119 protein-coding genes and 2 other annotated features (1 of these 121 running past the window's edge) are annotated in these 115,343 nt (G+C 31.8%); of the genes, 114 read left to right on the top strand and 5 right to left on the bottom strand.

Going from position 1 to position 115,343, the window contains the following annotated elements; genetic code table 11:
• From ACQRC6_RS00595 to ACQRC6_RS00355, 49 genes are all read left to right on the top strand, one after another.
• Positions 1-1,814: the 3' portion of an S-layer homology domain-containing protein gene (locus ACQRC6_RS00595; protein WP_427847263.1), read on the top strand. 226 nt of this gene lie to the left of the window's left edge; the window shows 1,814 of its 2,040 coding nt (coding positions 227-2,040); the start codon falls outside the window, past its left edge; it ends in the stop codon at positions 1,812-1,814.
• A 76-nt stretch (positions 1,815-1,890) separates the two neighbouring features.
• Complete coding sequence (locus ACQRC6_RS00590) at positions 1,891-2,949, top strand: S-layer homology domain-containing protein (RefSeq protein WP_427847262.1); 1,059 nt, start codon at positions 1,891-1,893, stop codon at positions 2,947-2,949.
• A 45-nt stretch (positions 2,950-2,994) separates the two neighbouring features.
• Positions 2,995-3,675, top strand: a complete 681-nt coding sequence (locus tag ACQRC6_RS00585) for a tRNA threonylcarbamoyladenosine dehydratase (RefSeq protein ID WP_427847261.1) — start codon at positions 2,995-2,997, stop codon at positions 3,673-3,675.
• Positions 3,676-3,721: 46 nt separating this feature from the next.
• Entirely contained in the window at positions 3,722-5,917 is a 2,196-nt protein-coding gene (locus ACQRC6_RS00580) for an ATP-dependent helicase (protein ID WP_427847260.1), read from the top strand.
• A 10-nt stretch (positions 5,918-5,927) separates the two neighbouring features.
• Positions 5,928-7,925: an NAD-dependent DNA ligase LigA gene (ligA, locus tag ACQRC6_RS00575; protein WP_427847259.1), complete on the top strand. Its 1,998-nt coding sequence runs from the start codon at positions 5,928-5,930 to the stop codon at positions 7,923-7,925.
• Entirely contained in the window at positions 7,918-8,199 is a 282-nt protein-coding gene (gatC, locus tag ACQRC6_RS00570; RefSeq protein ID WP_293557312.1) for an Asp-tRNA(Asn)/Glu-tRNA(Gln) amidotransferase subunit GatC, read from the top strand. Before ligA ends, gatC begins: the two co-directional genes overlap by 8 nt.
• Before the next feature lie 9 nt (positions 8,200-8,208).
• Positions 8,209-9,660 (top strand): Asp-tRNA(Asn)/Glu-tRNA(Gln) amidotransferase subunit GatA, encoded by a 1,452-nt coding sequence (gene gatA / locus ACQRC6_RS00565; protein WP_427847258.1) that lies wholly within the window; start codon positions 8,209-8,211, stop codon positions 9,658-9,660.
• Positions 9,657-11,087, top strand: coding sequence for an Asp-tRNA(Asn)/Glu-tRNA(Gln) amidotransferase subunit GatB (gene gatB, locus ACQRC6_RS00560; protein WP_427847257.1), 1,431 nt, complete (start codon positions 9,657-9,659; stop codon positions 11,085-11,087). The genes gatA and gatB overlap by 4 nt, the downstream gene beginning before the upstream one ends.
• A gap of 189 nt (positions 11,088-11,276) precedes the next feature.
• The gene (locus ACQRC6_RS00555; RefSeq protein WP_320849885.1) at positions 11,277-11,948 is read left to right on the top strand and encodes a response regulator transcription factor; all 672 of its coding nucleotides are present in this window, start codon (positions 11,277-11,279) and stop codon (positions 11,946-11,948) included.
• The gene (locus ACQRC6_RS00550; protein WP_427847256.1) at positions 11,932-13,368 is read left to right on the top strand and encodes a sensor histidine kinase; all 1,437 of its coding nucleotides are present in this window, start codon (positions 11,932-11,934) and stop codon (positions 13,366-13,368) included. The genes ACQRC6_RS00555 and ACQRC6_RS00550 overlap by 17 nt, the downstream gene beginning before the upstream one ends.
• 232 nt (positions 13,369-13,600) lie before the next feature.
• Positions 13,601-14,029 (top strand): division/cell wall cluster transcriptional repressor MraZ, encoded by a 429-nt coding sequence (gene mraZ, locus ACQRC6_RS00545; protein ID WP_427847255.1) that lies wholly within the window; start codon positions 13,601-13,603, stop codon positions 14,027-14,029.
• Positions 14,029-14,967: a 16S rRNA (cytosine(1402)-N(4))-methyltransferase RsmH gene (rsmH, locus tag ACQRC6_RS00540; protein ID WP_427847254.1), complete on the top strand. Its 939-nt coding sequence runs from the start codon at positions 14,029-14,031 to the stop codon at positions 14,965-14,967. The genes mraZ and rsmH overlap by 1 nt, the downstream gene beginning before the upstream one ends.
• Position 14,968: 1 nt before the next feature.
• Complete coding sequence (locus tag ACQRC6_RS00535) at positions 14,969-15,376, top strand: FtsB family cell division protein (RefSeq protein WP_427847253.1); 408 nt, start codon at positions 14,969-14,971, stop codon at positions 15,374-15,376.
• 9 nt (positions 15,377-15,385) lie between these two features.
• The gene (locus ACQRC6_RS00530) at positions 15,386-17,866 is read left to right on the top strand and encodes a penicillin-binding transpeptidase domain-containing protein (protein ID WP_427847252.1); all 2,481 of its coding nucleotides are present in this window, start codon (positions 15,386-15,388) and stop codon (positions 17,864-17,866) included.
• Positions 17,867-17,878: 12 nt separating this feature from the next.
• Positions 17,879-18,829, top strand: coding sequence for a phospho-N-acetylmuramoyl-pentapeptide-transferase (gene mraY, locus ACQRC6_RS00525; RefSeq protein ID WP_427847251.1), 951 nt, complete (start codon positions 17,879-17,881; stop codon positions 18,827-18,829).
• Positions 18,830-18,838: 9 nt separating this feature from the next.
• The gene (gene murD / locus ACQRC6_RS00520; RefSeq protein ID WP_427847250.1) at positions 18,839-20,158 is read left to right on the top strand and encodes a UDP-N-acetylmuramoyl-L-alanine--D-glutamate ligase; all 1,320 of its coding nucleotides are present in this window, start codon (positions 18,839-18,841) and stop codon (positions 20,156-20,158) included.
• Positions 20,159-21,271 carry an FtsW/RodA/SpoVE family cell cycle protein gene (locus tag ACQRC6_RS00515; RefSeq protein ID WP_427847249.1) on the top strand — a complete coding sequence of 371 codons (1,113 nt, stop codon included), beginning with the start codon at positions 20,159-20,161 and terminating at the stop codon, positions 21,269-21,271. It abuts the gene before it with no gap.
• Positions 21,268-22,347: an undecaprenyldiphospho-muramoylpentapeptide beta-N-acetylglucosaminyltransferase gene (gene murG / locus ACQRC6_RS00510; RefSeq protein WP_427847248.1), complete on the top strand. Its 1,080-nt coding sequence runs from the start codon at positions 21,268-21,270 to the stop codon at positions 22,345-22,347. Before ACQRC6_RS00515 ends, murG begins: the two co-directional genes overlap by 4 nt.
• Before the next feature lie 4 nt (positions 22,348-22,351).
• The gene (locus tag ACQRC6_RS00505) at positions 22,352-23,206 is read left to right on the top strand and encodes a cell division protein FtsQ/DivIB (RefSeq protein WP_427847247.1); all 855 of its coding nucleotides are present in this window, start codon (positions 22,352-22,354) and stop codon (positions 23,204-23,206) included.
• Between the two features lie 115 nt (positions 23,207-23,321).
• On the top strand, positions 23,322-24,410 hold the full coding sequence (ftsZ, locus tag ACQRC6_RS00500) for a cell division protein FtsZ (protein ID WP_427847246.1): 1,089 nt from the start codon (positions 23,322-23,324) through the stop codon (positions 24,408-24,410).
• A gap of 148 nt (positions 24,411-24,558) precedes the next feature.
• Positions 24,559-24,756: a binding site (T-box leader), on the top strand.
• Positions 24,757-24,789: 33 nt separating this feature from the next.
• The gene (locus tag ACQRC6_RS00495) at positions 24,790-26,298 is read left to right on the top strand and encodes a 2-isopropylmalate synthase (RefSeq protein ID WP_427847245.1); all 1,509 of its coding nucleotides are present in this window, start codon (positions 24,790-24,792) and stop codon (positions 26,296-26,298) included.
• Positions 26,299-26,308: 10 nt separating this feature from the next.
• Positions 26,309-27,676, top strand: a complete 1,368-nt coding sequence (gene leuC, locus ACQRC6_RS00490; RefSeq protein ID WP_427847244.1) for a 3-isopropylmalate dehydratase large subunit — start codon at positions 26,309-26,311, stop codon at positions 27,674-27,676.
• Entirely contained in the window at positions 27,673-28,239 is a 567-nt protein-coding gene (leuD, locus tag ACQRC6_RS00485) for a 3-isopropylmalate dehydratase small subunit (RefSeq protein WP_427847243.1), read from the top strand. The genes leuC and leuD overlap by 4 nt, the downstream gene beginning before the upstream one ends.
• Complete coding sequence (gene leuB, locus ACQRC6_RS00480; RefSeq protein WP_427847242.1) at positions 28,236-29,291, top strand: 3-isopropylmalate dehydrogenase; 1,056 nt, start codon at positions 28,236-28,238, stop codon at positions 29,289-29,291. Before leuD ends, leuB begins: the two co-directional genes overlap by 4 nt.
• A 65-nt stretch (positions 29,292-29,356) precedes the next feature.
• Positions 29,357-29,565 (top strand) — a binding site (T-box leader).
• A gap of 31 nt (positions 29,566-29,596) precedes the next feature.
• Positions 29,597-30,367: an ABC transporter ATP-binding protein gene (locus tag ACQRC6_RS00475; protein ID WP_427847241.1), complete on the top strand. Its 771-nt coding sequence runs from the start codon at positions 29,597-29,599 to the stop codon at positions 30,365-30,367.
• Positions 30,368-30,369: 2 nt separating this feature from the next.
• A complete protein-coding gene (gene ilvB, locus ACQRC6_RS00470; RefSeq protein ID WP_427847240.1) occupies positions 30,370-32,025 on the top strand; it encodes a biosynthetic-type acetolactate synthase large subunit in 1,656 nt (551 codons plus the stop codon).
• Positions 32,026-32,028: 3 nt separating this feature from the next.
• Entirely contained in the window at positions 32,029-32,505 is a 477-nt protein-coding gene (gene ilvN, locus ACQRC6_RS00465) for an acetolactate synthase small subunit (protein ID WP_427847239.1), read from the top strand.
• 13 nt (positions 32,506-32,518) lie between these two features.
• Positions 32,519-33,514: a ketol-acid reductoisomerase gene (gene ilvC / locus ACQRC6_RS00460; protein ID WP_293557146.1), complete on the top strand. Its 996-nt coding sequence runs from the start codon at positions 32,519-32,521 to the stop codon at positions 33,512-33,514.
• 13 nt (positions 33,515-33,527) lie between these two features.
• Positions 33,528-35,192, top strand: coding sequence for a dihydroxy-acid dehydratase (ilvD, locus tag ACQRC6_RS00455; RefSeq protein WP_427847238.1), 1,665 nt, complete (start codon positions 33,528-33,530; stop codon positions 35,190-35,192).
• 189 nt (positions 35,193-35,381) lie between these two features.
• A complete protein-coding gene (gene nrdR / locus ACQRC6_RS00450; RefSeq protein WP_075658609.1) occupies positions 35,382-35,840 on the top strand; it encodes a transcriptional regulator NrdR in 459 nt (152 codons plus the stop codon).
• 1 nt (position 35,841) lies between these two features.
• Positions 35,842-37,143 carry a replication-associated recombination protein A gene (locus tag ACQRC6_RS00445; protein ID WP_427847237.1) on the top strand — a complete coding sequence of 434 codons (1,302 nt, stop codon included), beginning with the start codon at positions 35,842-35,844 and terminating at the stop codon, positions 37,141-37,143.
• A gap of 286 nt (positions 37,144-37,429) precedes the next feature.
• Positions 37,430-37,891, top strand: coding sequence for a hypothetical protein (locus tag ACQRC6_RS00440; protein WP_427847236.1), 462 nt, complete (start codon positions 37,430-37,432; stop codon positions 37,889-37,891).
• A gap of 377 nt (positions 37,892-38,268) precedes the next feature.
• Positions 38,269-39,657: an asparagine--tRNA ligase gene (asnS, locus tag ACQRC6_RS00435; RefSeq protein WP_427847235.1), complete on the top strand. Its 1,389-nt coding sequence runs from the start codon at positions 38,269-38,271 to the stop codon at positions 39,655-39,657.
• A gap of 8 nt (positions 39,658-39,665) precedes the next feature.
• The gene (gene leuS, locus ACQRC6_RS00430) at positions 39,666-42,077 is read left to right on the top strand and encodes a leucine--tRNA ligase (protein ID WP_427847234.1); all 2,412 of its coding nucleotides are present in this window, start codon (positions 39,666-39,668) and stop codon (positions 42,075-42,077) included.
• A 49-nt stretch (positions 42,078-42,126) separates the two neighbouring features.
• Positions 42,127-43,002, top strand: coding sequence for a YicC/YloC family endoribonuclease (locus tag ACQRC6_RS00425; protein ID WP_427847233.1), 876 nt, complete (start codon positions 42,127-42,129; stop codon positions 43,000-43,002).
• Positions 43,003-43,025: 23 nt separating this feature from the next.
• Positions 43,026-43,646 (top strand): guanylate kinase, encoded by a 621-nt coding sequence (gene gmk / locus ACQRC6_RS00420; RefSeq protein ID WP_293557902.1) that lies wholly within the window; start codon positions 43,026-43,028, stop codon positions 43,644-43,646.
• The gene (rpoZ, locus tag ACQRC6_RS00415) at positions 43,643-43,945 is read left to right on the top strand and encodes a DNA-directed RNA polymerase subunit omega (protein WP_320850198.1); all 303 of its coding nucleotides are present in this window, start codon (positions 43,643-43,645) and stop codon (positions 43,943-43,945) included. Before gmk ends, rpoZ begins: the two co-directional genes overlap by 4 nt.
• 1 nt (position 43,946) lies before the next feature.
• The gene (coaBC, locus tag ACQRC6_RS00410; RefSeq protein WP_427847232.1) at positions 43,947-45,140 is read left to right on the top strand and encodes a bifunctional phosphopantothenoylcysteine decarboxylase/phosphopantothenate--cysteine ligase CoaBC; all 1,194 of its coding nucleotides are present in this window, start codon (positions 43,947-43,949) and stop codon (positions 45,138-45,140) included.
• A 29-nt stretch (positions 45,141-45,169) separates the two neighbouring features.
• Positions 45,170-47,512, top strand: coding sequence for a primosomal protein N' (gene priA, locus ACQRC6_RS00405; RefSeq protein WP_427847231.1), 2,343 nt, complete (start codon positions 45,170-45,172; stop codon positions 47,510-47,512).
• 4 nt (positions 47,513-47,516) lie between these two features.
• Positions 47,517-47,990, top strand: a complete 474-nt coding sequence (def, locus tag ACQRC6_RS00400) for a peptide deformylase (RefSeq protein WP_427847230.1) — start codon at positions 47,517-47,519, stop codon at positions 47,988-47,990.
• A gap of 2 nt (positions 47,991-47,992) precedes the next feature.
• Positions 47,993-48,919, top strand: coding sequence for a methionyl-tRNA formyltransferase (fmt, locus tag ACQRC6_RS00395; protein ID WP_427847229.1), 927 nt, complete (start codon positions 47,993-47,995; stop codon positions 48,917-48,919).
• On the top strand, positions 48,916-49,608 hold the full coding sequence (locus ACQRC6_RS00390) for a zinc metallopeptidase (protein WP_427847228.1): 693 nt from the start codon (positions 48,916-48,918) through the stop codon (positions 49,606-49,608). The genes fmt and ACQRC6_RS00390 overlap by 4 nt, the downstream gene beginning before the upstream one ends.
• Complete coding sequence (rsmB, locus tag ACQRC6_RS00385; RefSeq protein ID WP_427847227.1) at positions 49,608-50,906, top strand: 16S rRNA (cytosine(967)-C(5))-methyltransferase RsmB; 1,299 nt, start codon at positions 49,608-49,610, stop codon at positions 50,904-50,906. The genes ACQRC6_RS00390 and rsmB overlap by 1 nt, the downstream gene beginning before the upstream one ends.
• A 91-nt stretch (positions 50,907-50,997) precedes the next feature.
• Complete coding sequence (gene rlmN / locus ACQRC6_RS00380; protein WP_427847226.1) at positions 50,998-52,017, top strand: 23S rRNA (adenine(2503)-C(2))-methyltransferase RlmN; 1,020 nt, start codon at positions 50,998-51,000, stop codon at positions 52,015-52,017.
• Positions 52,018-52,734 carry a Stp1/IreP family PP2C-type Ser/Thr phosphatase gene (locus tag ACQRC6_RS00375; protein ID WP_427847225.1) on the top strand — a complete coding sequence of 239 codons (717 nt, stop codon included), beginning with the start codon at positions 52,018-52,020 and terminating at the stop codon, positions 52,732-52,734.
• A 7-nt stretch (positions 52,735-52,741) separates the two neighbouring features.
• A complete protein-coding gene (pknB, locus tag ACQRC6_RS00370; RefSeq protein WP_427847378.1) occupies positions 52,742-54,718 on the top strand; it encodes a Stk1 family PASTA domain-containing Ser/Thr kinase in 1,977 nt (658 codons plus the stop codon).
• Entirely contained in the window at positions 54,718-55,569 is an 852-nt protein-coding gene (gene rsgA, locus ACQRC6_RS00365; protein ID WP_427847224.1) for a ribosome small subunit-dependent GTPase A, read from the top strand. Before pknB ends, rsgA begins: the two co-directional genes overlap by 1 nt.
• Positions 55,569-56,213 (top strand): ribulose-phosphate 3-epimerase, encoded by a 645-nt coding sequence (rpe, locus tag ACQRC6_RS00360; protein WP_427847223.1) that lies wholly within the window; start codon positions 55,569-55,571, stop codon positions 56,211-56,213. Before rsgA ends, rpe begins: the two co-directional genes overlap by 1 nt.
• Entirely contained in the window at positions 56,210-56,845 is a 636-nt protein-coding gene (locus tag ACQRC6_RS00355; RefSeq protein WP_427847222.1) for a thiamine diphosphokinase, read from the top strand. Before rpe ends, ACQRC6_RS00355 begins: the two co-directional genes overlap by 4 nt.
• Positions 56,846-56,914: 69 nt before the next feature.
• On the opposite strand, the gene ACQRC6_RS00350 is transcribed toward ACQRC6_RS00355, so the two are convergent.
• Both ACQRC6_RS00350 and ACQRC6_RS00345 read right to left on the bottom strand, forming a co-directional pair.
• On the bottom strand, positions 56,915-58,153 hold the full coding sequence (locus ACQRC6_RS00350) for a carboxylate--amine ligase (RefSeq protein WP_427847221.1): 1,239 nt from the start codon (positions 58,151-58,153) through the stop codon (positions 56,915-56,917).
• A gap of 62 nt (positions 58,154-58,215) precedes the next feature.
• A complete protein-coding gene (locus tag ACQRC6_RS00345) occupies positions 58,216-59,181 on the bottom strand; it encodes a TIGR01212 family radical SAM protein (RefSeq protein ID WP_427847220.1) in 966 nt (321 codons plus the stop codon).
• A 97-nt stretch (positions 59,182-59,278) separates the two neighbouring features.
• Here ACQRC6_RS00345 and ACQRC6_RS00340 point away from each other — a divergent pair, with 97 nt between their 5' ends.
• The 14 genes from ACQRC6_RS00340 (at position 59,279) to rlmD (ending at position 71,390) form a co-directional block, all read left to right on the top strand.
• Complete coding sequence (locus ACQRC6_RS00340; RefSeq protein ID WP_427847219.1) at positions 59,279-60,175, top strand: tetratricopeptide repeat protein; 897 nt, start codon at positions 59,279-59,281, stop codon at positions 60,173-60,175.
• Positions 60,172-60,927: a type I methionyl aminopeptidase gene (gene map / locus ACQRC6_RS00335; RefSeq protein WP_427847218.1), complete on the top strand. Its 756-nt coding sequence runs from the start codon at positions 60,172-60,174 to the stop codon at positions 60,925-60,927. The genes ACQRC6_RS00340 and map overlap by 4 nt, the downstream gene beginning before the upstream one ends.
• A 3-nt stretch (positions 60,928-60,930) precedes the next feature.
• A complete protein-coding gene (locus ACQRC6_RS00330; protein ID WP_427847217.1) occupies positions 60,931-62,295 on the top strand; it encodes an MATE family efflux transporter in 1,365 nt (454 codons plus the stop codon).
• Between the two features lie 11 nt (positions 62,296-62,306).
• Positions 62,307-62,912 (top strand): peptidylprolyl isomerase, encoded by a 606-nt coding sequence (locus tag ACQRC6_RS00325; protein ID WP_293557866.1) that lies wholly within the window; start codon positions 62,307-62,309, stop codon positions 62,910-62,912.
• Positions 62,913-62,915: 3 nt separating this feature from the next.
• Entirely contained in the window at positions 62,916-63,518 is a 603-nt protein-coding gene (locus ACQRC6_RS00320) for a thymidine kinase (protein ID WP_427847216.1), read from the top strand.
• Positions 63,519-63,559: 41 nt separating this feature from the next.
• The gene (locus ACQRC6_RS00315) at positions 63,560-64,645 is read left to right on the top strand and encodes a carbohydrate kinase (RefSeq protein ID WP_427847215.1); all 1,086 of its coding nucleotides are present in this window, start codon (positions 63,560-63,562) and stop codon (positions 64,643-64,645) included.
• On the top strand, positions 64,638-65,561 hold the full coding sequence (locus ACQRC6_RS00310; RefSeq protein WP_293557860.1) for a pseudouridine-5'-phosphate glycosidase: 924 nt from the start codon (positions 64,638-64,640) through the stop codon (positions 65,559-65,561). The genes ACQRC6_RS00315 and ACQRC6_RS00310 overlap by 8 nt, the downstream gene beginning before the upstream one ends.
• Complete coding sequence (locus tag ACQRC6_RS00305) at positions 65,542-66,045, top strand: acyl-CoA thioesterase (RefSeq protein WP_427847214.1); 504 nt, start codon at positions 65,542-65,544, stop codon at positions 66,043-66,045. Before ACQRC6_RS00310 ends, ACQRC6_RS00305 begins: the two co-directional genes overlap by 20 nt.
• Before the next feature lie 131 nt (positions 66,046-66,176).
• A complete protein-coding gene (locus tag ACQRC6_RS00300; RefSeq protein ID WP_427847213.1) occupies positions 66,177-66,458 on the top strand; it encodes a DUF503 domain-containing protein in 282 nt (93 codons plus the stop codon).
• 10 nt (positions 66,459-66,468) lie between these two features.
• A complete protein-coding gene (gene nth, locus ACQRC6_RS00295) occupies positions 66,469-67,113 on the top strand; it encodes an endonuclease III (RefSeq protein ID WP_293558259.1) in 645 nt (214 codons plus the stop codon).
• Positions 67,113-68,507 carry a VanW family protein gene (locus ACQRC6_RS00290; protein ID WP_427847212.1) on the top strand — a complete coding sequence of 465 codons (1,395 nt, stop codon included), beginning with the start codon at positions 67,113-67,115 and terminating at the stop codon, positions 68,505-68,507. Before nth ends, ACQRC6_RS00290 begins: the two co-directional genes overlap by 1 nt.
• Positions 68,508-68,723: 216 nt before the next feature.
• On the top strand, positions 68,724-69,305 hold the full coding sequence (locus ACQRC6_RS00285; protein ID WP_427847211.1) for a hypothetical protein: 582 nt from the start codon (positions 68,724-68,726) through the stop codon (positions 69,303-69,305).
• A complete protein-coding gene (locus tag ACQRC6_RS00280; protein WP_293558265.1) occupies positions 69,296-70,123 on the top strand; it encodes a CvfB family protein in 828 nt (275 codons plus the stop codon). The genes ACQRC6_RS00285 and ACQRC6_RS00280 overlap by 10 nt, the downstream gene beginning before the upstream one ends.
• Entirely contained in the window at positions 70,110-71,390 is a 1,281-nt protein-coding gene (gene rlmD, locus ACQRC6_RS00275) for a 23S rRNA (uracil(1939)-C(5))-methyltransferase RlmD (RefSeq protein ID WP_427847210.1), read from the top strand. The genes ACQRC6_RS00280 and rlmD overlap by 14 nt, the downstream gene beginning before the upstream one ends.
• Before the next feature lie 224 nt (positions 71,391-71,614).
• Here rlmD and ACQRC6_RS00270 read toward each other — a convergent pair whose 3' ends face one another.
• Both ACQRC6_RS00270 and ACQRC6_RS00265 read right to left on the bottom strand, forming a co-directional pair.
• Entirely contained in the window at positions 71,615-72,910 is a 1,296-nt protein-coding gene (locus ACQRC6_RS00270) for a double zinc ribbon domain-containing protein (protein ID WP_427847209.1), read from the bottom strand.
• Between the two features lie 2 nt (positions 72,911-72,912).
• Positions 72,913-73,257, bottom strand: coding sequence for a helix-turn-helix domain-containing protein (locus ACQRC6_RS00265; RefSeq protein WP_195445556.1), 345 nt, complete (start codon positions 73,255-73,257; stop codon positions 72,913-72,915).
• A gap of 183 nt (positions 73,258-73,440) precedes the next feature.
• On the opposite strand from ACQRC6_RS00265, the gene ACQRC6_RS00260 reads away from it, so the two are divergent.
• The 24 genes from ACQRC6_RS00260 to abc-f all read left to right on the top strand — a co-directional run bounded on the left by ACQRC6_RS00260 (position 73,441) and on the right by abc-f (position 92,925).
• Complete coding sequence (locus ACQRC6_RS00260; protein ID WP_049690752.1) at positions 73,441-73,665, top strand: hypothetical protein; 225 nt, start codon at positions 73,441-73,443, stop codon at positions 73,663-73,665.
• A 231-nt stretch (positions 73,666-73,896) separates the two neighbouring features.
• The gene (locus tag ACQRC6_RS00255) at positions 73,897-74,514 is read left to right on the top strand and encodes an RNA polymerase sigma factor (RefSeq protein WP_427847208.1); all 618 of its coding nucleotides are present in this window, start codon (positions 73,897-73,899) and stop codon (positions 74,512-74,514) included.
• An 85-nt stretch (positions 74,515-74,599) separates the two neighbouring features.
• Positions 74,600-74,851, top strand: a complete 252-nt coding sequence (locus ACQRC6_RS00250) for a hypothetical protein (protein ID WP_049690754.1) — start codon at positions 74,600-74,602, stop codon at positions 74,849-74,851.
• The gene (locus ACQRC6_RS00245; RefSeq protein ID WP_324250383.1) at positions 74,793-75,092 is read left to right on the top strand and encodes a hypothetical protein; all 300 of its coding nucleotides are present in this window, start codon (positions 74,793-74,795) and stop codon (positions 75,090-75,092) included. Before ACQRC6_RS00250 ends, ACQRC6_RS00245 begins: the two co-directional genes overlap by 59 nt.
• On the top strand, positions 75,092-76,216 hold the full coding sequence (locus tag ACQRC6_RS00240; RefSeq protein ID WP_427847207.1) for a DUF2800 domain-containing protein: 1,125 nt from the start codon (positions 75,092-75,094) through the stop codon (positions 76,214-76,216). The genes ACQRC6_RS00245 and ACQRC6_RS00240 overlap by 1 nt, the downstream gene beginning before the upstream one ends.
• Positions 76,206-76,751: a DUF2815 family protein gene (locus ACQRC6_RS00235; RefSeq protein ID WP_427847206.1), complete on the top strand. Its 546-nt coding sequence runs from the start codon at positions 76,206-76,208 to the stop codon at positions 76,749-76,751. The genes ACQRC6_RS00240 and ACQRC6_RS00235 overlap by 11 nt, the downstream gene beginning before the upstream one ends.
• 9 nt (positions 76,752-76,760) lie before the next feature.
• Positions 76,761-76,961 carry a hypothetical protein gene (locus tag ACQRC6_RS00230; protein WP_427847205.1) on the top strand — a complete coding sequence of 67 codons (201 nt, stop codon included), beginning with the start codon at positions 76,761-76,763 and terminating at the stop codon, positions 76,959-76,961.
• Positions 76,936-78,867 carry a DNA polymerase gene (locus ACQRC6_RS00225; protein ID WP_427847204.1) on the top strand — a complete coding sequence of 644 codons (1,932 nt, stop codon included), beginning with the start codon at positions 76,936-76,938 and terminating at the stop codon, positions 78,865-78,867. Before ACQRC6_RS00230 ends, ACQRC6_RS00225 begins: the two co-directional genes overlap by 26 nt.
• Before the next feature lie 81 nt (positions 78,868-78,948).
• Positions 78,949-79,638, top strand: coding sequence for a Rha family transcriptional regulator (locus tag ACQRC6_RS00220; protein ID WP_176269520.1), 690 nt, complete (start codon positions 78,949-78,951; stop codon positions 79,636-79,638).
• Positions 79,610-79,810, top strand: a complete 201-nt coding sequence (locus tag ACQRC6_RS00215; RefSeq protein ID WP_004835125.1) for a hypothetical protein — start codon at positions 79,610-79,612, stop codon at positions 79,808-79,810. The genes ACQRC6_RS00220 and ACQRC6_RS00215 overlap by 29 nt, the downstream gene beginning before the upstream one ends.
• On the top strand, positions 79,803-80,189 hold the full coding sequence (locus ACQRC6_RS00210) for a DUF4406 domain-containing protein (RefSeq protein ID WP_004835178.1): 387 nt from the start codon (positions 79,803-79,805) through the stop codon (positions 80,187-80,189). The genes ACQRC6_RS00215 and ACQRC6_RS00210 overlap by 8 nt, the downstream gene beginning before the upstream one ends.
• Complete coding sequence (locus ACQRC6_RS00205; RefSeq protein WP_004835130.1) at positions 80,190-82,418, top strand: phage/plasmid primase, P4 family; 2,229 nt, start codon at positions 80,190-80,192, stop codon at positions 82,416-82,418.
• 133 nt (positions 82,419-82,551) lie between these two features.
• Positions 82,552-82,833 carry a VRR-NUC domain-containing protein gene (locus tag ACQRC6_RS00200; protein WP_176269522.1) on the top strand — a complete coding sequence of 94 codons (282 nt, stop codon included), beginning with the start codon at positions 82,552-82,554 and terminating at the stop codon, positions 82,831-82,833.
• Complete coding sequence (locus ACQRC6_RS00195) at positions 82,834-84,180, top strand: DEAD/DEAH box helicase (RefSeq protein WP_176269523.1); 1,347 nt, start codon at positions 82,834-82,836, stop codon at positions 84,178-84,180.
• A 92-nt stretch (positions 84,181-84,272) separates the two neighbouring features.
• Positions 84,273-84,689 carry a DUF1492 domain-containing protein gene (locus ACQRC6_RS00190; RefSeq protein WP_148466062.1) on the top strand — a complete coding sequence of 139 codons (417 nt, stop codon included), beginning with the start codon at positions 84,273-84,275 and terminating at the stop codon, positions 84,687-84,689.
• A gap of 690 nt (positions 84,690-85,379) precedes the next feature.
• Complete coding sequence (locus tag ACQRC6_RS00185) at positions 85,380-85,745, top strand: HNH endonuclease (RefSeq protein ID WP_176269524.1); 366 nt, start codon at positions 85,380-85,382, stop codon at positions 85,743-85,745.
• A 44-nt stretch (positions 85,746-85,789) separates the two neighbouring features.
• Entirely contained in the window at positions 85,790-86,437 is a 648-nt protein-coding gene (locus tag ACQRC6_RS00180) for a P27 family phage terminase small subunit (RefSeq protein WP_427847203.1), read from the top strand.
• Between the two features lie 9 nt (positions 86,438-86,446).
• Positions 86,447-87,229 (top strand): S-adenosylmethionine synthetase N-terminal domain-containing protein, encoded by a 783-nt coding sequence (locus ACQRC6_RS00175; RefSeq protein WP_427847202.1) that lies wholly within the window; start codon positions 86,447-86,449, stop codon positions 87,227-87,229.
• The gene (locus tag ACQRC6_RS00170; RefSeq protein WP_427847201.1) at positions 87,226-88,473 is read left to right on the top strand and encodes a site-specific DNA-methyltransferase; all 1,248 of its coding nucleotides are present in this window, start codon (positions 87,226-87,228) and stop codon (positions 88,471-88,473) included. Before ACQRC6_RS00175 ends, ACQRC6_RS00170 begins: the two co-directional genes overlap by 4 nt.
• A 43-nt stretch (positions 88,474-88,516) precedes the next feature.
• The gene (locus ACQRC6_RS00165; protein ID WP_176269528.1) at positions 88,517-88,741 is read left to right on the top strand and encodes a DUF4314 domain-containing protein; all 225 of its coding nucleotides are present in this window, start codon (positions 88,517-88,519) and stop codon (positions 88,739-88,741) included.
• An 86-nt stretch (positions 88,742-88,827) separates the two neighbouring features.
• Positions 88,828-89,133, top strand: a complete 306-nt coding sequence (locus ACQRC6_RS00160) for a hypothetical protein (RefSeq protein ID WP_176269529.1) — start codon at positions 88,828-88,830, stop codon at positions 89,131-89,133.
• Between the two features lie 98 nt (positions 89,134-89,231).
• Positions 89,232-89,519 carry a transcriptional regulator gene (locus ACQRC6_RS00155; RefSeq protein WP_427847200.1) on the top strand — a complete coding sequence of 96 codons (288 nt, stop codon included), beginning with the start codon at positions 89,232-89,234 and terminating at the stop codon, positions 89,517-89,519.
• 98 nt (positions 89,520-89,617) lie between these two features.
• Entirely contained in the window at positions 89,618-91,207 is a 1,590-nt protein-coding gene (locus ACQRC6_RS00150; protein ID WP_427847199.1) for a terminase large subunit, read from the top strand.
• Positions 91,208-91,323: 116 nt separating this feature from the next.
• Positions 91,324-92,925, top strand: a complete 1,602-nt coding sequence (abc-f, locus tag ACQRC6_RS00145; protein ID WP_176269532.1) for a ribosomal protection-like ABC-F family protein — start codon at positions 91,324-91,326, stop codon at positions 92,923-92,925.
• A gap of 42 nt (positions 92,926-92,967) precedes the next feature.
• Here abc-f and ACQRC6_RS00140 read toward each other — a convergent pair whose 3' ends face one another.
• Entirely contained in the window at positions 92,968-93,108 is a 141-nt protein-coding gene (locus tag ACQRC6_RS00140; RefSeq protein WP_427847198.1) for a hypothetical protein, read from the bottom strand.
• A 4-nt stretch (positions 93,109-93,112) separates the two neighbouring features.
• Here ACQRC6_RS00140 and ACQRC6_RS00135 point away from each other — a divergent pair, with 4 nt between their 5' ends.
• From ACQRC6_RS00135 to ACQRC6_RS00005, 27 genes are all read left to right on the top strand, one after another.
• A complete protein-coding gene (locus ACQRC6_RS00135; protein ID WP_427847197.1) occupies positions 93,113-94,225 on the top strand; it encodes a phage portal protein in 1,113 nt (370 codons plus the stop codon).
• A complete protein-coding gene (locus ACQRC6_RS00130; RefSeq protein ID WP_176270229.1) occupies positions 94,212-94,898 on the top strand; it encodes a head maturation protease, ClpP-related in 687 nt (228 codons plus the stop codon). Before ACQRC6_RS00135 ends, ACQRC6_RS00130 begins: the two co-directional genes overlap by 14 nt.
• 4 nt (positions 94,899-94,902) lie before the next feature.
• The gene (locus ACQRC6_RS00125) at positions 94,903-96,093 is read left to right on the top strand and encodes a phage major capsid protein (RefSeq protein ID WP_427847196.1); all 1,191 of its coding nucleotides are present in this window, start codon (positions 94,903-94,905) and stop codon (positions 96,091-96,093) included.
• Between the two features lie 10 nt (positions 96,094-96,103).
• The gene (locus ACQRC6_RS00120) at positions 96,104-96,376 is read left to right on the top strand and encodes a head-tail connector protein (RefSeq protein ID WP_233047279.1); all 273 of its coding nucleotides are present in this window, start codon (positions 96,104-96,106) and stop codon (positions 96,374-96,376) included.
• On the top strand, positions 96,376-96,708 hold the full coding sequence (locus tag ACQRC6_RS00115) for a phage head closure protein (RefSeq protein ID WP_427847195.1): 333 nt from the start codon (positions 96,376-96,378) through the stop codon (positions 96,706-96,708). Before ACQRC6_RS00120 ends, ACQRC6_RS00115 begins: the two co-directional genes overlap by 1 nt.
• Positions 96,705-97,094 carry an HK97 gp10 family phage protein gene (locus tag ACQRC6_RS00110; RefSeq protein WP_036755952.1) on the top strand — a complete coding sequence of 130 codons (390 nt, stop codon included), beginning with the start codon at positions 96,705-96,707 and terminating at the stop codon, positions 97,092-97,094. The genes ACQRC6_RS00115 and ACQRC6_RS00110 overlap by 4 nt, the downstream gene beginning before the upstream one ends.
• An 83-nt stretch (positions 97,095-97,177) precedes the next feature.
• The gene (locus ACQRC6_RS00105; RefSeq protein ID WP_427847194.1) at positions 97,178-97,504 is read left to right on the top strand and encodes a hypothetical protein; all 327 of its coding nucleotides are present in this window, start codon (positions 97,178-97,180) and stop codon (positions 97,502-97,504) included.
• The gene (locus ACQRC6_RS00100; protein ID WP_019131815.1) at positions 97,497-97,676 is read left to right on the top strand and encodes a hypothetical protein; all 180 of its coding nucleotides are present in this window, start codon (positions 97,497-97,499) and stop codon (positions 97,674-97,676) included. The genes ACQRC6_RS00105 and ACQRC6_RS00100 overlap by 8 nt, the downstream gene beginning before the upstream one ends.
• On the top strand, positions 97,666-98,262 hold the full coding sequence (locus ACQRC6_RS00095; RefSeq protein WP_427847193.1) for a major tail protein: 597 nt from the start codon (positions 97,666-97,668) through the stop codon (positions 98,260-98,262). Before ACQRC6_RS00100 ends, ACQRC6_RS00095 begins: the two co-directional genes overlap by 11 nt.
• A gap of 2 nt (positions 98,263-98,264) precedes the next feature.
• A complete protein-coding gene (locus ACQRC6_RS00090; RefSeq protein WP_332086882.1) occupies positions 98,265-98,621 on the top strand; it encodes a hypothetical protein in 357 nt (118 codons plus the stop codon).
• A gap of 17 nt (positions 98,622-98,638) precedes the next feature.
• Complete coding sequence (locus ACQRC6_RS00085; RefSeq protein ID WP_004816339.1) at positions 98,639-98,803, top strand: hypothetical protein; 165 nt, start codon at positions 98,639-98,641, stop codon at positions 98,801-98,803.
• A gap of 54 nt (positions 98,804-98,857) precedes the next feature.
• Positions 98,858-99,649, top strand: coding sequence for a CPBP family intramembrane glutamic endopeptidase (locus ACQRC6_RS00080; RefSeq protein WP_176270223.1), 792 nt, complete (start codon positions 98,858-98,860; stop codon positions 99,647-99,649).
• A gap of 85 nt (positions 99,650-99,734) precedes the next feature.
• Complete coding sequence (locus tag ACQRC6_RS00075) at positions 99,735-102,800, top strand: phage tail tape measure protein (RefSeq protein ID WP_427847192.1); 3,066 nt, start codon at positions 99,735-99,737, stop codon at positions 102,798-102,800.
• A 101-nt stretch (positions 102,801-102,901) separates the two neighbouring features.
• A complete protein-coding gene (locus ACQRC6_RS00070; protein ID WP_427847191.1) occupies positions 102,902-103,264 on the top strand; it encodes a hypothetical protein in 363 nt (120 codons plus the stop codon).
• On the top strand, positions 103,264-105,138 hold the full coding sequence (locus ACQRC6_RS00065; protein ID WP_427847190.1) for a hypothetical protein: 1,875 nt from the start codon (positions 103,264-103,266) through the stop codon (positions 105,136-105,138). The genes ACQRC6_RS00070 and ACQRC6_RS00065 overlap by 1 nt, the downstream gene beginning before the upstream one ends.
• Complete coding sequence (locus ACQRC6_RS00060; protein WP_427847189.1) at positions 105,125-106,504, top strand: hypothetical protein; 1,380 nt, start codon at positions 105,125-105,127, stop codon at positions 106,502-106,504. Before ACQRC6_RS00065 ends, ACQRC6_RS00060 begins: the two co-directional genes overlap by 14 nt.
• Position 106,505: 1 nt before the next feature.
• Positions 106,506-106,907 (top strand): phage holin family protein, encoded by a 402-nt coding sequence (locus tag ACQRC6_RS00055; RefSeq protein WP_427847188.1) that lies wholly within the window; start codon positions 106,506-106,508, stop codon positions 106,905-106,907.
• A complete protein-coding gene (locus tag ACQRC6_RS00050; protein ID WP_427847187.1) occupies positions 106,908-107,717 on the top strand; it encodes an N-acetylmuramoyl-L-alanine amidase in 810 nt (269 codons plus the stop codon).
• 207 nt (positions 107,718-107,924) lie between these two features.
• Positions 107,925-108,134 carry an SHOCT domain-containing protein gene (locus ACQRC6_RS00045; protein WP_427847186.1) on the top strand — a complete coding sequence of 70 codons (210 nt, stop codon included), beginning with the start codon at positions 107,925-107,927 and terminating at the stop codon, positions 108,132-108,134.
• A gap of 59 nt (positions 108,135-108,193) precedes the next feature.
• Complete coding sequence (locus ACQRC6_RS00040) at positions 108,194-109,756, top strand: recombinase family protein (RefSeq protein WP_427847185.1); 1,563 nt, start codon at positions 108,194-108,196, stop codon at positions 109,754-109,756.
• A complete protein-coding gene (locus ACQRC6_RS00035) occupies positions 109,749-110,165 on the top strand; it encodes a recombinase family protein (RefSeq protein WP_427847184.1) in 417 nt (138 codons plus the stop codon). Before ACQRC6_RS00040 ends, ACQRC6_RS00035 begins: the two co-directional genes overlap by 8 nt.
• Positions 110,155-111,723: a recombinase family protein gene (locus tag ACQRC6_RS00030; RefSeq protein ID WP_427847183.1), complete on the top strand. Its 1,569-nt coding sequence runs from the start codon at positions 110,155-110,157 to the stop codon at positions 111,721-111,723. Before ACQRC6_RS00035 ends, ACQRC6_RS00030 begins: the two co-directional genes overlap by 11 nt.
• Positions 111,724-111,866: 143 nt before the next feature.
• Positions 111,867-112,112, top strand: a complete 246-nt coding sequence (locus tag ACQRC6_RS00025) for a single-stranded DNA-binding protein (protein ID WP_000567889.1) — start codon at positions 111,867-111,869, stop codon at positions 112,110-112,112.
• 102 nt (positions 112,113-112,214) lie between these two features.
• Positions 112,215-113,084 carry a nucleotidyltransferase domain-containing protein gene (locus ACQRC6_RS00020; protein ID WP_427847182.1) on the top strand — a complete coding sequence of 290 codons (870 nt, stop codon included), beginning with the start codon at positions 112,215-112,217 and terminating at the stop codon, positions 113,082-113,084.
• A complete protein-coding gene (locus ACQRC6_RS00015; RefSeq protein WP_000662263.1) occupies positions 113,065-113,799 on the top strand; it encodes a class I SAM-dependent methyltransferase in 735 nt (244 codons plus the stop codon). The genes ACQRC6_RS00020 and ACQRC6_RS00015 overlap by 20 nt, the downstream gene beginning before the upstream one ends.
• Before the next feature lie 32 nt (positions 113,800-113,831).
• On the top strand, positions 113,832-114,695 hold the full coding sequence (locus ACQRC6_RS00010) for an aminoglycoside nucleotidyltransferase ANT(6)-Ia (RefSeq protein WP_002294505.1): 864 nt from the start codon (positions 113,832-113,834) through the stop codon (positions 114,693-114,695).
• A 43-nt stretch (positions 114,696-114,738) separates the two neighbouring features.
• Positions 114,739-115,266, top strand: coding sequence for a phosphoribosyltransferase family protein (locus ACQRC6_RS00005; RefSeq protein ID WP_002294507.1), 528 nt, complete (start codon positions 114,739-114,741; stop codon positions 115,264-115,266).
• The last annotated feature ends 77 nt before the right edge of the window (positions 115,267-115,343 follow it).

The raw sequence follows: 115,343 nt of genomic DNA, 5'->3' as shown, positions 1-115,343 counted from the left end.
TTATTAAACAAGTGTTAAATCCAAGCGATGAAGAATTAAAAACTGCACGTGAAAAATATTCAAAAATAGCTAAAGAAAATGGAGTTAATTCTTGGGCAGAAGATGCAATATGTTTGGCGCTTCACAGAAATTACTTAAATGAATCTGCATTAAAGAAAGCTTCTGAAAGAGGATTTTTCAAAATTAATCAAAGGGAATATCCAAGTAGAGGCGACATTGCAATTTTCTTTGCAAGAGCTTTAAACCTAGATGCTAAGGGAAACACTAATCTTTTAAGACATAAAGATCAAAACAAGATGAGTGACACTTTAAAGGGGTATTTAGCTTCTCTTGTTGATGCAGGTATTTTCTCAGCCACAGGTTCTGATGGAAACTTCGAGGGAGATAGATCTATTACTCGTGCTGAAACTGCAATAATTACTAAGGCATCTTTTGATTATGCATCAAAAAATACAATAAGTAGTAAGACTGAAAAGAAAAAGGGAACTGTAATTCTTTCTTCAAAGCTTAATAATGTTAATGTTATTATAATTGAAACAAATAATCAAAAGTTTTCTTTCGACATTGACAGCAACACAAAATATAAATTAAAGGACAAAGACATTAAATTAGAAGACATTAAAGCTGGTCAAGAAGTTGAAATTGAGTATCTAAAGAGCAATAAAAATGATAGGGAAGGTACAGCTAAGTTAATTAATGTAACTAATGCAAAGATTGAAATGGTTGGATATGTAAATTCTAAGGGAACAAATGAAATTACTTTAAGATATAGAGATAATTCAGATACTTTAAACTTTAGAACAACTTCAAAAATTTCAACTTCAGATACAAAGACTTTTACTCTTGATTCAAATGTAAAAATCAAAGCTTATGGAAGAGATTTAAAACTTGATGAAATTAAAGTTGACGATTTAGTTGAATTTAAAACAAATAACGACAACAAAATAACTGAAATGACAGTTTATCCTAATGAAGCGCAATTAAGAGGTAAAATTACTTCAATTGACACTACAAACAGGGATAAATCTTATCTAAAGATTAGACTAAAGGATAATAAAGATTATGAACTATATATTACTAATGAAACTAAAGATTTAGATAAAATTACTCTAAATGACAATGTAGATCTTTATGTAAATTATAAAGTTGTAATGGGACTTTCTTCAAATTATAAAAATGGAGATATCTCAGGAGAAGTTGTTGGTTATAGTGGAGATGAATCTTCTTTTACAAATAGAAGATATAATCGTTATATAGACATTAAAGATAAATACGGTTCCACTAAGAAGTATTATTTAGCTGATAGATTTGAAATAAAAACATATAATGGAGCTAAGCAAACTCAAGTAACAGAAAATTATCTTAGAGGAAAGAATGTAATTTTAACATTAAATAATTACGGTGAAGTTGATACCATTACTATAATAGATTCAAGCCTTCAGTTTAGTGGAATGTTCCAAGTAGTTAGCAATGAAAGAACTGGCAGCAGTTTTAACGTTTATAAAGTAGGACTTCGAGTTATTCAATCAGACAATGATAATTTAAAGCCTGGAAAGACACTTTATTTCCAAACTAACCAAAATTTAGAACTATACGACGTATTATCTTTTGATGGTTATTTAAATTATTATGGAGAAATAATTTCAGATTCAAATAATAAATTTCTTGGAAATCCTAGAGAATATTTAAACACTGCAAATAGAACTACAAGAAAAAGCGATTTTGAAGATTATAGATTTTTCCTAAGAAGTAATCGATATTACGATAATAGATACAATGATAGATATCCAGAACTTGGCAAAATTTATTACTAATGCTTTTCAAATAGAAACCCATGTGGTTTCTATTTTTTTACATAAAATTATGTTATAATTTATTTGGAGTGATTAAATGAAGAAAAAAATTCTAATAATAAATTTAGCTTTATTACTTTTATTTGCACCGACAAGTCTTTTTGCAAAAACTTTTACAGATGTTAGTAAAAATGGAAATTCTGCTTGGGCATATAAATATGTAGATGATTTATCAAATAAAAATATTTTAAAGGGCTATGATGATGGAAGCTTTAAACCAAATAATCCTGTTAGTTTTTTGGAAATAATGCAAATTTTAAAAACTGTATTAAATCCAAATGAAGATGAAATGAAATTAGCGAGAGAGGCTAATTTGGAATTTGTAAATTCTATGGGTATCATTGATTGGGCAAAGGATGCTCTTTGTTATAATTTATATCATGGTACGGTGTCTAAAAAGACAATTGAAGCTGCTCGTGAAAGAGGATTTTTGGAAAATAAAGTTTATCCAAATAGAAATACAATTGCAGTTTATTTTGCAAGGGCATTTAGAATTGAAAAAAATAATGATTTCTCAAATTTAAAGTTTAGAGATATTGACAAAATTAACTCTCAAACTCTAGAATATTTGCCAAATCTTGTTAAATCAAATATTTTTACTAGCTCAGGTTCTGATGGGAAATTCAACGGAAATTTTGCAATAAGGAGAAGTGAAATTGCAGTCATTACTTCAAAGGGCTTAACTTATGTTGGAGCTAATAAAGATAAAATTAATAATCAAAGTAACTATATAGATGGCGAAGATCTTCTAACAAAAAATAATGATAATATTCCTGAAAAAACTATAAATAATGAAGTAAATAAGACTGAAAATAATAATTCAATTTTAGGGACTTTTATTGAAAAAGAAAATTCTGATGAATTAAAACCTGCAGAGGCAGGTATAATTGTCAATTTTAAGGGAAAAGTTGCTGAAGTAATTGATGGTGGAAAGGTCAAATATATTAGAATTGAAATTACGGAAACTGATTCAAATAAATTTATGTCAGGAAATATTATTACTGTTAATACCTTTAAAAATCATAAAGTCGATGATAATGTTGAAGGTAGCGGAATTTTAGGAGAAAATAGTTTAACAAATATAAAATTAAAATAATTATTAAGGGCTGTTTAATGACGGCCCTTTCAAATTGGAGGAAAATTGGAATTTTTAAGTAGAATGGAGATAATGCTCTCATCTGAAGATATAAAAAAAATAAATTCAAAATCAGTATTAGTTTTTGGATTAGGCGGCGTCGGTGGTTCATGTGTTGAAGCACTTGTAAGGGCTGGAGTTAAAAAAATTGGCATAGTTGATGGTGATGAATATGAAATTACAAACTTGAATAGACAAATTTTTGCTACCATGAAGACTATTGGAACTAGAAAAGTAGATGCTTGTGAAGAAAGAATGTTGGAAATAAATTCTCAAGTAAAAATTAAAAAATATGATATTTTTGTTACAGAAGAAAATATATGTAGAATTGATTTTGAAGATTACGATTATGTAGTAGATGCAATTGATACGATTACATCAAAGCTTTTAATAATAAAGGCTGCACATGAAAAAAACATCAAGATAATTTCTGCTATGGGTGCTGGAAATCGCCTTGATCCAACAAAGTTTGAAGTTCTTGATATCGAAAAGACTAAAAACGATCCAGTTGCAAGGATTATGAGGAAAAAATTAAAAGAAATGAACATAAAAAAGTTAAAAGTAGTTTGCTCAAAAGAGATTCCAATAAAAACTCATGACAGGACTCCCGGTTCAATTTCTTTTGTGCCACCTGTTTGCGGCATGGTTTTGGCGTCTTATGTGATTTCTCATATTTTAAGAAGTTGAAATGATGGCAAAAAAAACATATAATAATTAGCAGTAAGGAGAAGTCATGGATATAAATACATTAAATGATAAACAAAGAGAAGCACTTTTAGCAACAGAAGGTCCACTACTAATATTAGCAGGAGCTGGATCTGGAAAGACGAAAGTTGTAACTTCAAAAATTGCATATTTAATAGAAGAATTAGATGTTCCTTCATGGAAGATTTTGGCAATAACTTTCACTAATAAAGCAGCTAAAGAAATGCAAGATAGAGTTCAAAAGTTAATAGATAGAGACATCTCCTCAATGTGGATAGGAACTTTTCACTCAATATGTGTGAGAATTTTAAGAAAAAATATTGAAAGAATTGGATATAATTCAAATTTTACTATTTATGATAGAGATGATCAAATAACTGTTGTAAAGGAAGCTATTTCTGAAATTGCTCTTGATAAAGATATGTATAAGCCTAGATCTATTGTAAATGATATTTCTAATATAAAAAATGAAGGAATATCACCAATTGAATACATGGAGCAAAATGATGATAATTTTTTCAAAAAGAATATTGGGAAAATATACGACTTATATGAAAAAAAACTTAAAAAGAATAATGCACTAGATTTTGATGACTTGTTAATAAAAACTGTGGAAATTTTAAGGGCAGAAGATGATGTTAGAGATTTTTACAGAAAGAAATTCCAGTATATTTTTGTAGACGAATATCAGGACACTAATAAAATTCAGTACAACCTTATAAAATTAATTGCAGGTACAAATCCTAATTTAACAGTAGTTGGAGACAATGATCAATCCATTTATAAGTGGCGAGGAGCAGACATAAATAATATTTTAAACTTTCATAAAGATTTTCCAGGTGCAAAAATTGTAAAACTTGAGCAAAATTATCGCTCAACTCAAAAAATATTAGATGTTGCAAATAAAGTTATCGAAAACAATGCTACTAGAATAGAAAAAAATCTTTGGACTTCAAGAGATGAAGGTAAGGATGTAGTTTATCGCGAATTTCCACATTCAAATGAAGAAGAATATGGCGTTGTAAATAAAATTATTGCACTTAATTATAAGGGCGAAGACTTTAAAGATATGGCAATTCTTTATAGGACTAATGCACAGTCAAGAGGATTTGAAGAAGCCCTTGTGAGAGAGAGAATACCCTATAAAATTGTAGGAGGACTAAAGTTTTACGATAGAATGGAAGTAAAGGACGTCCTTGCTTATCTTCGAATACTAAATAATACCAATGACAATGTAAGTCTTGCGCGAATTATAAATAGACCAAAAAGAGGGATTGGAGACACTTCGTTGTCCGATTTGATAGATTATGCAGATAACAATGCTCTTTCCCTTTATGATGTAGTTACAAATATTGACAAATTTGAAGATCTTAATATTAGGGCAAGAAAGAACATTAAGGAATTTGGTAGCATCTTAAAAATTTTAAAGGATAGGGCAGAAAATCTTTCTATTGGAAAACTTTTTGAAGAAGTTTTATATGAAAGTGGATATGTTCATGATTTAAAGAGCCAAAATACAATAGAGGCAAAGACTAGGCTTGAAAACATTGAAGAGCTTCACTCAAATATTATGGAATACGACAGAGAGGGAGTTGAGCTTTCAGAGTATTTAAATGCACTTTCACTTTTATCTGATGTGGATAAAACTTCTGAAGATACTGGAGTAAATTTAATGACAATGCACGCTGCTAAGGGCCTTGAATTTGACACCGTTTTTTTAGTTGGATTTGAGGAAGGACTTTTTCCAACTGGTAGGGCTCTTGAAAGCGAAGAAGAAGTTGAAGAAGAGAGAAGACTTTGTTATGTAGGTGTAACTCGTGCTCGAAACAATTTGTTTATTTCATCTTCAAGGACTCGTTCAATGTATGGAAAATTAACTCCCGCAAAGAGAAGTAGATTTATTGAAGAAATGGGAGATAAAATAGAAATCATCGAAGACAAAAGTAGAGAACTATTAGAAGTAAGAGATTACAATGAAGGCACTTCCATTACTAGACCTAAAAAATTCTTGGGCATTGAAAAGAAAGTTGAAACTTCAAAAAAATCTGATAATAAAAATGTAAATATTAATATTGGAGATAAAGTAAAGCACAAAATTTTTGGCAATGGAATGGTAGTTCAAAAGAAAGAAAAAAATGGCGATTATGAAGTTGTTATTTCCTTCGATAAAAAGGGATTAAAAAGATTAATGCTATCAGTTGCTCCTATAAAATTAATTGATTAGTTGGTGAAATATGATTGACAAAATAAAAGAAATGGATGATTTAATTTCGCAAATTGACAAATTAAACTACCATTATTATACCTTAGATGACCCTCTTCTTTCAGATGCTGAATACGATAAAATTTATGACAAACTTGTAAACCTTGAGAATGAAACGGGAACAGTTTTATCCTATTCCCCAACTACAAGAGTTGGAGGATCGATTTTAGATAAATTTGTTAAGCACACACATCTAGGAAGGCTCTACTCAATGGATAAAGCACAGGGAGATGATGCTCTTCTCGCATGGTACAATCGTATTGAAAAATTTGTAAATGATTATAATTTAGTAAATATTAACAAACTTCCAGAGCCAGAATTTATTGTAGAATTAAAATTCGATGGACTTACAATTAATCTAACTTATGAAAATAAAAATCTAGTCATGGCATCGACTAGAGGTAATGGAATCATTGGTGAAGAAATCTTGGAGCAAGTTAAGACAATATATTCTGTTCCACTTCGCATAAATTATGCTGGGAAAATAGAAGTTCAAGGGGAAGGTTTAATGCCACTTTCTGAACTTAAAAAGTATAATGAAAAATTCGATGATAAATTAAAAAATGCAAGAAATGCAGCAGCGGGGGCTCTTAGAAATTTAGACCCAAAAGTTACAAAAAAGAGAAATTTAACAGCTTTTTTCTACAATGTTGGCTACATTGAAGAAGAATTATTTAAGTCAGATGATGACATAAAAGAATTTTTAAGAGAGAATAATTTTAAAGTTTCAAAATATAATTTTAAGGTAAAAGAGTTTAAAGAAATAATAGATAAGATTCGTGAAATAGGAGATAATAGAGATAAGCTTGATATATTAATTGACGGAGTCACTATTAAAGTAAATGATATTGCAACGAGAAAAGCTCTTGGCTACACAAATAAATTTCCACGCTGGGCAATTGCCTATAAGTTTGAAGCAGAAGAAATATCAACAACGCTATTAGATGTTGTATGGAATGTGGGCAGAACTGCAAAGGTAACGCCATCAGCAATACTTGAGCCAGTGAACATTGGCGGAGTTACAGTTCAAAGGGCAACACTTAATAATTACGACGATATACTTAGAAAAAAAGTTAAAATAGGTTCAAGAGTTTTAATTAGGAGATCTAACGACGTAATTCCAGAAATACTTGGAACCTTACCTAGTGACAATGAAACTCGCGAGATTGAAAGACCAAAGACTTGTCCCTATTGTGGTTCACATTTGTATCAAGATGGAGTCCACATATTTTGCCCCAACACATTATCTTGCGTGCCTCAACTTGTGTCAAGGCTTACGCATTTTGCATCGAGAGATGCCATGGACATCGAGGGTTTTAGTGAAAAGACAATTGAAAAATTAATGAAGGCAGTGAATTTAAAAGAAATTCCTGATATTTACAAATTAAAGTATGATGACATAATAAAAATTGAGGGTTTTAAGGAAAAAAGGACAAAAAATCTTTTAAGGGCAATTGAGGATTCTAAGAGCCCACATCTTTCAAATTTTATTTATGCACTTGGAATTCCAAATGTTGGAATAAAAACTGCTAGAGATCTTGCAAAGCACTTTAAAGATTTTGATAAATTAAAAGACTCTAAGGAAGAAGAATTAATTTCAATTGGCGATATTGGAAGTATAACTGCTGAGGAAATTGTGGATTTTTTTAATGATGATAGAATAGTAAGGGCAGTGGATGAACTTTTTGAACTTGGAGTTTCTCCAGAGTTTGAAGATGAAGATGATGTTCCAAAACCACTCCTTGATAAAACAATTGTAATAACAGGTACATTAGATTTGCCACGTAAGGAATTGGAAGAAAAGTTAATTTCTTTTGGAGCTAAGGTAACAGGTTCTGTTAGCAAAAGAACTGATTATGTAATTGCAGGAGAAAATCCAGGGTCAAAATACGATAAGGCAAAGTCCTTAGGTATAAAAATTTTAAGTTTAGAAGAACTTGAAAAATTAGTAGGAGGTTTAAATGAATAAAGAAGATATAAGGCATATTGCAAATATTGCTCAAATTGATTTTTCTAATGAAGAATTAGATAAATTTGCACCAACCTTTGATGAAAATATTGAACTTGTAAATAAAATTAAGGAAATCGACACTGAGGGTGTTGAAAAAGTTTTTCAAGTTAATGGAACAGAAAACAATATTCGTGAAGATAAAACTGGAGAGTCTCTTACACAAGAAGAGGCACTTGAAAATGCCGCTACTACAAAATACGGTTATTTTAAGCTTATTAAATTTGTGGATTAGGAGGGACTCATGACTTTTAGCAATTTAAGAGCCTGGGAGATAGCCCAAGGATATAGAAACAAAGATTTTTCTTGTGAGGAAGTTACAAGGGAGTTTTTAGATAATATTAATAAAAAAGACAAGGATATTAACGCATACATTACTGTTACAGAAGAAATGGCGATGAAAAAAGCAAGAGAAGTTGACGAAAAATTTCACAACAGAGAAGAAATGTCCCTTCTTGCTGGAGTGCCAATTTCAGTAAAAGATAATATTTCAGTAAAAAATGTAAAGATGACTTGTGCATCTAGGATGCTAGAAAATTATACTTCTCCCTACGATGCAACTTTAGTGAAAAAAATTAAAGATAATGACGGGGTAATTCTTGGCAAAGTAAATCTTGATGAATTTGCTATGGGTGCATCAACGAGAACATCCTATTTTGGAGTTACAAAAAATCCACTTGACTTAACTAGAGTTTCAGGAGGTTCATCAGGCGGTTCTGCTGCATCAGTTAGTGCAAATATGGCTGTAATTTCCATTGGTTCAGATACTGGCGGATCAGTTAGACAACCTTCAAGTTTTTGTAAAACTGTAGGAATGAAACCAACTTATGGTTCTATTTCAAGATTTGGCATGGCGTCAATGGCAAATACTTTTGACCAACCGGGAGTAATTGCAAAGGATGTTAGAGACCTTACAATTATGTTTAACGTAATCGAAGGACGTGACGAAAGAGATGCAACTTCTGTTGGAAATCCTGGGCTTAAATTTGACTTTGACTTTTCTGATGATGCGATAAAAAATTTAAAAGGAAAAAAATTCGCAATACCAAAGACTTACTTGGAAATGGACTTAAATAAAAGAGTAAGGGGAGAACTGGACAAGGCAATTGAAATTTTAAAAGAAAATGGTGCAATTGTCGAACCTTACGATATTGATTCACTTAACCACACTATTGAAACTTATAATATTTTAGTAAATGGTGAAATTGCATCTAACCTCGCTCGTTTTGATTCCATTCGTTATGGTCATAGAACTGACAAAAAATTTGATACAGTTGAAGAAATGTATCGTGCATCAAGAAGCGAAGGTTTTGGGGAAGAAGTTAAGAGAAGAATAATGATTGGAACGCACATTCTTTCAATGGAAAATGCTGACGAATTTTACTACAAGGCATTAAAAGTAAGAGGACTTATAAAAAGAGATATGGATAGAATGTTTAAAGATTATGACTTTATGATTTGTCCAACATTCCCAGTTTTACCATTTAAAATCGACGACGATATGAGTCCAATTGAAATGTACCAAGCAGATTTGTTTACAATTCCTGCAAATATGGTAGGTTCACCATCAATTTCACTTCCAATGCCAGCAGCAGAAGATGGACTTTCTGTTGGAATTGAATTTACTGCAAGAAGATTTAAGGATAAAGATTTACTTCAAGCATCACTTGCTTTTGAAAGGAGTTTAAATAAATGAAATATAAAACAATTGTAGGTTTGGAAATTCACGTTGAACTTTCCACAGAAACAAAGGCTTTTTGTTCATGCAAGAACTCCTTTGGAGATGAACCAAATACAAATGTATGCCCAGTATGTTTAGCACTTCCAGGTGGCATGCCAGTTTTAAATAGAAATGTTGTTAATTATACAGTAATGGCTGGGACTGCCTTTAATTGTAAAATAAATAATAAATCAAAATTTGATAGAAAAAATTATTTTTATCCCGATTTAACTAAGGGATTTCAAATAACGCAAAATGACAATCCAATTTGTACAGACGGTTATCTTGAAATCGAAACTGATGAAGGAAACAAAAAAATTGGACTTTTTCAAATTCAAATGGAAGAAGACACTGCAAAAAGTCTTCACACAGAAGAAAATGAAACGCTAATGGACTACAATAGATGTGGCGTTCCATTAATTGAAATTGTTACTAAACCTGATATTTCCAGTGGTAAAGAAGCTCGTATATTTCTTGAAAAATTAAAATCGACATTGAGATTTTTAAATATCTCAGACTGTAAAATGGAAGAGGGCTCCCTTAGATGTGATGTCAATGTCAACATAAAGGATATGGAAACAGGCAAAAAAACTGCTATAACTGAGGTAAAAAATCTTAACTCCTTTAGAGGAGTTGAAAAGGCAATTGACTTTGAAGTAGAAAGACATATTAAACTTCTTGAAAATCACGAAGATGAAATTAGAACAACAAGAAGATGGGACGATGCGAAAAACGAAACTGTTTTAATGAGAGTTAAATATACAGCTAGTGATTACAGATTTGCACCTGAAGGAGATCTGCCAATTGTTCACATTACTGATAAAGAGATAAAAGAAATTGTAGACAAAATGCCAGAGCTTCCATCACAAATGATGGAAAGATTTGTAAAAGATTACGGCATTACAAAGGAAGATGCAGGAGTTCTTGCATCATCAAGAGAGCTTGCTAAGTTTTTTGAAGATGTAGCAGCTGACTTTAAAGATTACACACTTCTTTCAAATTGGATTCAAACAGAAATTTTAAGAAGAGTGGAAATTTCTGATGACGTAGAATTTAAACTTCCTTTTGCTAATAAAGAATTTATTGAACTGTTAAACTCAATTAAAAATGAAAAAATTAGCAATAACGCCGGCAAAAAAGTTTTGCGTGAAATGTTTGAAACGGGAGACGGCGCAAAGGAAATTATTGAAAGACTTGGTCTTGTTCAAATGACAGATGTATCTGAAATAGAGAAAATTGTAGATGAAGTTCTCGATGAAAACGAGCAATCAATCGTTGATTTTAAAGAAGGAAAGGACAGAGCTTTAGGATTTTTAGTTGGACAAGTAATGAAAAAATCAAGAGGCAAGGCAAATCCAAAAATTGCAAATGAAATGCTTGTAAAAAAATTAAAGGAAAGATAATTTAAGGTGTCAAAGGTGGCACCTTTTTTATTTGCAAACTAAAACTAATTAAAAATAAATATTTTACAAATTTATTAGAAGTATTGATATAATTAGGTCATCTAAAATATAGATTTATGTTATTAATATACTTAACAAAGTTGTCATTAAATATTCACAAATTTTTACTATAATAAAGCAGGTGATTAAATGTTTAAGATTTTAGTTGTAGATGATGAAAAAAGCATTAGAGAAGTTATTAGAACTTATGCAGAATTTGAAGGTCATGAAGTTGTTGAAGCTTCAGATGGACTTGAAGCAATTGAGAAAGTACGTGAAGAAGATTTTGATGTAATAGTAATGGATATTATGATGCCAAAGCTTGATGGATTTTCTTCTTACAAGGAGATAAAAAAAATAAAGGACATTCCAGTTCTAATGCTTTCTGCCAGAGGCGAAGAGTACGATAAATTATTTGGTTTTGAAATAGGAATTGACGATTATGTTACAAAACCTTTCTCTCCAAAGGAACTTATGGCGAGATTAAATGTAATTGTAAACAGAAATAATAAAACTGAAGAAAATAATACCATGGAGTTTGAAGGTTTAAAAATTGATTTAGATGGAAGAGTTGTTTTTGTAGACGATGAAATTGTGGATTTAACACCTAAAGAATATGACCTTTTAGTTTACATGGTAAAAAATAAAAATATTGCTTTATCAAGAGACAAACTTTTAAATCAAGTTTGGGGCTATGATTTTTATGGAGAAGATAGGACAGTTGACACTCACATAAAAATGTTGAGAAATTCAATTAAGAAATATAGAAAATTTATTATTACTGTAAGAGGAGTTGGATATAAATTTGATACAAGAAATTAAAGAAATAAGGAGAGTTAAAATTGACAAGAATAGCATCCTATTTAAGTTATGGAAATATTTTGTCTTTTTTGCTGGACTGATTTTAATTTCTATTTGGCTTTTCCAAACGGTTTTCTTGTCAAGTTTTTACGAGACAATGAAAATTCGCGAAGTTACAAAAGTTGGCAACGAGCTTAGAAGTGATTACAATTCTAAGGACTTTGAAACTAAATTATCCAATTATGCTAATACAAAGGGACTCGAGATAAAGGTATTAGATGAAAATGGCGCTTGGGTTTATCCCTTGAGATTATTTGACGAATTTGTTGAAAGACCTAGAATGATTTGGGAAAATTTCGATAAGTTTTTTGGATCACTTAAAAGAGATAATAGGACTTATAAAATTTATACAGTTAGGTATGAAAATTTAAAGGATCCATCAATTATTTATGCAGGTTATCTTGGAAACACAGATGGAGAGGAATATTACCTTTATATAAATTCAGTGTTAAAACCAGTTGATGCAACAGTTGATGTCATAAGAAGAATTTTAGTTATTATATCTTTTTTGGCCCTTATTTTTGCATCTATTACTGCATATTTCGTTTCAAAAAGACTTTCAGGACCTCTTGTAAGGATGTCAAATACAGCGAAGGAACTTGCCAAAGGCGATTATAAAGTTCAGTTTAGAAAGGGCGAATATACAGAAATCGACGATCTTTCCAATACTCTTAACTATGCAAAGGATGAATTAACAAAGACAATTGAAATGAGGAAGGATTTAGTGGCAAATGTAAGTCACGATTTAAAAACTCCGCTTACTGTTATAAAATCCTATGGCGAGATGATTAGGGATATCTCTGGTTCAAACGAAGCTTTAAGAAATAAGCATTTAGAAACAATAATTAATGAAGCAGATAACTTAACAGCTTTAGTAAATGATTTGTTAGATTTATCAAAAATTGAATCTAATCTTGAAAAAATAAAAAAAGAAGAGTTTCGCCTTGAAGATTCAGTCTATGAGGTTCTTGATAGATTTAAAATTAATAAAAATTATTCCGATTATAAATTTGAAATTGATTCAAATGGAGATACAAGGATTTTAGGCGATAGGTCAAAGATAAATCAAGTGATTTATAATTTAATTAATAACGCAATAAATTATTCTCCAGTGAATAAAAATATAAAATTGGTGATTAAGGGTGACGAAAATAAAACTGAATTTCATTGCATTGACAAAGGGATTGGCATAAGAGAAGAAGACATTAATGGAATTTGGGACAGATTTTATAGAGTTAGAAATAATCACACTAGACCAGAAATTGGCACTGGTCTTGGTCTTTATATTGTAAAGACTATTATGGATCTTCATGGATACGAGTATGGCGTTCATTCAAAAATAAATGAAGGTTCAGACTTTTATTTTATTGGAAATAAATAACTAAAAAATTTAATAAAGTTTTGAAATCGACTAGAGATAGTCGATTTTTTTGTATTTATATAGAAAATCTAATTTGTATAAAATTTTTTAAATTGAAAAAATAATGCCATTGGTCCCATATTAAAAAAAGAAATTAAAGTACTAGAAAATAGCAAGTATATGTAGTAAAATTAACTTAAGTGGAGTAAAGTGGAATAAAAAGTAATATAAATGGAATAAAGTGGAGAATAAAATGTTAATAGGTGAATTTAGACATAACCTAGACCCAAAAGGGAGAATTACAATTCCATCAAAATTTAGAGATGACCTTTCTGTATTTGTAATGACAAAGGGTTTAGATAACTGTCTATTTTTATATCCAAAGGAGCAATGGGAGAAAATTGAAAACAAATTAAAGGAACTCCCTATGACAAATAAAGCTGTAAGATCCTTTGTGAGAACATTTTTCTCTGGTGCTGTTGATTGTGTATTAGATAAACAAGGAAGAGTGCTTATTGCAGAAAACTTAAGGGATTATGCAAATTTAGATGATAAGTGTGTAATCATAGGTCTTTCCAATCGTGCAGAAGTTTGGTCTGAAGAAAAATGGAATAAATACAATGAAGAAGAAGCACTTTCTTATGAAGAGCTTGCTGAAAAAATGTCGGAGTTGGGAATATAATGGATTTTTCACATAAAAGCGTACTTTTAGAGGAAACGATCAATGGGTTAAATGTTAGAAAGAATAAAATCTATCTCGATGGGACTCTTGGAGGAGCTGGTCACAGTTATGAAATTTTAAAAAAATTAGAAGGCACTGGACTTTTAATAGGAATTGACCAAGATGAAGAAGCGCTAAAGGCAGCTAGAGTTAGACTTTCTGAATTTAAAAATGTTGAATTTTTTAATTTAAATTACATAGACTTTGAAAAAGCGCTTGATGCACTTGGTATAGATAAAATTGATGGAGTTTTATTAGATATTGGAGTTTCTTCTTATCAATTTGACAATCCGGAAAGAGGATTTTCATATAGATTTGATGCACCACTTGATATGAGAATGGATAAGGATTTAGAAATCTCTGCTAAAGATATTATAAATACATATAGTGAAGATGAGATTACAAAAATTATAAAAGAATATGGTGAAGAGAAATGGGCTTCCCGAATTTCCAAGTTTATTGTGGATTATAGAAAAAACAAAAGTATTGAAACTACTTTTGAACTTGTTGAAATAATAAAAAATGCAATTCCTGCATCTGCGAGAAGAAATGGACCTCATCCAGCAAAAAGGACTTTCCAAGCTCTTAGAATCGAAGTTAATAAAGAGCTAGATGTTCTTAAAAATTCAATTGACAGATTTGTAAATAGGTTAAATCTTGGTGGTAGAATTGCTATAATTACATTTCATTCCTTAGAGGATAGAATTGTAAAAAACTCTTTTAAATATTTGGAAAGGGACTGCATATGCCCACCAACATCTCCAATTTGCACTTGCGATAAAAAGAGAGAAATCAAAATTATTACTAGAAAACCAATTACTGCAAGTGAGGAAGAGTTAAAAGAAAATAACAGATCTCACTCAGCTAAACTAAGAATTGCCGAAAAATTAGAGGTGTAAAATGGCAAAAAAATTAACTAAAATTTCAAATAAAAGTTATAATAGATATAAGAATAATCTTTTAAATAATAAGCCTTTTATTTTTACTTTGGCAATTGTTACAATTGTTTTGATTGCAATTTTAATTTTATACTCTCAAATTGCAGGTCTTGATAGAGAAATTTTAAAACAAAAGGCTGAAATAGATGAATTAAACAAAACTAAGATAACTCTTGTAGGTGAAATAAAAGCTGTAAAATCTTCTGCGCAAATTGCTGAAGAAGCTATGTATAAACTTGGGATGGTTTATCCTTCCGAGGATCAAATAGTTTACATTGATTCAAAGGAAGAAAAAAAATTAGGAGATATTAATTACAACGTATTTTTAAGCCCAATTGTATCTGTTCTAAGATCCTTTACAAGAGATTAGGAGGATATATTGAAAAATAATAAGGTTAAAGCTAGAGATAGAAAAAAAGAAAGTGGATTTAAAAGGCACACAAATAATGCCAATAAATTCATATTTATATTTTTTATCTTTCTAGCTTTTTTATTTGTAGCTGTAATCGCAAAACTTTTGTATATTCAAATTGTTCAATCGGAAGATTTAACTATTGCTGCTCTTAACCAACTTACTAGGACAGAGGTTATAAATTCTAATCGTGGCATTATTTACGATAGAAATAAAAAGGAGATGGCGATAAATATTACTAAGTGCAATATTTTCTACAATTTAGATTTTTTGACACAGGGTAAGGACGAAAGTAATAGCGATTTTAAAAATAGAAAAGAAAAATTATATGATGAAGATGCAAAAATTATTTCTGATATTACTGGAATAGATTATGACGAAATAAGAGGGAATATGACTGGCGATAAAGTTGTAAGAGTTGCCACAAATATTGATCGAGCGAAAGCAAATGAGTTAAAGGATTTAAGAACAAAAATTGCAAAAGAAAATCAAAGCAAAAAAACTAATAAAAATCAAAGTTTAATGGCAATTTCTATTGATGATGTAACGAGAAGACTTTATCCTTTTAATAATCTTGCTTCTTATATAATAGGATTCACAAATGATGAAAATGTTGGACAATATGGAATTGAGGCGAGCTATGACGAAGAACTTTCAGGGATTTCTGGTAAAAGTGTTTCATTAAAGGACAACGCATCAAATAAGATTCCTTTGACAGATGAAGAAACTTATGCTCCAAAAGAAGGTTATTCTGTAGTTTTATCGATAGATTCAAACATTCAACAATTCGCAGAGACTGCTGCAGAAAATGCAAAAAAAGAAAATAATGCAGATAAAGTATCTGTAATTGTGCAAGATACCATGACGGGCGAAATTTTGGCAATGACAACTAAGGATGATTACAATCTAAATGATCCAAGGGCTCCTATAAATGAAAAACAAGAAAAAGAATGGAATAACTTAAATGAAGAAGAAAAAATGGATGCCCTATACGAAAATTGGAGAGATTTTAACGTAAATGACCAATATGAACCCGGCTCAATTTTTAAACTTATTACGGCTGCAGCTGCTATTGAAGAAAATACTTCTCAACCAGATTCACAGTATTATTGTAATGGTTGGATGAAAATAGGAGATAGAAAATTATCTTGTACAAGTCCAACTAGAGGAACAAAAACTCTCACAAAGGCAATTGAAGAGTCCTGTAACATGACTATGATACAAGTAGGTCAAGGTTTAGGTGCAGAAAAGTTTTTAAATTACATCCAGGCTTTTGGATTTGGTAGAAAAACAGGTATAGAATTATATGGTGAGTCCGTAGGGCTAATTCCAGCATCTGCAAAGGAAATTAGCAAAGTAAAACTTGCAACAATGTCTTATGGGCATTCAATTGCAGTATCTCCTCTTCAACTTGTAAATGCAGTGAGTGCAATTTCAAATGGCGGTTTTTTAAACAAGCCAACACTTATAAAAGAATTAGTGGACGCCAATGGAAATGTAATTGAAAAAAAGAAAACTGATCTCAAAAGAAGGGTAATTTCCGAGGAAACTTCAGATAAGATGAAGTATATGATGAAGAGAGTAGTCGATAGTGGAATAGGAAAACTTGCACAAGTACCAGGTTATCAAGTTGGAGGAAAATCTGGTACAGCAAATATTGCAACTCCAACAGGTTATTTAGATGCATACAATTCATCTTTTGTCGGTGTCGCTCCTCTTAATGCTCCTAGATTGACTGTACTTGTTGTAGTAAATAATCCTAAAGGGGCAATACTAGGTAGTGCTGTTGCTGCTCCAGTTGTACAAGAAATTTTAAGCAAATCTTTAAATTATATGAAAATTCAAAAAACTGAAGAAGTAAGCGAAAAAGAAGATTTTGTATCAGTGCCTGATGTTGAAGGATTGCTTTTAGAAGATGCCGGAAAAATTTTATTAAAATCTGGACTTAGATTTAACACTAATGCTGAAGGTGTTGAAAATTATTCGGTGGTAATAAATCAAAGTCCATCACAGGGATCATATGTAATTAAAGATACAATAGTTGATTTAGCTATAAATGATAAAGATAGTGGTATTTTGATAATGCCTAATTTATCAAGAAAGAGCAGAAAAGAAACTGAATCTATTTTAAAATCTATGAATATAGAGTATAATATCAAGGGAAATGGCGACTTTATATCACAAAGCCCTAGAGCTGGGAAAAAAATGTCGGGCGACGAAACTGTTACAATTAATTATTCAAAAAGAAATGACGAAGAAGATTTGAATGAGGGAAATTCTAAAGTTAACAATAGTGCCGACACAAATAGTAAAAATTTAAAGGAAGAAAGCTCTAGCAACAAGAAAAATTTATTGCAAAATAAAGAAGATACTGTTAAAAAGGAAAAAACAGTGAACAATAAAAATTCAAATAAAGAAGACAATACAAAAAATAAAAAAAGGGATTAGGATAAAAATAATATGAATTATTTAGTTAATTTAGCATTGGGTTTAATTTTTTCATTGATTTTTGGAAAAATTTTAATCCCAATATTAAAAAGATTGCACGCAGGTCAAAGTATAAGAGAAGATGGACCACAAAGTCACATGATAAAAAGCGGCACACCCACAATTGGTGGATTAATATTTTTATCTTCTGTAATAATCACAACTTTACTTGCAGGAAATTTCAAAGTATCTGTTCTTATGATATTTTTCTCTACACTTGCCTTTGGAGCAGTGGGATTTATAGATGATTATATTAAAGTTGTTATGAAGAGAAATTTAGGACTTCGTGCCTATCAAAAACTTCTTTTACAAATTATAACTGCTGTAATTTTAATTATCTATCAATATAATTCTAAAAATATGGGAACAGACTTATACATTCCTTTTTTAAAGGATTATAGATCCATTGGACTTTTTTATGTTCCCTTTATAATTTTTGTAATCGTAGGAACTGTTAACTCAGTAAATTTAACTGATGGTCTTGATGGTCTTTCTACTAGTGTTACAATTATTTGTCTACTGTTTTTTAATGTAGTTGCAGTTAAATTTCAAAGATATGAAATTGCAACTTTCTGTACTGCACTTGCAGGAGCTTTAGTTGGTTTTTTATTTTTCAATAAATATCCAGCAATAGTTTTTATGGGTGATACGGGTTCTCTTGCACTTGGTGGAGCAATTTCTGCAATAGCTCTTCTTTTAAATGTGCCTTTAATTCTACCAATAGCTGGAGGAATATATTTTATAGAAACTCTTTCTGTTATTATTCAAGTCATAAGTTTTAAGACAAGGGGAAAGAGAGTATTTCTCATGTCGCCACTTCATCATCACTTTGAACAAAAGGGTTGGCATGAGAAAAAGATTGTTGCAGTATTTTCATTAGTTGAACTTATATTATGTGTAATTTCATATTTAATATTATTTTAGGTGATAAAAATGTTAGAAAACAAAAATATTCTTATAATGGGTTTTGGAGTAACGGGAAAAGCTACTTTAAAATTTTTAAAGGGATTTCCATGCAAAATTTATATTTTCGATAGCAATAAAGATCTTCAAAAGTTAAATGTAGATGAGGATTTTATAATTTTTAAGGAAGAAGACTTAGAAAAGATTGATTTAATTGTAAAAAGTCCAGGAATTTATCCTTTCCACGAACTTTTAGTTAAAGCAAGGGAAAAAAATATTGAAATAATTTCTGATATTGAATTAAGCTATAGAAATTTAAAAACTAATAATGTAATTGCAGTTACAGGAACTAATGGAAAAACTACAACTACCACAATTATTGGCGATATTCTAAAGAGAAAAGCAAAGACTTTTGTAGTTGGAAATATTGGAAGGGGAATTTTAGAAATAACTGAAGAAGCAAATAAAGATGATTATATTGTTATAGAAGCTTCGTCTTTCCAATTAGAAGATACAAAAACTTTTAAGCCCCATATTGCACTTTTAACTTATGTAACTAGTGACCACTTAGATTGGCATAAGACTACACAAAATTATATTGACGCAAAATTTAAAATTTTTGCAAATCAGGATGGCGATGACTTTGCAATTTTAAATTATGAAAATAAGGAACTTGCCCAAAATTATAATTTAAAGGGCAAAAAATATTATTTTTCAATGAAAAAGATTTCAGAAAAGGGAGCTTATGTTGAAAATGGAAAAATTTATTTTAACGATGGCGAAAATATCGAAGAGATTTTAGAAATAAGGGACATTAAAATTCCCGGAGAACACAATATAAAAAATATTATGGCAGCTATTATTGCCACAAAACTCTTAAATATTGATACAGATATTATTAGGAAGAGCATAATCTCTTTTACTGGAGTTGAACACAGAATTGAATTTGTAAGAGAAATTCAAGGGATAAAATATTATAATGATTCAAAGGGAACAAACCCAGATTCAACTGAAGTTGCAGTTGCTGCAATGGATGGTGATGTAATTCTTATAGCAGGTGGATATGACAAGGGTGCAAATTTTGATGAATTAATAGAAAAGTCCAAAGACAAGTTAAAAACTGTAATTTTGTATGGAGAAACTGCAGAAAAATTTTCAGATTCTTGTAAAAAATCAGAAGTTGAATTTTATATTGTAAAAAATTTAAACAAAGCCGTTGAGCTTGCAAATAAATTGGCAGTTAAGGGAGATGACGTTCTCCTTTCTCCTGCCTGTGCATCTTGGGATATGTACAGTGATTATGAAGCTAGAGGAAGACATTTTAAGGATTTAATTAGAGAGTTGGTATAGATGAAATTAAAAAAGGAGATGAAAGATGTTGATCTAATGCTATTAGTTAGCATGATACTTTTAGTAGTAATAGGTCTTATTGCGGTTACATCAGCATCTTTTCCCACTGCAAAAAAATACAATTTAAATAGTTTTCACTATCTAATTAGGCAGGGAATATTTCTAATTTTAGGAATAATCTCCATGATTTTAATAATTCGTGTGCCTAGGGCAGTAATTTATAAGAATATTTCATGGTTATTTCCTTTAAGTGTAATATTAATTTTATTACTATGGACACCTCTTGGATCTGCGAAAAAAGGTCAAGCAAGGTGGTTGGACTTTAGGGTAATACCGCTTAGATTTCAGCCCTCAGATATTTTAAAAATTTCATCTATTATTTATTTGTCAAAATATCTTTCAAGAAATATTTATACCCTTAGAGAACCAAGGACATTTATTACAGCCGTTGCTATAATGGGCATATCCGTAGGACCAATTATGATTAAGGACTTTTCTACTGCGGTAGTAATAGGAGTGGCACTTTTTGCAATACTTCTTGCTGCAGGCATTGATAAGAAGCAGTTTTTATTTTTAGTAGCATTAGGTGGTATCTTTATATGGCTTGTTTTAAAGGATCCAGAAAATAAATTTAGAATTAAAAGAATTTTAGGATTTGTATCAGATTCTACAAATTATCAATCAGCAGATTTATACCAAGCAAGACAGTCACTTTATGCTTTTGCTCTTGGTGGTTATTCAGGCGTTGGACTTTTTAGATCTAGACAAAAATATACAAACTTGCCAGAAGCATACACTGACTTTATTTTTTCAGTGATAGCAGAAGAATTTGGATTTATAGGAACTTTTATAATTATTTTGCTTTTTATAATTTATATTTATAGAGGTTATATGATTGCCTTTAAAGCAACAAATTATTTTGATAAATTCACTGCAATTGGTATGACAACCTATATTGGTATACAAGCATTTTTTAACATGGGGGTATGTGCAAAACTCCTACCTGTTACTGGTATTACACTTCCCTTTATATCCTATGGAGGAACGGCACTTGTAATAGCAATTGTATCTACAGCAATTTTACTAAAAATCTCGAAAGAAGGCACTATATGAAATATATTTTATCTGGGGGAGGAACTGGTGGACATATTTATCCAGCTCTTGCCATAGGCGAAGAAATAAAAAAACAAGACGAAGAGGCAAAAATTTTATATGTTGGCAAAAAAAATTCTTTAGAAGAAGAACTTGCAAAAAAATACAATTTTAATTTTCAAGGAATAGATATTTCCGGTTTACCTAGAAAAAAATTAAATAAAGACACTGTAATTACTTTTTTTAATTTAATGAAGGGTTTAAATCAGTGTACAAAGATATTAAATACATTTAAACCAGATATAGTTATTGGTACTGGTGGATATGTGTGTGCTCCAATAGTTTTTAAAGCACAACAAAAAAAGATAAAGACTGCTATCCAAGAGCAAAATGCGTATCCAGGAAAGACTAATAAAATTTTGGGAAAAAAAGCAGATTATGTTTTTATAAATTTTATGGAAGCAAAAAAATATTTAAGTAACGATAACATTGTCTTTACAGGAAATCCAATAAGGGATGTTTTTTCACATCTTGACAGAAATAAATCAAGAGAAAAATTAAAAATAAAAAATAAGGAACAATTTGTATTTTCTTTTGGTGGAAGTGGTGGACAAGAATCTACTAATGACGCAATTTTGGAAATTTTAAATAAAAAGGAAAAATTACCTTTCAAGCTAACCCATGTAACTGGTAGAGAACACTATAAATCATTTATGGAAAAATTAGGGGAAATACCTGAAAATGTTGAGATTTTAGACTATACTCACAGCGTTTACGATTATCTTTCTAGTGCAGATCTTGTAATTGCATCATCATCTGCAATGACTTTGGCAGAAATTTCAGCAATAGGCATAGCATCAATTTTAATACCAAAGGCATATACTGCAGGAAATCATCAGTATTACAACGCTATGAGTTACAGCAATATGGGTGCAAGCTCAGTTATTGAAGAAGAAAACTTAAATGGAGATATATTATTAAGAGAAATAGAAAATATATTAAACAATGATGAAGAAAGAAACATGATGGCAGAAAATTCCAAGAAATTAGCAAGTCCTGACGCTGTTTCAAAAATTGTTGATTTAATTTTAAAGTGATTTTATGAAAAAGATGAAAAAGAAAAAAAGAAAACTAAATAAGAAAAGAAAATATTTTAGAATTTTTACTAGGTTTTTTTTGTTTTTTTTCTTCGTTTTTTTGTTGATTTTTGCATTAAAAAATTCTAATCTATTTAATATAAAAAATGTAACTATTGAAGGCAATAAAAATGTAACTGCCGCTACTATAAAAAAGGTTTCTGAGCTCAAACAGGGTAATAAATATTTTGTAATTTCTAAAAAGAAAAGACAAGAAAGGATAAAATCTATTCCTTACATAAGGGATGCAAAAATATCATATAGTATTACTGGAAAAGTCAAGGTTAAGGTAACTGAAAGAACTCCCTATTATCAAATGGAAACAAACGAATACCTTCTAATTGACGAAGATTTTAGAATACTTGAAAACTCAAAGAAGAAAGCTGATAATTTAATAAATTTAAGTGGTTTTAATTTAGAGGATCAAAAGCCAGGGAGTTACATTTTAAATAATAAAGAAGATGAGGAAAAAAAGGATCTTCTTCTTGAGATAAAAAAAGAGGAATATTCACTTAATGGAAATATAAAAGAAATTGAATTAATGGATTCTATTGCAACTTTTACAACAGTTAGTGGAATTAAAATTGAATTTGGCTCTTACAATAATACATCTTATAAATTAAAAATGCTCTCTTTAATTTTAGATGATATTAAAAAGACAAATAAAAACGCTGTTATTATTCAAATGGAAAAGGGTGAGAGCCCAATCCTTATTACTAATGATGAAAATAATGGCGACAATAAAAACAATAAGGAATCGGAAAAAGAAAATTCTAAAGAAAATAATGAAAAAAGTTACAAGGAAATAGAAAAAAATTAGTAAAAGCAAATAAAAGTTAGCAAATGACCTTTATATATTGACTATTTGCGATTATTTCTATAAAATAATGGTAATGAATAAAAATACAATTAATTAGTATAAGAGGAGGATGTTTATGTTGGAATTCGATATGGATCAAGACGAATTTGCCAAAATTAAAGTAGTTGGCGTTGGTGGCGGCGGAAACAACGCTGTTAATAGAATGATTAACGCTGGTGTTAAAGGTGTAGAATTTTTAGTTTTCAATACTGATAAACAAGCATTAAAAAATTCACTTGCTGAAAATAAGATTCAACTTGGTGAAAAAATAACTAAAGGTCTTGGAGCAGGTGCGAATCCTGAAGTGGGAGAACAAGCAGCAGAAGAATCAATTGATGAAATTAGAGAAGCTCTTGAAGGTGCCGACATGGTATTTATCACTGCAGGAATGGGTGGAGGTACTGGTACTGGCGCAGCTCCTGTTATCGCTGATGTTGCAAAAGAATTAGGTCTACTAACAGTTGGTGTGGTTACAAAACCATTTACATTTGAAGGTAAAAAAAGAGCAAAATCTGCTGAATTAGGAATAAATTCTCTAAAGGGAAAAGTTGATACATTAGTTATAATTCCAAATGACAGACTTCTTAGCATTGCAGACAAAAAGACTAGCTTCTCACAAGCTTTTGAAATGGCTGATGACATTTTAAAACAAGGTATTCAAGGTATCTCAGATTTAATTTCTGTACCTAATTTAATTAATCTTGACTTTGCTGACGTTAAAACAATTATGTATGACAAAGGTGTTGCTCACATGGGTATCGGTCGTGCTTCAGGTGATGATAGAGCTACTGAAGCTGCAAAACTTGCAATCAATTCTCCTCTACTAGAAACTTCTATTGAAGGAGCGAAATCTGTTCTGTTGAATATTACTGCAGGATCGGACCTTGGTATTTTTGAAGTTAATGAAGCAGCAGATTTAATTAGAGATTGTGTATCTGAAGATGCAAATATTATCTTTGGTGCTGGAATTGATGAATCACTTAAAGATGAAGTAAAGATAACAGTTATAGCAACTGAATTTGAGCAGTATAAAGATGAAAAGAAGGATAAAAAAGAAAATAAAACTGAAGTTTCAGGAAAAAGTCCCCTTGAATCTTTTGAAGATACTGAAGAAGATAATGGCGAACTTAAAATCCCTTCTTTCTTGAGAATTAATAGAAAATAATTTTATTATATTCATAATATAACATTGTGGACATTGGAGACAATGTCCTTTTTTTATTAAAATTAAAAAAAACACTTGACAAAACCAAATTTACACTTTAAAATTTATTCTTAATTACTGAAAAAAAGAATTGTACAATTTTTAATACTATATAGCTATGGGAAAAAGCGCAAAATTTATCTAAGTTTTAGAGAGATGTTGTTTGGTGAGAAACATTACTTGAATTTTTTGCAACTCATTTTCTCGCATCACTATTGAAAAAAGTAGGTAGTGACGTATAACTACGTTAAAAGTTTCAAGTGGCTGTAAAGCAATTTAGGTGGTACCGCGATCATTCGTCCTGAGATTATTCTCAGGACTTTTTTATTAGGAGGAAAAGATGGAAAAGATAGTAAAAATTTTTGACACAACATTAAGAGATGGAGAGCAATCTCCAGGATGCTCAATGAACAGAAAAGAAAAGGTCCAAATGGCTCATCAAATTGAGAAATTGGGAGTAGATGTTATTGAAGCAGGTTTTGCTGCATCTTCAGTAGAAGATTTTAATTCAATAAGAGAGATTGCAAAAATAGCAAAAAATATGACTGTCGCTTCTCTTGCAAGATGTAATAAAAATGATATTGATAGGGCTTTTGAAGCTTTAAAAGATGCAAAAAATAAAAGATTGCACATTTTTATTGCTACAAGTGACATTCATATGGAATATAAACTAGAAATGACTAGAGAAGATGTTAAAAATTCTGTCAGAAAGCATGTTACTTATGCAAAAGAAAAATTTTCTGACATTGAATTTTCATGTGAAGATGCTACAAGAACAGATATAAATTTTATGATAGAAGTAATTCAAATTGCTGTAGATTGCGGAGCAACAACAATTAATATTCCTGATACTGTTGGCTATATTATGCCAGAAGAGTATGCAGAAATCATAAGAAAGGTAAGAGAAAATGTTGTAGGAATAGAAAATGTAGATATATCCGTACATTGTCATAATGATTTAGGACTTGCTGTTGCAAATTCACTTGCAGCAGTAAAAGCAGGAGCAACTCAAGTTGAATGCACAGTAAATGGTATAGGGGAAAGAGCTGGCAATACAGCGATGGAAGAAGTTGTAATGGCATTAAAAACAAGAAAGGGCTTTTTTAATATAGATACAAATATTAATACTAAAGAAATAATGAAATCTTCAGAGATGCTCTCTTCAATTATTGGAGTTAAAATAAGTCCAACAAAGCCAATTGTCGGTAAAAATGTATTTAGTCATGAGGCTGGAATTCACCAACATGGTGTTTTAAAAAATAAAGAGACTTATGAAATAATGGATCCTTCAATGATAGGTTATAAAGCAAATTCTTTTGTATTAGGCAAGCATTCTGGAAAGCATGCATTAAAACAAAAGTTAGAAGAGCTAGGTTTTATTGTAGACGATATGGAAATGAATGGAATTTTTGAAAGATTTAAAGAAGTTTCCGATGCAAAAAAAGAAATTTATGACGATGATTTAATAGCAATAATGAGTGCCAACAATAAATTAGTTCCTGGAGGATATGAGTTCTTAGATTATCAATCTATGACAAGCAATGGAAAAGATTCTAAGACAATAATAAAAGTTAGAAAAGATAACAAAGAAATAGAAATGGTAGGTACTGGCAAAGGTCCAATTGATGCTGCCTTTGATGCAATGAGAAAAATAACATCTAGAAACATTAAGTTAAAAGATTTTTCCATAAATTCAGTTACACAAGGAAAGGATGCACTTGGGGAAACTATAATCAGAGTATACGATGAAGATACAAAGATGACACTTGGTGCTAAAGGTTTAGACAATGATATTATAAAATCTGGAATATTATCTTATATAAATGCAGTAAATAGAATTGAAAGGTAAGGGCTGGAATATGAAAACACTATTTGAAAAAATTTGGGATAGACATGTAATTACATCAAAAGATGAGAAAGATTTACTATATGTTGATCTTCATTTAATTCATGAAGTTACATCTCCTCAAGCTTTTGAGGCATTAAGGATTAAGAATAGAAAATTTAGAAGACCTGACTTGACCTTTGCTACAATGGATCATAACACACCTACAAAAATAGAAAATAGGAAAAATATTTCAGAAATTAAGGATAAACTTTCAAAGGAACAGTTAGAAACTTTAGAAAAAAATTGTAAAGAATATGGAATAGAACTTTTTGATATGAATTCAGAAAATAATGGAATAGTTCATATGATTGGACCAGAGATGGGACTATCTATTCCTGGTAAAACAATAGTGTGTGGAGATTCACATACCGCAACACATGGAGCTATGGGAGCAATAGCTTTTGGCATAGGTACAAGTGAAGTTGAAGATGTATTTGCAACACAATGTATTTGGAACAAAAAGCCAAAAAATATGGGAGTTAAAATTACTGGACAGCTTGGAGAAAATGTAAGTTCAAAGGACATTATCCTAAAATTGATAAGTGAATACTCAACTTCTTTTGGCAGTGGATATGCAATAGAATTTTATGGAGAAACAATAGAGAATATGGAAATGGAAGAGAGACTTACACTTTCTAATATGGCTATTGAGGGCGGTGCAAAATTTGGGATTATAAAACCAGATGACAAGACTATAAACTATATTAGAAATAGAAAATATACACCAAAGGGAGAAGCTTTTGAAAAATATTTAAGTTCAATCAAAGATTTATACACAGACGATGAAAGTTGCTTTGATAAAATAATAAATTTAGATGTAAGTAATTTAAAAAGACAAGTAAGCTATGGTACAAATCCATCTATGACTTGTGATATAGATAAGCAGTTTCCGAAAATAAAATCAGAAGAAGATAGAAAATCCTATGAATATATGGGAATTAAAGAAAATATGAGAGCAGAAGAACTAAAAATAGATACAGTTTTTATTGGCTCGTGCACAAATGGAAGAATTATAGATATGAAAATAGCAGCTGATGTTTTTAAGGGACATAAAGTAAAAGATGATATACGCTGTATAATTGTTCCAGGTTCTATGGAAGTTAAAAGATATATTCAAGAAAAGGGATTAGATAAAATATTTTTAGATGCAGGATGTGAGCTTAGGGAACCAGGATGTTCATATTGTTTAGCCATGAACGATGATAAAATTGATGAATTTAAGCATTGTGTATCTACTTCAAATAGAAACTTTGAAGGAAGACAGGGGAGATTTTCTAGGACGCATTTAGTATCGCCATATACAGCGGCTCTTTGTGCAATAGAAGGGAGAATAGTATGAAAAAAATAGAAGTAATTAAATCAAAACCAATAATTATTTTTAAAGATAATATTGATACAGATATACTAATTCCAAAAAATTATTTAAAGACGACTAAAAGAACTGGTTTTGAAAAGGCACTATTTTCACCATGGAGATATGATGTGAATGGAAAAGAAATTAAAGATTTTCCGCTTAATATTGATAAAAATAAAGATAGAAAAATTTTAATAACAGGAAATAATTTTGGATGTGGTTCCTCACGTGAACATGCAGCATGGGCACTTATTGACTATGGGATTGATGTTATTATAGCAGGGGGATACTCACCTATTTTTTATATGAATTATATTAACAACAATAGACTACCAATAATTTTAGAAGAAAAATACAGAAGAGAACTTGAAGATGATATTGAAATAGAAATAGATCTTATAAATAAAAAAACAATTCAAAAAGGCAGAATTTATAGTTTTGAAATTGAAGATTCTTTCAGAGAAAAATTAATAAATGGAGAAGATAATATTTCAGAAATCTTAAAATATGAAGATTTAATAAGCTCATATGAGGAGAGTAAAATATGAAAGAAATTTTAGTTTTAAAGGGAGATGGAGTTGGAGAAGAAATCATAAATTCCGCTCTAATGGTTTTAGAAGTAGTTTCAAAAAAAAGTGATTTTAAATATAATTTGAGTTTTGCCAAAATAGGCGGAGATGCTATTGATAACTATGGAGATCCCTTCCCAGAAGAAACCAAAGAGATGCTTAAAAATAAAGATGCAGTGCTCCTTGGAGCAGTTGGAGGACCAAAATGGGATAATATTGAAAGCGATAAAAGACCAGAAAAAGGGCTTTTAAGACTTAGAAAAGAAATGGGAGTTTATATTAATCTTAGACCAGCAAAAATTTATGAAAAATTATTAGACAGATCTCCAATAAAAAATAATATAGTCAAGGGCTTAGATATTTTAATTGTAAGAGAACTTCTAGGAGGAATTTATTTTGGCAAGAGAGATACCTATATAGAGAATGGTATAAGGAAGGCCTATGATGTAGAATGCTACGACGAAAATGAAATTAAAAGAATTGCAAAATATGCATTTATGGCAGCTAAAAATAGAAGAAAAAAATTAAGTTTAATAGATAAGGCAAATGTTCTTGATTCTTCAAAGCTTTGGAGAGAAGTTGTTAAGGAAATTCATGAAGATTTTAAAGAAGTAGAACTTGAATTTTTATATGTTGACAATGCCTCTATGCAGCTAATAAAGAATCCTAGAAATTTTGATGTAATTTTGACAAATAATATTTTTGGAGACATTTTATCTGATGAATTAAGCGAAATAACAGGATCTATTGGCTTACTTCCTTCGGCATCAATTGGAGATAATATATCGCTCTATGAACCAATACATGGTTCAGCTCCAGATATTGCAGGCAAGAATATTGTAAATCCAATTGCAACAATTCTTTCAGTAGCAATGATGCTTAAATTTTCCTTTAATAGAGAGGATTTAACAAAAAAAATAGAGGAATCTGTTAAAAAAACTATTGAAAATAATATTTTAAGTTTTGATTTAAATAAAGAAAATTACTATTCTACAAAAGATATAACAGACGAAATTATTAAAAATTTATAAAAAAAACTTGACACTTTTAGAAAATTAAATTAATATAATTAACAATATTAAAAAATAGTTATATTAATATTGCGCTAAAGAAAAAGGGTAATAATTAAAAAACATTAAGAGAGTTGCAGTTTGGTGAGATGCAATTGTTTTGATTATTATAGATCATTTTCTAGCATCATTTCTGAAGTAAGTAGGAAGTGACGGTTAAAGCCGTTATTTTAAATTAAGTGATTAAATTTTATGATTTAATAATTTAGGTGGTACCGCGAATTTCGTCCTGAGAATATCTCAGGACTTTTTTATTAGGAGAAAAGATGATAGAGTTTTGTGGAGTTTCCTTTGTTAGAGATGGAAAAAATATTTTAAAAGATATAAATTTAAAGATTAAAAGTGGAGAAAATTGGCTTGTATTAGGACCAAATGGCAGTGGTAAAAGCACACTTTTTTCAATTCTTATGGCATATAGAATTGCCACAACAGGAAAAATTAAGTGCTTTGGGAGGGAATTTGGAAAAGAAAATTGGAATCCAGTTAAAGATAAAATTGGAATTATTTCATCGACTATGGAAAAATTCAACCCAACATTTTTTAAAATGACTGTAAAAGAAATTTTAATTTCAGGTATAAAAAAGACTATTGGAATTTATGAAGAAGTTACAAGTGAAGAAGAAAGAATTGCGGAAGAATATATAAAAGAATATAATCTATCCACTTTAAAGAATGAATATTACAAAAATTTATCTTCAGGTGAGAGAAAAAAAGTTTTAATTGTTAGAAGCTTAATTCAAAAGCCAGAAGTTTTAATTTTAGATGAACCTTGTGCATCATTAGATATATACGAGAGGGAAAATATTTTAGATACATTAAGAAAAACCAACACCAATTTAATTTATATCACACATGATGTTGAGGAAACAATTCCAAAAATAACAAATGTACTATTATTAAAAGACGGAAAAATTTTTAAATGTGGAAAGAAAGATGAAGTTTTAAATTCGGAAAACTTAAAAAAATTATATGGTATAGATTTGAATTTAACCAAAAAAAATAATTATTACTCAATAGAAGTTAAGAATAGGAGGTAAAATTGAAATACAGTGGAAATGAAATAATATTAAAGACACTTACTAACCTTGGAATAGACACTATATTTGGATATCCCGGAGGAGCGGTAATTGATTTATACGATGCTATTTATGATTACAAAGATATTATTAATATAAGAACATCTCATGAGCAATCAGCAGCACATAGTGCAGATGGATATGCTAGAAGCTCAGGGAAAACTGGCGTATGTCTTGCGACAAGTGGTCCTGGTGCTACTAATTTAGTAACAGGAATTGCAACAGCTTTTATGGATTCCGTTCCAATGATAGCTATAACAGGCAATGTATCTACTTCTCTTTTGGGAAGAGATTCCTTTCAAGAGATTGACATTGTCGGCATGACGATTCCAATTACTAAGCATTCCTTTTTAATAAAAGATATAGAAGATTTAGAGTATTCAATTGTAAGAGCATATGAAATAGCAAATGATAAGAGAAAAGGGCCTGTTCTTATAGATATTCCAAAGGATATACTTTCTTCTAAGGCAGAATTTAAAAATTTAAAAGCCAAAAAGGAAGAGTATGGCATTATTCCTAATAGATATGATTTATTAAGAATTTCTAATTTGATAAACAATGCAAAAAAACCTGTCGCCTATGTTGGTGGAGGAGTTAAAAGTTCCGGAGCATATTTAGAACTTAGGAAACTTTTGAAAAAGGGAAAAATCCCAAGTTGCCATACAATTACTGGTAAGGGTGTACTAGATCCAAATGATGATTTAGACCTTGGACTTGTTGGGATGCATGGTAATCAAAGTGCAAATTATGCAATTGAAGAATGTGATTTATTAGTTGCTATTGGAGTTAGATTTTCTGATAGGGTTGCACTTAATAGAGATAAATTTGCTCCAAATGCAACAATTATTCAAATAGATATTGATGAAAGTGAAATAGACAAGAATGTCTTTGTTGATATAAATGTTGTATGTGATATTAAAGATATTGTTTCTGAATTAGAACCCCTAATTTTAGAAAAAGATAGATGCTCTTGGCAAAATAGAATTGCTGAATTAAAAGAAAAAGATAGAGAGCTAATGAACAAAGAAGAGGGAATAAAACCCTTTGATATAATAGACATTATCAATGAAGATATGGATGAAAATACAATAATAGTAACAGATGTTGGGCAACATCAAATGTGGACTGCACAAAGAGCAAAAATTTATAATCCTAGAAATTTTATTACTAGTGCTGGTCTTGGAACTATGGGCTTTGGAATGGGAGCAAGCATAGGAGCTAAATGTGCCAATAAAGATAAAGAAGTAATTCTGATTACTGGAGATGGCTCTTTTCATATGAATTTAATTGAATTAGCTACATCGGTATATTATGGAATGAAAATTATCGTAATAGTGCTAAATAACAATGCTTTGGGAATGATAAAACAATGGCAGCATTTAATATATCATGATAGATTTTCACAGACAAAAGGCAGAAATACAAAGTTTGACATTGTTGCAAAGGGATTTGGGGCAATGGGATATGATGTAAACTCAATAGAAGAATTTAGAGACGCTTTTAACAAAGCAAGAGCAAGTAAAATAACATCAGTGATAAATGTGAATATATCAGATAAAAATTTAGTTTTACCAATGATACCAGCTGGTGGAACAGTGGATGATTTAATTGTGGAGTAATTTATGAAGTATGAAGTATTAAGTTTATTAGTAGATAATCAGTCAGGAACACTTACAAGGATAGCTTCTCTATTTGCAAGAAGAGGCTATAATATTGAATCTCTTACAGTTTCAGCTGTTAAAGATAGTAAGTATTCTAAAATAACGATAACAACTATTATAGAAGACAAACATGAGTTAAAGCAAATTGTTAGTCAATGTGCAAAACTAGAAGTAGTTAGAGATATTGAAATCATAACTAAGGAAGATGTTGTACAAAGAGAGATTTGTCTAGTAAAGATAAAGTGTAAAAGTGAAAAGGCAATAGAAGTTGTTAATATTGCAAATATATATAAAGCTAATATAGTGGATTTTTCAAAGGACTCACTAATAGTTGAAATTACAGGTAAGCCTGCAAAAGTCGATGCCTTTTTAAAGGTCATTGAATCTTATGAAATTATAGATTTTTGTAGAACTGGCATAACAGCCATGAAAAGATGAAGGGAGTAAAAAAATGATAAAAAAATATTATGACAAAGACGCAAATTTAGAATTATTAAAGGGTAAAACAGTAGCTATTATTGGCTTTGGATCTCAAGGCCACGCTCATGCGCTAAATCTTAAAGAAAGTGGAGTAAATGTAATAGTTGGACTTCACGAAGGTTCTAAATCAATACAAAAAGCAAGAGAATATGGACTAGAAGTTTTTAGTGTAGAAGAAGCTGCAAAAAAAGGCGACATGGTTATGATGCTTGTTCCAGATGAAATTTCTGCTGATTTGTACAACGAAAAAGTTGCACCAAATATGAAAAAGGGAGATACATTAATGTATGCCCATGGATTTAACATTCATTACAATTTAGTAAGGCCATCAGAAGATATAAATGTAATTATGGTTGCTCCAAAGGGACCAGGACACACAGTTAGAAGTGAATATGAAAAGGGAGCAGGAGTACCTTCTCTAATTGCAGTATATCAAGATGCAACAGGTGATGCAAAGGATCTTGCTCTAGCATATGCATCAGGAATTGGAGCAGGCCGTGCAGGAATTCTTGAAACTACATTTAAAGAAGAAACTGAAACAGATTTATTTGGAGAACAAGCTGTACTTTGTGGTGGAGTTACAGAACTTATGAAAGCAGGTTTTGAAACTTTAGTAAACGCAGGATATGAACCAGAAATGGCATATTTTGAATGTATACATGAAATGAAATTAATTGTAGATATGATTATTGAAGGCGGATTTGAAAATATGAGAAATTCAATTTCAAATACAGCTGAATATGGGGACTACCATGCAGGCAAAAAAATAATTGGTAAAGAAACAAGAGAAGCAATGAAGGGTATTCTTGATGATATACAAACAGGTGCCTTTGCATCAGAATTTATGACAGAATTTTCATCAGGAAGAAAAATTAAATTCTTAACAACAAGAAGAAAAGAAAGAGAACATCAATTAGAATCTGTTGGTAAAGAACTTAGAAAAATGATGGCTTGGTTAGATAAATAAGAGAGGAAAAATTATGAAATTGAGGAGTGATAATGTAGTAAGGGGACCCGAAAGGGCTCCCAACAGGTCACTTTTTTACGCATTAGGATATACTGATGAGCAGTTAGATAGACCACTTGTTGGAATAATATCTGCATACAGCGAAATAGTACCAGGTCATATGTTTTTAGACAAGCTTGAAAAAGCTGTAAGAGAAGGAGTTCTAATGAATGGAGGAACTCCTATAATGATTCCATCAATAGGAGTATGTGATGGGATAGCTATGGGACATACAGGAATGAAATATTCACTTCCAAGTAGAGAACTCATTGCAGACAGTTTAGAATCTATGGCTATTGCACATGGTCTTGATGCATTAGTGCTTATCCCTAACTGCGATAAAATTGTACCTGGAATGATAATGGGTGCACTTAGAGTAAATCTTCCTACTATTTTAGTTAGTGGAGGACCAATGCTTGCAGGACGTGACCAAAATAATGAAATTTCGCTATCAAAAATGTTTGAAGCTGTTGGTGCATTTAAGGCAGATTTAATAACGGCAGAAAAACTTATGGAATTAGAAAAATCCGCTTGTCCAAGTTGTGGATCATGTGCTGGAATGTATACAGCTAATTCAATGAATTGTCTTAGTGAAGCAATAGGTCTAGCTTTAACGGGAAATGGTACAATCCCAGCAGTATACTCTGAAAGACTAAGATTAGGTAAAAAAACAGGAATGCAAATAATGAATCTTTTAAAAGAAGATATAAAAATAAAAGATATCATAAATAAAGATTCAGTTAAAAATGCACTAGCTTGTGATATGGCTCTAGGCTGTTCAACAAATACAATTCTTCATCTTTTAGCAATTGCAAATGAAGCAGGAATTGAAGTAGATTTAAATGATATAAATAAAGTTAGTGATAAAGTTCCAAACCTTTGTCATCTTGCACCAGCAGGAGACACTCATATAGAAGATTTATACTTTGCTGGTGGTATTGCAGCTGTTCAAAAGGAACTTTCAAAGAAAAATTTGTTAAAACTTAATGTTATAACTGCAAGCGGTAAAAGCCTTTCTGAAAACATAAAAAACGCAGTAAATAAAAATAAAAATATCATTAGAGATATTAATAATCCATTTTCTGAAACAGGAGGACTTTGCGTTTTATTTGGAAATATTGCAAAAGATGGAGCAGTTGTAAAAAAATCTGCTGTGGCAGACAATATGTTAAAGCACACTGGACCAGCTCGAGTATTTAATTCAGAAGATGATGCTATAAAGGCGATTTATAGTGGAGATATAAATCACGGTGATGTAGTAGTAATTAGATACGAAGGACCTAAGGGTGGACCGGGAATGAGAGAAATGTTAAACCCAACATCAGCACTTGCAGGTATGAAACTTGATACATCTGTTGCCCTTATAACAGATGGAAGATTTTCAGGAGCAAGTAGAGGTGCATCTATTGGACACGTTTCTCCAGAAGCTGCACAAGGTGGAGCTATTGGAATAATAAATGAAGGGGATTTAATAGAAATAGATATATTAAATCATAGTTTAAATTTAAAAGTATCTGATGAAGAATTTAATAGTAGAATGAAAAACTTTACACCACTTGAAACCAACAAAGTATCGGGATATCTAAATAGATATAGAAGACTAGTAACAAGTGCTGATAAAGGAGCAATATTAAAATAGGTTCAAAATAAATAATTTTGAGATTTAATTATGAAATAACCCCCAAAAGTTGTATCTAAAATCCAGCTTTTGGGGGTCATTTTGTAATGTGTTCGGTCTTTTTATGATTAGTTTAATTGATTAATAAATTTTTAAGTGATATTATATTTTAAAATAGTCTTTTAGACTGTATTAAATGAGGTGAAGACAATGAAATGTCCTTTTTGCGGATACAATGATTCAAAAGTTTTAGACACTAGACCAACAGATGAAGGTTATACAATTAGAAGAAGACGCGAGTGTTTAAAATGTCAAAAAAGATTTACTACTTATGAAAAAATAGAACAGTCTCCTGTAATGGTTATAAAAAAAGATGGAAATAGGCAAGCTTTTGATCGAGAAAAAATAATTAAGGGAATGATCAAGTCATGTGAAAAAAGGCCAGTTTCTGCTGATAAGATAGAAGAAGCAGTTAATAATATCGAAAAGAAAATTGAAAACTCTATGCGCCGAGAAATTACTTCTCTAGAAATTGGAGAAATGGTAATGAATGAACTAAAAGATTTAGATGAAGTTTCCTATGTAAGATTTGCATCAGTTTACAGGGAATTTAAAGATTTACAATCTTTTGTTGATGAACTTGAAAGTTTTGTAAAAAAGAAGAATTAATATGGACTTATTTGAACTTAGCATGCAAAAAAATTTAATGAAGCAGGCACCTCTTGCCGATAGGATGAGACCTAGAAATTTGCTTGAGTTTGTAGGACAAGATCATGTTATTGGCGAGGGAAAATATCTTTCACGACTTATAAAAAGCGACAGACTTAGCTCAATTTTATTTTATGGTCCACCTGGAGTTGGAAAAACCACTTTGGCAGAAATAATTGCAAAGACTACAAATAAAAATTTTATAAAACTTTCTGCTGTCACATCAAACTTAAAAGAACTTCGTGAGGTTTTGGAAAAGGCTGAAGACTCTATGAAGTTTCACGATATTTCAACAATAGTTTTCATTGACGAAATTCATAGATTTAATAAGACGCAACAAGATGCACTTTTGCCTTTTGTAGAAAGAGGAGTAATAACTTTAATTGGAGCAACAACAGAAAATCCATATTTTGAAGTTAATAGAGCTTTGTTGTCTAGGATGCAAATAATAAATTTATTTCCACTTGAAGACAAGGATTTATTCAAAATATTAGAAATGGCTTTAAGTGATAGGGAAAGAGGATTTGGCAATAATAATATAGAGATCACAGATCTGGCAAAAAAAATTCTTATAAAAAACTCCAATGGAGATGGAAGATTTTTGTTAAATAGTTTAGAAATTGCAATTCTTTCAACGGATAAAATTGATGGGAAAATTTTAGTGGATGAAAATGTAATAGAAAATTCTCTTTTAATAAAAAATGTAAAATACGATAAAAATAATAATGAGCATTACGATACAATTTCTGCTTTTATAAAGTCCATGAGAGGCTCTGACCCAGATGCAGCTCTTATTTATCTTGCAAAGATGCTTGAAGGTGGAGAGGACATAAAATTTATTGCAAGAAGACTTATGATTTTTGCATCAGAAGATGTGGGGAACGCAAATCCACAAGCAATGGTCATGGCTTCAGCGTGTTTTAATAGTGTCAACGCTGTGGGAATGCCTGAAGCTAGAATTATTTTAGCACAGACTGTAACTTATCTTGCATCCTCAGAGAAATCAAATGCATCCTATCTTGGTATTAATAAAGCCATGGCGGATGTCAGAAATTCAAGTAATATAATTATTCCTAAAATTATTAGAGACAAGCACAATCCGCAAAATGAAACTAATGAAAATTATTTGTATCCACATAATTATAAAAACTCCTATGTAGATCAAACTTATATGCCAGATAATTTTATTGGCAGAAAGTATTATGAACCAAAAAATATTGGTTATGAAGAGATTATTAAAAAGTATTTAGATGGTTTAAAATGAGCTGTGCTCTTCTAAATTAGATACAGAACATAAAAATAAAGATTCTATATGTTAATTTATTAATGGGGATTCTTCTATTATAGATTTATTGTCAACAACTATTGCGGCAAAAAAGATTATTAGAAAAAATATAAGTAACGGTTTAGCTATTAAAAACATTAATGATCGTGAAAATGCACATAGTAGAATAGATGACATCACATAATCTGTTGTATTGGACTTTATGTATAGTAAAAACATTACAGTTTTACATATGCTATAATATTATTTTTAGAGGTGTATGGTCATGAAATATAGAAAAGTAGTAAATTTCATTTATATTATGTTTTTCATATTCTTTTTATTTATAACACTTAATTATAAAGACACTATACAGTTACCCACAGGAGGAGAACAAAAAATCAGTAGAACTCGAGTAGAGGAATTTTTTGATGCCAATATTACAGATGAAGAATTAAAAGCGAGCGACATTTCACGTTATGTAATTTTATTTATTTGGCTAACTCATTTATCTGTATTTGCACTTCAAGATAAGTCCATAAATAATATAAAAAGATTTTTAAAAAGTGCTAAAAATAAAGTTTTTGTTATATTCATTTTTGTATTATTTATAATTTTAAAAAGAATAATTTTTAGCTTAGATTATTATACTCTGCCTATGATTTTTTTAAACTCCATTACAGCAACAGTATTTATGTTTTATTTTATAAATTCAAAACAAGTAAATGAAGCAGAAGATTATAAATGATAATATACTTCTGTAAATGAGATACAAAACATAAAAATAAATATTCTATATGTTAATCTATTAATAGGACTTTTACCTATTAATAGATTTTGTTTTTTAAACAGAGCTAAATTAAGATAAAGTTTCTATCAAAATCTTATTAAACTTATTAAAGTATTCATTGATTTGATATAATCATATTTATAGATAATGTTATTCCTTTTTAGTTTTGATTAATTTAATTAATTAGGATTTTTATCTATTTTCTATTATTTAATTTTGCATTTATTTCATTTGATTGGTTTAAAATGTGTAAAATTGACAAATTAGAGGTTTAATTATATACTTAAATATTATATACTTAAGTAACATATTAGTAGTTCAAATTAGGAGGAATTATGTCAATTAGCATTAGAGATATTTTTAAAAATCCAGAAGATTTTTTAGATAAAGAAATTTTATTAAATGGTTGGATAAAAACAAGTAGATCATCAAAGAATTTTGGTTTTATTGAGCTTACAGATGGTACAACATTTAAACCAATTCAAGTAGTTTATGGAAAAGACTTGGAAAATTTTGATGTAATTGAAAAATATCCAATTAGTTCATCATTAGAAGTTAGTGGAAAGGTTGTAAAATCTCCGGGAAAGAATCAATCTTTTGAACTTCAAGCAAATAAAATTGTTGCAATTTGCTCATCTGATCCATCTTATCCTCTACAAAAAAAGAGACATACATTGGAATATTTAAGGACAATAGCACACCTCCGTCCTAGAGCCAATACTTTTAATGCTGTTTTTAGAGTAAGATCATTAATTGCTTTTGCGATTCACAAATTCTTCCAAGAAAGGGGATTTATTTATGTTCACGCTCCAATTATTACAACATCAGATGCTGAAGGTGCAGGAGAAATGTTTCAAGTAACAACACTTGATATAGAAAGTATTGCAAAATCTAATCCAACAGAAGTTGATTATTCAAAGGACTTTTTTAACAAAAAGACTCATTTAACTGTATCTGGTCAACTTGAGGCAGAAGCATTTGCAGAGGCTTTCAAAAATATTTATACTTTTGGACCTACATTTAGGGCAGAAAATTCAAATACTCAAAGACATGCAGCTGAGTTTTGGATGATAGAACCAGAAATGGCATTTGCTGATTTAAATGTAAATATGGATGTTTCAGAAGAAATGTTAAAATATATAATTTCTTATGTACTTGAAAATGCGCCACAAGAAATGGAATTTTTCAACAATTTCATTGATAAAGGTCTTCTTGAAAGATTACAAATTGTAGTTGATAATGAATTTGCAAGAATAACATATACAGAAGCCATTGAAATTCTTGAAAAAGCTGATAGAGAATTTAATTATCCTGTAAGCTGGGGCATTGATCTTCAAACTGAACATGAAAGATATATTACAGAAGAAGTTTACAAAAAACCAGTTTTTGTAACTGATTATCCTAAGGAAATAAAGGCTTTTTATATGTATCAAAATGATGATGAAAAGACTGTTGCGGCAATGGACCTTTTAGTTCCTGGAGTTGGTGAAATCATTGGTGGAAGCCAAAGGGAACACAGGCTTGAAGTGCTAGAAGAAAAAATGAAAAACATTGGAATGAATATGGATACTTATGATTGGTATCTTGATTTGAGAAGATATGGTTCTGTTGTTCATTCTGGTTATGGTCTTGGGTTTGAAAGAGCTGTAATGTATATAACTGGAATGAAAAATATAAGAGATGTAATTCCATTCCCAAGAACTGTTGGAAATGCTGAATTTTAGGAGTTAATATGAAAAAATATATACCAAGTGAAATAGAAAAAAAATGGCAAGACTTTTGGGATGAACATGAGTCCTTTGTATGTGAAAATAATTCTGACAAAGAAAAATTCTACTCTCTTGTAGAATTTCCTTATCCATCAGGACAAGGACTTCATGTAGGACATCCAAGACCTTATACTGCTCTTGATATAGTTTCAAGAATGAAGAGAATGCAAGGATATAATGTACTTTATCCAATGGGATGGGATGCTTTTGGTTTGCCAACTGAAAATTATGCAATAAAAAACAAAATTCACCCTGCAACTGTTACAAAAAATAATATTGCACATTTTAAAAAGCAATTAAAATCTATTGGTTTTTCTTTTGATTGGTCAAGAGAAATTAATACAACTGACCCTGAATACTATAAGTGGACACAATGGATCTTTTTACAACTTTTTAAACATGGACTTGCTTACAAAAAAGAGATGCCAATAAACTGGTGTCCTTCTTGTAAAGTTGGACTTTCAAATGAAGAAGTTGTCGGTGGAAAATGTGAAAGATGTGGAGAAGTGGTTGTTAGGCGTGTAAAAAGTCAATGGATGCTAAAGATTACAGAGTATGCAGACAGACTTATTAATGACCTCGATGACCTTGACTTCATAGAAAGAGTTGTAACACAACAAAAAAACTGGATTGGAAGAAGTGAAGGGGCAAGTATAAACTTTTCACTCAAGGACTTTGACGAAAAGCTTGAAGTTTTCACTACTAGACCAGATACAATTTACGGAGCAACATACATGGTAATTGCACCGGAACATCCATTAATTAAAAACCATGCAGATAAGATTGAAAATTTAGATGAAATAAATGCTTATAAAAATGAAGTTGCGAAGAAAAGTGACTTTGAAAGAACTGAACTTGAAAAAGATAAAACTGGTGTTGAAATTAAGGGAATTAAAGCAATTAATCCTCTTACAAATAAAGAAATACCAATTTGGATTTCAGATTATGTTCTTATGACTTATGGAACTGGAGCAATTATGGCTGTTCCTGCTCATGATGACCGTGACTATGATTTTGCAAAAAAATTTGGTCTTGAAATAATTCCTGTAATCGAAGGTTCTGACGTAAGTGAACATGCAAATACTGAAACATCTACTGGAAAAATGATAAATTCAGGCATTTTAAATGGTCTTGAAGTTAAAGACGCTATTGCTAAAATGATAGACTATCTTGAAGAAAACAATCTTGGAGATAGAAAGGTCAACTATAAACTTAGAGACTGGTTATTCTCAAGACAAAGATATTGGGGAGAGCCAATACCAATAGTTCATTGTGATAAATGTGGTTATGTTGCTCTTCCTGAAGAAGAACTTCCACTTTTACTTCCAAAAGTTGAAAATTATGAGCCAACTGATTCTGGTGAATCACCACTTGCAATGATGACTGATTGGGTAAATACTACTTGCCCAAAATGTGGAGGACCTGCAAAAAGAGAAACAGATACTATGCCACAATGGGCAGGGTCATCTTGGTATTTCTTGAGATACACTGATCCACATAATGACAAAGAACTTGCAAGTAAAGAAGCACTTGAATATTGGACTCCAGTAGATTGGTATAATGGTGGTATGGAACATACTACACTACACTTACTTTATTCAAGATTTTGGCATAAATTTTTGTATGATATTGGAGTAGTTCCAACTAAAGAACCATATAAAAAGAGAACTTCTCATGGCATGATTTTAGGCAACAACAACGAAAAAATGTCAAAATCAAGAGGAAATGTTGTAAATCCAGACGATATTGTAAGGGATTATGGCGCTGATACACTTAGATGTTATGAAATGTTTATTGGTGATTTTGAAAAGCCTGTTCCATGGTCAGAAAATGGAGTTAAGGGTTGTAGAAGATTTTTGGAAAGAGTTTGGAACTTACAAAGTATTGTAGTAGATGGAGAAGATTATAGCGAAGCTTTAGTTTCAGAAATTCATAAGACTATTAAAAAAGTCACTGAAGATTATGCAAATCTAAAGGCAAACACTGCAATAGCACAACTTATGACACTTTCAAATAAGTTTAATTCTGTTGGAAAAATCACAAAAGAAGATTTCAGAGCTTATTTAATTTTACTAAATCCAGTAGCTCCACATATTACTGAAGAATTGTGGCAAATATGTGATTTAGGCGGAATTTTATCAGAACAAGATTGGCCTAAATTTGATGAAAAGATAACCATAGATGATGAGATAGAAATTCCAGTTCAATTTAATGGTAAAGTTAGGTATACTATTAAAATTGAAAGAGATGAATCTGAAAGCAAGGTATTTGAAGTAGCTGAAAAGAACGAACTTTTTGCTAAAAATACTGAATCAAAGAAAGTTATAAAGAAAATTTATATTCCAAATAAGATAGTAAATATTGTTGTAAAATAAAACTGAAAAGCACTTTATAGTGCTTTTCATTCTTTATAAGGAGTTTTTTATGAATAGCATGACTGGCTACGGCCTTTTTGAAAAGAAAAGTGATGATTTTTATATCAAAATTGAGATGAAATCTGTTAATAATAGATTCCTTGATATAAATGTAAGGATGCCAAGTTCTATTTTGTATGCAGAAGAATCTGTGAAATCTTTTATTAAGGACAAAATTAAAAGAGGTAAAGTTGATGTATTTATAAATTTTGAATACCTAAACTCCAAAGATGTTAAAATTGATGTTGACTATGAGCTTTTAAATAAGTATATTAGTATAAGTAAAGATTTAAAGGAAAAATTTGGAGTTATAGAAGATCTTTCTTTTTCAAAATTAATTGAAGATTCAAATATTTTTAAGCCTCAAAAAGTTGAATTTGAGGGAGATTATATTAAAGAAGAGCTATTAGAGGTCGTTAGATTTGCCGCAAGGGATCTTGTCGAAGCTAGAAATATAGAAGGAGAAAAAATTAAAAATGATTTTCTAGTTAAACTTGAAGAAATTAAAAAATTAACTGATTTTATAGAAAAAAGATCTCCAATTACTCTTAAAGAAAATGAGAAAAGACTTAGAGAGAGAGTCAGCGAATATCTTGACTCAAGTGAAATAGATGAGGATAGAATTTTGACTGAGATTGCAATAATGCTCGACAAGCTTTCCATTGATGAAGAAATTACTAGATTGAAAATACATATAGACAATTTTAATGATATAATAAATTCAAAGGGAGCCATTGGAAGAAAATTAGATTTTCTTATTCAAGAGATGAATAGGGAGTCTAATACAATTGGTTCAAAATCAAATGATATCGAAATTATAAGTAAAGTTGTTCTACTTAAATCTGAAATCGAAAAATTGCGTGAACAAGCACAAAATGTTGAATAGTTAATAATTAGGATGGTGATGATTTGGACGGCGGATTTTTATTAGTTTTATCAGGTCCTTCTGGTTCTGGAAAGGGAACTGTAAGTGATGCCCTTATGAAAAACAATGACGATATAATTTTTTCAACTTCTGTAACTACGAGAACACCTAGACCAGGTGAAGTTAATGGTGAAAATTATTTTTTTGCAACAAGAGAAGAATTTGAAAAAATGGTTGATAATGATGAACTTTTGGAACATGCCTTTGTTCATACGAACTATTATGGTACACCAAAAAAGTTTGTTTTTGATGAAATTGAAAAGGGCGAAATCGTACTTCTAGAAATTGATGTACAGGGAGCTTTACAAATTAAAGAAAAATACAAAGAAGCAGTCTTCATTTTTTTAATTCCTCCTACTATGGATGAACTTAAATCTCGTCTTGTTAAGAGGGATACGGAAACTGAAGATGAAATTGAAACAAGATATAGAAATGCCTTTAAGGAACTTGATTTTGTTGGTGAATATGATTATTTTGTTATAAATGATGTAATAGATAATGCCGTTAAGGATATAGAAACTATTATTGCTGCAGAAAAATTAAGAGTAAAAAGACATAAAAACATCAAAAAGGAAGTCCAAGCAGAAGAGGAGAGAAATAAATGATAATACCATCTTTTAAAGATTTAAGAGAAGTTGCAAATTCTAGATATGAGCTTGCAATTTTAGTTTCAAAGAGAGCTAGAAAGATAATTGACGGAAATCCAAAACTTGTTGACACGAAGAGTGAAAAGCCAGTTACAATTGCTTTAGAAGAAATTATGGCTGGGAAAATTAAATTTGGAGAAAAATTATCTGATTCTCAATATGAAAAGAAAATCGCAGAAGAAAAAGAAGAATTAATTGAAAAAATTAAACAAGAAAGTATTGAAAAATTAAATTCAGAAGAATTGGAAGAGGAATAAAATGTTAAAGGGCAAAAAGATTCTACTTGGTGTAACAGGTGGAATTGCATCTTATAAATCACCTGGAATTTGCAGTTTACTTAGAAAATTAGGAGCAGAAGTAAAGGTTGTAATGACTAAAAATGCAACTGAATTTGTTACTCCTCTTACTTTTCAGACTATGTCAAACAATACAGTGCACTGTGAAATGTTTAATCAACTATTTAACATGGATGTGGAGCATATTTCTCTTGCAAAATGGGCAGATATTATTGTTATTGCACCAGCAACTGCAAATGTAATTGGAAAATTTGCAAATGGAATAGCAGACGATATGCTCACTACAGTTTTAATTGCATCTAGGTCAAAGATAATAATTGCACCTGGAATGAACACAGTAATGTTAGAATCTGAGGCTAATCAAAAAAACATGGAAACTCTTAGAGAAAGAGGAGTAATTATTTTAGATACTAAAGAAGATCTTTTAGCTTGCAATGATTATGGAAGTGGAAAAATGCTGGAGCCAAGTGAAATTGTGGACGAAATAGACAGAGCGTTAACAGAAAAAGATTTAGATGGAAAGCATATTGTTATTACTGCTGGGCCTACTGTTGAGCCACTTGATCCAGTGAGATTTATTTCAAATTATTCTTCAGGGAAAATGGGTTATGCTTTAGCAGATAATGCAAAGAAAAGAGGAGCAAAGGTAACTCTAATCTCTGGACCAACTAAAATAGACATTCCAAAAGTCGACAATTTTGTAAGAGTTAAAACTACTCGCGATATGTATGAAACTGTTGGAAAATATTTTGACGATTGCGATGTACTCATTAAGGCTGCCGCACCAAGTGATTATAGACCAAAATTTTATAGTGAAGAAAAAATTAAAAAGGGCAATGACAGTAAAATGAATTTAATTGAAATGGAAAAAAACCCAGATATTGCTGCTCATTATGGAAGCCTTAAGAAGAATCAAATTATAGTAGGATTTGCAGCCGAGTCAACAAATATTTACGAATATGCAAAGGAAAAACTTGTAAAAAAGAATTTCGACATGATTGTTGTAAATAACATTAAGAAAAAGGGTGCAGGTTTTGGAAGTGACACTAATATAGTTTCTATTATCAGTAATAATAAAACTGATGATTTAGAAATTATGAGTAAATCCGATCTCGCAAAAGAAATTTTAGATAGAGTATTAAAACTTTTGAGCTAGAGAAATCTAGCTCTTTTGTAGGTGAAAATGTGTTTGCAGATATTTTTATAGAAAATAATTTTCAAAAAATTGATAAGCTTTATACATATATCGTAAAAGATGATGTTAAACCAGGTATGCGTGTTCTTGTGAATTTTGGCAATAGTTACCGAGTTGGTATCGTCCTTTTTTTGCATGCAAATTATTATGAAAAACACTTAGATAAGTTAAAAGAAATTCATTCAGTTCTTGATGATGAGCCAATTATTTCAAGGGATTTAATTGAACTTGGACTTTGGATGAAGGATAGGTATTTAATTGGATATTCAAAAGCATTTTCTCCAATTTTACCTCCTGGAAACTTACAAAAAATTAAAAAGAAAATTATTGTAGAAAAATACCCTCAGGGAAGGGATCTTGAAAAATTAAATTCCATTGACACAAATAAATATTTTGAAGATTTAAGCGAGGATGAGAAGAACTTTATAAAAAAATTAAGAGCGAAGGGTTTTGTTAAATATATTTACGACTCTTTAGTTATGGTGAAGCCAAAGCTTGTAAATTATCTTAAAATATCTGAAAATTTTGACGCAAAAAATTTGGAAGGTATGAGCGAAAAGCAAACTCAAGTTTTTAATTTTATAAAAGATAGAAAAGATATATCAAGAGTTGATGTAATGACGAGCCTTGGAATTTCTTATTCTCCAATAAAATCTTTAATAAAAAAAGACTTAATCTGTGAATATAAAAAGGAAATAAATAGAGAGCCAGTTGAAAAAAAATTTATAACACAAAAAATAGTCTTAAACGAAGAACAACAAAAAGCTATTAAAAGTATAATAGAAACTGACAAAGTTGTTTCATTACTTCATGGGCTTACAGGAAGTGGGAAGACTGAAGTTTATCTAAATCTTGCATCGAAGGTAATAGAAAAGGGTGGGGAAGTAATAATTTTAGTGCCAGAAATTGGGCTTACTCCACAAATGATAGATAGATTTAAGGGAAGATTTGGAGATAAAGTTGCAGTTATTCACTCAAAGCTTTCTTCAGGGGAAAGATATGATGAGTATAGAAAAGTTTTAAATGGAGAAGTAAAAATTGTTGTTGGTGTAAGAAGTGCAGTCTTCGTTCCCTTTAAAAATTTAAAAATGATTATAATAGATGAATCTCACGACTCTTCTTATGAATTCCACGATAATTTAAAGTACGATACTATTGAAGTTGCAATAAAGAGAATGAAGCATAGCGGAAAAGTTGTTCTTGGTTCCGCAACTCCTTCCATTGAAACATATTTTTATGCAAAGAAGAATTTTTACAATTTATGTGAGTTAAAGAATAGAGCAAAAAAAGGTGCTTTTCTCCCAGAAACAAAAATTGTGGACATGAGAGACGAGTTAATTATGGGAAATATTTCTATTTTTAGTAGAGAACTCAAAAAGGCAATGGAAGAAAAATTAAAAAAGAAGGAACAAATAATTTTATTTCTAAACCGTCGCGGTTTTTCTAATTTTATTTCATGTAGATCCTGTGGAGAAGTTATAAAATGTGATGATTGTGATATTTCTATGACTTATCACAAGGTAAAGAATAGGCTTATTTGTCATTACTGTGGAAGTACAAAACCACTTCCAAAGGTATGTCCAAGTTGCGGTTCAAAATTTATCAAACAATTTGGAGTGGGAACACAAAAGGTTGAAGAAGAAGTAAAAAAGTTGTTTCCTGAGGCACGTGTGCTTAGAATGGATAGAGATACCACTACAAAAAAAGATTCTTTCAATAAATTTTATGAAATTGTAAAAAATAGGGAAGCAGATGTTATTATTGGAACGCAAATGGTTTCAAAGGGTTTTGACTTTGAAAATGTAACTTTAGTTGGAATTGTTGCAGCTGATATGTCTCTTTACATTTCTGATTACAAGGCAAAAGAGAGAACTTTTCAACTTATTACTCAGGTTTCAGGTAGAGCTGGGCGTGCATCAAAAAAAGGCGAGGTAATTATTCAAACATATAGTCCCGACAGCGAAATTATAAAATATTCTGCCACTGGCGATTATGTTGATTTTTACAATTATGAAATTGAAGAGAGAAAATTATTTTTATATCCCCCTTATACAAAATTAATTGAATTCGAATTTTCCTCATACGATGAAAATTTAACTCAAGTATGGGCAGAAAGGTTTTTACACCAAATGTTTATTGATTTGAAAAATATAGAATTAATGGTAACAAAATTTATTAAGATGCCAAAAATAAAAAGTATAAATAGAACTAAATTTTCTGTAAAGGTAAAGCCAAAGGACTTAGCTATGTTAATAGATGGGCTTAAAAGGGTAATTAATAATAGTAAGATAGAAGAAGATAATAAAATATTTTTAAATATAGATTTTAGGTGATTATATGGCAATAAGAAAAATTAGAACGGATGGAGATCCAATACTTAGAAAAAAATCAAAGGTAGTTTCAAATTATAGTGATAGGTTAAAAGTTTTAATCGAGGATATGTACGAAACTATGGATATAGCTTATGGAGTAGGTCTTGCCGCACCACAAGTTGGAATTTTAAAAAGAATTATTGTAATTGACAATAGGGACGGTGAAAATGGCAATAGATTTTACATGATTAATCCTGAAATTATTGAAAAAGAAGGTGAAGAAGTTTCCTTGGAAGGTTGTCTTTCAGTTCCTGGAAAACAAGGAAGTGTCAAGAGGGCAAAAGATGTAAAAGTTAGATACAATGATTTATCTGGCGAAGAAAAAATTATGGAAGCTGAGGATTTTTTAGCTAGAATTCTTCAACATGAGATTGACCACCTAGATGGAATTTTATACACAGACAAGGCAATTGAAATGTTTGAAGCGGAGAGTGAATAAAAATGAGATTTATTTTTATGGGAACGCCAGAATTTTCAGTTCCTATTTTAGACAGATTAAATAATCTTGGTGAAGTTGCTCTAGTTGTTTCTCAAGAAGATAAGAGAAAGGGAAGGGGTAAAAAATTCACAAAAACTCCAGTAAAGATTAAGGCTGAAAATTTAGGATTAGAAGTTTTTCAACCTGCTGACGTAAATTCAGAAGATTCTATAAATAAACTAAGAGAAGTTAATGCGGATATTATTGTAGTTGTTGCCTATGGACAAATATTATCTAGAGAAATAATTGATATCCCAAAAAAATATATTGTAAATGTTCACGCATCAATTCTTCCAAAATTAAGAGGAGCTGCTCCAATTAATCGAGCAATTATGGAGGGACATAAAAAAACTGGAGTCAGCCTTATGAAAGTAGAGGAAGGACTTGACTCTGGCGCAGTTTCGTCTGTAAAAGAAATTGAAATTAAAAATATGAATGCTGGAGAATTAGAAGATAAACTTTCATTAATGGGGGCAGATCTTTTAGAAGAGTTTATTAATGAAGTTGAAGAAAATAAAGTCAAATTTACTGAACAAGATGATTCAAAAAAAACTTATGCAAATAAAATTTTAAAAAATGACCTAATTTTAGATTTTCACGACAATTCAAAAAATATTGTAAATAAAGTAAGAGGGCTTAGTCCACACTATGGTGCTAAATTTAATTACGACGACAAGGTTTATAAAATTTTTGATGCAGAAGAAATTGAAAATTCAGCCATTGAAGTTCCAGGAACGATTTTAAATTCAGATAAGAAATTAATTATCAAGACAAAGGATGGAGCTATTTCAGTAAAAGTTATACAGGCACCTGGCAAAAAAGCCATGGGAATTGATAATTTTCTCAGAGGAAATAAATTTGAAGAAAATTATGTGATTGGAGGAAAATGATGTTTCCATATTTTTATATGTATGATTACAGCTATTTAGTTTATATTTTACCTGGACTTATTTTAGCATTTTACGCACAGGCAAAAATAAGTTCCGCTTATGAAAAATATAGTAAAATTGGATCTTCCACAAATCTAAGTGGAGCAGAAGTTGCGCGAGAAATTTTAGACAGAAATGGACTAAATTATGTAAACATAAATTTAGTCGATGGAAAACTTTCAGATCACTATGACCCAAGGGATAAGACTCTAAATTTATCTCGTGATGTTTACTACAAAAATTCTATTGCATCAGTTTCCATTGCCGCTCACGAGGTAGGTCATGCAATTCAAGATTCAGTTGAATATGCACCATTAAAAATTAGAGGTGCTCTAGTTCCTCTTGCAAATTTGGGAACTCAAGTAAGTTTCTTATTAATAATACTCGGATTTTTCTTTTCAGTTTTTTTTACAAAACTTGGCGTCGCTCTATTTTTCTTTGCAGTTTTATTTCAAATAGTTACGCTTCCTGTGGAGTTTAATGCATCAAATAGAGCAAAAAAAGAACTTGCAAATGGAATTATAACTGAAGAAGATTTGACAGGGACTAAGGAAGTTTTAAATGCAGCAGCACTTACTTATGTTGCATCGACAATAGTTGCAATAGGACAATTTTTGAAACTACTTAGCATATTTGGAAGAAGAGATTAATGAAAAACACTAGGGAAAAAGCATTACAAATAATTAACGATGTCCTCTACAAGGGGGCATTTTTAGAAGAAAGTCTAGAAATTCTAAAAAAATCAAATATGGATGAAAGGGACTATAATTTTATAAAAGAAATAACGACTGGAGTAATTAGGAACAGATCTTATTTAGATTATGTAGTAAAGATAAATTCTAAAGTAAAGATTAATAAAATTCATAAAGTTATTTTAAGTATTTTAGAGATGGCAATTTATCAAATGTATTTTTTGGATAAAGTTCCAGATTATTCAATTGTCCATGAGTCGGTAAATCTTGCGAAAATTTATGGGAATAGAGGTTCGATTTCTTTTACAAATGGAATTTTAAGAAGTATTTCAAAAAAGGAAGCTCCACAAGTTAAAATTGAAGACAGTATTGAAAATTTATCTACTTTTTATTCTCATCAAAAGTTTTATACAGAATATTTCTATAAAAATTATGGGGAAGATTTTACAAAAAAACTCTTGAAGGCGAATAATGAACAGCCACCCTTTACAATTAGAGTAAACACTCTCAGGACTAATAAAAGAGAATTAATGAAAAATTTAAAGGACCTTGGTTTTGAATTAGAAGAGACAATGTATGAGAATGCTCTAAATATTTTAAATCCAAAGGGAATAATCAATACAGAATTTTTCAAAAAAGGACATTTTTATGTGCAGGACCTTGGATCAATTTTAGTCTCAACGTTTTTAAATCCAAGGGAAAGTAGTAAGGTTTTAGATTTATGTGCTGCGCCGGGTGGCAAGACAACTCATCTTGCAGAAATTATGAATAACACTGGCGAGATTATTGCTTGTGATAAATCAAAGGGGAAAATAAAATTAATAGAAGAAAATGCCAAGAGACTTGGAATAAAAAACATTAAGACAATGGTTAATGATGCTAGAGTTTTAAAGGAGATGTTCATAAATAAATTTGATTATGTCTTAGTTGATGCACCTTGTTCGGGAACAGGACTTTATAGAAAAAAACCAGACATAAAATGGAATAAGAGCATAGAAGACATAAGGGAACTTTCAGAAATTCAGATAGAAATTTTAGAAAAAGCAAAAGAATATGTAAAAGATAAGGGAAGAATTCTATATTCAACTTGCTCCCTTTCAAAAATTGAAAATGAAGATGTAATAAATAAATTTTTAAAAAACAATAAAAATTTTAAAATAAAAAATTTAAGAGATAAAGAAGTATTAAAATTATTTCCATCAGTAGATGGAACGGACGGTTTTTCTATAACTCTTTTAGAAAAGATTGGGCTGTGACTAGACAGTCCTTTTATTTTGTTAATTTTTTTAATTTCATTTTTATTTGTCAGGGTCTAATGGTATAATGAGTAGATGAATAGGTGGTTTAATGGAATTAAATTCTATGTATGAAGATGAATTGCGCGATTTTTTTGAAAAAAATGGTGAGAAGGCTTTTAGAGGCTCTCAACTTTTTACTTTTTTCCACGACAAAAAGAGATATGATATAGAAAATTCAAATCTTTCGGCTAAGGCAATTTCTATAATAAAAAATGAAGAGATAAATAAAGTTGAAATTTATAAAAGTTTTGATTCAAAATTAGACGAGACAAAAAAATTTCTCTTTAAACTAAAAGACGAAAACTTAATAGAGGGTGTCCTCATGGAGTACAAGCACGGTTATTCTCAGTGCATTTCAACGCAAGTTGGTTGTAGAATGGGTTGTGATTTTTGTGCATCTACAAAATCTGGTCTTGTGAGAAACCTTACGGCTGCAGAAATGTTAAGTGGGGTTTACGAAATTGAAAATAGATTAAATATCAAGGTTTCTAATTTTATTTTAATGGGAAGTGGCGAACCTCTTGATAATTTTCAAGAAGTGATGAGATTTATAAAACTTCTTCATGATGAAAAGGGACACAACACAAGTTATAGGAATATTACAATATCAACTTGCGGAGTAGCAGATAAAATTTATGAATTAGCAGACTATAACTTGCCTATAAATCTTGCAATTAGTCTTCATCAAACAAATGACTGTGATAGGTCAGCCCTTATGCCAATTAACAGAAAATTTAATTTAGCAGAATTGAAAAAATCTTTGGAATATTATGTCAATAAGACAAATAATAGAATTACTTTTGAATACACTTTGATTAAAAATCAAAATGATGGTAAAAAAAATATTGAGGAGCTTTATAATTTTGCTAAAAATTTAAAATGCCATATTAATTTAATACCATTAAATCCAATTGATGAATTTGACGAAAAAAGACCTTCCAAAATAGAAATAAATGAATTTAAAAAGGAACTTGAAAAAAGAGGATTTAATGTGACTATAAGAAGAGAACTAGGAAGGGACATCAGCGCTTCATGTGGACAACTTAGGCGCAAAGTTGAGGTGAAATAAATGATAGTTGTATCAGCAACAAATGTAGGCAATTACAGAAAAAACAACGAAGACAGTTATTTTGTAAATGAATCAAAAAATTTATATATATTGGCTGATGGAATGGGTGGTCATCTTGCTGGTGAAAAAGCATCTAAGATGGCAACAGAAATAATTGCTTCTGATTTTGAAAATGCAAAGGAAGTTAATAGTCTTGAAGATGCAATTGAAATTTTGTCTTCTTCAATTAGGGATGCCAATAGAAAAATATTTAAAAGCTCTGAAGAAAATGAAGATTACAGAGGCATGGGTACAACAGTATCTACCGGTATCATTTTAGGAGATATTTTAATCTATTCAAATGTTGGCGATTCAAGAATATATAAGATAAATAAAGATATAGAGCAAATCACAAGAGATGATTCCTTTGTAAATTACTTAAAGGAAATTGGAGAAATCACTGAGGAAGAGGCAAAGAATCATCCCAAGAAAAATGTGCTTACAAAAGCTGTTGGAACGACAGCTGATATAGACGTTTCTGTAAACACTTTAAAAATTGAAGAAGGAGACATATTTTTATTTTGTTCAGATGGGCTTACTAATATGATTCCTGATGAAGAGATTTTTAAAATAATAAAAGAAAATACTCCGGAAGTTGCAAAGGATAAACTTTTGGATCTCGCTTTAAAAAATGGCGGCATGGATAATATTACATTTATTTTAGTATTTAATGAGTAGGTGCACAATGATAAATAAAATTTTAGCAAATAGATATGAAATATTAGAAAAAATTGGAACAGGCGGCATGGGAAATGTATTTAAAGCTCATGATAGAAAGCTTGATAGAATTGTTGCCATAAAGGTTTTAAAATTAGAATACAACGAAGACAATAATTTTATTAGAAAATTTAAGAGAGAATCCCTTGCAGCTGCAAGTATTTCTCATCCTAATATTGTAAGTATTTACGATGTAGGAACTGAAAAAGTTGAAGACAAAGAAGTTCACTACATTGTAATGGAATATATTGATGGTAAAACTCTAAAAGATTTAATAAATGATGAAGGTAGATTTTCTGAAAAGAGGGCATTAAATTACTGTATTCAAATTGCAGAGGCTTTAAAGGTTGCTCACTCAAAACATATTGTCCATAGAGATATAAAATCACAAAATATCATGGTTACTCGTGATGATCGAATTAAAGTTACAGATTTTGGAATTGCAAGAGTTGCTGACAATACAACTGTTACAGCTACTAATGCAGTAATGGGTTCAGTCCACTATTTTTCTCCAGAACAAGCAAGAGGAGCAAAGGTGGACAATAGATCAGATATATATTCTTTAGGTATTGTTCTCTTTGAAATGCTTACGGGAAGACTTCCTTTTGATGCAGATAATCCTGTATCCGTTGCACTTATGCAAGTTCAGTCACAAATGCCAAAGCCATCTGATTTTATTAAGAGTATTGATCCATCTGTGGATGCACTTGTCATTAAGATGACTGAAAAGGATCCTAACGACAGATATAAAGATGTCTTTGATTTAATTAAGGATATTAAGGACTATACAATTGGAGCAAAAACTTTCTCTGTTAAAAGAGAATATCAAGAAGATGACAGAACCGTTGTTACTCCAACAATTAATAGGAGACAAAAAAGAAATCATTCTAGCAACATGGATATAGAGCGACAAAAACCAAAAAAAGTTGTCAAAAAGAAAAAATCGGCTGCTCCAGCCATACTTGGAATTTTTTCTGCGATAGTTATTATAGCTCTATTAATTTATGTTGTTCCAAAGGCTATGAAAGGCATGAAAAATGGGGATGTAGTCGAAAAAATTGCCGTAGAAAATTATATTGGTAAAACAAGAGATGAGGCTAAGGAATTAATAGAAGCTCAAGGCTTGGTCTTAGATGTTAATACCGTAGAAAATGAGAATGAACCTGATGGCGTTGTACTTGGTCAAAAGCCAGAAAAGGGAACTTCCGTCGATAAGGGTTCAACTGTTACACTAGAAATTAATGAACTTCCTGATTCTGTTCCAGTTCCACCGCTAAAGGGATTAAGCAAAAAAGATGCTCAAAAAATTTTAGAGGAAAATTCTCTAAAACTTGGCTCTGTTGAAGAAGAATTTAATGAAAATGTTGAAGAAGGTAAAGTAATTTATTCAAATCCAGATGGTGGTTATTCTGTTAAGAGAGGAACTGCTGTAAAAGTTATAATATCTAAAGGTGTTGACAAGACTCCAGTCGTATTAAGTGACTACAAGGGAATGGATCAAGATGTTGTTGTAAGTCAATTAAAGAGCTTAGGATTTACTGTTGTAATTGAAAATGGAAAAAGCAATAGCGTTGGCGAAGGACAAGTTTATGATATGGATCCAAAGCCAAATACAAGCGTAGAAAAGGGTTCAACTGTTACAATTTACATCTCAAAGGGTGCGAAAGTTGACGAAGAAGAAAACAAAGACAATAATGAAAACAATCAAAATGAAGATAGTTTCAATAAAGTAAATCATGTAAAGGTAAAGGTTCCAGATGATGGTGCGACTCACAATGTTTCAGCTGACAGAGTAAAAGATGGCAACGGAAATAAAATTGGGGCAACTTCTGTTTGGAATTACAATGTTGACAGTGGACAAGTTAGTAATGTAGAGTTAATTGGTCCAGGCGAATACAATATATACGTCGATGGAAATCTAGTGAAGACTGAGAAAATAAAATAATGATTGGGAAAATTATTAAGCTAACAGGTGGATTCTACTATATAAAATCTGGCGATAAAATTTTTGAAACTAGAGCTAGAGGAAATTTTAGGCATTCTAAAGTAGAACCCATTGTTGGCGATGATGTAGAATTTAAACAAGAAGAAAAAACTCTGGGATATATTGAAAAAGTATATCCCAGAAAAAATATGCTCACAAGACCAAAGGTTAGCAATGTTGATTTAGCTTTAATTGTTATACCTGTAATGGATCCAAAGTATAATCTCGTAATAATAGATAAAACCATAATACAAGCTGAATACGAAGGAATTGATGTTGCCATTGTAGTAAATAAATCAGACTTAGATGAGGAAAGTGCAAAAGAACTTGCGAAAATTTATAAAAATTCCGGATTTGATACTTTTATGATTTCTGACAAGGATGACAGTATTAAATCATTAAGAGAATATCTTCGTGGAAAGACTGTTGCCCTTTGCGGCGTAAGCGGCGCTGGTAAATCTACTATTACTTCAAGAATTTTGGATAAAGATGTGGAAATTGGAAAAGTTTCTGAAAAAACTAAGAGAGGAAAACACACTACTAGACACACGGAAATACTTTATAATGAAGATATTTATATTTTTGATACTCCTGGATTTTCTTCATTAAGTTTAAAAATTAGCGAAGATGATTTAAAAAATTTTTTTCGAGAATTTAAAAATTTTACTAGCTGTAAATTTAACAACTGCAATCATATTAAAGAGCCAAAATGTGCCGTTAAAGATGCAGTTGATAAGGGCGAAATAGAAAAGTCAAGATATGAAAATTATTTATATATTTACAATGAATTAAAAGAAAAAGGAGAATACTAATGATATCACCTTCATTACTTTCAGCAGATTTTACAAATTTAGAAAAAGAGTTTAAAATTATGAATGAAGAAAAAGTTGATTTTATTCATTTAGATATTATGGATGGAAATTATGTACCAAATATTTCTTATGGTCCAGGAATTGTAAAAAGCCTTAGACCTCTCACTGAAATACCCTTTGATACGCATTTAATGATTGAAAGACCAGAAAATTTTATTGAAGAATTTGTAAAAGCAGGATCTGATATTATTACAATTCATCCTATGGCAACTAAACATCTTGATAGAACTCTTTCTCTAATTAAAGGTTACGGGAAAAAGGCAGGACTTGCATTAAATCCCGGAGATAGTCTTGATGTTTTAAACTACAACTTAGAAAAATTAGATTTAGTTTTAATTATGAGTGTAAACCCTGGATTTGGGGGACAAAGATTTATTCCATCTGCCCTAAGAAAAATTAAAGAAGTAAAAAAATTAATTGAGGAAAGAAATCTAAAAACATTAATTGAAGTAGATGGTGGAATTAAACTAGATAATGCAAAAGAAGTCCTCAATGCAGGAGCAGATATTTTAGTTGCTGGTTCTGCAATTTTTGAAAAAGACAAAACTCGCGAAAATATAAAAGCTTTTAAGGAATTATTATGAAAAGAGCACTTTTAATTTCAGGAGGAAGACAGGTTTCAAAGGAATTAATAGAAAAATATAGCGACAGATTTATTTTAGTCGCCGACGGAGGCGCAAAACTTTTAAAAAAGTATGAACTTGAGGCAGATCTTCTTCTTGGAGATTTAGATTCAATTGATGAAGAGTCTTTAGATTATGTAAAAAAACACAGTATAAAGCTAAAAAAATTTCCTACAAAAAAGGATTTTACAGACACAGCACTTTGTGTAGATTATCTTATTGATGAAGGTTATGATGACCTAATAATATTGGGAGCATTGGGAACTAGACTTGACCACGAGCTTGCAAATTTATTTTATCTTAAAAAGGCATATAGGCGTGGAATTTCTGCAAAAATCATTGATAATTATAACGAAATCACCTATGTTGAAGAAGGAGAATATGAATTTTATAAATCTGATAAAAAATATTTTTCATTAATAAGTGCTAGTGATAAAATGAATTTTACAACTAAGGGACTTTATTATGAGGTAGAGAATTTAGAAGTTAATTCTGAAAATCCAAGTAGAGCTGTCAGCAATGAAATGTTAGCTGATAAGGCAATTATAAAAATAAACTATGGTGCTGCTTTTATAATTCAGTCTAAAGACTAATTTTAATTATTAATTTGAAATAAGAATGAAGAAAACCAGTTGCGCAACTGGTTTTTAATGTTAAAAATTTTATTTTTCTAATTTATAGTACATCTTGTAATGTTTTATTGAACCGTATTTTCTCTTTAAATAAGTTATTTTTCTACTAATGCTAAAGTCTTTTTTATTGTTAATTGTAAATTCGTAGCCATTTTTTAAAAGTTCATCGATAATTTTGTGATATTTTTTGTCAGTATACTCCTTTAATAATTTAGGGTGAGCGTTCATCCAAATTTTTGAAGTTTCTTTGTGATAATAAACTTCTTCTTCAAAGCCTAAATCTAAAAGGTCTCTAATGTAAAAATCCAAAACATTAACGCCACCAGCAGCCATAAAGTAATGACTTTGCGGAAGTCTCAAGTTCATCTCAAAGGCTTTATAAGTATTATCTCTTGGATCATATTTTAAATCTATATTTGAATAACCAGTGTAGTGAATGGATTCCAGTTTTTCCTTATAAAATTTAAAAAGATCTGGCATATATTTTGTGTAAATTGCGTCATTATTACCAATTCTAAGTGGAAGTGGATCTGCAAGGAGAATTTGTCCGTAGACCATCATGCGCACCTTGCCAAATTTGTCGCAGTACACATTAAAGGATGCTTGGTTTGATGCAGGTCCAGGGATATATTCTTGTACAAGCATTGTGCCTGTATAGTGATTGTCGTCGTAAATAGTTTCTACAACGGATTTAAGTTCGTCGTAGCTATAAATTGTGTAGACTTTATATTTATTAGGGAAGGATAATTTTACATAGGAAATAGAATCATTTGGTTTAAGTATTAGCGGAAATTGTAAGTCCAGTTTTTCGATTTCCTTGGAATTATTTATAATTGCAAATTTTGGATAAGGTATGCCTAATTCTTCACAAGAATTGTAGAAATCAATTTTATTTTCTAATCTTTCATTTAATTCTGTGGAAGGTGTGTTAAATTTATAATAATTTTTAATTTTTTCCTTATTATTTGAAAGAAGTTTTGAATATTCATCTCCACAAGGAATAGTTATTAAAGTTGCATCTTTATTTTCTTCTGCAAATTTTACCATTTCATTTACAAAAACATCGTCATTAGAAAAGTTATTTATAATTTTTCTGTCTAAAATTTTTGAATTATCTGTGGCAGGAAGTGCCTTTTGACAAAATATAGTTGAGATTAAATCATAATTGTCATTTAATATTCTAGCAATTCCATAGGCATTTTCGTCGGATCCAAGAATTACAAACTTTATATTTAATTTTTTTAATATATCTTTAGAAATGTTTTTCATATTTCTCCTTTTAAAATAAAATTTAATATTATCTTACATTATACACTAGAACAAAGTATTTTTTAACCTTTATCAATAAAAGCATTGTCTTTATCTTTCCAATAAGAGACAATTTTTTTAATTTCATCTTCTGTTACAATTTTTTTATCAGATTCCTTTAGTCTTTTGTCAATTTCTGAAATTATTGAAAGTTTGTCAGCACACCACTTTGGCTCAAAAAGTTTAGACTTTGGCGGATCACCAGTAATTCTATGGACCACAGTTTTTTCGTCAATATTTTTTAGTGCAAAAATAATTACATCAATATACTCTTCCTTAGTTAATATTTTAAAACTTTTATTTTTATAAAGCTTATAAATGGGTGAGTCCTTTAAAATATATAGATTGTGAAATTTAACTCCAAAGGGCGATACATTTTTTATGTAATCAATTGTATTTAAAAAATCAATATTATCTTCAAAGGGAAGACCAAAAATTGCGTGAATTAAAAATAATAAATTTGCATCTTTAAGTTTACCTATGGTGTCATCAAAAAATTTATGAGAGTAACCTCGATTAATTAATTTAATAGTATCTTCATTTACACTTTGCATTCCAAGTTCAAGCCAAAGTGTTTTTTTATGAGAAATTTCCTCAAGATATTTTATCTTTTCTTTGTCAAGACAATCGCATCTCGTTGCAATAGATATGGCAGAAATATCATCGCAAGTTGCAACTTGGTCGTAAATTTTTCTTAAATCATTTAATGATCCATAAGTGTTTGTAAAATTTTGAAAGTAAGCAATATAGTTTTTTGCTTTCCACTTTTTTTCTAAAAATATTTTTTGAGATTCAATTTGCCTTGATATAGAGTAATTTTTTGAAGCAGCAAATTCTCCACTTCCTTCGTCAGAGCAAAATATACAGCCAATATTTGATAAAGTGCCGTCTCTATTTGGACAAGAAAAGCCACCATCTAGAGAAAGTTTTACGCTCTTTCCAGAAAAATATTCGCGAAAAAAATCGTTAAAAGATAAAAATCTTCTCATTTAATCACCTAGTTCATTATATATTTTTTTAAAAATTATTTCCATGGGTTTGAAATTAGAAAAAATACTATATAATATAATAAGAATTGAGGTTTTTATGGACTTAAAATTTAAAAATTATTTAATTTTAGCAGAAGAGTTCTTATTAGAAGGCGACATCAATAGGGCAGAAGATTTGTTACTTAAATCTCTTAAATTTACTAATGATAAAGATGCAGATGAGAGGATTTCTGTTTATTTTGAACTGGCTGATTTATACCTAAAGAAAGAAAATTACGATAGGGCAAAATTTTATTTTGAAAAAATTTTGAGTATAAAGGAAATGGCAGGGGCTTTTTATGGGCTTGCAATAACAAATGACTTTATAAATGGAGATATAAATTATTCAATAAAAAATTATAAAAAGGCAATTGAACTCGACGATAATTATGACAGAGCTCACTATTATCTTGCTCACGCCTATGACAAAATTGGAAAGACTAATCTTGCCATAGAGGAATTTAAAAAGGTTCTTGCCATTGATGAGTATGACTTTGTAACATATAATGATTTAGGCTCAATTTATGAAATAGAAAATAAAAATGATTTAGCAGAAAAATTTGTGAAAAAATCTCTTGAGATAAAGGGAGATTATGGAAGAGCTCTATACAATATGGGAGTACTCTCAAAAAAGAAGGGCGATAACAATTTGTCTTTAAAATATTATTATGAAGCTATTGGAAAATTTGAAGATCCTTTTTTGTTTTTAAATATGTCAGCAGTATATATTGAAGAAAAAAATTATAAATCTGCTATAAATATTTTAGATAGGGGATTAATGGATTTTCCAAATTCAGTGAACCTACATTATAATAAAGCTTGCTCTTTCTCTTTACTTGGAGATAAAAAAAGAGCAAAGGAAGAAATTATAAAAGCAATAAAAATAAATGGCGATGCCTATACATGGGCAAAAACCGATGTTGATTTATGTGAAATTGTAAAGGAGTTAAAATGATTATTATTAAAACAGAAGACGAAATAAAAAAAATGCAGGTTGCAGGAAAAGTATTATCTGATGTGCATCACAAACTTAGAGATTTTATAAAACCAGGTGTAAAAACTATTGAGATAGACAGATTTGTAGAAAATTATTTAAAGGAAAGAGGAGCTTATCCTGAACAAAAGGGATATGAAGGCTATCCTTATTCGATTTGTGCATCTGTAAATGATGAAATTTGCCACGGTTTTCCATCAGAATATGAATTAAAAAATGGCGACATAATTACTGTTGATATGGTTGTAAATGTTGACGGATGGCTAGCTGATTCAGCATGGTCTTACGAAGTTGGAGAAGTTTCTCCTGAGGCAAAAAAATTGCTACAAGTTACTCGTGAATCTATGTACAAGGGAATTGAAAAGGCTGTAATTGGTAATAGACTTGGCGATATAGCTGCAGCAGTTCAAAAACACGCAGAAGAAAATGGCTACTCTGTTGTAAGGGAATTTGTTGGCCATGGAATTGGTCAAGAAATGCATGAAGATCCACAAGTTCTTCACTATGGAAAGCCTGGTCGTGGATTAAGATTACAAGAGGGTATGGTATTTACAATTGAGCCAATGATTAATATGGGCAAAAAGGAACTTACAATTGATGACAATGGTTGGACAGCAAGGACTAAGGACGGCTCTCTTTCTGCACAATATGAACACCAAATTGCAATCACAAAGGACGGGCCAATAATAATTACAGATCAAGGCGACTGTTGATAAATGAGTGAAGTAAATTTGTTAAAGGGGAATATTTTTTCTGCACTATTAAAAATGGCTTTACCCTTAATGGGTACTGCCTTTGTGCAAATGGCATATTCCTTAGTTGATTTAATGTGGCTTGGAAGACTTTCCACAGGAGCAGTTGCTGCTGTGGGAACTTGTTCCTTTTTAGTTTGGATTGCACAATCCATTACCCTTATTGCTAAAACGGGTATTTCTGTTGGACTTTCTCAGTCCTATGGCAGAGGAGATAGTGAAGGTTCCAAGAATGTTTGGGTTTCTGGGTTTATTTTAAATCTCATTTTTTGCCTTAGTCTTACAATTTTTTATATCTCTATGAGAAATAAAATTATTGGATTTTATAATCTAGACAAAGATGTGCACGAGATGGCAGTGGCCTATCTCATAATAATAAGTAGTGGACTAATTTTTACTTTTTTAAATCCAGTTTTATCAGCTGCATTTTTTGCAAGGGGGAATTCAATAACTCCTTTTAAAATTTCAATAATTTCGCTAATTATAAATTTAATACTTGATCCTTTTTTAATTTTTGGAATTTCTATTTTTCCTAAACTTGGAATTAAAGGTGCGGCAGTGGCAACTGTATTTGCACAAATGATTTCCACGCTTTTATATTTATATGTTGGATTAAAATCACGGGAAATATTTGTGCGAACTAATTACTTTAAAATGCCCAATAAAAATTATTTTAAGTCCATATTAAATTTAGGATTTCCCGCCTCACTTCAATCAATGATTCACGCAATGGTAGGTATGATTTTAAATAAATATATTGCAAGTTTTGGAGCATTATACATTGCAGTTTATTCCATTGGTTCACAAATTGAATCAATCTCTTGGATGACTGCCGATGGATTTTCAGTAGCATTTTCAGCATTTTTTGGTCAAAATTTTGGTGCAAAAAATTATGATAGGCTTCATAATGGAAGAAGAGAGGCAATGAAAATAGTAAATATGATTGGGATCTTTACTTCACTTTTGTTGTTTTTCTTTGCTAGGAATTTATTTACACTATTTATACCAAGGGATCCAATGGCGATTGTCAAGGGAATTGATTATCTAAAAATTATGTCCCTGTCACAATATTTTATGGCATTGGAAATAGGAACTACTGGAATGTTAAATGGTTTAGGGCTTACAAAATACCCTGCAATTAATGCAATGATATTAAATATTAGTAGAATACCTTTGGCACTAATTTTAATGCCAATTCTTGCAATTAATGGTATTTGGATAGCTATGAGCTTGTCATCTGTTTTAAAGGGAATATTTTTAACTTTAATTTATTTTTATTTGCGTAAGAAAACAGATGGCTTTAGAATTAATATGAAGACATACATTTGAAAGGAGACACAATGTTAAAACAATTTGAAAAACCTGCAATTGGAGAAAAAATTGCGGTACTAAAGACAAATAAGGGCGATATAAAAATTAGATTATTCAAAGAAGCAGCGCCCCTTGCTGTTGAAAATTTTATTTCATTAATAGAAGACAAATACTATGATGGGATAATTTTCCACAGGGTTATTGAAAACTTTATGATTCAAGGTGGAGATCCCAGTGGAACTGGTAGAGGTGGCGAAAGTAAGTGGAAAAAACCTTTTAAAGATGAATTTGATATAAACTTTAGAAACTTTAGAGGAGCACTTTCCATGGCAAATGCTGGTCCAAATACTAATGGTTCACAATTTTTCATCGTGCAAGGAGATAAACTTTCCAATGACGTTTTAAGTCAAATGAAGGATGCAGGAGCTGAAAATGGATACCCTGAAGAAATTATTGAAGCTTATGAAAAAGTTGGTGGAGCTTTTTGGCTCGATGGCAAGCATACTGTTTTCGGACAAGTTTTTGAAGGAATGGATGTAGTTGACGATATTGCAAAATCAAAAGTTGGCTTTATGGATAAGCCTGTCTTTGACATTGTAATTGAAGAAGCAATAGTTACAGATTACCAAGGATAAATTATGCATCAATACAGAGGAAGAATGATTTTACACACTGGTTCAATGTTTTCTGGGAAGACTAGCTCACTTGAAAGGGACTTAAAGAGATTTTCCATTGCAAATTATAAGGTGATTGCTTTCAAACCAATGCTTGACAAAAGATATTCAAGAGAAGAAATTGTTACTCATGATAAAATTTCTCTAAAAGCTATTGAAATTGATTCCATAAAAGAAATCTTAGATTATGCAGAGAAAAATTCTCCACAAGTAATTGGAATAGATGAGGTTCAGTTTTTAAAAGATGATCCAGCAGTTGTATTAGAAAATTTAGAAAAAATGTTAGATATGGGGATTACAATTGTAATGGCGGGTCTTGATATGGATTATATGGCTGAGCCCTTTGAAATTGTAAAAGAAATTATGCCAAAAACAGATTATTTGAATAAACATCACGCAGTTTGCAAAAAATGTGGCACAGATGCTTGGGTTTCTCATAGAAAGATAAAAAGCGACAAGAGGGTTGAGCTTGGAGCAATAGAAGAATATGAACCACTTTGCAGAAGATGCTATAAGGAAGCAGTTGCTGAAGATAAATTAAAAGAAAATCAAGAAAAGTTTTTATAAAGTATTGACAACCTCTAATCATTTGATTAAAATTTAAGTAAATGATTAGAGGTGTTTTTTTGACTCCAAGAGAAAAAGAAATTATAAATCTTTTGAAAAAAAATCCTGGTATTTCACAACAAGAAATTGCCGATGAATTAAATATTACAAGGTCGGGTGTATCTACTCATATTAATAATTTGATGACTTCGGGATATATTTTAGGTAGGGGATATATACTTAGAGAAGATTCCTATGTTGCAGTTCTAGGCGGATGCAATATGGATATTACTGGTTATTCTTTTGATAGCTTAAAAGTAAGAGATTCAAATCCAGGAAAGATTAAATATTCCAGTGGAGGCGTTGGGAGAAATATTTGTGAAAATTTAGCAAGGCTTGGTATAAATACAACTTTTCTTTCAGTTTTAGGAAAGGATGATGCAGCCAAAAATATTATAGACGAGCTAAATCTCATAAATGTTGACAGTTCCAAAATTTTAATATCTGAGGGAATTACTCCTCATTATCTAGCAATTTTAGATGAAGATAAGGATATGTATGTAGCAATTGCCGACATGGATCTTTTAAAAAATATAGATAAAGATTATATTGATAAGAACAAAAAAATAATTGAAAATGCTGAATTTACAATTATTGATACAAATTTAGAAGAAGAAACTTTGGATTATATCCTAAAAAACATAAAGGGTAAATTTTTAATTGACGGAGTTTCCACAAAAAAAGTTATAAAAATTAAGAATTTATTGGATAAAATTGATTTCTTAAAAGTAAATAATTACGAGGCAAGGGCTCTTTCGGGCTTAGATACAGATAATATTGATAGCCTTGGAGAAGATTTAATAGCCAAGGGTCTAAAAAGTGTTGTAATAACAGCTGGAAGTAGGGGAGCTTTTTACTTTGAAAAAGATTTTAAAATGGTTAGAAAGCCTGATCCAGTAAAAGTTGTAAATGCAAGTGGAGCAGGTGATGCTTTTATGGCAGGATATGCCTATGGACTATACAATGATTTTGATATAGATAAGAGAATGAAAGCGGCAGAAGCTGCTGCAAAAATTGCTTTAAAAAGTGCTAATTCATGTTCAAAGGATATGAATGAAAATAATTTAAAAGGAGAAATTTATGATTAATAATGAAATGCTAAAAAAATATGTTGAATATAATGATGAAGTTAAAAATGCAATGGAAAATGGAAAACCAATAGTTGCCCTTGAATCAACAATTATTTCTCATGGAATGCCCTATCCACAAAATATTGAGACAGCAAAAGCTTGTGAGAAAATCATAAGAGAAAATGGAGCTGTACCTGCAACAACTGCAATTATAGGTGGAAAAATTAAAATTGGTTTAAATGACGAAGAATTAGAATTTATGGCAACATCAAAGGACATTATAAAAACATCAAGAAGAGATTTTGCCTATATTGTTTCTCGTGGATTAAATGGTGCTACAACAGTTGCATCAACAATTATTGCATCAAGACTTGCTGGAATTAAAATTTTTGTAACTGGAGGACTTGGTGGCGTTCACAGACATGCTGAAACTACTTTTGACATATCAAGAGACCTTGATGAACTTGCATCAAATGATATTATGATAGTTTGTGCAGGATGCAAATCAATTCTCGATATTGGACTTACTCTTGAATACCTTGAAACTAAGGGAGTACCAGTATTCGGCTATCAAACAGACTATATGCCAGCTTTCTTTACAAGAAAGAGCGAATTTAAAGTTGATTATAATATTAAAAATCCTAAAGAGGCAGCAGATGCAGCTAATACTCAATGGAATTTAGGATTACAAGGTGGAATTCTTCTAACAAATCCAATTCCTGAAGCAGATTCAATGGATGAAGATAAAATTAATTCTGCAATAGAGAAAGCTCTTTTAGAAGCTGAAGAAAAGGGAATCCACGGAAAAGAAACAACTCCATTTTTACTATCAAAAGTTCTTGAAGTAACGGAAGGAAAATCACTTGAAGCTAACATTGCTCTTGTAAAAAATAATGCAAGATTAGGTGCTGAAGTTGCAAAATACCTCTATTAATTCAAAGAAAGTTTCTGAATCAAAGGTCGTTTTCACCTACGGAGTAATGCCAACAGATTTAAACACTGGTGGCACAATGTATGGGGTAAGGCTCTTTGAAATTGCTGATCACAGCTCTGGAACTTGTGCTATAAGGCATACTAGGGGAAGAGTTGCTACAATTTCTTGTGACAGCTTTACATTTTTAAAGCCAATTAATCTAGGAGATTTTTTAACTGCAACTACATTTATATCTGGAGTGGGAAATTCATCTGTTGAAGTTTTTACAAAATTTATAAAAGAAAAACCAATGACAGGTGAAACAGAACTTGCAGCTTTTTGTTTTTTGACCTTTAAATGCAAGGGAACAGATTTAGGAAAAATTCCTGCTATAATTGGAGAAACTTTAGAAGAGAAAAATATCATCGAGGGATATGAAAACCGAAGAGAAATAAATAAGATTAGACAGAGAAATAATGCTCAGATAAAAGAATTTCTAAAATAGATTAGTATAAAAATTGCACCATTGCGGTGCTTTTTTATATTTAATTTCATGCTTAATTTAAAATATTTTAAAATTAAATAATTTTACACATCAGAGTAAAAAATTTAATTTCTTATGTTATAATTTTAATTATGATAATAGGAATATGTACTTGCGAAATATTTATTTATAATGCAAATTCTTTGAAATCAAAGAGATCCGTTATAAAAAGTATTATCGAGAAGTCAAAAAATAGATTTAATATCTCAATTGCTGAAGTTGGAGAAAATGACAAGTGGCAAAAAAGTGTAATAGGATTTGCCACAGTATCCAATGATAAAAAAATTGTGGATGAAACTATGGAAAATATTATACATTTCTTTAATAGTTATAGTGAAATTGAAATTATGAATATAGAAAAAGAAATTTTGTAAAGGGATGAATATGAAGGATATTTTAACTCATGAAGAGGCTGAAAAATGCCTAGATATACTAGAGGAAACTTACCCAGATGCACATTGTGAACTTGAACATAATAGTCCCTATGAACTTTTAGTTGCAACAATATTATCTGCACAATGCACAGATATTAGAGTTAATAAAGTTACTAGTGAGATGTTTAAAAAATATAATACTCCAAAAGATTTTGCTTATATGGATATAAAAAAACTTGAAGGACTTATAAAAGAATGTGGAATTTATAGAAATAAGGCAAAAAATATTAAGGCAAGCTCAAGTGTTATTTTGGAAGAATATAATGGCGAAGTTCCCAATACAATTGAAGAACTTATGAAACTACCTGGTGTTGGCAAGAAAACAGCTAATGTAGTTGCCTCAACGGCCTTTGGTGTACCTGCAATTGCAGTTGATACTCATGTTTTTAGAGTTAGCAATAGGATTGGTTTTGTTCACGAAAAAAATGTAGAAGCCACTGAAAGGGCACTTCAAAATAAAATTGATAAAAATAGATGGACTAAGGCTCATCATTTGTTTATATTTCATGGGAGAAGATGTTGTACTGCAAGAAATCCAAAGTGTGAAATTTGCACTATAAATAAAATTTGCAGGTATTACGAGGGTGATTGTTGATGGAAAATTTAGGAACAAGAATTCTAAATATTAATAAAAAGATATTAATTATAGTTGCAATTATTTTGATGATTATTTTTATGTCTGTTATGTACTTCACTCAAGAATATATTAATCCCAATATACACAAAGGTGTAAAAATTGAAGGTGTAGATGTTTCAAATTTATCAAAAGAGGATGCATTAAAAGAGGTTAAAACAGTTACAGATGAATTAATCAAAAATAAAGTTGTGAATTTTTATTATGATAATATTAATTTAGCTGTACCATTAAGAGATTTTGGTTATGAATTAAATTTACAAGATGCAGTAAACTCTGCCTTTAATTATGGAAGAAGTGAAAATTTATTTTACAATTATTTTGATATAGTTAAGAGTTCAATATTTAAAAAGAATTTTATTGCAAAATCAAATATAGATAATGCAAAGCGAGAAAAAATAATTATTGATATTGGAAATAAGATTTTTAAAAAACCAGTTGATGCCCACCCAATTATTAATTCTGATAAAAGTGTAAAAATTGCAGAATCTGAAATTGGAAGGTACATGGATATTGATGAAGCCAAAAAACTTATTAATTTAGATATTTTGCATGAAGAAAAAATAGAGCTTCCAGTTTATAAAACTGAGCCAAAGATTTATTCAAATTATTACGAAGGTATAGACAAAGAACTTGGTAATTTTGAAACAGACTATTCTACTTCAGCGAAAAATAGAAAAGAAAATATTAAGCTTGCTGCATCAAAATTTAATAATATGAAATTAAAGCCGGGAGATGAAATTTCTTTTAACAATGTTGTTGGAGAAATTTCTCCAGAAACAGGATTCAAAAACGCAACTGTAATTGTTGGTGGAGAATATGAAGACGGTATTGGCGGAGGGATCTGTCAAGTATCTACAACTTTATATAATTCATTAATATTATCAGATCTTGAAATTATAGAAAGACATAATCACTCAAGGCCTATACACTATGTAGATCTTGGAACAGATGCTGCAGTTGCAAGAGGTTATAAGGATTTAAAATTTAAAAATAATACGAGTAATCCTGTTTTAATTTTGTCAGAAGCTAATGGCGAAAAATTAAATTTTAAAATTTTAGGAAATGCTGCAGACAGAGATTATGAAATAAAAATTATTCCTAAACTTTTAGAGACAGTGAGCCCAGGAGTTGATACAATTTATTCAGATGAATTGCCAGAAGGTGAGTCCACTGTAAGAGATAGCGGAGCTAAGGGTTATTCATACAAAACTTATAAAGAAATAATAAAAAATGGCGAAGTTGTTGAAAAAAAAGAAATTTCAAAATCTTACTATTTACCAAAGGATAAAGTTGTGGTTGTTGGAACAGGGACATCAAATAGTGATGATGATAAGGATAAAGATAAAGATTGATAAGAGTTTAGGCTCTTATTTTTTTATCAAAAATTTTAATAATATTTTATAATTCCAATTTTTAAGTAAAAGTTGTTTTTAGCAGTTCATAGTTAATCTTAATTTTATTTATCTTTACAAACACTGTTTTATCAAGATATTGTGAATTATTTTATTGAAATTAGATTATAAATTCAAGACATATAAAAATACTTATAGTTGTGATAAAATAGCAGTATGAAAATATTTAAGAGATTTAAGAAGAAAAAGTCAATTTATAGAATTCTTTGGGAAAATAATTTTGATTTACAAAAATTAGAAGAGATTGATGATTTTAATTTATCTGACGGAAGTTATGAACTTTCTATTTTGAAGGGCGAAAAAGAAATTAATCAAATTAATACAAGAGAGATAAACAAAGCTGTTGACGATTATTATCTAAGGAAAAATGAAGCCATTGATGAATTTGAAAAATTTTTTGGAGAACATAGAGCTCTAGAATCTGAGAGAAATTTTTTGATTTTTTTGCTCCAAAAAATTGAATTTGACGAGTCAAAACTAGTTGGGCTTTCCATTTTGCTTATGAGAGATTCAAAGGTAGAAGAATGTGTAAAATTTGGAATGCTTCTTACAAAGTATTATAATCTCGTTGAAGTAAAAAGGGCATACGAAATATTTTTAAATTTATTAAAGCATCCTTCCTTTATTTATTATGGTATAGATGTTTTGAAAAATATTGATTATGGAATAATCGATGATTTGTACGATGAAACCACAGAAATTGGAAAAGAAATAATAGAGGAGAAAGCATGGAATTAGGAAAAGTACAAAAATTAAAAGTTGAGTCAAAAATAAATAAAAAAATAGTTTTAGCAGACGATGAAAATAACAGAGTAAATCTTGCAAAGGGAGAAGGAGAAAAATTAAAAGTTGGAGATGAGGTTGAAGCTTTTGTCTACAATATTCACGATGAATTTGAGGCTACTTTAAAAAAACCCTTTGCACAAGTTGGCGATTTAAAAAAATTGAAAGTAGTTGACAAGGCAAAAATTGGATACTTTGTTGACAATGGCATTGGAAAGGACATCTTCCTTCCATTTAAAGAAAGTTACGGAAGATTAACAGTTGGCGAAGAATATCTTTTATATTTATACCACGATAAGAGCAATAGACTTGCACTTACAATGAATATTAAAGACAAACTTAAAGTTAACGAAAATTACAAAGTAAATGATATAGTCAAGGGTACGATTTATAGCATTGGAAGACCTGGAGCTTTTGTTGCAATTGAAAATAAGTATGATGGAATGATTCCTGCTGAAGAAATCAAGGGGATTTATAAAATTGGAGACGAAGTAGAAGCTAGAGTTCAAAGAATTTTACAAACTGGATTTATAACATTGACTTTAAGGGAAAAAGCATATAAGCAAATTGATGCCGATGCAGATTTAATTTTAGAACTTTTAGAAGACAATGGTGGAGTTCTTGAACTTGGAGATAAATCTAATCCAGAAATTATAAAAGATTTGACAGGACTTAGCAAAAAAGCATACAAGAGAGCAGTGGGACATCTTTATAAAAATCGACTTATAAATATTTATGATACAAAAATAGAGTTGAGACATGGAAGAAAATAAATTTATAAGAGAAATAATTGACTTTGACTTCAAAGGACTTGGAATGACAAAAGTTAATGGACTTCCAGTATTTTTAGATGGTGGAGTAATTGGAGATGAGGTTGAATTTCTCGTAACTAAGAAAAAGAAAAATTTCTGCAAAGGAAAAATTCAAAAAATAATAAAAAAATCTAAGGACAGAGTAAATAGCCCCTGTTCTTATTTTAAAGATTGCGGAGGTTGCGACTTTCTAAATTATTCTGACGAAAAAGAATTAAAGTGGAAAGAAAAAGATATAAATAAAAATCTAAACAAAATTGCAGGATTAGATATAAAAGTTCAAGAAGTAATTGATTCGCCTGAAAAAACTCATTACAGAAATAATATGCAGTTTCAAGTTCGAGATGGCATCATAGGTCTTTATGCAAAAAATTCTAAGGACATAGTTGCTATAAAAAATTGTATAATGCAAAAAGATATAGCCAATAAAGTATTAAAGATAATGTGGCGATTCAAAAAATTAAGAGAATTAAAGAGAATTGGAATAAGGACAAACTTTAAGGGAGAAGTTCTTTTAATACTAGTAACAAAGGGTGCCAAAGTTGAAATAAAAGATACACTTCCAGAATTAATTGATGTGGGAGTAAAATCAATTTATCTAAATTACAACAGAGGCGACAAATTTCATTATTCAAGAGAATTTGAAAAAATTTATGGTGAAGATTTCATCGAAGAAAAATTATTAGACATAAATTATAGAATTTCTCCAGAATCCTTTTTTCAAATAAATAGATTGGCAACGGAAAAATTATATGAAAAAGCCATAGAATACTTAGCTCCTAAAGCAGAAGATAAAATTTACGATTTATATTGCGGAGTTGGTTCAATATCAATATCAATTGCAAAAAAGCTTACAAAAGTAATAGGAATAGAAATTGTAGAAAGTGCCGTAGATGATGCAAGAATTAATGCAGAAAATAATAATATAGAAGCTAGATTTATAAAAGGCGCAGCTGAAGAAACAATAGAAAAAATTTATAGAGAAGAAAAAATTTCACCAAACAAAATAATAGTGGATCCACCGCGAAAGGGACTAGATGACAAATTAGTGAATTTTTTGAAAGAAAACCCAGTTGAAAGATTAGTGTATATCTCATGTAACCCGGCAACACAAGCAAGAGACTTAAAATCTTTAAAAGAAGTATATAAAGTTGAAAAAATAGCATTAGTAAATTTATTTCCTAATACCGCTCACGTGGAGACTATAGTATTGATGTCAAAAAAATAAGATAAGAGGTTATAAGACTGTTGAAATCAATGGCTTTTGGGGTTTTAGAAGAAATCCTAAAAGCCATTTTTCAATTAGAAAAACACCTTGTGGGAACATATCAATAGTAAAAATCGTAGGGGTGTGTAGACAGGATAGATATTTATAGGGAGAGTAGACAGGATAGACATATAAAATATATTAAAAAAAGAGCTAGCCAAAAATAAATAGGCTAGTTCTTTTAGTTAGAAAGGAATCTGATCATCACTTGGAAAATCAAATCCTGAATTAGAATCATCAGTAAAATCTTTATTGTATTCACTGTGGTCGCATAAGATTCCATCTATAAAAAATCTTGTTTTAGCCCCACAAGTTTCGCAGTATCTGGCATTACTTGGGTTATGATGTATTTCACCAATATCATCAAAACCATTAAAATTCTGAGTATGAATTCCTTCACAATCATTATATAAGTTCGTCCCACATATTTTGCAAAATAATGCATCATCACTAAATTCTTCGTTTCCACATTTAGGATAAATTTTTACTTTCATTGTTGATTCATCAAATTCTACACCATCTTCATAAAGCATATCTCTTTCACCTCTTTCCTGGTTATTTTCTTGTATATGCTCTTTCATTGTAGTAGGGCTTCCACATGTTGAGCAGTAATAATCTGTTAATTTAACATCATGATCCTTATTATCTGAACAAGTGTTAGATATGGGAATTCCACAAATTGGACAGAATTTTGCATTACGATTAGAGTTTCTATAACCACAAATAAGACACGTATCATATTTAGTAGGATCTATACCATCAGTTAAAGGTTGGTATTTAAAACCAAAGGCTAAAGACTTAGAACCACAATTAACACAATAGTCTGCGTCTTTTTCATATTCCATTCCGCAATCAGGGCAGTATATACTGAGAGGATTAAATGTGTTTTTAAAGAAAGAAAGCATAGAATTAGAAAAATCTCTTAAGTCTCTTGAAATATACTGTAATCTAACCTCAGCAGCTGGGACGGTTATGCTAAATAAATCAGATAGTGTGCTAGGATTTTTCTTTTTTTCAAACACAACAACTTGTTCAGCAAGAGGTGCAGGTGATAATAGATTCCTAGCAAAATTATTTGCTTCTTTTTCAAGTTCTTCATATTTATGTTTACCGACACCTTTTCTGGATAGAACATCAACGCCATGCATTTGGTGATGACCAATAAAAATATGTCCTAGTTCATGAGCTATGGTAAATCTAATCCAGTTATCACTTTTATCTACGTCATTATAATAAATAATATACTTATTTGTATCGGGTCTATAACTACAAGCGCCTAAATCACTATCGAAAAAATCAATCACATCTTGTAAAGAACAGTTAGCATCATTCATATATTCAGAGTAAGTTTTTACACTGATTTCATTGCTAAAGCAATCAATAATTTTATTTAAATCAATAGGAATTTCAGAGATTTCGGCATCTTCCAATAATTCATATGATTTCTCTAGGGAAATCTTATAATCTGGAGCATACCTCACTATTACATATCTCCATTTGCATCGCCAAATTCTTCTTCAAAATGCTTTTTTAATACCTTTAACATCTCTTCTTTTTTTCCTTGATCCATGTTTCTTGCTGCTCTTTGAATAATACGAATTTCTGGTTCATCATCTATTTGCTTATTTAAGGCAAGCAGATAGTTATAGTCGATTTGTAGAACTTCAGATATAGCCTTAAGAGTGTTATTATCTGGAGTTATTTTATCGTCGTTTTCAATTCTTGAAACTGTAGAATTACTAATTTTTACTTTTTTTGCCAATTCACGCTGAGAGATTCCTAGTTCTTCACGTCTATTGGATATAACCTTTCCCAAAGTATCTTTCATAAAACTTCCTCCTTGTAATAAAATTATACCACAAGTGTTGCACGAAATCAACACATGTGGTATAATTTATGTTGAATAGATAGAACGAGATAACTTCTATATTTTTTTAAGTTGCACGTTCCATTAAATCAACACCAAGGAAGAAATTATTTTATCACAAGCTAAAATATAAAAGAAAGGAAGATGCCTATTAAAGAGATTCAAGAAGTAAAAGATGCAAATAATAAACTTATTTGTAAAATTGAAGCAGAAACTGGGATATTACAAAATATCTATAAAAAACAAGAAATTAAAGTTAGACTTGAAGTCGGACAAAGTATTCAACTAGCTAGAGGTGGATGTATCACCTTAGTTAAAAGAATAGATAAAACAGAGTACGACATAAAGAGTTACAAAAAATCAGCGTAAATTTTTAAGAGCTGCAAGACGGCCTAATTTATCTTAACGGACGAATTAGGCTTTTTTTATTACAAATTATATCAAGCCTGATTAGCTATAAGGGCGTGAGATACACATATAAACTAATTTCAATCAATTTTGAAAGAAGTATATGGAGTACCTCTAGTTTCTTATAGCCTTTTTTAGGTGAAAGACAACTATGCTCCATAAACTGTAGGTAAAATTTGTATTTCTCGCTCCTTGCTATCAGGCAAGAAAGCGAGGAATATTTTGAAAATTAGAAAGACTAGATCAGACGAAAGAACCATGTATGTTTATAGGTTTGCAGATGAAACAAAAGTTGAGCTAAAACCAGGAAAAGATGGGATAACAGAAGTGGACATCAAAAAACTACATGCTTTAGATGATAGTGAAGTTTACTATAACAACAAGAATCTAAGACCAGAGAGAACTAAAGAAGAGAAAGCTGAAATAGATGTGTGGAAACAAGAATTTATAAGCGACTTTAAAAAGAGTCATGGATATGAACCTAATGAGGATTTGTTAAAAGGAGAAGTAGAGGAAAGGTTCCCAAGAAACTATAATTTATCTCTTGATTTCGATAACGATGGGGATATTGATCCAGATAAAAGATTAATAGCAACTATTAAATCCAAAGACATGAATGAAGAATTTGAATGGTCGGAGCATATGGAAGATGTACTTTCTTTATTAACGGATAAACAGCGATTAGTAATCAAGTTGATGTATGTAGATGGATACAAGCAGTCAGAAATTGCAGATTTAATGAACATATCTTCAGCTGCGGTTAAGAAACATTTGGATAAGGCAAAAGAAACAATCAAAAATAATTTTTAAATATTTTAGGACGAGGTTAAAAACTCGTCCTTTTTCTTTGCCTGTGATTTGTAAGGGAGATGACCCTTTCAGAAAGGAGGCAAACATGAGGCACAAAATAATCATCAATGTAACAAATGAGAAAGGACAAAAGACAAATGTCCTTAAAGGTGCAGTCGGAAAAATTCCAAACAGATTAATAAAATTTTTGTTTGGAGACTACAGACAAATTTATCTATTAGACCCTGGGATGACAGTTGATTCAGTGGATGTTAGAGAAATCGAGAAAGGAGAAAAAAGTGTCAAGAATAAAGCTACTAATGGAAATCAAAGAAGATGCAGAGAATCTTGCATCTAGTATAGGTGTCCTTCTCAAAGCTTTAGAAAGTGATGAGGAAGTTCCTAAAGAGGGAGAGGAAGTAAAACAAGAAGAAAAGACTTATGAGATTGAAGATGTTAGAAAGATACTAGCCGACAAATCAAGATTAGGCCATACAGCTAAGATAAGAGAACTCTTAGAAAAGTATGGAGCTAAAAAGTTATCTGATATTGAACCAAGTAACTATGAAGACTTGGTAGAAGATGTGGAGAAGTTGTAATGGGTGCTCACGCAATATTGTCCGCCTCAAGTAGTTCACGTTGGATTCACTGCCCACCAAGCGTTAGGCTTTCTCAAAAATACGAAGATGAAGTTAGTCCCTATGCACTTGAAGGCACCTCAGCCCATGCCTTGGCAGAATATAAACTAAAGAAGTTATTAGGTTTAGATACTAAAGACCCAACAGAGGATTTGGATTTTTATGATGAAGAAATGGATGAGCTAACTGAGGGATATGCCTCATACGTAGCAGAAGTAATAAGTAGATACGAAAGCTCAGCCGTCTTTGTGGAAGAAAGACTTGACCTATCAGACTATGTTAAGGAGTCCTTTGGAACTGCTGACTGTGTAGTTGTTGGAGGAAAAGAACTTCATGTAATAGATCTAAAGTATGGTCAGGGAGTTTTAATAGAGGCTAAAGAAAACACACAACTCATGTTATATGGACTTGGTGCTTTGACTATCTTTGATGGAATTTATGATATCGAGAAAGTAGTTCTTCATATCTATCAACCAAGAAGATGCAATATCTCAACTTATGAAATCAAGAAGATAGAACTTTATGAGTGGGGAGAAACCATACGAGAAATTGCAGATAAAGCCTACAAAGGCGAGGGGGAATTCTCTTGTGGAGAATGGTGCATCTTCTGCAAAGCTAAGAATAAGTGTAGAAAAAGAGCAGAAGAGAATCTGAAACTAGCACAAGAAGAATTTACCCTACCACCAGAACTATCTGATGATGAAATTGAAAAGATTTTACCAAGACTAGACGAAATGGAGCAATGGGTCAAAGATATCAAGGCTTACGCTTTAGAAAGAGCAATGAAGGGCCATAGGTGGAAGGGCCTAAAACTTGTTGAAGGTAGGTCAAATAGAAAATACGTAGATGAAGATGAAGTTGTAAAAAAAGTAAAAGAACTGGGATTCAATCCCTTTGAAGAAAAGATACTTGGCATTCCAGCAATGACTAAGTTACTAGGTAAGAAAGTCTTTGATGAAAATATTACAGACTTATTAGAAAAACCAAAAGGAAAGTTAACCTTAGTAAGCATTAGAGACAAACGAGAAGAAGTAAAAATTGACAATGTTAAAGAAGAATTTGGAGGATTTAATTATGCAAAATAAAACAAAAGTAATTACTGGAGAAGTTAGATTAAGCTATGCAAATGTTTGGGAACCAAAGTCAATCAATGGTGGTAAAGAAAGATACTCAGTATCTGTCATTATTCCAAAGAACGACCAAAAGACAATTGAAAAAATTGAAAAAGCAGTAGATGCTGCCATTGATGAAGGACTTTCTAAATTCAATGGAAAAAAACCAAATAAGAAAGCTATCAAACTTCCATTAAGAGATGGTGACACAGAAAAAGATGATGAGGCTTATGCAAATGCATATTTCTTAAATGCCAACTCTATGACAGCACCTCAAATTGTGGATAGAAATGTAGAGCCAATTCTTGATAGAAGTGAAGTCTACTCAGGAGTTTATGCAAGGGTATCTCTTAACTTCTATGCCTACAATGTAAATGGTAATAAGGGCGTTGCCGTAGGTCTTGGAAATATTCAAAAACTAAGAGATGGACAACCTCTAGGAAATAGATCTAATGCAGCAGATGACTTTGATGCTATGGACGATGATGATGAAGATTTCTTAGCATAGGAGGTAGAAATGGACTATTTAATTACAGCAATAGTTTTAGCTATTTGGTCCTTTTTATGGTATAAGCTTGGATTTTTACAAGCTCAGTTAAAAGAACTAGATAGAGATATCAGAAAAATAGAAAAACAAATAAAAGAAGATAGAAAAAATAATTTAGAAGAATTAACAAAGCTTAGTGATAGCTATGAAGAGATTGTCCATAGATCTTGAGACCTATTCTTCAGTTGATTTAGGCAAAAGTGGTGTATACAAATATGCCGAGAGTGAGGATTTTGAAATCCTCCTCTTTGCCTATTCTATAGATGATGGAGAAGTGCAGGTTATAGATTTGGCAAATGGGGAGACAATTCCTAGAGAAATATTATCAGCACTTAGTGATGAAAGCGTAGAAAAGTGGGCTTTTAATGCAAATTTTGAAAGGACCTGTTTATCAAGATTCCTTGGCAATAGGTTAAGACCTAAAAGTTGGTACTGTACTATGATTTGGTCAGCTTATCTTGGATTACCTTTATCGTTAGGAAAAGTCGGAGAAGTTTTGAAACTTGATAAGCAAAAAATGAATGAAGGGAAGGCTCTTATAAGGTATTTTTCTATTCCCTGTAAACCAACTAAGACTAATGGAATGAGGACAAGAAATCTACCACATCATGATTTAGAAAAGTGGTCTACATTTAAGGAATATAACCAAAGAGATGTTGAAACAGAAATGGCGATAAAGAAAAAATTATCAGCCTTTCCCATGCCTCATTCAGAATGGGAAAACTACTGGATAGACCAAAACATCAATGATAGAGGAATATTAATTGATGAAATTTTAGTTGATTCAGCTATTAAATTTGATGAAATCTTACGAGAAGAAAATATGGACAGAGCCATAGAATTAACTGGCCTTGAGAATCCAAATTCTCCCTTACAGCTTAAAGAATGGCTAAATAAGAAAGGTTTAAAAATAGATTCCTTAGCTAAAAAAGATGTAGAGTCTGCTCTTAAAAATGCTGAAGGAGACATAAAAGAAGTATTGGAACTTAGACAGGAATTATCTAAATCTTCAGTTAGGAAATATGATGCTATGAAAAATGTAAAAGGAAAAGATAAACGAGCAAGGGGTCTAATCCAATTTTATGGAGCAAATAGAACTGGAAGATATTCAGGCAGGCTTATTCAAGTTCAAAACTTAAGAAGGAACAATCTAAAAGATTTAGACCTAGCAAGGAGTCTTGTAAAAAATAGAGATTATGAAACTATGGAAATTCTCTATGAATCTCCTTCTGATATTTTATCCCAATTAATAAGGACAGCCTTTATACCAAAAGAAGGCACAAGGTTTATTATTTCAGACTTTTCAGCAATCGAGGCCCGAGTTCTTGCATGGCTTGCAGAAGAACAATGGGTACTGGACGCTTTTGAAAATGGTGAAGACATCTATTGTAGAACAGCATCAAGGATGTTTGGAGTGCCGGTTGAAAAGCATGGAGTTAATGGTCATCTTAGGCAAAAAGGAAAGATAGCGACTTTAGCCTGTGGTTATCAAGGGGCCTTAGGTGCCCTTAAAGCAATGGGTGGTATTGAGATGGGTTTATCTGAAGATGAACTTCAATCAATAGTCGATTCCTGGCGAGAGGCTAATCCCAATATAGTGAGTCTTTGGTGGGACATAGATGCAGTCGTTAAAAGAGTTGTAAAGACTAGAACTAAAGAAAAATATAAAAAACTAGTTATTAGCTATGAAAAAGGCATCCTATTTATAGAACTACCCTCAAAAAGACGACTTGCTTATCCAAAGGCAAAGATAGGGATGAATCGATTTGGTGGAGAGTCAATAGTCTATGAGGGAATTGTAGTAGGAAATAAGTGGGACAAGATTGAATCCTACGGTGGTAAATTTGTAGAAAATATTGTTCAAGCCTTAGCAAGAGATATTTTAGCTGAGGCTATGATGAGACTTGAGAAAAAAGGATTTAATATCGTCATGCATATTCATGATGAAGTTGTAATAGAAAGTGATTCATCTAGTATCGAAGAAATAAATGAAATCATGTCCTTACTTCCTAGATGGGCACCTGGACTTATTCTCGATGCGGATGGATTTGAAAGTGAATTTTATAAAAAAGATTAAAGAGGGGGTTAAAAATCTCCTCTATTTCTTTGCCTGTGATTTAGGAGGGAGACCTCTTAAAAATTCACAGGAGGTAATTCAATGAAGGAATTAATACCAAAGAACGATTATGGAATATTTGCAGATCACAATGATGTTGCAAGAGTGGATAGTAGATTTGTAGCAGAGTTTTTTGAAAAGAGGCACTCTAATGTTATAAGAGATATACAAACAATCACTCAACCCAAATCTGGGCTCAGTGAAGAATTTATTGAACTCAATTTTGAGCTCAGCAGTTATAAGGATGTAACTGGAAGAAATCTACCATGTTATTTATTAACTAGAGATGGATTTACTATTTTAGCTATGGGTTACACGGGCAAAAAAGCCATGAAATTTAAAGAGCTCTATATTAAGAAATTTAACGAGATGGAAGAATTCATAAAGACTCTAGTATCAGCTAGAAAAGAATTCCCTCTTTTAACCGAGAATATAAGATTGCTTCATGACAATCCAAAAGCTTATCACTTTAGTAATGAGTGTAATATGCTGAATCGTATCGTTTTAGGTAAGAGTGCAAAAGAATTTAGATTAGAAAATGATATACCAAAAGGAAAAAGTATAAGACCATATCTGAATCAATCACAAATAGAGATGATTGAAACCTTGCAAAAGGTAGATATTGGTTTATTAGTAGCATTTCCTAATTATCAAGATAGAAAGAAACACCTTGAATGGTACAAGCAAAAATTGGAGGTACAAAATGTTTTATGTGAAAGAAAAAATCAATGATTCTATGGAAATAAGCATTGAAATAAATGATGAGAATGTCTTTTGCACCTGTCCAAAGTGCGGAAAAGAAGTTCGAGTAGAATTAAATAAAGTATTGGAAGATGGCGATTTATTTTCTACTCAAGTTTGCTGTAATACTTGTAGTGAAACAATGAGGGATATTTATGAATAAGGAACTATACAACAGGAGTGGGTGCAAGGATCCCACTCCTTATCAAGCAATTAAAAATGCAGAGAAGAAGTACTATCCTTTGGTATATATCTGCAGTCCATTTTCTGGAGATGTTGAAAATAATGTAATCAAGGCACAGAAGTATTCTCGATATGCCTTAGATAAAGGAAACATTCCCATAGCACCACATCTTCTATTTCCTCAGTTTATGAGTGATGAAAGTGAGAGAAGACTTGCCATGCATTTTAATTATGTCCTTCTTGGTAAATGTGAAGAAGTATGGGTCTTTGGTGACTATATAAGTCTAGGAATGGCTGAAGAAATAAGAGTTGCTGAGAAGAGAAAAATGAAGATTCGCTATATAAAGGAGGTATCCTAATTGAAAATATACACCTCAAATTTAATAGAAGTGGAGTCAAACTGTGTTTATCCAAATGAGGTCAATGCAGTAGATGTTAGGTCTTTTGAGAAAGCTGCGAGTTTTGACCATGTAATGGCTAAGTATAAAAATTCCTATCGATCCAACGATAATTTTATAGAGTCAGAATGTGTTCCCATGGATATAGATAATGACCATTCAGAAAATCCAGATGATTGGATTTCAACTAACGATTTAAAGAGAATATTTGATGGAGTTAAATTTGCTATAGTTTACAGCAGAAACCATAGAAAAGAAAAAAATGGAAAAGCTGCAAGACCAAGAATGCACATATATTTTCCAATACCTAAGATTACAAATCTTGATGACTATGTAGAATTAAAAGAAAGGTTGGCAGAGACTTATACTTTCTTTGATGGAAATGCCTTAGATGGAGCGAGGTTTTTCTTTGGAGTTAAGAATCCTGCTGTTGAAATAGTTAGGGGAAGAAAATATGTAACAGAAACCCTAAAAGATGACTTTGAGGATTTTGATAATTCTCAAGACTTGATTCAGCAAGGCTCTAGAAATTCAACTGTGAATCATTTCGCTGGTAGGGTTCTAATTCGATATGGAAATACAAATGAGGCGAGAGAACTATTTGATAAAAAAGCCAGTCTTTGCTCACCACCACTTCCAGATGATGAACTAGAACAAATATGGAGGTCTGCTTGCAAATTCTATAAAAAGGTAGCTGCAAGTGAAGATTATGTTCCACCTGAAGAATACACTGAAGGCATAAATTTAAGGCCTTCTGAATTTTCAGACATAGGTCAAGCAGAAGTTTTTGTAAGAGAATACCAAGATAGAATTCGTTTTTCTCCTTCTACAGGTTTTCTTGTTTACAACGACTCTTACTGGGAGGAATCTGAACTAAAAGCACAAGGATATTCTCAAGATTTAGTGTTAAAACAGATAGAGGAAATAGACAATGAACTCTTAAAAATGGATGAAGATATTAAGAAATCGGGAATTAGAGATATCATGTCTTCAATGAGTGAGAAAAAAGCAATGGAGGTTTTTGATAAAAGTCAAAAATCCATATACTATAAATTAACTTCGCTTGAGGCATATAAGAAATATGCAGTAAAACGAGGGGACACCAGAGCTATTCATGCAACTTTAAAAGAATCAAAGCCAATGTTAGAAATAGACCAAAGAGAACTTGATACGGATGAGTTCTTGCTTAATACACCATCTTTTACAGTAGATTTGAAAACTGGAGAGTGTAGAGACCATAAGGCAGAAGACTATATAACAAAAGAAACATCTGTAGATCCAAGTGATGAAAATATGGATATATGGCTTGATGCCTTAGAGACATTTTTTGTAAAAGATAGTGAACTTATAGAATACGTTCAGAAAGTAGCAGGAATTTCTCTTATTGGAAAAGTATATATTGAGGCTCTCATTATAGCTTATGGTGATGGAAGAAATGGAAAGTCTACCTTTTGGAATACTATCTCAAGAGTTCTTAATCTATATAGTGGGTCAATCTCAGCAGATATTCTTACAGTTAATTCTAAGAGAAATGCCAAGCCAGAACTTGCTGAAACAAGAGGTAAAAGGCTTTTAATTGCAGCTGAACTTCAAGAAGGATTAAGGTTAAATACTTCAAATGTTAAACAGCTTTGTTCTACAGATGAGATTGTAGCAGAGAAAAAATATCGAGATCCATTCAAGTTCATACCTTCTCATACCCTTGTCCTATATACTAACCACCTACCAAAGGTGGGTGCCTTAGATGAAGGAACCTGGAGAAGACTCATTGTAATTCCATTTGAGGCAAAGATAGAGGGCAGTAGTGATATTAAAAACTACACTGATTATTTAGTAGATAAGGCTGGGGGAGCAGTTCTCAAGTGGTTAATCGAGGGTGCTAAAAAGGCTATTGATGAAGATTTTAAATTCAGCCTACCTAAAAAAGTAGCAGATGCCATCAATGAATATAAAGAATCGAATAACTGGTTCAAGCATTTCTTAAATGAGTGCTGTGAGATTGATTCATCCTATGAAGAAAAGTCTGGAGAAGTCTATCAAGAATATAGAGCCTATTGTTTAAGAACTGGAGATTATGTAAGGTCTACAACAGATTTTTATTCTGCTCTTTCATCCAATGGATTTATGAGGAGAAAAACTAATCAAGGAATTGTGATTAATGGACTTAAATTAAAGTCAGATTTTGTGTAAAAATACAAGAAGTGCAGGTCGTGAATGTCATATATATAACTATTATATAGTAAGTAAATTAAATTTTAGTTATATATAAAGGTTATATAATAGAGTTTCACGACTTGCACAATGGCTAAAAATAGAGGTTTATATGTTAGAAAATGAAATAGAAAAAGCCTTAGTCGACAAGGTAAAACCCCATGGTGGTCTTTGTCTTAAATTTACATCTCCTTCAATGACGGGAATACCAGATAGGATAATACTTCTACCTAAAGGAAAGATAGGATTTGTGGAAACAAAAAGACCTGGAGGAGAACCAAGACCAATTCAGAAAAGGAGAATAAGGCAATTTAAAAACTTAGGTTTTAAGGTTTATGTTCTTGACTCAAAAGAAAACATTGATGAAATAATAAAGAGGATTGGAGGTGACTAATTGGAATACACTCCACATAAATATCAAAACTATGCTATTGAATTTATAAAAGAAAATAAAGAATCTGCACTTCTACTAGATATGGGTCTCGGTAAGACAGTCATAAGCTTATCAGCTATAAAAGACTTACTCTTTGATTCTTTTGAAATTTCTAAAGTTCTAATAATAGCACCATTAAGAGTTGCTAGAGATACATGGAAGGAAGAAATAGAAAAATGGTCCCATCTTGATATCTTAAAATATTCAGTGGTCATAGGTAGTGAAAAAGAAAGAATAAAAGCATTAGAAGAACAAGCAGATATTTATTTAATCAATAGGGAAAATGTAGACTGGCTAATAAATAAGAGCGAACTACCCTTCAACTACGATATGATTGTAATTGACGAACTATCCTCTTTTAAGTCTCATAGGTCAAAGAGGTTTAAAGCTTTGATGAAAGTTAGACCAAAGATAAAAAGAATAGTTGGACTTACTGGCACGCCATCTCCCAATAGTTTAATGGACCTATGGGCTGAGTTTAGACTGCTTGATATGGGCCAAAGACTTGGAAGATTTATTGGTAAGTACAGGGAAGTCTACTTCAAACCAGATAAGAGAAATGGACCAATCATATATTCCTACAAGCCACTGCCTTTTGCTGAAGATGCAATCTATGAAAAGATATCAGATATAACAGTTTCTATGAAAGCTGAAGATTACCTAAAAATGCCAAAGAAGATAAACAATGAAGTCTTTGTAAATCTATCAGATAAAGAAAGAGAAATCTATGAGACATTAAAAAAAGACTTGGTTGTTAGCATTAAGGATAAAGATATAGATGCAGTCAATGCTGCAGCCCTTTCTAATAAATTACTGCAAATGGCATCAGGTTCTGTTTATGATGAAGATAAAAATATGATTCATATTCATGATAGAAAGCTTGATGCTTTAGAAGATTTGATAGAAGGTGCAAATGGTAAACCTGTTCTTATTGCTTATTGGTATAAGTCAGATCTAAAAAGAATAAAAGATAGGTTTGATGTAAGAGAACTTAAAACAAGTGAGGACTTTAAAGAATGGAATCAAGGCAACATTCCTGTAGCCATTATCCATCCAGCGTCTGCTGGTCATGGACTTAACCTACAAGCTGGAGGTTCAACACTTATTTGGTTTTCTCTCACTTGGTCCTTAGAACTTTATGAGCAAACCAATGCCAGACTTTATAGGCAAGGTCAGAAAGAAACAGTTGTGATTCATCATATTCTAGCTAAAGGAACTATTGATGAAGATGTGATGAAGGCGTTGGAAAATAAGAATAAAACACAAGCAGCACTTATAGATGCAGTAAAAGCAAATCTAGAGAGTTGATGTCATAGAATGTCACTATCAAAATTTGCTAAGATTAATACAAGAGTAGAGGTTCTATAGAGAACTTACCTCAAAACATATGGAGGTAAGAAATGAACGCAAAAGAATATTTAAAACAAGCTTTTTATTTAGACAAGAGAATCAACAGTAAGCTAGAGCAAGTTGAAAGTTTAAATGCCCTAGCTACAAAAGCTACATCGACCTTATCCGATATGCCTAAGAGTCCTAATAGAGGATCATCAAAACTTGAAGATACTATCGTAAAGATTATAGATCTCCAAGAAGAGATTAATAGGGATATAGATAAGTTGGTAGACTTGAAGAAGGAAATAGCTAATTCGATTTTTGAATTAAAAGATAAAGAGGAACAAACAGTGCTTGAAAAAAGATACCTTTGTTTTAATACTTGGGAGCAGATTGCAGTAGATATGAATTACTCAATTCAGTACTGCTTTAATGTCCATAGAAATGCACTAGGAAAGATTTCTATTCCGATTAAATCTATGTAGTAAAGTTGATAGAATGAGAGTATGTAGTTGTAGTATAGTTAGAATAGCAAAAGAATAATTAAAAGAGCCTTGGAGATTTAATCTTCGAGGCTTTCTTTAGTTTGACGGGCATGTCATATGTCTAGGTGAAAGTCCAACGGAGCGTAGTTATCGACGAATCCAATAGCAACTTGCAAGTTTCACGCCGTGAGGCGTGGGAGAGAGGAAGCAATAGCAAAATCGTGGCCTGACGAACAGGAACAGAATACAAGGCGAGTTAGGAGGATAAGTTGGCTAAAGACAACAAAGTCCAAAAGATAACCGTAACCCTAAAGCGTAAATTCTGCAGGTAAACGAGGAAAGATATATGGCTTAACCCGTGAGGTCTCATAGACGAATAAGTAGTAACAACGAACTATGAGAAGTCAGCAAAATCCATAGTAGCGAGGAAGTTTCTGTAATGGAAATGGAGCGAAGGGAGGAACAATATTTATTGTAATATTTGAAAAGGATGGTCTATGACTTGATGGAATACAAGGAATGACGTATTCAGTCCTCGAGGTTCGGATACAAAAAAGAATAAAGTTAAATAGATACATCAGAAATATATAATATGATACAAGGAAATATTGAACCGCCGTATGCCGAACGGCACGTACGGGTGGTGTGAGAGGGGCTACAGGTTAGCCCCTACTCGATTGGAGTGATAGAGTGCCAAGCAAACCTAAGAGACCATGTTCACATCCAGGTTGTCCTGAATTAGTTGATGGACGATTCTGCAAAGAACATGAGAAAGAATACAACAGAAACTATGAAAAATATAAACGAGATCCTAAAACTCATAAGCGATATGGAAAAGCGTGGAGAGTTATTAGAAAAAGATATGTAGCAGAGCACCCGCTTTGTGAGATGTGTTTAAAAGAAAATAGAATGACAAAGGTAGAGGAAGTACATCACATACTTCCTCTTTCTCGTGGTGGGACTAATGACGAAGACAATCTTATGAGTCTTTGTAAATCTTGTCACTCAAAGATTCATGCTGAGCGTGGAGATAGATTTGGACGAGAAAAGTTTTGAGGGAGGGGGAGTCGTTATCTTAAAAGCTGATTTCCCTACCAACGGTGCCGCCCTCTCACGCACAAAAAAACGGGTTCAAAGGCCCTATTAAAGAAGATGACGAATTAGGAGGTGATACTATCGCTAAAGACGGAACATACAGAGGTGGAAGAAGAGTAAAAGCAGGAGGGAAACCACAGCCTGCTGCTGAAAAAATAGAAAAAGGTAAAAAAGTAGAAATACTAATGAATGATATTCCAACATTCACGCCAGAAGAAATAGATGCTGTTGACTTACCAGATGGAGCAGTTCTTGATGGAACCGATATGCCAACACCTAGTGACTATCTATCAGCAAAGCAAAAGAATGGAATACCGCTTGGTGCTGATGAAATATATAAAGAGACATGGTCTTGGTTAAAACAGAGAAACTGTGAAAACTTAGTAAATCCAAGATTATTAGAATCCTACTCCCAGGCTTTTGCAAGATACATTCAATGTGAAGAGGCAATAAGTCAATTTGGACTATTAGGCAAGCATCCTACAACTGGTGGGGTTATTGCATCTCCATTTGTACAGATGTCTAGCCAGTTTCAAAAGGCAGCTAATCTTTTATGGTACGAGATTTATGACATTGTAAAAGAAAACTGCACGGAAGTTTATGAAGACTATGGAGAAGATATGATGGAAAAATTACTAAGGAGTAGAAAGTAAGGTGATTAAATGTTTGAAAAAGTAAATCCAAAGCACCCTGACAAACAAGCAGATTGTATTGCAGGTGCAATTGTAGATTTAGCATATAAAGAAAAAGATAAACCTAAAATTGCAGTCGAGGTTTTGCTTGGTCATGGTGATTGTCATGTGATTATTGAAACGGACTGCAAGTTAGATGTTGAAGAAATCAAATCAGCTATTAATAGAATAGCAGGAGAAGTAAAAGCCGATGTAAAAATTGTAGAGCAAGACATTCGCTTATCGAACAATCAAAAAGAAAAGATTAGATGTGGGGATAATGGAATATTTAAAGGAGTGCCTACATCAGATGAAGAAAAGAAACTATCTTTAATTGCTCTTGAAATTTATTCTAATTATCCTTACGATGGGAAATACATTCTTGATGGAAATAAACTTATTATTTGCCAGTCAAATGTATCTACAGAAATCTTAAAATCAATTTACCCAAGAACAATCGTAAATCCATTAGGGGATTGGACTGGAGGGTTCAATGTTGATACTGGAGCAACTAATAGAAAAATCGGATCTGACATGGGAAGAGCAGTAACTGGTGGGGGTCTTCATGGTAAAGACCTATCCAAGGCTGATGTATCAGTCAATATTTATGCCCACCTAAAGGCACAAGAGGAAAATAGAGAGATTGAATTATCCTGTGCAATCGGAGATGAAACTATTGATGGTAAACCATATTCTGAAATTGTAGAAATTGCTAGGAACTACATTAATTCTATTGGCGGTTTTGAGGAATTTGCAAAATGGGGGCTAATATGATTACAACAAAAGAAATGAAATTAGTCGATATTGAAAAACTTGTACCCTATGTAAATAATGCAAGAACACACTCACAAGAGCAGATTAACAAACTACGATCATCAATCAGAGAGTTTGGTTTTATCAATCCTGTGATTATTGATAAAGACTACGGAGTTATTGCAGGCCATGGAAGAATTATGGCGGCGAAGCAAGAGGGAATAAAAGAAGTACCTTGTGTCTTTGCAGACCACCTAAATGAGGCACAGAAGAAAGCTTATATCTTAGCTGATAACAGAATGGCGCTTGATGCTGGTTGGGATGAAGAACTACTAAGAGTAGAAATTGAATCCCTAGAAGATTATGGTTTTAATGTAGAACTTACTGGTTTTTCACCAGATGAGTTATCAAGTCTTTTTGACCTTGGTGTAGAGGCTGAAGAAGATGACTTTGATGTTGAAGAAGAACTAAAAAAGCCTACTTTTTCAAAGACTGGAGATATTTGGACTTTAGGTAGTCATAAAGTTATTTGCGGTGATTCTACTCAATGGGAGACTTTTGAAAAGTTATTAAATGATACAAAGGTCAATCTGGTCTGTACCGATGCGCCCTATTTTGTAGATTTGAAAAACAAATCGGGAACAATCAAAAATGACAATCTTAATGATGAGGAAGCCTATGAATTTTTAATGAAGGTCTTCACAAATTTTAAAGAGGCAATGGCCAAAGATGCATCTATTTATGAATTCTATGCAACAATGAAAGCGAGAGTATTCTATGATGCCTTTGAAGATGCAGGTTTTAAAGTTGGTGCAGGACTTATTTGGAAAAAGCCTAGAGCTCCTTTTATGAGGACAGATTGGAAATTTAATATGGAGCCTATTATTTTTGGTTGGAGAAAAGATGGAAAGCATAACTGGTATGGAGATCAAAAACAAACAGCAGTCTTTGAATTCGATGGAATTAAAGATTCAGAAAAAGAAGGATATGGTCATCCATCATCAAAACCAGTACCTCTCATTGCCTACCTAATTAAACAATCTACACAAACGAATGGCTTAGTCCTTGATGGATTTTTAGGAAGTGCATCGACTCTGATTGCTTGTGAAGAACTAAATAGAATTTGTTACGGTGTAGAAATAGAGCCTAAATTTGTTGATGTAGCAGTAAAAAGATATTTGAATTTAGTGGGGAGTGATGAAGAAATAAACTTATTAAGGGATGGAAAAGAGTATAAGTATGAAGATGTTATTAATCTGACTTGATATAAATCAGTATTTGAGTGATATATGTTTATGAGGTGATTAGATGATTTCAAGGGAAATTATACAAAAATTAAAAGAAACTTATCCTGTAGGTACAAGAGTAAAACTAATCCAAATGGAAGATGACCAAGCACCTCCAGCTGGAACTTTAGGCACAGTTTATGGGGTGGATGCCATTGGATCAATCCTAGTAAAATGGGATAATGGTTCAACATTAAATGTAATTTTCAGAGTGGATAGAATAGAAAAAATATCGGATAAAGGTTAAATATAGCCATTATATCCCTTAATTAACTTGACTTATTTTTGACAGTACGGTTATATGTACATACAAAAAAAGATAAGGAGAAAAATATGGCATACAAATACATGAAAACACAGGAAGATTTAAATGAGTTAATCGGCTCTTCAGCAATTACAATGCTTGGACTTTATGAAGGAGAAAATGGAGACTTAGCTTTCCAAGATTATTTAAAAGACTACCTTGAAGATGACACTATTTACATCACAATGGGAAAAACAATTAACGAATTTTACGAAACTAACCTTCCTGAAGATTTAAGAATAGTAAGTTTAAAGTACAACAAGTTAGGAAGACTTCCAATTATAAGGCTTGAGATTGGAGCAAAGTGGTTTGACGACTTTATAGATAATCTTTAAAAAGATTGAAAAATAGCCGATTTATAGGCATAAAAGACTTGACTAATACTCTCCTATACGGGAATATGCATATAACAAAAGCAAAGGAGAGTAAAACCATGAAAAAAGAGCTTTTAGAAAGATTAGAGACAGAAGTTAAAGCTTGCAAAAGATACGCAGAAAGCTCAATAAAAAAATCAAAAGAAGGCAAGATTGGAGCAGCCATTAACCTTTTAGACATAGCAGGAACAGCAAAGAAATGTGCAGACCAAGTTCATGAAGAACTTTGGGGGGTTTCAAAAGGAAATTTAACAGATGAAGAAATTCAACTTTTTGCAGAATCAGAAACACTAGATAGAGAACTTAAGAAAGCTTACAAAGAATTAAACATAGCAAGAAAAAGATAAAAATAAAATTCCAAATAGAGTTTAGGCTCTATTTGTCGTAGTAGAAGTCACAATCAGGTGACTATTTTTTATGCCCATTTTTCAAGGAAGGAGGTCAAATGAAATATAAACCAACAAAATTTATGCTACCTACATCTCACTATGATAAAAACAAAGCAGACTATGCCGTCACCTTTATAGAATGCCTTAAACACACAAAAGGTAGATGGGCAGGTAAAGACTTCAAGCTTATTGACTGGCAAGAAGAAATCATTAGAGACCTGTTTGGAATTGTAAAAGATACAGGATACCGACAATTTAATACAGCCTATATTGAAATACCAAAGAAGATGGGAAAGTCAGAACTTGCAGCTGCTGTAGCACTCCTTCTTACTTGCGGTGATGGAGAAGAAAGAGCAGAAGTTTATGGTTGTGCTGCCGATAGACAGCAAGCAACTATAGTTTTTGATGTTGCAGCTGATATGGTAAGAATGAGTCCAGCACTATCCAAAAGAGTAAAGATTCTAGCATCCCAAAAGAGAATGATATATAAGCCGACCAATTCTTTCTATCAAGTTTTATCTGCAGAGGCTTATTCTAAACACGGATTTAATATTCATGGTGTAGTCTTTGACGAACTTCATACTCAGCCTAATAGAAAATTATTTGATGTTATGACAAAAGGGTCTGGTGATGCGAGAACTCAGCCCTTATATTTCCTCATAACAACTGCTGGGACAGATACCAAATCAATCTGCTACGAGACGCATCAAAAGGCAGTTGATATACTGGAAGGAAGAAAAACGGATCCAACTTTCTATCCTGTAATCTATGGAGCAGACAGAGAAGATGATTGGACAGATGAAAAAGTATGGCATAAAGCAAATCCTTCTCTTGGAATTACAGTTCCTATAGAAAAAGTAAGACAAGCCTGTGAATCGGCTAAACAAAACCCAACTGAAGAAAATGCATTCAGACAATTGAGGTTGAATCAATGGGTCAAACAAGCAATTAGATGGATGCCTATGGAAAAATGGGACTTATGTAATTTTGCTGTTAATGAAGAAGAACTAAAAGGCAGAGTTTGTTATGGGGGTCTTGACCTATCAAGCACAACGGATATTACAGCCTTTGTTTTAGTCTTTCCTCCAATAGATGAAGATGATAAATATCAAATATTACCTTACTTTTGGTTGCCAGAAGATAACCTCGACCTAAGAGTAAAAAGAGACCATGTGAACTACGATCTATGGAAAAAACAGGGCTACATTCAGACAACAGAAGGCAATGTAGTCCACTATGGGTTTATTGAAAAATTTATCGAAGACTTAGGTGAGATATATAACATGCGAGAAATTGCCTTTGACAGGTGGGGAGCAGTTCAGATGGTTCAAAACTTAGAAGGCATGGGTTTTACAGTCGTTCCTTTTGGTCAAGGATTTAAAGACATGTCTCCGCCAACAAAAGAATTAATGAAACTAACTCTCGAAAGAAAAATAGCTCATGGAGGCCATCCAGTTCTTAGATGGATGATGGATAATATTTTTATACGAACAGATCCTGCTGGAAATATAAAGGCAGATAAGGAAAAATCTACAGAGAAAATAGATGGAGTTATTGCTACAATCATGGCACTTGATAGAGCTATAAGGTGTGGAAATGATACAAGTGAATCTGTTTATGATGATAGGGGGTTGATTGTGTTCTAAATAGGGTATATATAATAAAATAGTATTAGGAGGTACAGATAAATGATTAATACAAATAGTTTTCTAAATAACTAAGAGAGGAAAAGAAATCCTCTCAAAAAAGTATAGGAGGATTTATGATATATATAAAAAACTTAATAAAAACTTTGCCAGATAGAAGACTATTTGAAATTGATAGTTTATCAATAGATGAAAATGATAAGATAGCCTTAATAGGTGAGAATGGAACGGGTAAAACTACTCTTTTAAGAATAATATTAGGCTTAGATAAAGACTGTACTGGTCAAGTAAGAGTGGATAGAGAACTGGGTTATTTATTAAATTATGACAGTAAAGTCAAATACTTTTCTGATGAAATCTACTCTAAATCAGAGTTAAGGGCTAATGACAACTACAGTCCAGGCGAAGAACAAAGATTAAAGCTAACAGACCTATTATCAGATAGTTTTAAATTTCTATTAATCGACGAGCCTACATCTCACTTAGACTTAAAGCAAAAGGAAGAACTTATAGGAAAGCTAAACTCCAGAAAAATTGGATACCTTTTAATTTCGCATGATCGTGATTTCATAAATAAAACTTGTAAAAAGATTTTAGAATTAAAGAACGGAAAAATTGAAGAATATAATGGGGACTACAAATTCTATCTTGAAGAAAGAGAGAGAAGACTTAAGTTTAACGAAAAAGAGTATTCAAATTTTATAAAAGAAAAAAGAAGACTTGAAAATTTAGCTAGCAATATAAAAGACCAATCATCAAAAGTAAGAACCACGCCTAAAAGGATGGGAAACTCAGAAGCAAGACTCCATAAGATGGGCGGTCAAGAAAACAAGAAAAAACTAGATAAACAAGTAAAATCTGTAGAGTCCAGAATAAATAAACTAGAAGTAAAAGAAAAACCTAAAGAAGATACAGAAATACAACTATCCATTCCTGATAATAAACGACTACACTCTAAAATTTTGATAAGAGGAGAAAAGCTAAATAAAGAGTTTGGAAATAAGATTTTATTTGAAAAATCAAACTTTCAAATACAAAATAATTCTAAAGTAGCTCTTATAGGAGAAAATGGAAGTGGGAAAACTACACTTTTAAATATGATTCTCTGTAAAGAAAATGTATGGGTGCATCCAAATCTTAAAATAGGTTATTTTAGTCAAATGAGTGATATTTTAGAAGAGGACGCTGATATTCTATCAAATGTATTAAATACGTCTATACATGACGAAACAATGACAAGGATTGTCCTTGCAAGATTAGGATTTAAGACTAATGATGTCTACAAGATTGTAAGTATTTTAAGTGATGGAGAAAAAGCCAAGGTAAAATTGGCTAAAATATTAACATCTGATTTTAACTATCTTATTTTTGATGAACCAACAAACTTTTTAGATATAAATGCTATAGAAAGCTTGGAAAATCTATTGAAATCTTATGATAGACCATTTATATTTGTAAGTCATGATGAGGAGTTTATAAATAACTTAGCAGATACACTTTTAATTATAGAAGATAAAAGAATCAAAAGTTTTAAAGGTAATTTATCACAATACAAAAGTAGAAATAAGAAGACAATAAATGGCAAGGATAGAAATAGTTTATTACTTGATTTTAGAATATCTTCCATAAGTTCTAGACTAGCAATGGAGATACCTAAAGAGGAAAGAAAAAAACTAGAAGATGAATATAATAAACTCATTGAAGAAAGAAAAAAATAAATTTTAGCATCTACAAAAGTAGGTGCTTTTTTCATACCTAATTTAAGGAGGTGGTAATATAAACATTTTAAACTTAATATTTAAGTCAAGAGACAAACCTAAAGACGGGGAGAGGATATCTTCATCGTCTTTTTTATTTGGGAGAACAACAGCAGGCAGGAATGTAAACGAATTTACTGCCATGCAAATGACAGCAGTTTATTCATGCGTGAGAGTTCTTGCTGAAACCTTGGCAGGACTTCCTCTTCATTTATATAAAAGAGGAAATTCAAACTCTAAGGAAAAAGCAAAAGAACACGCTATATATTTTCTTTTACACGATGAACCTAATACTGAGATGACTTCATTTGTATTTAGAGAAACACTAATGACTCATCTTCTACTTTGGGGTAATGCCTATGCTCAGATAATACGCAATGGAAGAAATGAGGTCATTGGACTTTATCCCTTAATGCCAAACAAGATGACCGTTATGAGAAGTGAAGATGGAGAAATCTTTTATAAATACAATCACAAATCAGAAGAAGTTTATCTTTTAAAAGAAGATGTCCTTCATATACCTGGACTTGGTTTTGATGGTCTTATTGGCTACTCACCAATTACCATGGCTAAAAATGCTATAGGTATGACTATGGCTTGTGAAGATTATGGTGCTAGCTTTTTCCAAAATGGAGCACAACCAGGTGGGGTTTTAGAACATCCAGGTATTATCAAAGACCCAGAAAGAGTAAGGGAGTCATGGAACGCAGCCTTTCAGGGGCCTAAAAATGCCAATAAAGTGGCTGTACTTGAAGAAGGGATGAAATACCAACCCATAGCCATAGCACCAAGTGAGGCCCAGTTTTTGGAAACTAGAAAGTTTCAGTTAAATGAGATAGCAAGAATATTTAGAATACCACCTCATATGATTGGTGACTTGGAAAGATCATCATTTTCAAATATAGAACAACAGTCACTTGAGTTTGTTAAATACACCCTTGATCCTTGGATTGTTCGTTGGGAGCAATCCTTAGAAAGAGCACTATTAACAAAGAAAGAAAAAGAATCCTACTTTATTAAATTTAATCTTGATGGACTTCTAAGAGGAGACTATGAATCAAGAATGAATGGATATGCTGTAGGAAGACAGAATGGTTGGATGAGTGCAAATGACATAAGAGAATTAGAAAATTTAGATAGGATATCAGCTGAAGAAGGTGGTGACCTATACCTTGTAAATGGAAATATGCTACCACTTGACAAGGCAGGTAGTTTTTATCAGCGGAAAGGAGAAGAAATAAATCCTAATGAAGAACAATAAAATATTTTGGAATTGGAAAAAGGATTCAAATGAACTCTATATAGATGGAGTAATCGCTGAAGAGTCTTGGTTTGATGATGAAATCACTCCAAGGCTCTTTTTTGAAGAATTAAAAAATAAAAGTGGAGACATAACTGTGTGGATCAACTCCCCTGGTGGAGATTGTATAGCTGCATCACGAATTTACACCATGCTTTTAGAACACAAGGGAAATGTGACCATTAAGATTGATGGGCTTGCAGCATCAGCAGCATCGGTCATTGCTATGGCAGGAACTGAAGTATTGATGAGTCCTACCTCACTAATGATGATTCATAACCCTTTAACTGTGGCAATTGGAGATTCAAAAGAAATGCAAAAAGCTATAGACATGTTAAAGGAAGTAAAGGAATCAATCATCAATGCCTATGAGATTAAGACAGATTTATCCAGAGAAGAGATTTCCAATCTAATGGATGGAGAGACTTGGTTTGATAAGAACAAGGCTATTGAGATGGGCTTTTGTGATGGAACTCTCACTGATAGAAGAAAAGATGAAAAAGTTACGAACATGGTCTTTTCAAGGCGAGCAGTTACAAACTCGCTATTAACAAAGATAAATAAAGAAGTGAAAACTCACTCAATGAGTGAGGTCGAAGGCAGATTAAACAAAATTAAAAACACTTGGAGGTAAAGGTATGAACTTAAAAGAACTAATGGAAAAGAGAACTAAAGCTTGGGATGAGGCAAAATCATTTGCTGAATCTAAGAAAGACGAAAATGGTCTAATGTCTGATGAAGATTTTAAAACATATGAAGAGATGGAAAGAAGTATCGAGAATTACACTCGTGAAATTGAAAGAAAGAAGAGGGAAGAAGAAATGGATAAAACTTTAGAAAAACCTACTACCCAAGCATTAACAAATGAACCTGCTACTTTTAATGAAGAAGAAAAACCAATGAGGGCAAGAAATGTCTATAAGAAGTCTATGATGAAAGCATTAAGAACTAACTTTAGAGATATTTCTAATGAATTAAAAGTAGGAACAGATGAGAGTGGTGGATATTTAGTTCCAGAAGAAATGGAAGTAGATATTGTTAATGGTCTTGAAGATGAAAATATTGTAAGAAAACTAGCTACAAAAGTTCAAACTTCAGGACTTCATAAAATCAACATTGCAGCTACAAAGCCAGCAGCCCTATGGGTTGAAGAAGGTGGTCAACTTACTTTTGGAGATGGAACATTCGACCAAGTATCACTTGATGCGCACAAACTTCATGTTGGAATTAAAGTTACTGAAGAACTTCTATATGATGCAGCCTTTAATTTAGAAAAATACATCACTGAAGAATTTACTAGAGCACTAGCAAATGCTGAAGAGGATGCCTTCTTAAATGGCGATGGAGTAAATAAACCTACAGGAATTTTTGACTCTAAAAAGGGTGGAGAACTTGGAGGAACAACAAAGGCTCAAACAATTACTGCAGATGAACTCATTGATTTAGTTTACTCTCTAGATAGACCATATAGAAAGAAAGCAGCCTTCATTTTAAATGATGCAACAGTTGCTCAAATTAGAAAGCTTAAGGATGTAAATGGTGCATATATTTGGCAACCATCACTTAAAGATGGAGAACCAGATAGACTTTTAGGATATCCTGCTTATACATCTGCCTTTGCTCCTAAAGCTGAAAAAGGAAAACTTGCAGTAGCCTTTGGCGATTTTTCGTACTACAAGATTGGAGATAGAGGAAATAGGTCATTCCAAGACTTAAAGGAATTATTTGCTGGTAATGGCATGGTAGGTTTCTTAGGTAAAGAAAGAGTAGATGGAATTTTAGTTTTAAGAGAAGCAGTTAAACTTTTAAAAATCGGTGCTACTGCATAAGGAGTAAATTATGATTACTCTTGAGGAGGCAAAGTCCTATTTAAGGGTGGATTTTGATGATGAGGATGAGATGATTGAATCTCTCATCCAATCATCGATAAAGCACTCCATGGATGTAGCAAGGGTTGATAGTGAAGAAGACCTTTCTAAAAATCCAAATGGAAAGATAGCCGTCCTATATATGACAGCTTATCTTTATGAACATAGAGAAGAGGCAGATTATTCTGAACTAAACTTAACTCTAAGGGCTTTATTATTTGGAATGAGAAAGGCTGAATTCTAATGAGGATATCAGATTTAAATAGAAAAATAACCTTTCAAAATAAAAATGTTGAGGTGGATGGAATTGGTAACCATAAATCAGTATGGACGGATTATCTAGAAACTTCAGCCTATATATCGTTTCAAGGTAAAGGTGAAGAAGTTTTTCTTGGGATGGAAGTAGACAGGTCAGATATTTCTTTTACTGTAAGATTTCAAAATAGGTTGAAGAATATTAATACTTCAGAGTATAGAATTCTATTTGATGATGAAAAGTACAATATCATCTCAATTGACTTTATGAACTACAAAAACAGACTTATAAAGTTTATGTGTAGGAAGGTGAGTAGATGAATGTAAAAATTGAAAACCTAGCCAGTGAAATAATGAAGGGCTTAGAAGAATATTCTGATATGGCAACAGATGAAGTCAAAAAGGAAGTCAAAAAAGCTGGCAGCAATATTAGAAAAGATATACAAGAAAATGCACCTGTAGGAGAAACAAAGAAATATTCTAAGTCTTGGTCTGTAAAAACTATGAAAGAAACTTCAAACTCAATAGAACTCGTAGTTCACTCAAGAAATAGATACCAACTGGCTCATCTACTTGAAAAAGGTCACGTTCTAAGACAGGGAGGAAGAGTTTCTGCTAAGCCTCATATTGGACCAGCTGAGGAGAAAGGAATCAGAGAATTGGAAGAAAATATAATGAGGAAATTACAAGATGCACCCTCCCGATGAAAGAATACTAAATCAAAGATTTCTATCTTTCTATCGTAGGGCACGAGAACATTTTTCCATGATTAGAATTTGGAGGAAGAAAAATGGATAGGTTATTAAAGATAATTGAAGATATAGGACTTCCATTTGCATACTCACACTTTGCTGAAGGAGAAAGTCCAGACCCACCATTTTTGGTTTATCTATTTCCAAAGAATAAACACTTTGGTGCAGATGGAGTAGTTTTCTATAAAAACACCCAGATAGACTTAGAACTATACACCGATAAAAAAGATTTAAAATTAGAAGAAAAGATAGAAGAGATACTTGATAGAGAAAAAATCTATTATGAAAAATCTGAAGTTTGGATTGCATCAGAAAGACTCTATGAAGTTTTATACGAGTTTACTATGGAGGTAAAAAATGGCTAATAAAGTTAAATTTAATATTTGTAATGTTAATGACCTAACCCCACGAGCCTTGCGAGTGGAAGGTAGGTCAGATGTCACGCAATCCAATTCTCTGCGACTGATAAGGAGCGAAGAGAATTGTGATGGAGCTGACTCACTACAATTTATGGGAGGTAACAATTATGGCAAATAAGGTAAAGTTTAATATTTGCAATGTGCATTATGCATTATTCGATAAAGCTGAAGAGGGCGTTATTAAATATAAGACACCAGTGCCAATGCCTGGTGCTGTTTCAATTTCATTAGATCCAAACGGGGAACCTGAAAGCTTTTATGCAGATGGAATTGAATACTACACTATTTCAAACAATATGGGATATGACGGAGATTTAGAAATTGCTCTTATTCCAGAATCCTTTAGGACTGATGTTTTGATGGAAAAATCAGATTCAAATAAAGTTCTAATTGAGTCTTCAAATTCTGAAACTGCAAACTTTGCACTGTTATTTGAGTTTGATGGAGACCAAAAGAAAATCCGCCACGTCATGTATAATTGCTCAGCAGCAAGACCTACCCTTGAAGGAGAAACCAACGAGGAATCAAGAGAAGTTCAACCAGAAACACTGTCTATTCAAGCAAGACCACTTCCAAATGGTAATGTAAAAGCTAGAACAGGAGAAGAGACTACAAAGGAAACTTATGATGGGTGGTACAAGTCAGTCTATATGCCAACAGAAACTACGGTAACACTTTCAAGAGCAAGTGTTGGAGGTAAATAAATATGGCATTAACGAAGAAAATTCAAATCGATGAGCAAGAAGTTGTTTTCCGTGCATCAGCAGCTATCCCAAGAATCTATAGGCTTAAATTTGGAAGAGATATCTTCAAAGACTTAATGAAACTTGAAAAATCCATGAAGAAAAATGATGAGGATAAGTCTAATCTTGACATAGGTTCACTAGAACTTTTTGAAAATATAGCCTATGTAATGGCTAAACATGGAGATAAATCTGTGCCAGATAGTCCAGAAGAATGGTTAGATAATTTCTCAACTTTTTCAATTTATCAAATTCTACCTCAGCTAATTGAATTATGGGGGCTTAACATAAAGTCGGAAGAAGTTCCTAAAAAAAAGTAAGACCAACAGAAAGACCAATGACTACACCCTTGTTTCTATTAAGGGCAGTAGAACTTGGTCTTTCTGTTTCTGATTTATCCCTACTAACAATTGGACTTGTAAATGATATGTTCACAGAAAAGAATAATGATGACTATAAATATAAGGAAGTAGCTACGCAAGAAGACTTTGATAAGTTTTAATCTACTTATGGTATAATTGTATAGTATTAAGATTAGAATTTACGGAGTGTGCTAATGAAAAAAGCTATATTAACAATTTCAAAAGTAATAATATTTTTTATTGTATGGGCAGTCTTGTCTACTGTGATAGATATTCCTGTCGAAAATCCTGTTATTTGGAGATTTATCGCTGAGTTAATTCCTTTAGTAGTTATAATTATATTAACTTGGCTTTTTATTAGAATTGAGAAACAAAAGTTAAGAATTCCAATTAATGATAATTCGCTAAGAGGTTTACTCATGGGGATATTTGTCGGTATTTTATGGCTTGGCTTCTCTGCTGGCTTGCTTATACTAACTAATTATTTGAAAATAACTGAAATAAATAATGTTCCTATGTTATGGATTTGGATAATATCAGCCTTTATAAATGTTATTATGCAAGAACTTCTTGTTAGAGGTTACATTTATCAACTTATAAAAAAAGAGTATAATTTGCCAGTTGCAATTGTTGTAACCACAGTCATATTTTCATTGTTGCATGGAGGTACTATTGAAGCAGGAATAATTCCTGTGTTGAATGTTGTAACAATGTGTTTATTCACTACATTCTTATATGAAGCTGAAGGTACTATTTTAGCTCCTACTATGAGCCATGCTATATGGAATATAATAGGTGGACTTATTTTGGGAGGGGTTAGATTAGCTGACGATTATCCAAGCTTGATTACAATGACACCTTCAAAAAATCAGATTTTATCTGGAGGAGATTGTATGATAGAAGGGAGTGTTATCGTTCTAATAACAAACATTATTCTAATGTTAATTTTTTATAAAAGGTATAAAAATAACACCAAGAAAGCGTGAACTTCATTTTAACTAAAAAATATATTTACAGCACTTACTAATTTGTAGGTGCTTTTTTGATGCCTAAAATTAAGGAGGTGAGATATTGGCAAATAGAATAAAAGGGATAACTGTTGAGATTGGTGGGGATACTACCAAACTTCAAACTGCATTAAAACAAGTTAATACGGAGATTAAACATACTCAATCGGAACTGCGTGATGTCAATAAACTTCTTAAACTTGATCCTGGAAATACAGAACTTATCTCCCAAAAGCATAAGCTATTAGGACAGACCTTAGAAGAAACAAAGAACAAATTAACATCTTTAAAAGAGGCACAAAAACAAGCTGAACAGGCTCTTGCAGAAGGTAGAATTTCACAAGAGCAATATGATGCTCTTAAACGAGAGATTATTGAAACAGAACAAGCCCTTAAATCTCTAGAAAGGCAAGGGGCAACCACAAATCAGACTCTTCAAAACATAGCTATTACTGGAGAAAAATGGCAAAACACAGGGCAAAATATAGAAAACGTGGGAAGAAAAATGATGCCAGTATCTCTTGCAGTAGCAGGTCTTGGAGTAGCAGCTGTAAAGACTGCATCAGATTTTGATTCTGGTATGTCAAAGGTAAAAGCAGTATCTGGTGCAACAGGGTCCGACTTTGATGCCCTAAGGGAAAAGGCTCGTGAAATGGGAGCCAAAACAAAGTTCTCAGCATCTGAAGCGGCAGAGGCTATGAACTACATGGCTATGGCTGGTTGGAAAAGTAAAGATATGATTAGTGGTATTGAAGGAGTCATGAACCTTGCTGCAGCTAGTGGTGAGGACTTAGCTACTACTTCAGATATCGTAACAGATGCCCTTACAGCCTTTGGTTTAAAAGCAGAAGATTCTTCTCACTTTGCTGATGTTCTTGCTGCTGCATCATCTAATGCCAATACCAATGTTTCATTAATGGGTGAAACCTTCAAATATGCTGCACCTATTGCTGGGACACTTGGCTATTCAGTTGAAGATACAGCAGTAGCTATAGGTTTAATGGCTAACGCAGGAATAAAAGGCTCACAAGCAGGGACAGCTTTAAGGTCTGGACTAACAAGACTCGCATCACCAACTAAAGAAGTTATTAATGGAATGTCCATGTTGGGATTATCTATTGAAGATGTACAGGGCCTTTCACTTGATGAAACTCTAAGCACCTTTAGAGTTGCCTTTGCCAATTTAGATGGAACTCAAAAAGCACAAGCAGCATCCATGATATTTGGTAAAAATGCCATGTCTGGAATGTTGGCAATCATAAATGCCAGTGAGAAAGACTACAATAGTTTGAGTGATGCAATCTATAATGCAGATGGAACAGCAGAAAAAATGGCTGCTACTATGCAGGATAACCTAGCTGGTCAATTAAAGATTTTACAATCTGCCTTAGAAGAATTAGCCATATCCTTTGGAGAACTTTTAATGCCTGCTGTTAGAAAATCAGTAGATATATTAACAAAACTGGTAAATGGACTTAATGCACTTCCAGGACCAGTAAAAGGTATTATTGCAGGTATCGGTCTTTTTATAGCTGCTCTTGGTCCAGTTCTTATGATTGTAGGAAAACTTATCTGGTCAATAGGAACTATTATGACCAAAGGACCTCTAATAGTAGGAGGAATAACTAAGATAGTTGGAATCTTTACAGGTACGCTTATACCAGCAATTACTGCAGTAGTATCAGCCATTGGGATTGTTCCTATTGCTATTGGTGCAGTAATAGCTGGTCTTGTTCTTTTATGGAAGAAGTGCGACTGGTTTAGAGAAGGGGTCATCTCCATATGGGAAACTATTAAGGAATCAACTGTTGCCATTTGGAATGGAATAAAAGAATTCTTCGTAAACCTATGGCAAGGGATATCTGATTCATGGACAAGTACCTGGACTGAAATCACAAGTTTTCTATCAGAATTCTGGTCTGGATTTATTGAAGGTGTTAAGACTACTTGGAAAGGCATCAAGGACTTCTTTGCCAACCTATGGAATGGACTTTCTGAAGGATGGAATACTATCTGGACATCTATAACTACCTTTCTAACTGAATCTTGGAATACCTTTATTGAGGGAGCAAAGAGTCTATGGCAAAGTTTAGGAGAATTCTTTACAAGCCTATGGACGGGAATTCAAACTACTTTTACTAATATATGGACAGCTATTTCAACTACAACTACAGAAGTATTTACAGCAGTTGGTGAGTTTATCAGGACTACTTGGGAAGGTATTAAGACTTTAATTTCAACAGTTCTTGATGCAATTAAAGTAAAAGTAGAGACTATTTGGAATGGACTAAAAGAGTTTTTAACAACAGTCATTACTGCAATTAGAGAATTTATTTCTACATCCTGGACCAATATAAAAACGACTGTTGAAACTATCTTGACTTCCATTAAGACAGTCCTTGAATCAATCTGGAATGGGATAAAGACCTTTATCTCATCAACAATGAATAATATTAAGACCTTTGTTTCATCTGCTTGGAATTCCATAAAGTCGACAATTTCCTCTGCAGTGAATACTGCAAAGTCAGCAGTATCTTCTGCATTTAATTCTATGAGATCAAGTATTTCATCGACCATGTCAAATATTCAGTCAACTATTAGAAATGGATTTAATAATGCGGTTAATCATATTAAGAATTTGGCATCTCAAGCTTATACATGGGGAGCCGATATGATTAACGGAATTGCAAGAGGGATTAGAAGTGCGATTAGCAATGTTACATCGGCTGTATCGAATGTAGCATCAACTATTAGGTCTTACCTGCACTTCTCTGTGCCAGATGTTGGGCCACTAACTGACTACGAATCATGGATGCCTGATTTTATGGAAGGTCTATCTAAGGGGATAGAAAAGAGCAGAAGACTAGTACAATCTTCAATGAAAAATGTCGCAAGTGATTTGGTTTTAAGCCCCAATATATCATCTCTAGGTATTGGGGGACACGATAAAGAACCTACTGTAAATGGAATTGATATAGGAAGACAAATATCCGATGCACTTGCAAACATAAATTTAAAATCGGAAAATTCTGGAGATATAGTTATACCAGTTTATCTTGGAGGCACACTCCTTGATGAAGTTATTGTTAATGCATCTATGCGTAAGAATTTAAGGAGTGGAGGTAGATAATGACCTAACTCAAAATCTGTGATTTTGTTGGTAGGTCAGATGCAGTCTCACCCCATGAACAAGGAGCAAAGCGACGCAGTGAATGGAGGTGTAGTCGTATAATGAAATATCAATCATATTTAATTATTGAAGGAGTAGACCTACCTCTACCAAATTCTTATGATTTGGAGTTTAGAGACATAGAGGCAGATACTGGAGGAGAAACAGAGGCAGGTACAATTCAGAGGGATATTGTTAGAAATAAAGTAGCGAGTATTTCTGTAAGTTTTTCTTGTAGTCCTAAACTTGTGAAGATATTGAGTGGTCTTGCTAACAAGTCTAATCTTAAAGTTAAATTCTTAGATACAGAAACGTTGGAACTCAAAGAGACACAAATGTATATGGACAAGTTTCAAGTCAAATTAATAAAAGATACTTCTTATAAGGGATTGTGGGAAGTATCTTTTTCATTGGAGGAGTACTGATGTATCCAACAAGCAATGAATATAAAATAGTTATAAAAAAGAACTCTCGTAAATTTTACTGGACGGGAAATATCATCTTAAAAGATGAAACAATCATTCAATTTACAAATAATGACATTTTAAAAGGATCTGGATACATTCATCGTTCATGCTCTGGATCTTCTGAACTTGAAATAGGTACGGTTTATGCTGGAGAATTTGGAATTAGTCTTTTTTCAAATATAGATAGGTATTCTTTAGAGGACTCAAAGCTAGAACTTTTTTACCATCAAGAATTAGAAAATGAAAAGATAGAAACTATACCAATGGGAATTTTTGATGTTACTGAGGCGAATAGGTCTAAGAAAATTTTAGAACTAAAAGGTTATGACTATATGCTTAGATTTGATAAGAATTTCCCAGTAACAGATACCTTTGGCACAGCCTTTGAATTACTAAGTCTTTCATGTGAGAAGTGTAAGGTAGAACTAGGTATGACAGAAGATGAGGTGAAAGCTTTTGTTAATGGTGAAGAAGTTTTGGCAATTTATCAAGATCATGATATAGAAACTTACAGGGACTTTATTCACTATATAGCATCGACTCTTGGTGCTTTTGCTGGGGTTTCACGTGATGGTAAGTTGGTTTTAAAGAAGTATGCAGAAAGCATATCAACTGAAATTAAAACAAGAGAAAGATTTTCTTCATCAATATCAGATTTTAAGACAAGATATACAGCTATTAACTCAACGAATGCAAAGACTAAAATAGCTGAATACTATTCTTTAGAAAATGATGATGGCTTAACTATGAATCTTGGAATAAATCCACTTATGCAATTAGGGCTTCCAGAAAAAAGAAAAAGAATGTGTGAGGTTCTTCTTACTGAAATTTGTAAGATTCATCACACACCTTTTGACATGGTAACAATAGGAGACCCCAGCCTTGATGTAGGAGATAGGATAGCTATTTCTTACGAAGAAGAAAAAATTGAAGGGCTTATTACTGACATTGAATATAAGATAAATGGAAAGCACAGGATTTTAGGAGTTGGGAAAAACCCCTATTTATCTAAGGCTAAAAGTAAGAATGATAAAAATATAGTTGGACTTTTAAATCAGATTGAATCTGAAAAATTAGTAGTTCATGCCTACTCCAATTATACTGCCTTTAATCTTTCTACTACAGACACACCAATAATTCGTATAGAATTTGCCTCCAATAAAGAAACGGAGGCTCTTTTTAATGCTTCTATACTGTTAAACATAATTTGTGATACTGAGGAAAAGCCTAGGAAGATTTTCAGAAAAGTGAAAAGACAAGTTGAAGTTTTAACTGAAGAAGGAAAGTCTTATGACCCACCAAAGTTTGAAGATAAGGAAGAAATAGAAGAACTTGAGTTTATAGAAAGTGTAGAGATACCAACAAGAGTAGTTATAAATTACGTATTTAACGATACAAGGATTGAACACCACATTCCAAAAGAGACTTACTTAAGTGGAGCTCATATTCTAAATCTATTCTATCCATTAACTAAGTTGCAGGAAAATACCATGAACACCTTCTCTGTACTTATAAGATTAGAAACAGGGCAAGCTATGATAGGTAAAGATAATGCAATAGCTGCCATAAGTGGACAGTCGTTAGGATCAACGGAAAGCTGGGATGGAAAGCTAAAGATTGATGAATCTTGGAAGAAGATAAAACTTGAGCACTCATTTTTACTTAGAAAGCTTGGAGAAGAATATGTGGTAGAAAGGCAAGTTCCAAAGCCGATTATGTTTAATGAGAAGGTTGCAAGATTTAAATATGAGGGTCTCAAGTTAGGAAACTTAAATGAAGAATTAAGTTATGAATTAAAAGAAGAGGAGGAAGAAACAAATGCTGAAGGGTAAATCAATCATCGAACTAACTGATGTGAGGACAAATAAGAAGGAGGTTTATGAAGAAGAAAACCTAATAACAAATGCTGTACCGGATTTGCTAAGACTTAATCCAATGGGGTTAATGTATCCCATAGGAGAATCTAGAATAACAGAATATGATAAAGAGATATTTCCAATAGCAAAAAAATGCTATGGAGGAATTTTACTTTTTGAAGACAAGCTGTTAGAAGATCCAGACAAAATATTTGCTCCATCGGATAATCAAATCATTGGTTTTGCATCAAATGATGTCAATCAGACAGATGCTCTAAAAAGAGGATCAGCCAATTTAACAGAAACGACCCAACTTGAAAATGGTCATAAGTTTGTTTGGGATTTTTCTACATCTCAAGCTAATGGGAGGATATTATCTTTAGCCCTCACACACTATAGGGGAGGTAAATACTTTTACGGAGATACTCATGGGAAAGATCCTTTTATTTTACTAAACAGGACTTATTTTTATAATAACCGAGAATTATCAGACAGCTTTAACGGTTGTGTTGAGATGGATTTAGAAAATAATTCATTAGTATCAATTTGGCCTATAGATGAAAAATCTATAGAGCTGATTAAATTGAAAGTGCCTTTTACAAGTATTGGTTTAGATGATTCTATTAATGGTAAAGCTAACTATACAGAAGAGAAAATTATTATTGATGTATCAGAATTTTTTAGTCAATGCTATGAATGGTATGAAACTTGTTTTTATGATGGTGAGGATGGATATTGGTACGGCTTTGGAACTAAAAGAGAAAAGTTAGTAAGAATAAAGATTAATAAGGATGATTATTCTACTAAAACTGATGTATGGTCTTTAAATAGTATACGTCTGCCTACTTTAGGAAGGTACAACAAAAAAACAAGTAGTTACTGTCATCGTTATAGCTATTGTTGCATTAAAAATGGATACCTTTATGTAATTGGCCAATATTCTACAGATAAAGTATATAAAATTAACATAAATAATCCTGTAGATATTTCAATAATAGAATTGGGAAAAAAAGTTGATATTAGTAGATATTCGGGAGAATACAACTATTTATATAATTGGGGTGATTATATTCTAGGATTTGATTTTGCTATAGATAAAAACGATCAAGTTATAGTGAAGGATGACCCTAGTTATGATGGTAAATTACCAAAATATTTAATGACGGAAGTAAAAACTATAGGTCCATTAGCTATAGGATTTGGTGGATATGAAGAAAAATTTTATAAGCTATTGTATCTACACACCCCATATCTAGGAACAATAAATAACCTATCAAGCCCAATATTAAAAACTGCAGATAAGACAATGAAAATAACGTATACATTAACAGAGGAGGAATAAAATGAATAAGTTTTTAGAGATATTAAAAGTATGCTTTACAGCTATTGGTGGTTGCCTAGGATTTTATCTTGGAAGTGTAGATGCTTTTATTTACACACTACTTGCTTTTGTAATAGCTGACTATTTGACAGGGGTTTTAAGAGCAGGGGTCGAAAGAAAGTTATCCTCTTCCATAGGATTTAAAGGGATAGCAAAAAAGATAATGATTTTTATAGTAGTAGGGATAGCAAATCTATGTGATGTAAATTTAATTAAAGGTGATGGAACAATGATAAGAACAGCCATCATCTTTTTTTATATAGCAAATGAAGGGCTTTCTATTTTAGAAAATTCTGTAGCTTTAGGATTGCCAGTACCAGAAAAATTAAAAAGAGTATTAGAACAATTCAAGGAGGAAAAATAAATGAGTAATAGTCCATTAGTACAAGCAAGAATTCTTTCACCAAACCATAGTGGAAGAAGAAATCAAAAGATTACTAAAATAGCAATCCACCATGCAGCAGGAGTTATAAATGGTAGAAATCTTGCTGGAGTATTTGTACCAAGGTCAAGACGTGCATCAGCTAACTATAACTTAGGATCCGATGGAGTCATTGTTTTAGGAGTAGATGAATCTAACAGACCATGGACAACCTCATCTTCTTGGTGTGACAATAGAGCAGTCACAATTGAAGTAGGAAACTCTACGAGAGGACCTCAGTGGTTAGTTTCTGATTACGTTTTAAATAGACTAATTGATTTAGTTGCAGATATCTGTAGGAGAAATGGAATCTATCCTTGTACCTATACTGGAGGTAAGGATGGTGTACTTCAAAAGCATGAATGGTATTCTAATACAAATTGTCCTGGACCATACCTTGGCAGTAAGTTCCCATATATCGCAAGAGAAGTCAATAAAAGACTAAGAGGAAATAATACTATTAGTAAATCAATAGGTGGACTATATAGAGTTAGAAAATACTGGTCTGATGTTAAAAGCCAGAAGGGGGCATTTAAGAATTTAGATAATGCCAAAAGATGCGCCGATAGATTTAGATTAAAGGTATTTGATGCTAATGGTAAGATAGTATATCCAGTTGGGAAGACAATCGATGAGTTAGCAAAAGAGGTTATAAGTGGAAAATGGGGGAATGGAGCAGAAAGAAAAAGAAGGTTAACTCAAGCTGGATATGATTATAAAGTGGTTCAGAAGAGAGTAAATCAGCTAATTTAATAAAATGATTGTGGCTTAATGGATTTTTAAATTAGAAATCTATTAAGCCTTTTTTATTTTACCATCCTATTTCAGTATTTCTTATGGCATATATTAAGACCTTAATATTACTCAAAAACACACCCTATGTCCTAAGGAATATAGGGGAAAGTAAAACAAGGTTAAAAATAGCCTTAATTTCTTTGCCTGTGATATAGGAGGTGGAGTATGAGAGTAGAGAAGTTTGAAGGTGAAAAAAAAGTTATAAAAACTGAATACACTGATATGGATTTAAAAGCAGAGCTTAATTTCTATCTATCCGATAAATTCATTCAAGACCTATTTCTTTTAGATGAAATCAGTCTTGAAGAATATAGGAAAATTAGGAGAGAAAACATTAAAAAATTCAGACCTATTCTTTCAGAATTAATGCTATAAGACTTGATAAATACTCATTTGTACGGGAATATAGCACTAAGAGAAAGAGAGGTGAGACGATGAAAAAGATAACAAAAATAGAAGCAAATCAAAAAGAAGAATCTACATTAAGAGTCGCTGCTTATGCAAGAGTATCGACAGATGAGGAAGCTCAGCTTGTGAGTCTTAAAACGCAAAAAGCACACTACGAAAAGACGATAGCAGAGAACAATTCATATACTTTTGCAGGCCTATACTTTGACGAAGGCATTACTGGAACAAAGAAAGAATGTAGAGACGGACTTCTAAAAATGCTAAAAGACTGTGAAGACAGAAAAATAGACTTTATACTAACAAAATCCATCTCAAGGCTTGCAAGAAACACGACAGATTGTTTGGAAATTGTAAGAAGGCTACTTGATTTAAACATTGGCATCTATTTTGAAAAAGAAAACATTGATACCAGGACAATGGAAAGTGAGTTGATGTTATCCATACTTTCATCTCTTGCAGAAAGTGAGTCCAGGTCTATATCAGAAAATAACAAATGGTCCATAAAGAAAAGATTTCAAAATGGAACTTTTATCATATCAAGCCCACCTTATGGCTATGAGAATATAGATGGAAAGATGGTAGTGAATGAAGAAGAAGGAAAAATAATTAAAGAAATATTTGAACAATATCTTTCAGGTATGGGAACGCATAAAATAGCAGATGACTTAAATAAGAGAAAGATTAATGGACAAAAAGGAGCAAGCTGGCATGGTTCGACTATAAACGGCATCTTAAAAAATGAAAAATATACAGGGGATGTCATATACCAAAAGACCTATACAGACGATGGCTATAAGAGACACAAGAATAAGGGAGAAGAAGACCAATATAAGATAATAGATAACCATGAAGCCATAGTAAGTAGAGAGGACTTTGAGAAAGTACAAGAATTAATAAGACTTAGAGCCATAGCAAAAGGAAATGGGAAAAACACTAAAAGATATCAAAATAGATATAGTCTATCGGGGAAAATCAAGTGTGGCGAGTGCGGTTCAAACTTTAAGAGAAGACATCACTATAATGGCAAAGATAAATATATAGCTTGGACTTGTAGTGAACACCTAAAAGATATTAATAAATGTTCTATGAAGTTTATTAAAGACAAGGACTTAAAACTAGCTTTTGTAACTTTAATAAACAAGCTAATCTTTGGAAAAGATAGTATCATTACACCACTTTTGAAATCATTAAAGGGTGTGGACAGCAAGGGAGAAGTTGTGAAGATAAATAAAATAGAAGAAGGCTTAGAAAAACTAAAGGAAAGAAAAGAGGTTCTAAATAAACTAATAACCTCAGGTGTTTTAGATGCAAGCATTTACGCAAAAGAAAGCAGTGAAATTTCAAGTGAAGAAAGTTATCTACTCAAAGAAAAGGAAAGAAGTAAAAAAGCCATCCTTGGAAATGATGAAGAAATAAGAGAACTTGAAAAACTAATAGGAATCTTAGATAAAAGTAAAACGTTAGATCACTTTGACGGTGACTTGTTTGAAGAAATCATTGACCATATTCAGGTTGTTAATAGAGAAACCCTGGATTTTCATTTAAGGTGTGGACTTGTACTTAGAGAGGAAGTGAAAAAGGATGTCTAGGTTATGCTATGGCTATACCATAAGAGACGGAAGATTAGAAGTTCAAGAAACAGAAGCTGAAAATATAAGAAAAATCTTTAAAAATTATCTTGCTGGCAATGCCCTTATAAAGTCGGCAGACCTTGCAGGCGTGAAGAAAAACAGCTCAAGTGTTAAAAGAATCCTAACCAATAAAAAGTATTTAGGAAATGACATCTATCCCAAGATAATAGATAGAGAAAGTTTTGAGAAGGCAGGTCAAATGTTAAAAGAAAGGGCAGTGGCCATGGGACGAGTTTGGGAAAAGGAAGAGAAAATTATTAAAGTTCCTTGTAAGTTTAGGAATAAAGAGGAAGGAGTTCTACCAATAGATCCCTTTGAACGAGCAAGCTATCAGTTTAAGTTAATCGAGGTGATAGATGATGAATAGCAAGGTCATAGTCATACCAGCTAGAAAGAAAAAAGGAAATTCCATCAAGGGATCAGAAAAGAAAAAACTAAGAGTAGCTGCCTATGCAAGAGTGTCAACAGACAGCGATGAACAAGCAACTTCTTATGACACTCAAGTAGACCACTACACAAACTATATTAAGAAAAATCCAGATTGGGAATTTGCTGGAGTGTTTTCTGATGAAGGGGTTAGTGGAACCTATACCAAGAAAAGAGACGGCTTTAACAAAATGATTGAAGAAGCCATGGAAGGAAATATCGACTACATCATTACTAAATCCATTTCAAGGTTTGCTAGAAACACACTAGACTGCTTAAAATATATTCGTAAACTTAAAGAAAACAACATCCCAGTTTACTTTGAAAAAGAAAACATCAACACCATGGATGCCAAGGGAGAAGTCCTCCTTACCATTATGGCATCCCTTGCACAACAAGAGAGCCAGTCATTATCGCAAAATGTAAAGTTAGGCTTTCAATATAGATTTCAACAAGGTCAAGTCCAAGTAAACCATAAGCGTTTCCTTGGTTACACCAAGGATGAAAACAAGCAACTAGTGATTGACCCAGAGGGTGCGGAGGTTGTTAAACGGATTTTCAGAGAATACCTTGAGGGAGCCAGCCTATTACAGATAGCAAGAGGACTAGAAGCGGACGGAATTCTAACAGCGGCAGGGAAATCAAAATGGAGACCAGAAACACTGAAAAAAATATTGCAAAATGAAAAGTACATCGGAGATGCCCTTCTACAAAAAACATATACAATTGATTTCCTTTCTAAAAAGCGAGTTAAAAATAACGGAATCGTTCCCCAGTATTATGTAGAAAACAGCCATGAGCCTATTATTCCACGCGAGCTTTTTATGCAGGTTCAAGAAGAGATGGTTCGAAGAGCGAATCTCCGAGGAGGTAAAGGCGGTAAAAAGAGAGTCTATAGTAGTAAGTATGCTTTATCAAGTATTGTTTACTGTGGGCAATGCGGTGATATTTACCGACGAGTACATTGGAATAACCGAGGTTACAAGTCTATTGTTTGGAGATGTGTTAGTCGTTTAGAGGAAAAAGGCTCTGAATGTACGGCACCTACCATAAACGAGGAAACATTACAGGCAGCAGTGGTTAAGGCTATTAACGAACTTTTGACTAAAAAAGAGCCCTTCCTCTCAACGTTACAGAAAAACATAGCTACCGTCCTTAATGAAGAAAATGATAATACCACCGATGATATTGATAGAAAATTGGAAGAGTTACAACAACAGCTCCTTATACAAGCAAAGTCCAAGGATGACTATGAAGATGTGGCTGATGAAATTTACCGCCTTCGAGAATTGAAGCAAAATGCACTTGCAGAGAATGCAGAGCGTGAAGGAAAAAGGCAACGAATCGCTGAAATGACTGATTTCTTAAATGAACAATCCTGCGAGTTGGAGGAATATGATGAGCAATTAGTAAGGCGGCTTATTGAAAAAGTTACGGTATTTGATGATAAGCTCACTGTTGAATTTAAATCAGGTGTTGAAATAGATATTGAGATATAGGATATCAGAAATGGCGACCAATTGAGAGGTGTTACTTCCTTGATTGGTGGCTTTTCTTATTTACGGATTGACTTTGACTGTGAATATACGTATAATAATATCAACAATGTTGTTGATATTATTATTAATAAGGAGTGGACAACATGATTGATGTAAATGAGCTATTGGAAGAAGCTATTAGAGAAACTGAAAATCTAAATGATGGCGAAGTTTTTCTTGTTAAAGATTTATTCAAGGGATATGTGTGGAATAGGATACCCAGAAAGGATCGACTTCTGCTTGGAACGTTATTTTTAAACCATGTTAGCAAAATGAATGGTAATTTAAAGGCTATTGAAAAGACTTCATCTAATCAGCAGAGGTATAAAAAGACAATTGATAAGTTTTAACTATCTTTTGTGAAATTAAAAAAATTATAAATATGTTGAGTAGAAGCAAAAGATTTGGCTTGGAATTTTTACAGCAGTGAATCGATAAAAGGAGCATGCTTGATGGTAGATAATATTATTAAATCAGTAGCAGAGAAATTATCCTCTCTGTCTTATATAGAAGGCATCGTATTAGGGGGTTCCCGTGCAAGAGGCACACATACAGAGGATTCTGATATAGATATCGGAATCTATTACAAATCAGAATCATTTGACATTAAAGCGATTAATCAAATTGCTACAGAGTTGGATGATGAGAATAGAAATAACCTTGTTGTACCTCCCGGAGCGTGGGGTGATTGGATTAATGGCGGCGGATGGTTAGTTATAAATGGGTATCATGTTGACTTGATTTTACGTGATATAAAACGGGTGGAACAAATAATCAAAGATACGGAGCAAGGAATTGTTACTACTAATTATCAGACGGGGCATCCCCATGGATATATAAGTGCTATGTATCGTGGAGAATTGGCGATCAGCAAGATACTATATACTAAGAATGAAAGCTTATGCGAATTAAAAAAACAGGCAGAAACTTATCCCAATGCTTTGCAGAAAAGTTTAGTTAACTTTTTTATGTTTGAAGCAGGGTTCTCTTTAATGTTTGTAAAAGCAAATTCGGGAACAGACGATAAATATTATATTGCGGGTCATGTTTTTCGTATTATTTCATGCTTAAATCAAGTACTATTTGCATGTAATAATGCTTATTGTATCAACGAAAAGAAAGCTATAAAACTGCTTGAAACTTTTGAACATAAACCTGAAAAATATACCGAGAAGGTAAATCATATTTTTGAAGTACTCGGTATCTCACTTTTTGAATGCTACGACATGACCGAGAAGCTTTATAATGAAGTGAATGAAATTGTATCGGAGATAAATAACTTTTTAAACGAGGAGAGTTCAGATGAAAGAAAACAAATATGATGATAATATATTTTTTCAAAAATACAGTCAAATGAGTCGCTCGCAGAAAGGACTGGCTGGTGCGGGAGAATGGGAGACTTTGAAAAAGATGCTACCTGATTTTAAGGGTAAGCGTGTGCTTGATTTAGGATGCGGCTATGGATGGCACTGTATATATGCGATGGAAAACGGTGCTTCCTCTGTAGTAGGTGTTGATATTTCTCATAAAATGCTCGAAGTAGCAAAAGGAAAAACCCATTTTCCACAGATTGAATATGAATGCTGTGCCATAGAAGATGTGGATTTCCCAGAGGAGAGCTTTGATGTAATACTAAGTTCGCTTGCGTTTCATTATGTAGCAGACTATGAGAATTTAATAAAAAAGATATATAGGATGCTGAAGGCTGGTGGCAATTTAGTTTTTACAGTTGAACATCCTGTTTTTACTGCTCATGGAACACAAGACTGGTATTATAACGAAAAAGGAGAAATACTGCATTTCCCGGTGGACAATTATTATTATGAGGGCAAACGGACAGCTATGTTTTTGGAAGAAAAGGTTACAAAATATCATAGAACACTGACCACATATCTAAATACACTGCTTTCAAATAGTTTTATAATAAATCAGATTGTGGAGCCACAGCCGCCAGAGAACATGATGGATATTCCGGGGATGGCGGATGAAATGCGACGCCCAATGATGCTGATTGTATCGGCAAAAAAGAAGATGTAATAATATAGAAAAAATAAACGAGGAGTATGTAAATGAGATCAGAAAAAGAAATGATGGATTTAGTACTTTCTTTAGCAGAACAGGATGAACGTATTCGAATTGTGACCCTTGAGGGGTCACGCGCAAATATTAATATACCTAAAGATGAATTTCAGGATTATGATATTACATATTTTGTAAGTGATATAGAACCGTTTATATCTAATGATGACTGGCTTAATCAATTTGGGAATATAATAATGATGCAAAAGCCGGAGGATATGGAATTATTCCCACCTGAAGAAAAGGGATTTTCCTATCTTATGCTATTTGATGATTACAATAAAATTGATCTTACCTTATTGCCCTTGGAAGAGTTAGATAATTACCTAAAGGGCGATAAATTAATAAAGGTTCTAATTGATAAAGATTGTAGAATTAAAAGGGACATAGTTCCGACTGATATAGATTATCATGTAAGAAAGCCAAGCGCAAGGGAGTATGATGATTGCTGCAATGAATTTTGGAATGTAACACCTTATGTTATTAAAGGATTGTGCCGCAAAGAGATACTGTTTGCAATCGATCATCTGAACCAGATTCTACGGTTTGAACTACTTAGGATGATGTCGTGGAAGGTTGGGATAAAGACAGAATTTTCATTAAGTGTTGGGAAAAATTATAAGTATATTAACAAATACATTGATGAAGATCTATGGAATAGATTATTATCTACATATCGCATGGATTCCTATGAAAATATTTGGAAGTCATTATTTATATGCCACCAATTGTTCAGGGAAGTGTCCAAAGAGGTAGCAGAACTACTGGGGTTTGATTATCCAGAGTATGGTAAGAACATAACAAGATATACCGAGGACATGTATAAAAAATATGTTGAAAATGACTATTTTTAAAGATTAGCAAAGATTATTAACCATAAGCAAGGGGTGTAAATGTATGGAAAGTACTGATGTTATAAATGAAATTAGAGGTATATTACCTCGTAACTCAATTGGAAAATATGATTTACTAACTATTTTTACACATAAAACCGTTTTTGATAAAATTGTAAAAGTACTATCATTGGATTTTCAAAATAAAGTAGATTATGTGGCTGCCCCAGAAGCAATTGGATGGATACTAGGCACTGCCATAGCCAAAGAACTTGGAGTGGGGTTTATTGGAGTAAGAAAAGGTGATAAGCTGCCATACGCAAAAGAAGAGATTATTTCGACACATTTTACCGACTATTCAGGTCAAGATAAAAGCTTTGAAATATCTAAGAGTTCTATTGTGAGGAACAAAAGAGTTTTGATTGTAGATGATTGGATAGAGACAGGTTCTCAAATGAAGGCTTTAATAGCTTTGTTAGAGAAATTGGATTGCAGCATTATTGGGTTGGCTACTATTGGGATTGATATAAATGAGGTTACTCAAAAATGGATAGACAGCAGTTTTGTAGCTTATATTGGCTCAAACATATAATAAACCGAAAGAAAATCTTGAATCAAAATTTTGGATGGCGTTAATTTACAATACAACGAAAGATGTTTACTCTTTTT

The organism is Peptoniphilus sp. SGI.035 (assembly GCF_050315115.1).
GTDB lineage: Bacteria > Bacillota > Clostridia > Tissierellales > Peptoniphilaceae > Peptoniphilus_A.
Note: the sequence above shows the minus strand (reverse complement) of the source record. Positions and strands in the feature narration are given on the sequence as shown.

Excerpts from the sequence above, each read along its gene's own strand:
- ACQRC6_RS00590 (WP_427847262.1), top strand. The coding sequence starts at position 1,891 with ATGAAGAAAAAAATTCTAATAATAAATTTAGCTTTATTACTTTTATTT.
- ACQRC6_RS00580 (WP_427847260.1), top strand. The coding sequence starts at position 3,722 with ATGGATATAAATACATTAAATGATAAACAAAGAGAAGCACTTTTAGCA.
- ligA (WP_427847259.1), top strand. The coding sequence starts at position 5,928 with ATGATTGACAAAATAAAAGAAATGGATGATTTAATTTCGCAAATTGAC.
- gatC (WP_293557312.1), top strand. The coding sequence starts at position 7,918 with ATGAATAAAGAAGATATAAGGCATATTGCAAATATTGCTCAAATTGAT.
- gatA (WP_427847258.1), top strand. The coding sequence starts at position 8,209 with ATGACTTTTAGCAATTTAAGAGCCTGGGAGATAGCCCAAGGATATAGA.
- gatB (WP_427847257.1), top strand. The coding sequence starts at position 9,657 with ATGAAATATAAAACAATTGTAGGTTTGGAAATTCACGTTGAACTTTCC.
- ACQRC6_RS00555 (WP_320849885.1), top strand. The coding sequence starts at position 11,277 with ATGTTTAAGATTTTAGTTGTAGATGATGAAAAAAGCATTAGAGAAGTT.
- mraZ (WP_427847255.1), top strand. The coding sequence starts at position 13,601 with ATGTTAATAGGTGAATTTAGACATAACCTAGACCCAAAAGGGAGAATT.
- rsmH (WP_427847254.1), top strand. The coding sequence starts at position 14,029 with ATGGATTTTTCACATAAAAGCGTACTTTTAGAGGAAACGATCAATGGG.
- ACQRC6_RS00535 (WP_427847253.1), top strand. The coding sequence starts at position 14,969 with ATGGCAAAAAAATTAACTAAAATTTCAAATAAAAGTTATAATAGATAT.
- mraY (WP_427847251.1), top strand. The coding sequence starts at position 17,879 with ATGAATTATTTAGTTAATTTAGCATTGGGTTTAATTTTTTCATTGATT.
- murD (WP_427847250.1), top strand. The coding sequence starts at position 18,839 with ATGTTAGAAAACAAAAATATTCTTATAATGGGTTTTGGAGTAACGGGA.
- ACQRC6_RS00515 (WP_427847249.1), top strand. The coding sequence starts at position 20,159 with ATGAAATTAAAAAAGGAGATGAAAGATGTTGATCTAATGCTATTAGTT.
- murG (WP_427847248.1), top strand. The coding sequence starts at position 21,268 with ATGAAATATATTTTATCTGGGGGAGGAACTGGTGGACATATTTATCCA.
- ACQRC6_RS00505 (WP_427847247.1), top strand. The coding sequence starts at position 22,352 with ATGAAAAAGATGAAAAAGAAAAAAAGAAAACTAAATAAGAAAAGAAAA.
- ftsZ (WP_427847246.1), top strand. The coding sequence starts at position 23,322 with ATGTTGGAATTCGATATGGATCAAGACGAATTTGCCAAAATTAAAGTA.
- ACQRC6_RS00495 (WP_427847245.1), top strand. The coding sequence starts at position 24,790 with ATGGAAAAGATAGTAAAAATTTTTGACACAACATTAAGAGATGGAGAG.
- leuC (WP_427847244.1), top strand. The coding sequence starts at position 26,309 with ATGAAAACACTATTTGAAAAAATTTGGGATAGACATGTAATTACATCA.
- leuD (WP_427847243.1), top strand. The coding sequence starts at position 27,673 with ATGAAAAAAATAGAAGTAATTAAATCAAAACCAATAATTATTTTTAAA.
- leuB (WP_427847242.1), top strand. The coding sequence starts at position 28,236 with ATGAAAGAAATTTTAGTTTTAAAGGGAGATGGAGTTGGAGAAGAAATC.
- ACQRC6_RS00475 (WP_427847241.1), top strand. The coding sequence starts at position 29,597 with ATGATAGAGTTTTGTGGAGTTTCCTTTGTTAGAGATGGAAAAAATATT.
- ilvN (WP_427847239.1), top strand. The coding sequence starts at position 32,029 with ATGAAGTATGAAGTATTAAGTTTATTAGTAGATAATCAGTCAGGAACA.
- ilvC (WP_293557146.1), top strand. The coding sequence starts at position 32,519 with ATGATAAAAAAATATTATGACAAAGACGCAAATTTAGAATTATTAAAG.
- ilvD (WP_427847238.1), top strand. The coding sequence starts at position 33,528 with ATGAAATTGAGGAGTGATAATGTAGTAAGGGGACCCGAAAGGGCTCCC.
- nrdR (WP_075658609.1), top strand. The coding sequence starts at position 35,382 with ATGAAATGTCCTTTTTGCGGATACAATGATTCAAAAGTTTTAGACACT.
- ACQRC6_RS00445 (WP_427847237.1), top strand. The coding sequence starts at position 35,842 with ATGGACTTATTTGAACTTAGCATGCAAAAAAATTTAATGAAGCAGGCA.
- ACQRC6_RS00440 (WP_427847236.1), top strand. The coding sequence starts at position 37,430 with ATGAAATATAGAAAAGTAGTAAATTTCATTTATATTATGTTTTTCATA.
- asnS (WP_427847235.1), top strand. The coding sequence starts at position 38,269 with ATGTCAATTAGCATTAGAGATATTTTTAAAAATCCAGAAGATTTTTTA.
- leuS (WP_427847234.1), top strand. The coding sequence starts at position 39,666 with ATGAAAAAATATATACCAAGTGAAATAGAAAAAAAATGGCAAGACTTT.
- ACQRC6_RS00425 (WP_427847233.1), top strand. The coding sequence starts at position 42,127 with ATGAATAGCATGACTGGCTACGGCCTTTTTGAAAAGAAAAGTGATGAT.
- rpoZ (WP_320850198.1), top strand. The coding sequence starts at position 43,643 with ATGATAATACCATCTTTTAAAGATTTAAGAGAAGTTGCAAATTCTAGA.
- coaBC (WP_427847232.1), top strand. The coding sequence starts at position 43,947 with ATGTTAAAGGGCAAAAAGATTCTACTTGGTGTAACAGGTGGAATTGCA.
- def (WP_427847230.1), top strand. The coding sequence starts at position 47,517 with ATGGCAATAAGAAAAATTAGAACGGATGGAGATCCAATACTTAGAAAA.
- fmt (WP_427847229.1), top strand. The coding sequence starts at position 47,993 with ATGAGATTTATTTTTATGGGAACGCCAGAATTTTCAGTTCCTATTTTA.
- ACQRC6_RS00390 (WP_427847228.1), top strand. The coding sequence starts at position 48,916 with ATGATGTTTCCATATTTTTATATGTATGATTACAGCTATTTAGTTTAT.
- rsmB (WP_427847227.1), top strand. The coding sequence starts at position 49,608 with ATGAAAAACACTAGGGAAAAAGCATTACAAATAATTAACGATGTCCTC.
- rlmN (WP_427847226.1), top strand. The coding sequence starts at position 50,998 with ATGGAATTAAATTCTATGTATGAAGATGAATTGCGCGATTTTTTTGAA.
- ACQRC6_RS00375 (WP_427847225.1), top strand. The coding sequence starts at position 52,018 with ATGATAGTTGTATCAGCAACAAATGTAGGCAATTACAGAAAAAACAAC.
- pknB (WP_427847378.1), top strand. The coding sequence starts at position 52,742 with ATGATAAATAAAATTTTAGCAAATAGATATGAAATATTAGAAAAAATT.
- rsgA (WP_427847224.1), top strand. The coding sequence starts at position 54,718 with ATGATTGGGAAAATTATTAAGCTAACAGGTGGATTCTACTATATAAAA.
- rpe (WP_427847223.1), top strand. The coding sequence starts at position 55,569 with ATGATATCACCTTCATTACTTTCAGCAGATTTTACAAATTTAGAAAAA.
- ACQRC6_RS00355 (WP_427847222.1), top strand. The coding sequence starts at position 56,210 with ATGAAAAGAGCACTTTTAATTTCAGGAGGAAGACAGGTTTCAAAGGAA.
- ACQRC6_RS00350 (WP_427847221.1), bottom strand. The coding sequence starts at position 58,153 with ATGAAAAACATTTCTAAAGATATATTAAAAAAATTAAATATAAAGTTT.
- ACQRC6_RS00345 (WP_427847220.1), bottom strand. The coding sequence starts at position 59,181 with ATGAGAAGATTTTTATCTTTTAACGATTTTTTTCGCGAATATTTTTCT.
- ACQRC6_RS00340 (WP_427847219.1), top strand. The coding sequence starts at position 59,279 with ATGGACTTAAAATTTAAAAATTATTTAATTTTAGCAGAAGAGTTCTTA.
- map (WP_427847218.1), top strand. The coding sequence starts at position 60,172 with ATGATTATTATTAAAACAGAAGACGAAATAAAAAAAATGCAGGTTGCA.
- ACQRC6_RS00330 (WP_427847217.1), top strand. The coding sequence starts at position 60,931 with ATGAGTGAAGTAAATTTGTTAAAGGGGAATATTTTTTCTGCACTATTA.
- ACQRC6_RS00325 (WP_293557866.1), top strand. The coding sequence starts at position 62,307 with ATGTTAAAACAATTTGAAAAACCTGCAATTGGAGAAAAAATTGCGGTA.
- ACQRC6_RS00320 (WP_427847216.1), top strand. The coding sequence starts at position 62,916 with ATGCATCAATACAGAGGAAGAATGATTTTACACACTGGTTCAATGTTT.
- ACQRC6_RS00315 (WP_427847215.1), top strand. The coding sequence starts at position 63,560 with ATGATTAGAGGTGTTTTTTTGACTCCAAGAGAAAAAGAAATTATAAAT.
- ACQRC6_RS00310 (WP_293557860.1), top strand. The coding sequence starts at position 64,638 with ATGATTAATAATGAAATGCTAAAAAAATATGTTGAATATAATGATGAA.
- ACQRC6_RS00300 (WP_427847213.1), top strand. The coding sequence starts at position 66,177 with ATGATAATAGGAATATGTACTTGCGAAATATTTATTTATAATGCAAAT.
- nth (WP_293558259.1), top strand. The coding sequence starts at position 66,469 with ATGAAGGATATTTTAACTCATGAAGAGGCTGAAAAATGCCTAGATATA.
- ACQRC6_RS00290 (WP_427847212.1), top strand. The coding sequence starts at position 67,113 with ATGGAAAATTTAGGAACAAGAATTCTAAATATTAATAAAAAGATATTA.
- ACQRC6_RS00285 (WP_427847211.1), top strand. The coding sequence starts at position 68,724 with ATGAAAATATTTAAGAGATTTAAGAAGAAAAAGTCAATTTATAGAATT.
- ACQRC6_RS00280 (WP_293558265.1), top strand. The coding sequence starts at position 69,296 with ATGGAATTAGGAAAAGTACAAAAATTAAAAGTTGAGTCAAAAATAAAT.
- rlmD (WP_427847210.1), top strand. The coding sequence starts at position 70,110 with ATGGAAGAAAATAAATTTATAAGAGAAATAATTGACTTTGACTTCAAA.
- ACQRC6_RS00265 (WP_195445556.1), bottom strand. The coding sequence starts at position 73,257 with ATGAAAGATACTTTGGGAAAGGTTATATCCAATAGACGTGAAGAACTA.
- ACQRC6_RS00260 (WP_049690752.1), top strand. The coding sequence starts at position 73,441 with ATGCCTATTAAAGAGATTCAAGAAGTAAAAGATGCAAATAATAAACTT.
- ACQRC6_RS00250 (WP_049690754.1), top strand. The coding sequence starts at position 74,600 with ATGAGGCACAAAATAATCATCAATGTAACAAATGAGAAAGGACAAAAG.
- ACQRC6_RS00240 (WP_427847207.1), top strand. The coding sequence starts at position 75,092 with ATGGGTGCTCACGCAATATTGTCCGCCTCAAGTAGTTCACGTTGGATT.
- ACQRC6_RS00235 (WP_427847206.1), top strand. The coding sequence starts at position 76,206 with ATGCAAAATAAAACAAAAGTAATTACTGGAGAAGTTAGATTAAGCTAT.
- ACQRC6_RS00230 (WP_427847205.1), top strand. The coding sequence starts at position 76,761 with ATGGACTATTTAATTACAGCAATAGTTTTAGCTATTTGGTCCTTTTTA.
- ACQRC6_RS00225 (WP_427847204.1), top strand. The coding sequence starts at position 76,936 with ATGAAGAGATTGTCCATAGATCTTGAGACCTATTCTTCAGTTGATTTA.
- ACQRC6_RS00220 (WP_176269520.1), top strand. The coding sequence starts at position 78,949 with ATGAAGGAATTAATACCAAAGAACGATTATGGAATATTTGCAGATCAC.
- ACQRC6_RS00215 (WP_004835125.1), top strand. The coding sequence starts at position 79,610 with ATGTTTTATGTGAAAGAAAAAATCAATGATTCTATGGAAATAAGCATT.
- ACQRC6_RS00210 (WP_004835178.1), top strand. The coding sequence starts at position 79,803 with ATGAATAAGGAACTATACAACAGGAGTGGGTGCAAGGATCCCACTCCT.
- ACQRC6_RS00200 (WP_176269522.1), top strand. The coding sequence starts at position 82,552 with ATGTTAGAAAATGAAATAGAAAAAGCCTTAGTCGACAAGGTAAAACCC.
- ACQRC6_RS00190 (WP_148466062.1), top strand. The coding sequence starts at position 84,273 with ATGAACGCAAAAGAATATTTAAAACAAGCTTTTTATTTAGACAAGAGA.
- ACQRC6_RS00175 (WP_427847202.1), top strand. The coding sequence starts at position 86,447 with ATGTTTGAAAAAGTAAATCCAAAGCACCCTGACAAACAAGCAGATTGT.
- ACQRC6_RS00170 (WP_427847201.1), top strand. The coding sequence starts at position 87,226 with ATGATTACAACAAAAGAAATGAAATTAGTCGATATTGAAAAACTTGTA.
- ACQRC6_RS00165 (WP_176269528.1), top strand. The coding sequence starts at position 88,517 with ATGATTTCAAGGGAAATTATACAAAAATTAAAAGAAACTTATCCTGTA.
- ACQRC6_RS00160 (WP_176269529.1), top strand. The coding sequence starts at position 88,828 with ATGGCATACAAATACATGAAAACACAGGAAGATTTAAATGAGTTAATC.
- ACQRC6_RS00155 (WP_427847200.1), top strand. The coding sequence starts at position 89,232 with ATGAAAAAAGAGCTTTTAGAAAGATTAGAGACAGAAGTTAAAGCTTGC.
- ACQRC6_RS00150 (WP_427847199.1), top strand. The coding sequence starts at position 89,618 with ATGAAATATAAACCAACAAAATTTATGCTACCTACATCTCACTATGAT.
- abc-f (WP_176269532.1), top strand. The coding sequence starts at position 91,324 with ATGATATATATAAAAAACTTAATAAAAACTTTGCCAGATAGAAGACTA.
- ACQRC6_RS00140 (WP_427847198.1), bottom strand. The coding sequence starts at position 93,108 with ATGGCAGTAAATTCGTTTACATTCCTGCCTGCTGTTGTTCTCCCAAAT.
- ACQRC6_RS00135 (WP_427847197.1), top strand. The coding sequence starts at position 93,113 with ATGACAGCAGTTTATTCATGCGTGAGAGTTCTTGCTGAAACCTTGGCA.
- ACQRC6_RS00130 (WP_176270229.1), top strand. The coding sequence starts at position 94,212 with ATGAAGAACAATAAAATATTTTGGAATTGGAAAAAGGATTCAAATGAA.
- ACQRC6_RS00125 (WP_427847196.1), top strand. The coding sequence starts at position 94,903 with ATGAACTTAAAAGAACTAATGGAAAAGAGAACTAAAGCTTGGGATGAG.
- ACQRC6_RS00120 (WP_233047279.1), top strand. The coding sequence starts at position 96,104 with ATGATTACTCTTGAGGAGGCAAAGTCCTATTTAAGGGTGGATTTTGAT.
- ACQRC6_RS00115 (WP_427847195.1), top strand. The coding sequence starts at position 96,376 with ATGAGGATATCAGATTTAAATAGAAAAATAACCTTTCAAAATAAAAAT.
- ACQRC6_RS00110 (WP_036755952.1), top strand. The coding sequence starts at position 96,705 with ATGAATGTAAAAATTGAAAACCTAGCCAGTGAAATAATGAAGGGCTTA.
- ACQRC6_RS00105 (WP_427847194.1), top strand. The coding sequence starts at position 97,178 with ATGGATAGGTTATTAAAGATAATTGAAGATATAGGACTTCCATTTGCA.
- ACQRC6_RS00100 (WP_019131815.1), top strand. The coding sequence starts at position 97,497 with ATGGCTAATAAAGTTAAATTTAATATTTGTAATGTTAATGACCTAACC.
- ACQRC6_RS00095 (WP_427847193.1), top strand. The coding sequence starts at position 97,666 with ATGGCAAATAAGGTAAAGTTTAATATTTGCAATGTGCATTATGCATTA.
- ACQRC6_RS00090 (WP_332086882.1), top strand. The coding sequence starts at position 98,265 with ATGGCATTAACGAAGAAAATTCAAATCGATGAGCAAGAAGTTGTTTTC.
- ACQRC6_RS00085 (WP_004816339.1), top strand. The coding sequence starts at position 98,639 with ATGACTACACCCTTGTTTCTATTAAGGGCAGTAGAACTTGGTCTTTCT.
- ACQRC6_RS00080 (WP_176270223.1), top strand. The coding sequence starts at position 98,858 with ATGAAAAAAGCTATATTAACAATTTCAAAAGTAATAATATTTTTTATT.
- ACQRC6_RS00070 (WP_427847191.1), top strand. The coding sequence starts at position 102,902 with ATGAAATATCAATCATATTTAATTATTGAAGGAGTAGACCTACCTCTA.
- ACQRC6_RS00065 (WP_427847190.1), top strand. The coding sequence starts at position 103,264 with ATGTATCCAACAAGCAATGAATATAAAATAGTTATAAAAAAGAACTCT.
- ACQRC6_RS00060 (WP_427847189.1), top strand. The coding sequence starts at position 105,125 with ATGCTGAAGGGTAAATCAATCATCGAACTAACTGATGTGAGGACAAAT.
- ACQRC6_RS00055 (WP_427847188.1), top strand. The coding sequence starts at position 106,506 with ATGAATAAGTTTTTAGAGATATTAAAAGTATGCTTTACAGCTATTGGT.
- ACQRC6_RS00050 (WP_427847187.1), top strand. The coding sequence starts at position 106,908 with ATGAGTAATAGTCCATTAGTACAAGCAAGAATTCTTTCACCAAACCAT.
- ACQRC6_RS00045 (WP_427847186.1), top strand. The coding sequence starts at position 107,925 with ATGAGAGTAGAGAAGTTTGAAGGTGAAAAAAAAGTTATAAAAACTGAA.
- ACQRC6_RS00040 (WP_427847185.1), top strand. The coding sequence starts at position 108,194 with ATGAAAAAGATAACAAAAATAGAAGCAAATCAAAAAGAAGAATCTACA.
- ACQRC6_RS00035 (WP_427847184.1), top strand. The coding sequence starts at position 109,749 with ATGTCTAGGTTATGCTATGGCTATACCATAAGAGACGGAAGATTAGAA.
- ACQRC6_RS00030 (WP_427847183.1), top strand. The coding sequence starts at position 110,155 with ATGATGAATAGCAAGGTCATAGTCATACCAGCTAGAAAGAAAAAAGGA.
- ACQRC6_RS00025 (WP_000567889.1), top strand. The coding sequence starts at position 111,867 with ATGATTGATGTAAATGAGCTATTGGAAGAAGCTATTAGAGAAACTGAA.
- ACQRC6_RS00020 (WP_427847182.1), top strand. The coding sequence starts at position 112,215 with ATGGTAGATAATATTATTAAATCAGTAGCAGAGAAATTATCCTCTCTG.
- ACQRC6_RS00015 (WP_000662263.1), top strand. The coding sequence starts at position 113,065 with ATGAAAGAAAACAAATATGATGATAATATATTTTTTCAAAAATACAGT.
- ACQRC6_RS00010 (WP_002294505.1), top strand. The coding sequence starts at position 113,832 with ATGAGATCAGAAAAAGAAATGATGGATTTAGTACTTTCTTTAGCAGAA.
- ACQRC6_RS00005 (WP_002294507.1), top strand. The coding sequence starts at position 114,739 with ATGGAAAGTACTGATGTTATAAATGAAATTAGAGGTATATTACCTCGT.